Annotated in this window: 115 protein-coding genes and 6 tRNA genes (1 of these 121 running past the window's edge); 63 read left to right on the top strand and 58 right to left on the bottom strand. The window is 59.1% G+C overall.

Annotated features, from left to right (window positions below):
* Window positions 1-120: 120 nt before the first annotated feature.
* On the bottom strand, window positions 121-882 hold the full coding sequence (locus tag HDE80_RS06215) for an SDR family oxidoreductase (RefSeq protein WP_184668953.1): 762 nt from the start codon (window positions 880-882) through the stop codon (window positions 121-123).
* A gap of 196 nt (window positions 883-1,078) precedes the next feature.
* Between HDE80_RS06215 and HDE80_RS06220 the strand changes: the two genes are divergently transcribed.
* Window positions 1,079-1,321 (top strand): hypothetical protein, encoded by a 243-nt coding sequence (locus HDE80_RS06220; RefSeq protein ID WP_184668955.1) that lies wholly within the window; start codon window positions 1,079-1,081, stop codon window positions 1,319-1,321.
* Window positions 1,322-1,359: 38 nt separating this feature from the next.
* On the opposite strand, the gene HDE80_RS06225 is transcribed toward HDE80_RS06220, so the two are convergent.
* Window positions 1,360-2,025 carry a dihydrofolate reductase family protein gene (locus HDE80_RS06225; protein WP_255483617.1) on the bottom strand — a complete coding sequence of 222 codons (666 nt, stop codon included), beginning with the start codon at window positions 2,023-2,025 and terminating at the stop codon, window positions 1,360-1,362.
* Between the two features lie 166 nt (window positions 2,026-2,191).
* Entirely contained in the window at window positions 2,192-2,584 is a 393-nt protein-coding gene (locus HDE80_RS06230) for a MerR family transcriptional regulator (RefSeq protein WP_184668959.1), read from the bottom strand.
* 72 nt (window positions 2,585-2,656) lie between these two features.
* On the opposite strand from HDE80_RS06230, the gene HDE80_RS06235 reads away from it, so the two are divergent.
* Both HDE80_RS06235 and HDE80_RS06240 read left to right on the top strand, forming a co-directional pair.
* Complete coding sequence (locus HDE80_RS06235; RefSeq protein ID WP_184668961.1) at window positions 2,657-3,511, top strand: oxidoreductase; 855 nt, start codon at window positions 2,657-2,659, stop codon at window positions 3,509-3,511.
* A gap of 686 nt (window positions 3,512-4,197) precedes the next feature.
* Entirely contained in the window at window positions 4,198-4,584 is a 387-nt protein-coding gene (locus tag HDE80_RS06240; RefSeq protein WP_184668963.1) for a carboxypeptidase-like regulatory domain-containing protein, read from the top strand.
* Window positions 4,585-4,724: 140 nt separating this feature from the next.
* Here the strand turns inward: HDE80_RS06240 and HDE80_RS06245 are convergent, their stop codons facing one another.
* The 4 genes from HDE80_RS06245 to HDE80_RS06260 all read right to left on the bottom strand — a co-directional run bounded on the left by HDE80_RS06245 (window position 4,725) and on the right by HDE80_RS06260 (window position 8,032).
* Entirely contained in the window at window positions 4,725-5,378 is a 654-nt protein-coding gene (locus tag HDE80_RS06245; RefSeq protein WP_184668965.1) for a glutathione S-transferase family protein, read from the bottom strand.
* 108 nt (window positions 5,379-5,486) lie between these two features.
* Window positions 5,487-5,966: a VOC family protein gene (locus HDE80_RS06250; protein WP_184668967.1), complete on the bottom strand. Its 480-nt coding sequence runs from the start codon at window positions 5,964-5,966 to the stop codon at window positions 5,487-5,489.
* Window positions 5,967-6,204: 238 nt separating this feature from the next.
* Window positions 6,205-6,561, bottom strand: coding sequence for a DUF1428 domain-containing protein (locus HDE80_RS06255; RefSeq protein ID WP_184669890.1), 357 nt, complete (start codon window positions 6,559-6,561; stop codon window positions 6,205-6,207).
* 253 nt (window positions 6,562-6,814) lie between these two features.
* Window positions 6,815-8,032, bottom strand: coding sequence for a GGDEF domain-containing protein (locus HDE80_RS06260; RefSeq protein WP_345776418.1), 1,218 nt, complete (start codon window positions 8,030-8,032; stop codon window positions 6,815-6,817).
* 385 nt (window positions 8,033-8,417) lie between these two features.
* Between HDE80_RS06260 and HDE80_RS06265 the strand changes: the two genes are divergently transcribed.
* Window positions 8,418-8,942, top strand: a complete 525-nt coding sequence (locus HDE80_RS06265; protein WP_184668971.1) for a serine hydrolase — start codon at window positions 8,418-8,420, stop codon at window positions 8,940-8,942.
* Between the two features lie 51 nt (window positions 8,943-8,993).
* Window positions 8,994-9,941: an alpha/beta hydrolase gene (locus HDE80_RS06270; protein WP_184668973.1), complete on the top strand. Its 948-nt coding sequence runs from the start codon at window positions 8,994-8,996 to the stop codon at window positions 9,939-9,941.
* A 35-nt stretch (window positions 9,942-9,976) separates the two neighbouring features.
* Here the strand turns inward: HDE80_RS06270 and HDE80_RS06275 are convergent, their stop codons facing one another.
* Both HDE80_RS06275 and HDE80_RS06280 read right to left on the bottom strand, forming a co-directional pair.
* Window positions 9,977-10,627, bottom strand: coding sequence for a PQQ-binding-like beta-propeller repeat protein (locus HDE80_RS06275; protein WP_184668976.1), 651 nt, complete (start codon window positions 10,625-10,627; stop codon window positions 9,977-9,979).
* A 9-nt stretch (window positions 10,628-10,636) separates the two neighbouring features.
* Window positions 10,637-11,857, bottom strand: a complete 1,221-nt coding sequence (locus HDE80_RS06280) for a helix-turn-helix domain-containing protein (RefSeq protein WP_184668978.1) — start codon at window positions 11,855-11,857, stop codon at window positions 10,637-10,639.
* Window positions 11,858-11,973: 116 nt separating this feature from the next.
* On the opposite strand from HDE80_RS06280, the gene HDE80_RS06285 reads away from it, so the two are divergent.
* From HDE80_RS06285 to HDE80_RS06295, 3 genes are read left to right on the top strand one after another with little or no spacing between them, the layout of a single operon-like run.
* Entirely contained in the window at window positions 11,974-12,738 is a 765-nt protein-coding gene (locus HDE80_RS06285) for a thioredoxin family protein (protein ID WP_184668980.1), read from the top strand.
* A gap of 49 nt (window positions 12,739-12,787) precedes the next feature.
* Complete coding sequence (locus HDE80_RS06290) at window positions 12,788-13,072, top strand: hypothetical protein (protein WP_184668982.1); 285 nt, start codon at window positions 12,788-12,790, stop codon at window positions 13,070-13,072.
* On the top strand, window positions 13,038-14,090 hold the full coding sequence (locus HDE80_RS06295) for a Dyp-type peroxidase (RefSeq protein ID WP_304625750.1): 1,053 nt from the start codon (window positions 13,038-13,040) through the stop codon (window positions 14,088-14,090). The genes HDE80_RS06290 and HDE80_RS06295 overlap by 35 nt, the downstream gene beginning before the upstream one ends.
* Before the next feature lie 255 nt (window positions 14,091-14,345).
* Here HDE80_RS06295 and HDE80_RS06300 read toward each other — a convergent pair whose 3' ends face one another.
* Window positions 14,346-15,362: a glycosyl hydrolase gene (locus tag HDE80_RS06300; protein WP_184668984.1), complete on the bottom strand. Its 1,017-nt coding sequence runs from the start codon at window positions 15,360-15,362 to the stop codon at window positions 14,346-14,348.
* 410 nt (window positions 15,363-15,772) lie between these two features.
* On the opposite strand from HDE80_RS06300, the gene HDE80_RS06305 reads away from it, so the two are divergent.
* The 8 genes from HDE80_RS06305 (at window position 15,773) to HDE80_RS06340 (ending at window position 23,854) form a co-directional block, all read left to right on the top strand.
* Window positions 15,773-17,461 carry a peptide-N4-asparagine amidase gene (locus HDE80_RS06305; protein WP_184668986.1) on the top strand — a complete coding sequence of 563 codons (1,689 nt, stop codon included), beginning with the start codon at window positions 15,773-15,775 and terminating at the stop codon, window positions 17,459-17,461.
* Between the two features lie 109 nt (window positions 17,462-17,570).
* Window positions 17,571-18,011, top strand: coding sequence for a lysozyme inhibitor LprI family protein (locus HDE80_RS06310; RefSeq protein WP_184668988.1), 441 nt, complete (start codon window positions 17,571-17,573; stop codon window positions 18,009-18,011).
* 298 nt (window positions 18,012-18,309) lie between these two features.
* Window positions 18,310-19,008, top strand: coding sequence for a hypothetical protein (locus HDE80_RS06315; RefSeq protein ID WP_184668990.1), 699 nt, complete (start codon window positions 18,310-18,312; stop codon window positions 19,006-19,008).
* Between the two features lie 426 nt (window positions 19,009-19,434).
* Entirely contained in the window at window positions 19,435-20,274 is an 840-nt protein-coding gene (locus tag HDE80_RS06320; RefSeq protein ID WP_184602501.1) for an SPFH domain-containing protein, read from the top strand.
* Window positions 20,275-20,279: 5 nt separating this feature from the next.
* Complete coding sequence (locus HDE80_RS06325) at window positions 20,280-20,828, top strand: hypothetical protein (protein WP_184668992.1); 549 nt, start codon at window positions 20,280-20,282, stop codon at window positions 20,826-20,828.
* 97 nt (window positions 20,829-20,925) lie between these two features.
* A complete protein-coding gene (locus HDE80_RS06330) occupies window positions 20,926-21,993 on the top strand; it encodes a ribosomal protein L7/L12 (RefSeq protein WP_184668994.1) in 1,068 nt (355 codons plus the stop codon).
* A gap of 56 nt (window positions 21,994-22,049) precedes the next feature.
* Window positions 22,050-22,676 carry a cytochrome P460 family protein gene (locus HDE80_RS06335; protein ID WP_184668996.1) on the top strand — a complete coding sequence of 209 codons (627 nt, stop codon included), beginning with the start codon at window positions 22,050-22,052 and terminating at the stop codon, window positions 22,674-22,676.
* 377 nt (window positions 22,677-23,053) lie between these two features.
* Window positions 23,054-23,854 carry a DUF1868 domain-containing protein gene (locus tag HDE80_RS06340; protein WP_184668998.1) on the top strand — a complete coding sequence of 267 codons (801 nt, stop codon included), beginning with the start codon at window positions 23,054-23,056 and terminating at the stop codon, window positions 23,852-23,854.
* Between the two features lie 180 nt (window positions 23,855-24,034).
* Here HDE80_RS06340 and HDE80_RS06345 read toward each other — a convergent pair whose 3' ends face one another.
* Window positions 24,035-24,919 (bottom strand): EamA family transporter, encoded by an 885-nt coding sequence (locus tag HDE80_RS06345; RefSeq protein WP_184669000.1) that lies wholly within the window; start codon window positions 24,917-24,919, stop codon window positions 24,035-24,037.
* Window positions 24,920-25,294: 375 nt separating this feature from the next.
* Between HDE80_RS06345 and HDE80_RS06350 the strand changes: the two genes are divergently transcribed.
* Window positions 25,295-26,068, top strand: coding sequence for a hypothetical protein (locus HDE80_RS06350; RefSeq protein ID WP_184669002.1), 774 nt, complete (start codon window positions 25,295-25,297; stop codon window positions 26,066-26,068).
* A gap of 22 nt (window positions 26,069-26,090) precedes the next feature.
* Here the strand turns inward: HDE80_RS06350 and HDE80_RS06355 are convergent, their stop codons facing one another.
* Window positions 26,091-26,768 carry a type II CAAX endopeptidase family protein gene (locus tag HDE80_RS06355; RefSeq protein WP_184669005.1) on the bottom strand — a complete coding sequence of 226 codons (678 nt, stop codon included), beginning with the start codon at window positions 26,766-26,768 and terminating at the stop codon, window positions 26,091-26,093.
* Window positions 26,769-26,805: 37 nt separating this feature from the next.
* A complete protein-coding gene (locus HDE80_RS06360) occupies window positions 26,806-27,375 on the bottom strand; it encodes a TetR/AcrR family transcriptional regulator (RefSeq protein ID WP_184669007.1) in 570 nt (189 codons plus the stop codon).
* Between the two features lie 215 nt (window positions 27,376-27,590).
* On the opposite strand from HDE80_RS06360, the gene HDE80_RS06365 reads away from it, so the two are divergent.
* The 4 genes from HDE80_RS06365 to HDE80_RS06380 all read left to right on the top strand — a co-directional run bounded on the left by HDE80_RS06365 (window position 27,591) and on the right by HDE80_RS06380 (window position 32,456).
* Window positions 27,591-29,087, top strand: a complete 1,497-nt coding sequence (locus tag HDE80_RS06365) for an amidohydrolase family protein (protein ID WP_345776419.1) — start codon at window positions 27,591-27,593, stop codon at window positions 29,085-29,087.
* A 252-nt stretch (window positions 29,088-29,339) separates the two neighbouring features.
* Window positions 29,340-30,311, top strand: a complete 972-nt coding sequence (locus HDE80_RS06370) for a hypothetical protein (RefSeq protein ID WP_184669009.1) — start codon at window positions 29,340-29,342, stop codon at window positions 30,309-30,311.
* Window positions 30,312-30,433: 122 nt separating this feature from the next.
* Window positions 30,434-31,216 (top strand): hypothetical protein, encoded by a 783-nt coding sequence (locus HDE80_RS06375; protein WP_221437459.1) that lies wholly within the window; start codon window positions 30,434-30,436, stop codon window positions 31,214-31,216.
* Window positions 31,217-31,796: 580 nt separating this feature from the next.
* A complete protein-coding gene (locus HDE80_RS06380; protein ID WP_184669011.1) occupies window positions 31,797-32,456 on the top strand; it encodes a hypothetical protein in 660 nt (219 codons plus the stop codon).
* A gap of 223 nt (window positions 32,457-32,679) precedes the next feature.
* On the opposite strand, the gene HDE80_RS06385 is transcribed toward HDE80_RS06380, so the two are convergent.
* Window positions 32,680-32,892 (bottom strand): hypothetical protein, encoded by a 213-nt coding sequence (locus HDE80_RS06385; RefSeq protein WP_184669013.1) that lies wholly within the window; start codon window positions 32,890-32,892, stop codon window positions 32,680-32,682.
* A gap of 290 nt (window positions 32,893-33,182) precedes the next feature.
* The gene (locus HDE80_RS06390; protein ID WP_184669021.1) at window positions 33,183-35,399 is read right to left on the bottom strand and encodes a penicillin acylase family protein; all 2,217 of its coding nucleotides are present in this window, start codon (window positions 35,397-35,399) and stop codon (window positions 33,183-33,185) included.
* Between the two features lie 322 nt (window positions 35,400-35,721).
* Here HDE80_RS06390 and HDE80_RS06395 point away from each other — a divergent pair, with 322 nt between their 5' ends.
* A complete protein-coding gene (locus HDE80_RS06395; RefSeq protein WP_184602485.1) occupies window positions 35,722-36,075 on the top strand; it encodes a hypothetical protein in 354 nt (117 codons plus the stop codon).
* A 55-nt stretch (window positions 36,076-36,130) separates the two neighbouring features.
* Here HDE80_RS06395 and msrA read toward each other — a convergent pair whose 3' ends face one another.
* On the bottom strand, window positions 36,131-36,637 hold the full coding sequence (msrA, locus tag HDE80_RS06400; protein ID WP_184602484.1) for a peptide-methionine (S)-S-oxide reductase MsrA: 507 nt from the start codon (window positions 36,635-36,637) through the stop codon (window positions 36,131-36,133).
* Between the two features lie 601 nt (window positions 36,638-37,238).
* Here msrA and HDE80_RS06405 point away from each other — a divergent pair.
* Window positions 37,239-38,201: a phospholipase D-like domain-containing protein gene (locus HDE80_RS06405; RefSeq protein ID WP_184669023.1), complete on the top strand. Its 963-nt coding sequence runs from the start codon at window positions 37,239-37,241 to the stop codon at window positions 38,199-38,201.
* A gap of 94 nt (window positions 38,202-38,295) precedes the next feature.
* Here HDE80_RS06405 and HDE80_RS06410 read toward each other — a convergent pair whose 3' ends face one another.
* Window positions 38,296-39,258: a helix-turn-helix domain-containing protein gene (locus HDE80_RS06410; RefSeq protein ID WP_184669025.1), complete on the bottom strand. Its 963-nt coding sequence runs from the start codon at window positions 39,256-39,258 to the stop codon at window positions 38,296-38,298.
* Window positions 39,259-39,382: 124 nt separating this feature from the next.
* On the opposite strand from HDE80_RS06410, the gene HDE80_RS06415 reads away from it, so the two are divergent.
* Both HDE80_RS06415 and HDE80_RS06420 read left to right on the top strand, forming a co-directional pair.
* Window positions 39,383-40,024: an HD domain-containing protein gene (locus tag HDE80_RS06415; protein WP_184669027.1), complete on the top strand. Its 642-nt coding sequence runs from the start codon at window positions 39,383-39,385 to the stop codon at window positions 40,022-40,024.
* A gap of 126 nt (window positions 40,025-40,150) precedes the next feature.
* Window positions 40,151-40,741: a class I SAM-dependent methyltransferase gene (locus HDE80_RS06420; RefSeq protein WP_184669029.1), complete on the top strand. Its 591-nt coding sequence runs from the start codon at window positions 40,151-40,153 to the stop codon at window positions 40,739-40,741.
* Between the two features lie 78 nt (window positions 40,742-40,819).
* On the opposite strand, the gene HDE80_RS06425 is transcribed toward HDE80_RS06420, so the two are convergent.
* Both HDE80_RS06425 and HDE80_RS06430 read right to left on the bottom strand, forming a co-directional pair.
* Window positions 40,820-41,350: a gluconokinase gene (locus tag HDE80_RS06425; RefSeq protein WP_255483618.1), complete on the bottom strand. Its 531-nt coding sequence runs from the start codon at window positions 41,348-41,350 to the stop codon at window positions 40,820-40,822.
* A 90-nt stretch (window positions 41,351-41,440) separates the two neighbouring features.
* Entirely contained in the window at window positions 41,441-42,358 is a 918-nt protein-coding gene (locus HDE80_RS06430; protein WP_184602478.1) for a LysR family transcriptional regulator, read from the bottom strand.
* Window positions 42,359-42,491: 133 nt separating this feature from the next.
* On the opposite strand from HDE80_RS06430, the gene HDE80_RS06435 reads away from it, so the two are divergent.
* A complete protein-coding gene (locus HDE80_RS06435) occupies window positions 42,492-43,226 on the top strand; it encodes an SDR family oxidoreductase (RefSeq protein WP_184669030.1) in 735 nt (244 codons plus the stop codon).
* A 55-nt stretch (window positions 43,227-43,281) separates the two neighbouring features.
* Here the strand turns inward: HDE80_RS06435 and HDE80_RS06440 are convergent, their stop codons facing one another.
* On the bottom strand, window positions 43,282-45,120 hold the full coding sequence (locus HDE80_RS06440) for an AMP-binding protein (protein ID WP_221437460.1): 1,839 nt from the start codon (window positions 45,118-45,120) through the stop codon (window positions 43,282-43,284).
* Window positions 45,121-45,441: 321 nt separating this feature from the next.
* Between HDE80_RS06440 and bla the strand changes: the two genes are divergently transcribed.
* The 3 genes from bla to HDE80_RS06455 all read left to right on the top strand — a co-directional run bounded on the left by bla (window position 45,442) and on the right by HDE80_RS06455 (window position 48,729).
* Window positions 45,442-46,311 carry a class A beta-lactamase gene (bla, locus tag HDE80_RS06445; RefSeq protein WP_184669032.1) on the top strand — a complete coding sequence of 290 codons (870 nt, stop codon included), beginning with the start codon at window positions 45,442-45,444 and terminating at the stop codon, window positions 46,309-46,311.
* 325 nt (window positions 46,312-46,636) lie between these two features.
* The gene (gene aqpZ / locus HDE80_RS06450) at window positions 46,637-47,374 is read left to right on the top strand and encodes an aquaporin Z (protein WP_184669033.1); all 738 of its coding nucleotides are present in this window, start codon (window positions 46,637-46,639) and stop codon (window positions 47,372-47,374) included.
* 194 nt (window positions 47,375-47,568) lie between these two features.
* Window positions 47,569-48,729, top strand: a complete 1,161-nt coding sequence (locus HDE80_RS06455; RefSeq protein ID WP_184669034.1) for a M23 family metallopeptidase — start codon at window positions 47,569-47,571, stop codon at window positions 48,727-48,729.
* 26 nt (window positions 48,730-48,755) lie between these two features.
* On the opposite strand, the gene HDE80_RS06460 is transcribed toward HDE80_RS06455, so the two are convergent.
* Window positions 48,756-49,217, bottom strand: coding sequence for a GNAT family N-acetyltransferase (locus tag HDE80_RS06460; RefSeq protein WP_184669035.1), 462 nt, complete (start codon window positions 49,215-49,217; stop codon window positions 48,756-48,758).
* A gap of 159 nt (window positions 49,218-49,376) precedes the next feature.
* On the opposite strand from HDE80_RS06460, the gene HDE80_RS06465 reads away from it, so the two are divergent.
* Both HDE80_RS06465 and HDE80_RS06470 read left to right on the top strand, forming a co-directional pair.
* Window positions 49,377-50,081, top strand: coding sequence for a glutathione S-transferase N-terminal domain-containing protein (locus HDE80_RS06465; protein WP_184669037.1), 705 nt, complete (start codon window positions 49,377-49,379; stop codon window positions 50,079-50,081).
* A gap of 159 nt (window positions 50,082-50,240) precedes the next feature.
* Window positions 50,241-50,750, top strand: a complete 510-nt coding sequence (locus tag HDE80_RS06470) for a DUF1697 domain-containing protein (protein ID WP_184669040.1) — start codon at window positions 50,241-50,243, stop codon at window positions 50,748-50,750.
* Between the two features lie 18 nt (window positions 50,751-50,768).
* On the opposite strand, the gene HDE80_RS06475 is transcribed toward HDE80_RS06470, so the two are convergent.
* A complete protein-coding gene (locus HDE80_RS06475; protein ID WP_184669042.1) occupies window positions 50,769-51,605 on the bottom strand; it encodes a DUF4097 family beta strand repeat-containing protein in 837 nt (278 codons plus the stop codon).
* Window positions 51,606-51,899: 294 nt separating this feature from the next.
* On the opposite strand from HDE80_RS06475, the gene HDE80_RS06480 reads away from it, so the two are divergent.
* From HDE80_RS06480 to HDE80_RS06500, 5 genes are all read left to right on the top strand, one after another.
* Window positions 51,900-52,796 (top strand): metal-dependent hydrolase, encoded by an 897-nt coding sequence (locus tag HDE80_RS06480; RefSeq protein WP_184669044.1) that lies wholly within the window; start codon window positions 51,900-51,902, stop codon window positions 52,794-52,796.
* Window positions 52,797-52,945: 149 nt separating this feature from the next.
* The gene (locus HDE80_RS06485) at window positions 52,946-53,290 is read left to right on the top strand and encodes an MAPEG family protein (protein WP_184669046.1); all 345 of its coding nucleotides are present in this window, start codon (window positions 52,946-52,948) and stop codon (window positions 53,288-53,290) included.
* 209 nt (window positions 53,291-53,499) lie between these two features.
* The gene (locus tag HDE80_RS06490) at window positions 53,500-55,326 is read left to right on the top strand and encodes an FAD-binding oxidoreductase (protein ID WP_184669047.1); all 1,827 of its coding nucleotides are present in this window, start codon (window positions 53,500-53,502) and stop codon (window positions 55,324-55,326) included.
* A 690-nt stretch (window positions 55,327-56,016) separates the two neighbouring features.
* A complete protein-coding gene (locus tag HDE80_RS06495) occupies window positions 56,017-56,793 on the top strand; it encodes an iron-containing redox enzyme family protein (protein WP_184669048.1) in 777 nt (258 codons plus the stop codon).
* A 112-nt stretch (window positions 56,794-56,905) separates the two neighbouring features.
* Window positions 56,906-59,611 (top strand): EAL domain-containing protein, encoded by a 2,706-nt coding sequence (locus HDE80_RS06500; protein ID WP_184669049.1) that lies wholly within the window; start codon window positions 56,906-56,908, stop codon window positions 59,609-59,611.
* A 14-nt stretch (window positions 59,612-59,625) separates the two neighbouring features.
* Here HDE80_RS06500 and HDE80_RS06505 read toward each other — a convergent pair whose 3' ends face one another.
* Window positions 59,626-61,482 carry an aminopeptidase P family protein gene (locus tag HDE80_RS06505; RefSeq protein WP_184669050.1) on the bottom strand — a complete coding sequence of 619 codons (1,857 nt, stop codon included), beginning with the start codon at window positions 61,480-61,482 and terminating at the stop codon, window positions 59,626-59,628.
* Window positions 61,483-61,626: 144 nt separating this feature from the next.
* Here HDE80_RS06505 and HDE80_RS06510 point away from each other — a divergent pair, with 144 nt between their 5' ends.
* Genes HDE80_RS06510 through truD form a run of 7 tightly spaced genes read left to right on the top strand, consistent with a single transcriptional unit; the run spans window position 61,627 to window position 68,142 of the window.
* Window positions 61,627-63,300 carry a CTP synthase gene (locus tag HDE80_RS06510; protein ID WP_184602462.1) on the top strand — a complete coding sequence of 558 codons (1,674 nt, stop codon included), beginning with the start codon at window positions 61,627-61,629 and terminating at the stop codon, window positions 63,298-63,300.
* Complete coding sequence (gene kdsA / locus HDE80_RS06515; RefSeq protein WP_184669051.1) at window positions 63,297-64,130, top strand: 3-deoxy-8-phosphooctulonate synthase; 834 nt, start codon at window positions 63,297-63,299, stop codon at window positions 64,128-64,130. The genes HDE80_RS06510 and kdsA overlap by 4 nt, the downstream gene beginning before the upstream one ends.
* 57 nt (window positions 64,131-64,187) lie before the next feature.
* A complete protein-coding gene (gene eno / locus HDE80_RS06520; RefSeq protein ID WP_184669052.1) occupies window positions 64,188-65,486 on the top strand; it encodes a phosphopyruvate hydratase in 1,299 nt (432 codons plus the stop codon).
* A gap of 13 nt (window positions 65,487-65,499) precedes the next feature.
* Window positions 65,500-65,844 (top strand): cell division protein FtsB, encoded by a 345-nt coding sequence (gene ftsB, locus HDE80_RS06525; protein WP_184669899.1) that lies wholly within the window; start codon window positions 65,500-65,502, stop codon window positions 65,842-65,844.
* Window positions 65,841-66,551, top strand: a complete 711-nt coding sequence (gene ispD / locus HDE80_RS06530) for a 2-C-methyl-D-erythritol 4-phosphate cytidylyltransferase (RefSeq protein ID WP_345776420.1) — start codon at window positions 65,841-65,843, stop codon at window positions 66,549-66,551. The genes ftsB and ispD overlap by 4 nt, the downstream gene beginning before the upstream one ends.
* Entirely contained in the window at window positions 66,551-67,024 is a 474-nt protein-coding gene (ispF, locus tag HDE80_RS06535; RefSeq protein WP_304625751.1) for a 2-C-methyl-D-erythritol 2,4-cyclodiphosphate synthase, read from the top strand. Before ispD ends, ispF begins: the two co-directional genes overlap by 1 nt.
* A 44-nt stretch (window positions 67,025-67,068) precedes the next feature.
* The gene (gene truD / locus HDE80_RS06540) at window positions 67,069-68,142 is read left to right on the top strand and encodes a tRNA pseudouridine(13) synthase TruD (RefSeq protein ID WP_184669054.1); all 1,074 of its coding nucleotides are present in this window, start codon (window positions 67,069-67,071) and stop codon (window positions 68,140-68,142) included.
* 300 nt (window positions 68,143-68,442) lie between these two features.
* Here truD and HDE80_RS06545 read toward each other — a convergent pair whose 3' ends face one another.
* Complete coding sequence (locus HDE80_RS06545; protein WP_184602455.1) at window positions 68,443-68,988, bottom strand: Smr/MutS family protein; 546 nt, start codon at window positions 68,986-68,988, stop codon at window positions 68,443-68,445.
* 155 nt (window positions 68,989-69,143) lie between these two features.
* Between HDE80_RS06545 and surE the strand changes: the two genes are divergently transcribed.
* The 4 genes from surE to HDE80_RS06565 are packed head-to-tail and all read left to right on the top strand — an operon-like array spanning window position 69,144 to window position 72,356.
* Window positions 69,144-69,956, top strand: a complete 813-nt coding sequence (surE, locus tag HDE80_RS06550) for a 5'/3'-nucleotidase SurE (protein WP_184669055.1) — start codon at window positions 69,144-69,146, stop codon at window positions 69,954-69,956.
* 3 nt (window positions 69,957-69,959) lie between these two features.
* Complete coding sequence (locus HDE80_RS06555) at window positions 69,960-70,655, top strand: protein-L-isoaspartate(D-aspartate) O-methyltransferase (protein WP_184669056.1); 696 nt, start codon at window positions 69,960-69,962, stop codon at window positions 70,653-70,655.
* On the top strand, window positions 70,655-71,263 hold the full coding sequence (locus HDE80_RS06560) for a DedA family protein (protein ID WP_184669057.1): 609 nt from the start codon (window positions 70,655-70,657) through the stop codon (window positions 71,261-71,263). Before HDE80_RS06555 ends, HDE80_RS06560 begins: the two co-directional genes overlap by 1 nt.
* A 52-nt stretch (window positions 71,264-71,315) precedes the next feature.
* Window positions 71,316-72,356 carry a peptidoglycan DD-metalloendopeptidase family protein gene (locus HDE80_RS06565; protein WP_184669058.1) on the top strand — a complete coding sequence of 347 codons (1,041 nt, stop codon included), beginning with the start codon at window positions 71,316-71,318 and terminating at the stop codon, window positions 72,354-72,356.
* A gap of 30 nt (window positions 72,357-72,386) precedes the next feature.
* On the opposite strand, the gene HDE80_RS06570 is transcribed toward HDE80_RS06565, so the two are convergent.
* Entirely contained in the window at window positions 72,387-72,764 is a 378-nt protein-coding gene (locus HDE80_RS06570; protein WP_184669059.1) for an Mth938-like domain-containing protein, read from the bottom strand.
* A complete protein-coding gene (yhbY, locus tag HDE80_RS06575) occupies window positions 72,764-73,060 on the bottom strand; it encodes a ribosome assembly RNA-binding protein YhbY (RefSeq protein ID WP_184669065.1) in 297 nt (98 codons plus the stop codon). Before yhbY ends, HDE80_RS06570 begins: the two co-directional genes overlap by 1 nt.
* Before the next feature lie 177 nt (window positions 73,061-73,237).
* Here yhbY and rlmE point away from each other — a divergent pair, with 177 nt between their 5' ends.
* The 8 genes from rlmE (at window position 73,238) to HDE80_RS06615 (ending at window position 77,122) form a co-directional block, all read left to right on the top strand.
* The gene (rlmE, locus tag HDE80_RS06580; protein WP_184669067.1) at window positions 73,238-73,888 is read left to right on the top strand and encodes a 23S rRNA (uridine(2552)-2'-O)-methyltransferase RlmE; all 651 of its coding nucleotides are present in this window, start codon (window positions 73,238-73,240) and stop codon (window positions 73,886-73,888) included.
* Window positions 73,885-75,843: an ATP-dependent zinc metalloprotease FtsH gene (ftsH, locus tag HDE80_RS06585; protein ID WP_184602448.1), complete on the top strand. Its 1,959-nt coding sequence runs from the start codon at window positions 73,885-73,887 to the stop codon at window positions 75,841-75,843. Before rlmE ends, ftsH begins: the two co-directional genes overlap by 4 nt.
* Window positions 75,844-76,148: 305 nt before the next feature.
* Window positions 76,149-76,225: transfer RNA gene (locus HDE80_RS06590), tRNA-Arg, on the top strand.
* A 174-nt stretch (window positions 76,226-76,399) separates the two neighbouring features.
* A tRNA-Pro gene (locus tag HDE80_RS06595) sits at window positions 76,400-76,476 on the top strand.
* A 25-nt stretch (window positions 76,477-76,501) separates the two neighbouring features.
* A tRNA-Arg gene (locus HDE80_RS06600) sits at window positions 76,502-76,578 on the top strand.
* A 15-nt stretch (window positions 76,579-76,593) separates the two neighbouring features.
* Window positions 76,594-76,670, top strand: a tRNA-His gene (locus HDE80_RS06605).
* 34 nt (window positions 76,671-76,704) lie between these two features.
* A tRNA-Lys gene (locus HDE80_RS06610) sits at window positions 76,705-76,780 on the top strand.
* A gap of 256 nt (window positions 76,781-77,036) precedes the next feature.
* Window positions 77,037-77,122 (top strand) — tRNA-Leu (locus tag HDE80_RS06615).
* A 16-nt stretch (window positions 77,123-77,138) separates the two neighbouring features.
* Here HDE80_RS06615 and HDE80_RS06620 read toward each other — a convergent pair.
* From HDE80_RS06620 to HDE80_RS06630, 3 genes are all read right to left on the bottom strand, one after another.
* The gene (locus HDE80_RS06620; protein WP_184669069.1) at window positions 77,139-78,401 is read right to left on the bottom strand and encodes a tyrosine-type recombinase/integrase; all 1,263 of its coding nucleotides are present in this window, start codon (window positions 78,399-78,401) and stop codon (window positions 77,139-77,141) included.
* A gap of 63 nt (window positions 78,402-78,464) precedes the next feature.
* On the bottom strand, window positions 78,465-78,845 hold the full coding sequence (locus tag HDE80_RS06625) for a MarR family winged helix-turn-helix transcriptional regulator (protein WP_184669071.1): 381 nt from the start codon (window positions 78,843-78,845) through the stop codon (window positions 78,465-78,467).
* A 367-nt stretch (window positions 78,846-79,212) separates the two neighbouring features.
* The gene (locus HDE80_RS06630) at window positions 79,213-79,398 is read right to left on the bottom strand and encodes a hypothetical protein (protein ID WP_184669073.1); all 186 of its coding nucleotides are present in this window, start codon (window positions 79,396-79,398) and stop codon (window positions 79,213-79,215) included.
* Between the two features lie 392 nt (window positions 79,399-79,790).
* Here HDE80_RS06630 and HDE80_RS06635 point away from each other — a divergent pair, with 392 nt between their 5' ends.
* Window positions 79,791-80,720, top strand: a complete 930-nt coding sequence (locus tag HDE80_RS06635) for a hypothetical protein (protein WP_184669075.1) — start codon at window positions 79,791-79,793, stop codon at window positions 80,718-80,720.
* A 15-nt stretch (window positions 80,721-80,735) separates the two neighbouring features.
* Window positions 80,736-81,254, top strand: a complete 519-nt coding sequence (locus HDE80_RS06640) for a hypothetical protein (protein WP_184669077.1) — start codon at window positions 80,736-80,738, stop codon at window positions 81,252-81,254.
* A gap of 2 nt (window positions 81,255-81,256) precedes the next feature.
* On the opposite strand, the gene HDE80_RS06645 is transcribed toward HDE80_RS06640, so the two are convergent.
* Complete coding sequence (locus HDE80_RS06645; RefSeq protein ID WP_184669079.1) at window positions 81,257-81,502, bottom strand: hypothetical protein; 246 nt, start codon at window positions 81,500-81,502, stop codon at window positions 81,257-81,259.
* 217 nt (window positions 81,503-81,719) lie between these two features.
* On the opposite strand from HDE80_RS06645, the gene HDE80_RS06650 reads away from it, so the two are divergent.
* Complete coding sequence (locus tag HDE80_RS06650; RefSeq protein WP_184669081.1) at window positions 81,720-81,995, top strand: hypothetical protein; 276 nt, start codon at window positions 81,720-81,722, stop codon at window positions 81,993-81,995.
* Window positions 81,996-82,080: 85 nt separating this feature from the next.
* On the opposite strand, the gene HDE80_RS06655 is transcribed toward HDE80_RS06650, so the two are convergent.
* Complete coding sequence (locus tag HDE80_RS06655; RefSeq protein WP_255483619.1) at window positions 82,081-82,671, bottom strand: antirestriction protein ArdA; 591 nt, start codon at window positions 82,669-82,671, stop codon at window positions 82,081-82,083.
* A 1,233-nt stretch (window positions 82,672-83,904) separates the two neighbouring features.
* Window positions 83,905-84,531, bottom strand: a complete 627-nt coding sequence (locus HDE80_RS06660; RefSeq protein WP_184669085.1) for a DUF6680 family protein — start codon at window positions 84,529-84,531, stop codon at window positions 83,905-83,907.
* Window positions 84,532-84,657: 126 nt separating this feature from the next.
* Between HDE80_RS06660 and HDE80_RS06665 the strand changes: the two genes are divergently transcribed.
* Together HDE80_RS06665 and HDE80_RS06670 are read left to right on the top strand one after the other, a co-directional pair.
* Window positions 84,658-85,242, top strand: coding sequence for a hypothetical protein (locus tag HDE80_RS06665; protein ID WP_184669087.1), 585 nt, complete (start codon window positions 84,658-84,660; stop codon window positions 85,240-85,242).
* Window positions 85,232-86,590: a phage tail tip lysozyme gene (locus HDE80_RS06670; protein ID WP_184669094.1), complete on the top strand. Its 1,359-nt coding sequence runs from the start codon at window positions 85,232-85,234 to the stop codon at window positions 86,588-86,590. Before HDE80_RS06665 ends, HDE80_RS06670 begins: the two co-directional genes overlap by 11 nt.
* A gap of 6 nt (window positions 86,591-86,596) precedes the next feature.
* On the opposite strand, the gene HDE80_RS06675 is transcribed toward HDE80_RS06670, so the two are convergent.
* Together HDE80_RS06675 and HDE80_RS06680 are read right to left on the bottom strand one after the other, a co-directional pair.
* A complete protein-coding gene (locus HDE80_RS06675; protein WP_184669096.1) occupies window positions 86,597-86,794 on the bottom strand; it encodes a hypothetical protein in 198 nt (65 codons plus the stop codon).
* Window positions 86,791-87,240 carry a lysozyme gene (locus tag HDE80_RS06680; protein ID WP_345776427.1) on the bottom strand — a complete coding sequence of 150 codons (450 nt, stop codon included), beginning with the start codon at window positions 87,238-87,240 and terminating at the stop codon, window positions 86,791-86,793. The genes HDE80_RS06675 and HDE80_RS06680 overlap by 4 nt, the downstream gene beginning before the upstream one ends.
* A 57-nt stretch (window positions 87,241-87,297) precedes the next feature.
* Between HDE80_RS06680 and HDE80_RS06685 the strand changes: the two genes are divergently transcribed.
* A complete protein-coding gene (locus tag HDE80_RS06685) occupies window positions 87,298-87,906 on the top strand; it encodes a hypothetical protein (RefSeq protein ID WP_184669097.1) in 609 nt (202 codons plus the stop codon).
* Between the two features lie 11 nt (window positions 87,907-87,917).
* Here the strand turns inward: HDE80_RS06685 and terL are convergent, their stop codons facing one another.
* Window positions 87,918-89,576 (bottom strand): phage terminase large subunit, encoded by a 1,659-nt coding sequence (gene terL / locus HDE80_RS06690; protein WP_184669904.1) that lies wholly within the window; start codon window positions 89,574-89,576, stop codon window positions 87,918-87,920.
* A gap of 55 nt (window positions 89,577-89,631) precedes the next feature.
* On the opposite strand from terL, the gene HDE80_RS06695 reads away from it, so the two are divergent.
* Window positions 89,632-90,108, top strand: a complete 477-nt coding sequence (locus HDE80_RS06695; protein ID WP_184669099.1) for a hypothetical protein — start codon at window positions 89,632-89,634, stop codon at window positions 90,106-90,108.
* On the opposite strand, the gene HDE80_RS06700 is transcribed toward HDE80_RS06695, so the two are convergent.
* From HDE80_RS06700 to HDE80_RS06780, 17 genes are all read right to left on the bottom strand, one after another.
* A complete protein-coding gene (locus tag HDE80_RS06700) occupies window positions 90,101-90,334 on the bottom strand; it encodes a hypothetical protein (RefSeq protein ID WP_184669101.1) in 234 nt (77 codons plus the stop codon). The genes HDE80_RS06695 and HDE80_RS06700 overlap by 8 nt on opposite strands.
* Window positions 90,321-90,605 (bottom strand): hypothetical protein, encoded by a 285-nt coding sequence (locus tag HDE80_RS06705; RefSeq protein ID WP_184669103.1) that lies wholly within the window; start codon window positions 90,603-90,605, stop codon window positions 90,321-90,323. Before HDE80_RS06705 ends, HDE80_RS06700 begins: the two co-directional genes overlap by 14 nt.
* 5 nt (window positions 90,606-90,610) lie before the next feature.
* Window positions 90,611-91,231 (bottom strand): hypothetical protein, encoded by a 621-nt coding sequence (locus HDE80_RS06710; RefSeq protein ID WP_184669105.1) that lies wholly within the window; start codon window positions 91,229-91,231, stop codon window positions 90,611-90,613.
* A 116-nt stretch (window positions 91,232-91,347) separates the two neighbouring features.
* A complete protein-coding gene (locus HDE80_RS06715) occupies window positions 91,348-91,761 on the bottom strand; it encodes a hypothetical protein (protein ID WP_184669107.1) in 414 nt (137 codons plus the stop codon).
* A 60-nt stretch (window positions 91,762-91,821) separates the two neighbouring features.
* Window positions 91,822-93,435 (bottom strand): hypothetical protein, encoded by a 1,614-nt coding sequence (locus HDE80_RS06720; RefSeq protein ID WP_184669109.1) that lies wholly within the window; start codon window positions 93,433-93,435, stop codon window positions 91,822-91,824.
* Window positions 93,436-93,464: 29 nt separating this feature from the next.
* The gene (locus tag HDE80_RS06725) at window positions 93,465-95,411 is read right to left on the bottom strand and encodes a phage tail fiber protein (RefSeq protein WP_184669111.1); all 1,947 of its coding nucleotides are present in this window, start codon (window positions 95,409-95,411) and stop codon (window positions 93,465-93,467) included.
* A 14-nt stretch (window positions 95,412-95,425) separates the two neighbouring features.
* Complete coding sequence (locus HDE80_RS06730; protein WP_184669113.1) at window positions 95,426-98,629, bottom strand: hypothetical protein; 3,204 nt, start codon at window positions 98,627-98,629, stop codon at window positions 95,426-95,428.
* Window positions 98,630-98,641: 12 nt separating this feature from the next.
* On the bottom strand, window positions 98,642-100,963 hold the full coding sequence (locus tag HDE80_RS06735) for a hypothetical protein (protein ID WP_184669115.1): 2,322 nt from the start codon (window positions 100,961-100,963) through the stop codon (window positions 98,642-98,644).
* 18 nt (window positions 100,964-100,981) lie between these two features.
* Complete coding sequence (locus HDE80_RS06740) at window positions 100,982-101,410, bottom strand: hypothetical protein (RefSeq protein WP_184669117.1); 429 nt, start codon at window positions 101,408-101,410, stop codon at window positions 100,982-100,984.
* A 4-nt stretch (window positions 101,411-101,414) separates the two neighbouring features.
* On the bottom strand, window positions 101,415-101,873 hold the full coding sequence (locus HDE80_RS06745; protein WP_184669119.1) for a hypothetical protein: 459 nt from the start codon (window positions 101,871-101,873) through the stop codon (window positions 101,415-101,417).
* On the bottom strand, window positions 101,870-103,993 hold the full coding sequence (locus HDE80_RS06750; protein ID WP_184669121.1) for a hypothetical protein: 2,124 nt from the start codon (window positions 103,991-103,993) through the stop codon (window positions 101,870-101,872). Before HDE80_RS06750 ends, HDE80_RS06745 begins: the two co-directional genes overlap by 4 nt.
* Complete coding sequence (locus HDE80_RS06755) at window positions 103,993-104,577, bottom strand: hypothetical protein (RefSeq protein ID WP_184669123.1); 585 nt, start codon at window positions 104,575-104,577, stop codon at window positions 103,993-103,995. Before HDE80_RS06755 ends, HDE80_RS06750 begins: the two co-directional genes overlap by 1 nt.
* Before the next feature lie 68 nt (window positions 104,578-104,645).
* A complete protein-coding gene (locus tag HDE80_RS06760; RefSeq protein ID WP_184669125.1) occupies window positions 104,646-105,593 on the bottom strand; it encodes a capsid protein in 948 nt (315 codons plus the stop codon).
* A 91-nt stretch (window positions 105,594-105,684) separates the two neighbouring features.
* Window positions 105,685-106,446 (bottom strand): hypothetical protein, encoded by a 762-nt coding sequence (locus tag HDE80_RS06765; RefSeq protein ID WP_184669127.1) that lies wholly within the window; start codon window positions 106,444-106,446, stop codon window positions 105,685-105,687.
* Complete coding sequence (locus tag HDE80_RS06770; protein ID WP_184669129.1) at window positions 106,443-106,643, bottom strand: hypothetical protein; 201 nt, start codon at window positions 106,641-106,643, stop codon at window positions 106,443-106,445. The genes HDE80_RS06765 and HDE80_RS06770 overlap by 4 nt, the downstream gene beginning before the upstream one ends.
* On the bottom strand, window positions 106,630-108,201 hold the full coding sequence (locus HDE80_RS06775) for a portal protein (RefSeq protein ID WP_184669131.1): 1,572 nt from the start codon (window positions 108,199-108,201) through the stop codon (window positions 106,630-106,632). The genes HDE80_RS06770 and HDE80_RS06775 overlap by 14 nt, the downstream gene beginning before the upstream one ends.
* Before the next feature lie 182 nt (window positions 108,202-108,383).
* On the bottom strand, window positions 108,384-108,563 hold the full coding sequence (locus tag HDE80_RS06780) for a hypothetical protein (protein ID WP_184669133.1): 180 nt from the start codon (window positions 108,561-108,563) through the stop codon (window positions 108,384-108,386).
* 182 nt (window positions 108,564-108,745) lie between these two features.
* Between HDE80_RS06780 and HDE80_RS06785 the strand changes: the two genes are divergently transcribed.
* Entirely contained in the window at window positions 108,746-109,738 is a 993-nt protein-coding gene (locus tag HDE80_RS06785; RefSeq protein WP_184669135.1) for a DUF4238 domain-containing protein, read from the top strand.
* A gap of 1 nt (window position 109,739) precedes the next feature.
* On the opposite strand, the gene HDE80_RS06790 is transcribed toward HDE80_RS06785, so the two are convergent.
* The 6 genes from HDE80_RS06790 to HDE80_RS06815 all read right to left on the bottom strand — a co-directional run.
* Window positions 109,740-110,072: a dATP/dGTP diphosphohydrolase domain-containing protein gene (locus HDE80_RS06790; RefSeq protein ID WP_184669137.1), complete on the bottom strand. Its 333-nt coding sequence runs from the start codon at window positions 110,070-110,072 to the stop codon at window positions 109,740-109,742.
* Entirely contained in the window at window positions 110,057-110,866 is an 810-nt protein-coding gene (locus tag HDE80_RS06795) for a phage exonuclease (RefSeq protein WP_184669139.1), read from the bottom strand. Before HDE80_RS06795 ends, HDE80_RS06790 begins: the two co-directional genes overlap by 16 nt.
* Window positions 110,860-111,180 (bottom strand): hypothetical protein, encoded by a 321-nt coding sequence (locus tag HDE80_RS06800; protein ID WP_184669141.1) that lies wholly within the window; start codon window positions 111,178-111,180, stop codon window positions 110,860-110,862. Before HDE80_RS06800 ends, HDE80_RS06795 begins: the two co-directional genes overlap by 7 nt.
* Window positions 111,177-111,326: a hypothetical protein gene (locus HDE80_RS06805; protein WP_184669143.1), complete on the bottom strand. Its 150-nt coding sequence runs from the start codon at window positions 111,324-111,326 to the stop codon at window positions 111,177-111,179. The genes HDE80_RS06800 and HDE80_RS06805 overlap by 4 nt, the downstream gene beginning before the upstream one ends.
* A complete protein-coding gene (locus HDE80_RS06810) occupies window positions 111,323-111,544 on the bottom strand; it encodes a hypothetical protein (protein WP_184669145.1) in 222 nt (73 codons plus the stop codon). The genes HDE80_RS06805 and HDE80_RS06810 overlap by 4 nt, the downstream gene beginning before the upstream one ends.
* A gap of 95 nt (window positions 111,545-111,639) precedes the next feature.
* Window positions 111,640-112,253: the 3' end of a DNA polymerase gene (locus tag HDE80_RS06815; protein ID WP_184669147.1), read on the bottom strand. Its footprint extends 1,231 nt past the window's final position; the window shows 614 of its 1,845 coding nt (coding positions 1,232-1,845); its start codon lies off the right edge, out of view — the gene reads right to left on this strand; the stop codon is at window positions 111,640-111,642.

Consider the following 112,253-nt stretch of genomic DNA (forward strand, 5'->3'; position numbering starts at 1 on the left):
GCAACGTGTTGATTGAGTAAGGAGATTCGTGGGGAAACCTCAGGAGCAGAGTGCACTTTCTTTGAGGCCAATGCCCTGGAAAGTCGACTCTGCCCCCTCTTCGTTTCGCAGCCCTGATGCTCACTTGCCGTCAGTGACATCAAGAAACGTGCCGGTGATGAAGGAAGCCTCGGCGCTTGCCAGCCACAGGATCGCCTGCGCAACCTCTTCAGGCTGACCGCCTCTTCCCATCGGGATCGAGTCCTTGACGCGATCAACGCGTCCCGGCTCTCCGCCGCTCGCATGCATGTCGGTATAGATGTGCCCAGGGCGAACGCAGTTGACGCGTATCCCATCCCGCGCGACTTCCTTCGCGAAGCCTGTAGTGAATGTTTCAACGGCACCCTTCGACGCAGCGTAGTCGACATATTCGTTTGGACTGCCAAGCCGGGCTGATGCCGATGAGATGTTGATCACGGCGCCGCCTAGCCCATTGTGGCGAGTCGACATCCGCTTCACCGCTTGCTGTGCACAGAGGATAGGGCCGATCGAGTTGACCGCGAAGATACGCTGCATTCGCTCGAATTCGAGATCCTCTAGTCGAGACTGCTGCGCAATGATCGCGGCGTTATTCACCAGCACATCGATCCGGCCGAACTTTCGATCGATCGCTGCGAATAGTTGAGCGACCTGCTCTGGATCTGCGCTGTCTGCACGCGCGGCTAAAGCCTGGTGCCCAACGGCTTCTACATCAGCCGCTACCGCAAGGGCAGCAGACTCGTTGGAGACGAAGCTGATCGCCACATCGTAACCTTGTGCGGCAGCCAGCCGCGCAGTCGCCGCGCCTACGCCACGACCTCCACCCGTTATCAGAATGAGCGGTGTCTGAGGGACGATATCCATTGAGCGAAACCTTTATACGGTGGTGGAATAACGGTTAGCAGCAAAACAGAGAGCAGAGTGCACTTTCTTAGAAACCGACGTCTAGCAAAGTCGACGCTGATCCTCGTTTCCGGCAACGGCCAAGCACGTGCGGAGCGGGGCCAAGCCGGCTATCGTGCTGATCTGATCGCGAACGATCTGATCACGAATCAATACCATGACGAAAAGCTACGAGCCGCCCCTGACCACGAACCCGCACGCCCCTCTCTACCGTGTCGATAAAGGGATCAGGGCAGCCCAGCAACGGCTGGATGCCGCTATCGATGCGAAGCGGCATCACACCAGCCAAAATCTGGCCTTTGAGGTGATCAAGGAGGCTCGCGAAGGACTCAAAAAGTCTGAGCAGTTACGTGCGCTCAAGATCAAGGAACTCGCGCAGAGGGCGGCGGAGGCCGACTAAGTCGGTCAGAGCCCGTTACATCGTCCGCGCGCGACGATTCATGCCGGCTGGTAGACGACTCCCATGACGCCAGAGCGGAAGGAGGTCGCTCCGATGAGTCGCAGATCAACCGGGCTGCGCAGTCCGGAGAACAGCGGTAGGCCCTGGCCCAATACCACCGGATGGATGGCCAGTCGATATTCGTCAACGAGGCCGGAGGCAACGAGGCTTTGAGCGAATTCAGCGCCGCCGTGCGCAAGGATGAAATGACCCGGCTGTTCCTTCAGTCGGAGAATTTCTTCCACGAGATCGCCGCGTGCCACTGTGGGTTCGGCCCAGGACTGCAGCACCGCTGCTGTCGGCGTGATGCCATGCTGGTGCGCATTGCGCGCTTTTGCTTCGACGAGCGACGGCGTCGTCAGATCTACCGGTGCGCCGTCCTTGAGCCCTTTCCTCGAAAAGATGACCTTGGGGATGTCGTTCATCGGCGGCGCGATCGGCATGTCCGAATAGGGCCAGAACGCCGCCATGACGTCATAGCTGCGCCTACCCATGATGTGCACGCCGGCTTCGCAAAGGGTTTGCAGAACCCACGCCGTGGAATCGTCGCCCCCCGATGTCCGAAATATCCAGTCAGCCTCGCCGTTCGGTCCGGCGACAAAGCCGTCCAGGGAGACGGACATCTTCAACACGAGCTTTCTTTTTGTTGTCGTTGAGCTAGCCATCCTTCCTCCTTGATCTTGCGATGGTGGGTAGAACGTAGGATGCCAATGTCGATTTGGCCTCTACGTAGAGCAGCGACGAACGACGGAGGCACATTTCGACACGGCCACTGATGTCGAATTCGTCCGCGTTACATCTTGGTAGGCGAGCCTGACACCGTTGATCTCGCTAACACCGTGAGCGACAGAACACCGGCTCGGCGCCGCGCTCGCCGCCTTCCAGCCACGCGATCTTGGCGCGCAGGTATTTCCTCATGGCGCGAATGCGCTCGGCCTTCAGGTCGACCGCTTCCAGCTGGTCGCGCATGATGGCGAGTTTCCGTCCGCGATCCATTGCGCCCGCCGCGTATTCGCGGTTGAACGTAACGATCTGTTTCAGGGTGAAGCCCAGTTGCTGCGCGGTGCGAATAACGGCCGCGCGGTCGAGGTCGGCGTCGCTGAACTGCTGATAGCGATTGCTGGCGCTATGCCCTACGTTCGGCGCGAACAGGCCGAGCTTTACATAAAGGCGTACCGCGTCGCGGGTCAGGTCGGCTTGGCGGCAGAACTCGGCGATCAGCATGCGGTGCCTCTTGACTTGGGTGTATAGACCCTAGTTTAGACTGTCGCCTACCGAATCCCAAGGACATGTGCCATGACAACGACTACCGCGAGCAGCGTGACAAAGAAGGTAGCCCTGATTACGGGCGCATCCTCGGGTATCGGCGAGGCGACGGCGCAGCGCCTGCTGGCCGATGGCTATCTGGTTTACGCCGCCGCGCGGCGGCTTGAACGCATGCAGACACTCGGCACGGCGGGTGCTCGTCTGCTGTCGCTGGATCTGACCGACGATGCTTCCATCGTCGCCGCGGTGGATACCATCCAGCGATCGGAAGGGCGCCTCGATGTGTTGGTCAACAACGCCGGCTACGGTGCCTACGGTGCGCTGGAGGATGTGCCGCTGGACGAGGGGCGTCGCCAGTTCGAGGTCAACGTGTTCGGGCTGGCCCGACTGATCCAGCTGAGTACGCCGATGATGCGCGCGCAGGGTAGCGGCTGCATCGTCAACATCACCTCGATCGGCGGCAAGATGCACGAGCCGATGGGCAGCTGGTATCACGCCACCAAGTTCGCCGTCGAAGGGCTGAGCGATTGCCTGCGGATGGAGCTGGCACCCTTCGGCATCCAGGTGGTGATCGTCGAGCCCGGTGCGATCCGTACCGAATGGACCGGCATCGCCAAGGAAAGTCTGCTGCAGCGCTCCGGCCATACCGCCTACGCCGAGCAGGCCACCGCACACGCGCGCTTGTTCGAATCCAGTGAGACGTCGAAAATGGTGTCAGCGCCGGACGTGGTCGCCCGCACCATTGCCCGCGCCCTGCGTGCGCGCCGTCCCCGCACCCGCTACGCCACCGGCGGCGGCGCCCGCATGATCCTGTTTCTGCGCCGGATACTCAGCGACCGCGCGTTTGATGCGTTGATGCGGATGGCGGAGAAGGGGATGGCGTAAACACGAAAGCGAAACACGGGAACGTCGCGGCGTCCGAGGCGTTGCCGCTGTACCAAAGACAAATCGTGTTCTTGCTGACTATTGGGGTTCTCCTTGTTCGGGGGCGGGGGGCTTCTTTGCAACGAGCGACGAGCACAAGGAACGACGCATCCATGTCGGCTCGCCTATCGGGTGGATGACAAGGTCGTGGCGGTCACCGTGAACGCTGTTGGCAAGTGGTGTGGTGAGGGTTTGGTTTACCTCATCGCGCAAGAGTGCGCCTGAACTTCTGTCGAGTGTCGCCGCCTTTTGTGGTGTGTCCGCTGCGTCCGATGTCCGCGTGAAGTGTCCGCGGACGGATGTTCTCTTTCGATGATCAACAAAAACGGCATGGGAGCGCGGTTTTCAGGGCGTGAGAGTGTTGGCACGGTGTTTGCCATATCCATCTCGAACGCTTCGTTTCCTCACTCGATGGAGAGCCACCATGAAATTCAAATACGAAACCCTGCTACTGGGTAGCCTGTTCGGCGCCTGCGTGCTGATGTGCGCGATGACCGTTGGCAGCATGCTGCTGGCGTAAGCGGTCGATCGCGCGAAGTAGCGGCGACACGCCGGTTTGGGGTGGCGTCGTCCGCCTCGTTTCGCAGGCAGCCGCCAACTCCCTGGTATGCCCGTGCTTCCCCCTCCATAAACCAAGGAAGTGATCCATGAACAATATTCTCTCGCCCCGTTCTGTATCGCGTCGTATCGCCCGTGTTCTGGCTTTGGTCGGTGTCATTGGTGCGTTCGCCGTGGCTGGTATCTCCACGGCCAGTGCGCAGGCCACTGCGGGCTCGGTGTTCGGCAGGGCACCAGTGGGCTATAGCATTGCTGCGCGCAGCAATGGGACTGGGGCTGGCCGAACGGTGAAGGTGGATTCCACCGGGCGTTACTCCGCACTCGAGCTGCAGCCGGGCATCTACACGGTCACGCTGAAGCAGAACGATCAGGATGTCGCCAAGCACCTCAATGTGCCGGTAACCGTGGGTCGCGGCGTCGAAGTGGATTTCAACTGCAGCGAGATCAAGTGCAACGAGGTTGCCAACACGAAGTGAGCTTTGGCGCACTGATGCGCGCCTAGTGAAGAAGGGAGGTCAGGTGGGGAGACTGCCGGGCCCTTTTCTTCATGCGATGGGCGCAACAGGCGTGTCTGCGGGCAGGAAAGCCAGCGCATCCTCGCAGCGGTGAACCTTTATTAGCTGGTCAGAGGTTGGCCAGTGAATACCGCCAATTGAGCGGCGAAAGCACGCTTGAAGGCGGGCCGCGCTTCGCCTCGGGCGACATAGGCGGCGACGTTCGGATACTCGTCCAGCAAGCCCGATGCTTTCAACCGGAGCAGCACGCCGACCATCATGAGGTCGCCCGCGCTGAACGCGCCGTCGAGCCAGTCGGCGTCGGCAAGGCGAGCGGAAAGTTGCTTCAACCGGTCGCGGATGCGATCCATGACGATGGGCAGGCGCTGTTCGGCCCAAGGCTTGTCACCTTCTGCGAACTTGGCGGTTTGGAGATCAAGGATCGGCGTCTCTACCGTGTTGACCGCAGCAAACATCCAGGCGATCGCGCGCGCCCGGGCATTCTCATCGTCCGGCAGCAGCCCCGCATGGCGCTCTGCAATATGCAACACGATGGCCCCTGACTCGAACAGGACGAGATCGCCTTCTTCGTAGGTAGGTATCTGTCCGAATGGATGAAGCGCTCGATGCGCGGGTTCCTTCATCGCACTGAACGACACAAGACGAACCGCGTAAGGTTGGCCCACTTCTTCCAGCGCCCAACGAACGCGCATGTCGCGCGCGAGTCCTCTGCCGCGATCGGGCGAACTTTCAAAGGCGGTGATGGTGGGGTTCATTGGAAGGCTCCAGGTGATGGACGGAAAAGACAGGGCTGCACAAAACAGTGGGCAGAGTGCACTTTTCGAATAGGCGACTCTTGCTACGGTGGCTGACAGTTGCCATCGTCAACCACGCTGGGCGGCCTCGATCGCGGCGATGTCTATCTTCGTCATCCCCATCATGGCGTCGAACGCGCGCTTGGCTACGGCGGGATCAGGGTCGGTGACCGCGGCTGTCAGAGCGCGTGGGGTGATCTGCCACGACAGACCCCACTTATCCTTGCACCAGCCGCAGGCGCTGGCCTCGCCGCCGTTGTCGATGATCGCGTTCCACAGGCGGTCGGTTTCGGCCTGATCGTCGGTGGCCACCTGGAACGAGAACGCCCAGCTATGTGGGAACCCGGGTCCGCCATTCAATCCCAGGCACGGGATACCCATCACGGTGAACTCGACCGTCAGCACATTGCCCTGCTTGCCGGCGGGATAGTCACCCGGCGCATGATGGACAGCGCCGACGGCGCTATCCGGGAACGTCTTGGCGTAGAACGTCGCGGCATCCAGCGCGGTGCCGGCATACCAAAGGCAAATCGTGTTCTTGCTGACCATGGGGGTTCTCCTGGTTCAGGGCGGCGAGGATGTTCTTCATTCTCTAACGACGAATGATGGGCGCGCAGATCGACACGCGCCCTTCCGAGCACTGATCGGAAGGGCGAAGCACGGACAAAAAGAATAAGGTGGCGGACAACCTTACCGGTCATGGCGGCACTCCTGACCGATTTCCTAGGTGATAGCGAAACAGGAGAGCGGCAGGCAGCACTTTTCACGCGCAGCCGCCCCGGTTTGGCTAGGCCGGCAAACTGACTACCGGCGTGAAACCGCCGAAGATCATCCGTTTGCCGTCGAAGGGACATGCGCTGGCGGCGGCCATGCGCGGATCTTTCATGAATTTCGCCATGCCGGCATCGCGGGTGGCTTTATCAGGCCATTCCACCCAGGAGAACACCACGGATTCGTTTTCCTCTGCCTGCACGGCGCGACGGAAATCGGTGAGCTTGCCTTCGGGTACGTTGTCGCCCCAGCACTCCAGCACCCGTGTGGCGCCGAACTCCAGAAAAATGACGTCAAAGGTATTGGCGTGCTTGATGAACTGCTCGCGGTTGGTGTTGGGTACGGCGATCACGAAACCATCGATGTAGGACATGGCTGTTGCCTCGATGGTGGCCGGAATGGTCACCTTCTTCCTTGCGACGAACGAGCGCATGCAGGATCGACATGGGGCTCCTTTGCTTGCCGTCTCAATGGTGTGCATGGTGTGGTCACCTCTGGCTTCGTAATCCATGAGGAATGACCGAATCATGCGCTCTGTTTCTTCAATCAGCATCCAACGTACTTATCAATCAAGAAGATTCGTGAGGAAACCTCAGCCTCCGTCCCCCTTGTCCATTTGGCAAAAATCAACAGGCGATTGCTTGTTCGAGCGTTGGCCTGAAAGAACTGACTCCGATGACTTGATTTCGGCCGCCATGCTTGGCTGCGTAGAGCGCCTGGTCGGCAGCAATTACCATCTCTCGCCAATTAGATTGGCCTCGTGCCGATACGCTATAACCGATGCTGACCTCGCAGGTTAATTTGTCACCAGACAGCAAGGTAATGGACCGGCCCTCGACAGCAAGACGTAAACGCTCCGCAATTTCTTTTACTGTCGGCTCGTCACCGGGGCTGATTAGCACCATGAACTCCTCACCGCCGACACGGGCAAGGAGGTCCTGGCTGCGTACATGGGCGGCTAAAGCTTCAGCGATGGCGACGAGGACCTGATCACCCACGTCATGGCCCCACGTGTCGTTTATCACTTTGAAATGGTCTACATCGATAATCAAAACGGCCATCGTCGTGTTTTGTCCGTCCACTCCAGCAGTCCAACGTTCACCGCGTTCCCAAATTACGCGACGATTGGCGACTCCCGTCAGGGGATCCTGATGAGCGTAGCGGATCAATTCGGCGTCAAGCTGACGGGTCAACATCCAAAGGAGACTTGGCGTAATGACCCATGTCAGGATCAGGCGCGATAACAGAGCGGAGGCAGTGGTCGGGTCTTCACTGACGTCGGCCTGTGGATGAAAAAGCCACCATGCCATTCGATTGAGCAGCATGAACGCCCATAGAAAATGGAAGGCGGCAGTTAGACGCGACCCCGAGCGTTGTGTGTCAGTAGCGTGGAACCACAAGGAAATGCCCGCCGCAATCGTAACAATCCCTCGGAGAGCACAACCCATCATCACCATGACACGGTAATTTTCACCGCCGGTCAGGACATAGTAGATTTCCGCGATGCCTATCGCGGCAGCCGGGAACAATATCCCCAGTTCCCGTTTTGGTCGGTCCAAATAAGCGTTCACAGCGAGCAAGGCCAGCGCCGTTCCGGCATCAATGAGCAGGTTGCCGAGAAGTGCAAGCTCGGCAAAATCAACATCGAGGGAAGGGAGGGCCAGCGTTCCAAACCCTATGGCGAAGGCGGCATAACTGATGCCCCATAGCAGCACCCCGTTGATGCGCTGCGCGCCTCGCCGTGTTGCATCGAGAGCCAGAAAAATGATCGCGGATAGAGCTGCCAATAAGGCGTTGATCGTTAACAGGGTGCTGACGTCGGTCAATCTTGTAATCGTTTCCACCATTGCCCCCAATGTAGTTGCCCTCGCTAACTCAATGCCTGTTACCAGCTATAAAACGTCACTTTTCCCCAAAACTTGAGTTTTCTTCCAAAGATGCCTTAGGCCCGGCGCAAGCCGTCCGGTGATTTGGACACAAGGTTGGTACTGCACCAGCGGTCTGAGCCATGGCGGCATCGATTCGCTCAGACCGGAGTGCGCGGTCCTAGAACGGACCGCATTGGGTCAAACAAAGGTGGCAGACACCTTCGAAACTCGACGCGTCCGGTGCCAGTAGGTGTCGGATGCGAGATAGGGCGCCCAGTCTTGGCCAGCGATGCGCCACGGATTAGCCATAACCAGTGTGCAGGATTGCCGTTGGTTCTTCTCTTCGACAAGGAAGCGTTCCATGAATCGTTTACGTACTCGTCGCTCCAGCTTGGCTGCGGCGATGTTCGCGCTTTCGTTCGCCTGCATGGTGCCATCCGCGAAAGCGCTGGATGCTCTCGCGACGAAAACACCGGATGTCCGGCTGCAGCAGACACTTGATGCGCTGGTGCAGCGTGCGCGTCCGGGAACGCTGGGTGTCGCCGTACTCGATTTGCAAAGCGGCGTCGAAGCCAGCGTGAATGCCGGCCAGGCCTTTCCGATGATGAGCGTGTTCAAGGCGCCGGTGGCCGCAGCGGTGCTTGCACGTGTCGATGCAGGCAAGCTCTCGCTGCAACAGCAGGTGATTGTGACTCGTGCGGACGTGGTAAGTGGCTCGGCCGTGCCATCCATAGGTGCGCATTTCCGCGGCGAGCGGATGACGTTCACGGTCGAACAGTTGTTGCAGGCCGCGGTCAGTGAAAGCGACAGCACGGCTGCGGATGCGCTGATGAAGGTGGTCGGTGGTCCGCCAGTGGTGACCGCGTTCCTGCATGCGCATGCCTGATTTCCTACCTTGATCGCACAACTTTGGCGAGCGCCAAAACGGAGGAGCGTCATGAAGCTGTGGGCCATTGCCGTGTGTCTGCTGGCTGTATGCGGTGGCGCGTATGCGAAAACGATGGTTTGGCAGCCCAACGCCGGGCATACGCAAATACCTCTATGGCCTGGCACGCCACCGGATGCCAAGCCCATGCCGGGGGCGGAGTACGCCTCGAACTCGAAATCGCTGGTCGCCGGCAAAACCGTGGTTGCCGTGAGCAACGTGTCGCAGCCCACGATGACGGTCTATGGCCCGACGGCGAAGAACACGGGGGCTGCGGTCGTCGTGATTCCGGGCGGCGGCTTCCAGATATTAGCGATGGATCTCGAAGGCACCGACGTCTGTGACTGGCTGACGTCCAAGGGCATCACATGTGTCCTGTTGAAGTATCGCGTTCCGAGTGTGCCTTATGTCTGGCAATGCAATTGCCGTCCGCACAATCGAGTGTTATCGGTGCCGTCGTTGCAGGACACTCAGCGAGCGATGAGGCTGGTGCGCCATCACGCTGCGGATTGGCACATCGATCCGCAAAAGGTTGGTGTGCTCGGGTTTTCAGCGGGTGGGTATCTGGTGGCGGAGATCAGCACGAACTTTGCACGGCACCTGTATTCACCCGTCGACGCTGCCGACAGGGAAAGTGCCCGCCCGGATTTCGCCATGCCTATCTATCCGGGGCATCTCGCGACCGACGATGACAAGTTGAATCCCAATGTTCCGGTCTCCCGCGAAACACCGCCGACGTTTCTGGTGCAGGCAGACGACGACGACGTGGACGGCGTGAACCAGTCGCTGGTTTACTACACCGCCTTGAAGAACGCCGGCGTGCAGGTGGAGATGCATCTGTATGCTCACGGCGGCCATGCGTTCGGGCTGAGGCCAACGTCGAATCCGATCACACGCTGGCCAGCCTTGGCGGAGCAGTGGATGAGCACCATCGGGGTGGTTCCCGCTACGGGCCGTTAAGAGAAAATGTCCGCTTCTGCTGCGGAGCAAATGGCTCAGCCTGAGCTGACCCGGGTATTGGGCCGGCGGATGGCGGTGATCTTGCCGCTGCGCCCGCCGCCGCAGAAGAACCGGTCGTCGCCATCGGACTCGAGTCCTGACACACCGACACCGGGTGGCATCTGCAGGCTTTCGAGCACTTCTCCGGTATCGGGGTCGATGTGTCGCACATCGCTTTCATCGCCTTCCCAAGTGCCGTGCCAGAGCTCGCCGTCGACCCAGGTGACGCCAGTGACAAAACGGTCGCACGCGATGGTGCGAAGAATCGCCCCTGTGTCGGGATCGACCTGATGAATCTTGCGGTCGCGATATTGTCCGACCCAGAGCATGCCCTCGGCCCATGCGAGTCCGGAGTCGCCACCAGCGCCCGGCGCCGGGATGGTGGCGAGCACGCGGCCGGTCGTCGGATCGATCTTCTGGATACGGTTCTCGGCGATCTGGAACAGGTGCTGGCCATCGAAAGCCGTACCTGCATGCGCGGCGACATCGATGCTGCGCGATGCTTCGCCGCTGGCCGGATCGAACGCGGCCAACGTGTCGCCGGCGGCAAACCAGACGTGTTCACCGTCGTAGGTGACGCCACCTACGTTGTCGACACCCGCAAAGGGACCGTACTCGCGGATGATTTCGGCGTTTGATCGTTTCATGCATCCATCCTAATCGCCAGGGAAGGGCGCTGGGAGTAACAAGCTTGTCGGGAATCCCGGCACGGGCGGGGTCATCCAACGGCGTGCCCGACCGCGACCGAACGAGTCCACCTTATGGGTAGTCGCCAGCACATCGAGTGCCCGCTGCACACTGCGCTGGCTGGTGCCGAGTGCCAGTGCCAGCGCTGAGCTCGACCACGATTCACCGTCGGCGAGCAGAGCAAGCACCGCGGTATGTGCGTCGTCGACGGGACGGGCCAGCACGACGACTTCGCTTGCATGGTACGGCGTCAGCGTGAAGCCGTGCTTCGTCGCACTGATGTCGGCCATCGTCAGAAGCAGCGTGCGCAGGCGCCCGACTTCGACCCGCAACCGCGCGCGGTGCGACTCATCGGCGTGCCTGGTGCGGAAGGCTCGTGCGATCAGCATGGCTCTCGGTACATCGTTGGGCCACGCTTCGGCCAGGGTCCGTGCAAGCGTGAACAACACCGGTCGCCGCTCCAGCGAAATTACCGAACGCGCATCGCGCACCACGTAACGGCATGCGTCTACGACGAGCGCTGGGGATGCCAGCAGTGTCTCGACCTCATCGAGCTGTAGGAGTCGTTCATTGCCGTCGGCGATCAAGCGCGCGGCGGGCAGCGCCAGCACGAGGACGGCGCTTTGGACTTCCGCCATCAGCGCCGGGATGCGAGCTTGGCGTGCCGCCTGTTCGGCTCGAATGAGCGCAGCGCGCGCCGTTGTCGCGCGCAGGCGACGTATCGCGATGCCGGCGACGACCAGTTCGCAGGAGGCCCGCGATGCGGGCGGCAACGCGGCAGGGTCGAGTTCAGCGAGCGTGCGTTCGGCGTCGTCGAGGCGTCCGATCAACAGCAGGCGACGGGCCTGGAGATAGCGCGCATACGCGGCGTTCGCGCGATCGCCGTGTGTTTCCAGCGTGGCCCGCGCAGCATCCAGCGCCTTCGTGGGCACGCCGAGGTCACGCGAGACGAGCGCAATCTCGGCTTCGGCGACGGCACAGCGTGCGCGGGCCATCGCTTCGTGCGGACCGAAGGCGCGCGCGGCGCGGCGAAGCAACGCCTTCGCCCGCACGAAATCGCCGAGTTGTGCCATCGCGATGCCGCGCAGTGCGAGCGCAGGTGCATCGTCGCGCAGTGCGACACGCTTCAACGCGCCAAGCGGATCGCCCGCCGCTAGCGCGCGCGCCGCTGCCGTAATCAGCGAATCCATCCGAATCCCGCCAAACTTGTCACTCCCACCTTGGATGCCCGGTTTCTAATCTATCGCACAACTACCCACCCACATGCCGCTGCCCGAACAAGGCGAACGACGAGGAGGCCATTGCGATGACGACTCACAACACCGGAACCCATGACGAATGGTTGACAGCACGGCTCGCGTTGCTGCAAGAGGAAAAGGAGCTGACCCGACGTAGTGACGCACTCGCGCAGCAGCGGCAGGCACTGCCGTGGGTGCGCGTCGACAAGGATTACCGGTTTGAGACCGAGGAAGGCGACGTCTCTCTGATCGACCTGTTTCGCGGCTGTTCGCAGCTGCTGGTATATCACTTCATGTTCGGGCCCGACTACAAGGCGGGATGTCCGTCCTGCTCATCGATCGCGGATGGCTTCAACGGCATCGCCGTTCACCTGATGAACCACGACGTGATGTTCTCGGCGGTGTCGCGGGCGCCGCTGGCCACGCTGCAGGCCTACAAGCGCCGGATGGCGTGGACGTTTCCCTGGGCATCCTCGAACGGCGGCCACTTCAACTTCGACTTCAACGTCTCCTTTACCGAAGAGCAACAGCGCGAAGGGAGCGTCGAATACAACTACGAGCGCGGCGGTCATGCAATGGATGCGTCATCGGTCCCGGAGCCCGTCGTCCAGTTAGCCGACACCTGCGGAACCGACACGGCAACGTACGGGCGCGATCGGCCGGGCATGAGTGCGTTCGTGCTCGAGGAAGGCGTCGTTTACCACACCTATTCTGCTTACTCGCGCGGAGTGGATGGTGTCTGGGGCATGTACCCGTGGCTCGACCGCGCGCCAAAGGGGCGCAATGAGACAGGCATCTGGTGGCGTCGACATGACGAGTACGACAAGCGTTGAGCCATGTCCTGATGATGGCTCAACGGTGCTTCATGACAGGAGAGGTGACGTGAGCGACGTGCATAACGGCGCAGGTATCGGTCATGAAAGCAGTAATGCGGCATCCTTCCGCGCAGCCGACTGGCTGGGTCTTGCGGCTGCGCCGACGTTTGCCCTCATGGCGTTGCTGACTAACGTTCTCGGAGGCAGCCCGATGGATATGCTTTGCTCGGCCGCGCACGGTGCCTCGCCGCTGAACGGCATGGTGCTGATGTATGGACTGATGAGTGTCTTCCATTCGACGCCCTGGCTGAAATTAATTGCCCACCGTCGACGCGGTATCCGCCGATCCTGATCCGGCGTTCGCCACATCGAAAAAGTGCCAGTTTGTTTTGGAAATCCACCGAGCCCCAGCCATACTGGGAAAAATAATTCGCAAGGGGTGGATCGTGTCTTCCGTCATTCAGCAACCGGTTGTCGCCAAGCTTACGCGCGCCGCGATTTTTCTCGTGGTGACGTTGAATCCTGAAACTCGGCATGAAGAGACGGTCCGAGCGCTTTGCGGTGATCTGGCGTCTCTTTTGCGTGCGGTGGGCTTCCGCGATTTCGAAGGCCGGCTGTCCTGCGTCATGGCCTTTGGCTCAGACGCGTGGGACCGACTTTTCGGGCAGCCGAGGCCCAACGAATTGCACCCGTTTCGCGAGATCAAGGGACAGCACCATGCCGTCTCCACGCCGGGGGACATACTCTTCCATATCCGTGCCGCGCGCATGGACCTGTGCTTCGAGCTGGCGGCTCAGATCATGTCCCGCATCGGCGACGCCGTCTCGACAGTAGACGAAGTGCATGGCTTCAAGTACTACGACGAGCGCGATCTGCTCGGCTTTGTCGACGGCACCGAGAATCCTGGGGACCCGGACGCCATCAATGCCGCGATCATCGGCGAAGAAGACCCCACCTTTGCCGGTGGAAGCTACGTCATTACGCAGAAGTATCTCCACAACCTGAAGGCTTGGGACGCGCTGCCTGTCGAGCAACAGGAAAACATCATCGGCAGGAAGAAACTCTCGGATATCGAACAAGCCGATACCGCGAAGGCCGCCTATGCGCACAACGTCCTGACCAACATCGAGAAGGATGGTGAACAGCTGCAAATCGTGCGTGACAACATGCCATTCGGCGAAGTTGGCAAGGGCGAGTTCGGCACCTACTTCATCGGTTACGCGCGATCTCCGGACAGGATCGAGCAGATGCTAGTCAACATGTTCGTCGGTCGACCGCCGGGCAACTACGACCGCCTGCTGGACTTCAGCAAGGCCGTCACCGGCTCGCTGTTTTTCGTCCCGTCCGCGACGTTCCTGGCCAATGTTTAGGTGCAAGAGATGCCAGGCAAAGCCGAGTGCGGATTCCGGTCAAGGCTGAACAGGCCGCTGATAATGACCCACGTTGATTTAGGCAGCACATTGCAGTCCGACGACGTTGCCAGCAAGTTTGGATTGTCCGCTTCCGAGCGAAGCTGTATGAAAACGCAAATCGCAGGCGGTAGTTCGCCATAGGCGAGTGGATTAGAGATCGTCATCAAATCGATGACGATCAGGCTGTTTCGCGGTCAGCGACAGAGAAGCGCTTTAAGGCAAGTCATGCACGGATACCCTAAACGCGGTGCGGCTTTCAGCGGCATTTCGCAGTTGCGGATCGTAGATCAGGTAATCGTTCTTATAGGCTTCGGGTGGTAGAGCTTTTCCGGTGTATATATCGGGGTAATTGAAATAAAGCACCGTGGTGACGCCGAATTTCGGCGCTTCGTTATGCAGCCACCAGCCCATGTTGCCGTAGGTGTGGCCAAACCATTCGGCTTTGCTGTGTCCGGCGGCCGCGGCTTCCGCATTGGGCTCGATGGTTGCCGTTTCCCCGATCACCAGCGGCTTCCTGGGATCGATGCCTGGAGTGGTGCGAACGGCGGCCAGGGAGTCGTGGAATACCTTTTCCATGGTGACCCATCCACCCTGCGAGGTGGAATGGTTATAGCCGTCAAAGCACAGGTATTCCACCTGGTCGTTGCCGGGGTAATAGGTGATGAAGTTATTGTCCTGATTGACGCCCGGGCACCACATGAAGGGCAGGTCGGGGAAGCGGACGTGCATGACATTGCGCACATGCCGCCATGCCGGATTGAACTGCGCGATTGAATTGTGGTTGTGACCGTTTTTGAATCCCCAGGGATACCAGTTTCCGTTCATTTCATGAAAGGGACGTGCGATCAGTTGTACTTGCGGGTTGGCTTGATGCCACTGAAACATGTCGGTAGCCAGTTGTTTCAGGTCTTCGTCCAGCTTGCCGCTTTGGATGACCGACAGGCTGTTTTCAAGGCCAACATTAACGACGATATGTGTGACCCCTCTCTGCACCAGACTGTCGAACAGCTTTGTGTTCAACGACTGGTTGTACTTCATGTAGCTGAGGTTCCACCGCAACGGGCGACCAGCGTCTTCTACCGTAGCGTCATATTGCTTGATGCTTTCGGCGTCGGTGCCGAGGACCGGCAATGTATCGGTGGCTGTCGCAAGAAGTGGCGACAAGCAGCAGAAAATGGCGACAGCCACAGGGAACAGAACTCGAAAGCCAGGGCGGAATTTGCAGTCCATTCGCGTTGCCTTGTTGAAAGTTGAGGGAATTCTTTCCAGGAATTTGTACAGCTGGTCCAGATTAACGATTGAAATCTGAAGGATGGAAAACTGAAGACAGTGCGTGTTTTGCTGCGTCAGTTTTGCGAAGGAAAATGGCGAACGTTAGACATGCGGGTGAACTGGAGTGAGTCGCGCTTCGAACCCTAAATCTCCGCACTGTATTGCTTCGTAGATTGCGCGGTGCGGCAGTCCTGTGCTAAATCTTCGAGGCAAGGGGTTTTTTGAATGGGGTCGTTATGTCATCTCATCTGCGTTCTATGCGTGGACTGCAGTCGTGCTTCGCTTTGTGTGTCGCGGCCGTTTTGGCGTGCGGCGCCTCGCTGACCGTTTCGGCACAATCCTTGACCATCGGTTCTCGGAATGTGGCCGTGGCTGATCCGTTGGTGCCGCGTCCGCCGGGTACGCCATGCGTCATCCCTTTGTTTACCAATCAGTCGTTCGACAATCTCAGTGGCCCTGTCCCATTCAACTACGCACCGGCCGCCGGTTGTCCCGGTCCGTGGCAGAAGGTCGTACTCAGTATCGATCTAGGCATCGTCGGCACCAATCAGTTTGATCGTACCGGTTCCATCTGGTTGGGTGGCGCCATCCTCTATTTCGGCACCACGCAGGAGCCGACCATTGCGCCGCCCAATCCCACGACTTGGCATATCGAGCGAGATGTGACCGACTACAGTGCGCTGTTCGGCACAAACCAGATCGGGCACGCCGACCTCACCAATTATGTTGAAGGGCCGTACGACGGCAAAATTACCGGTTCGGCGGCGCTGTATTTCTATCCGCCGGTCGACGGCGTGCGCCAAACGCCACAGCCGCGTCCGGATGTCGTGCTGTCCATGAATTCCAATCCGGCCAACGGCACCTACGCCTTGAACACGACCAGCAGTCAATACGTGGCGACTTACACGTCACTGCCGAGGAATATCGAGCGCGCGTATCTGGATGTGTATACCCAAAGCCAAAGCAACGACGAAATCTGGTATTCCTGCAATCCGAACGATCAAGGACAGCTCAGCTTCTTCGGCTGCAACAATACGGCGTTTCGCGAGGCCGAAATCAGCATAGATGGTCAGCCCGCCGGCGTTGCGCCGGTGTATCCGTGGATTTATACCGGTGGCACCGGCAATCCCTGGTTGTGGGAGCCGACGCCGGGTGTACAGACCTTGTCGTTCGTGCCTTATCGCGTCGACCTTACGCCTTTCGCGGGTGCGCTCGATGACGGAAAATCGCACACCGTTGCGCTGAGCGTATTCAATGCGAACCAGTATTTCTCCGTGGCAGGCAATTTGCTGCTTTATCTCGATCACGGATCGCGCCAGGTCATCGGGGCGGTGGTTTCCAACACCTTGAGCGCTGCGCCGATACCGAAGGTCGTCGAAAACCTTACCTATAATTCAAGCAACAATGTCACCGGTGGCAAGATCACCGTCACCTCGAATCGCCAGTTCGCCATCACCGGCACGGTGATCACCTCGCATGGAGTGGTGAAGACGCAGGTAGCGCAAACCGTCGCATTTTCCAATGCGCAGGACTATTCATTGCCGGCCAACAGCGAAGGCGAGAATATCGTACAAAGCTCGACCGTGGATTCGACGACCACGCGTACCGAGGGCTGGAAGAAAACGATCGTTCACGAACAGCATAGCTATCCGCTCAAGCTCGATCTGGGTTATTTCCAGCAGCCCGACGGAACGTACCAGCAATACAGCGACGTAAAGGACCAGGAATTCAAGCAGTCGGTCGAGGTGCTGTCCGACGCTTCGCCGCCGGTCGCTGCCGTGGTGGACAACCAGTTCGTCGGCAACAACACCATCCTCTGGGATTCGACAGGCCAGAACGTCACGGGAATAACCGATACGCATAGCCGTCAGGCTTATACCTATAACGACACATTCGGTGCGTGCTACAGCCGCAAAATTGCTTCAAAAAATAATGCGCTCACCAGCTGGCAGGATGGTGGCGATTGTTGGCTAGGATTGAATTCCCTGTCCTGGCGCGATCGCTTTTCGCAATACGCATCCAAGGTCTACGGGGCGACGTTGCAGCTGCTGCCCTGATGCAGTGATCTAAGGTAGCGGCAAGACTTCTGCCGCTGGATCGGCGAACCCGACTGTATCCCAGGCGGGAAGTGCTTACGATCGAGGGGGCAGTCCAGGAGGTTCAAGCATGCGTCCATTGAAGCAGGTTGCCCGATTCGCTCTGTTGGTGCTGGCGCTTTGTGTAGCGGGAATCGGGTATGCCGGTGAACCTCTCGATTCGATCGATAGCCAGTTAGACCAATGCTTGAGCGTTCCGGACAATGCGTCCACGGGAGGGCAGACCGATTGCATCGGTAAAGCGCAGAAGGACTGGGATAAACGCATGAATCACGCTTATGCCCAATTGATGCGCGAGCTTCCGTCGGCACCGGCTTCAAGTTTGCGCGTGGCTCAGCGCACCTGGCTTACGTTTCGCGATGCGGAGTCCAAAGCGCAACTTGACTTTTATACGACGCGCCATGGAACCATGTACGTGCCCATGGAGGCGAATGCGGTCATGACACTGACCCGTGATCGAGCCCGACAACTCGAAGCATACGTGAGCACCCTGAACATCGAAGGCCCCTGATTGCCATGACGCTAGGGGTTATCGCGGGAATCAAGGTGTCGGAGACATTTACTATCGCCAGGATATGAAAGATCTCTGAGACCTTCTTACCAAAATCAAAACCGCCGCCATGGCCGCGCATAAAATCCAGGCCAGCGGCATTCGTACCATCACCGATTCCGGTACACGATATAACGACCAGGCAGGGGACAGGGTCGACCTCCCCTGAACATTCACTCTGACCGCGATCTCGGGTTTCGCGCTCCCTGGTTGGGGAGTGATGCGTTTTATATCGGATCATCAAACACAAGGAGAGCATGTGAAAAAGATTGCGTTTCTTTCGGCTGGAATCCTGGGCCTTTGCTGCTTCACATTCAGCGGCTTTGCATCAGCCCAGTCGGCTTATTCTCAACGTGTACCGCTCAATGCCATCAATAAATACGTTGGCTCCAACGGCTCGATCAAAGAGATAACACCGATCTTCAGCCAGCTACTTCTTGTAAGCGTGCCTGGAAATTTCAGATCTGTTTTCGAAAACGTGGGCAATGCAGGCACGTTCTATATTCAGGAGTCGGTGCCTGCCGGCGAAAGCAAATCCCAATGGACGCAGATGATCACGCAAACGGGCGGCAAGGGCCTGGCTTCCAAGATCAACATCACGCCTCAATTCGTGGCGTTCGACCTGGCCAAGCGGTTCCACTCGGTATGTCCGACGACCTTCAGCAGTCTGAATCTAGGCGAGGTCCAATTAAGCGGCGTCTATGCTTACGCCATGATCGCCAGTTGCGGCACTGTGACCGAAGCCAGTGCCTCGCATAGCGAGTCCACACTGATCGTGGAAATCAAAGGCAGCAATGACTATTACGGCTTGCAGTGGGCGATACGCGGCCCTGCATCGGCTCAGCCCATTGCTCTGGACGAGGCGACATGGCGAGGACGGCTGCAGCATCTACAGCCCATCAAGCTGTGTCCGATCGTCCCTGGTGAACAGATGCCTTATCCGAGTTGTACCGGCTAAGTCGCTGGTTTGATGCGGGTCAGCCTGCATCACGGTGGGGGAGTAGGTGAGGCTACCCGCATTGCAGCGTGCTGTGGAATGATCCGTGCGACGGCACGACACGGCATGCGAATGCGGGATATGAGATCACCACCGAATGCGCAAGAAAAAACAGAAGTTGACGTTGCCGGTGGTCTGGCTGCCCGACGGTAGTAAACACGTCATAACATCTCCCCGAAATTGACGGATTTGTTTCAGCGAGAGTCAGCGGCCACCACGATCGCTACTAGTAAAGTGGCTGGCATAACGCGCTCGCCCGATGGACGGAATTTCCAGTTGCGGGTTCCCCCCATGCGGGTGCATGCTTCGTGGCGGTTGTTCGGTAGCAGATTCATGGCTGGTTGATTTTGCCTGTCCCAGGTATCCCTCTATTACAAGGAATTTAGTATGGCGCTCGTACGGCAAGTTATTACCTCTCTCGCGCGCGACGGCACCGATCTGTTGGGTACCCGCAGTCTGGCCGTAAAGATCGTGGATGAGAGCATCGTATCGGGCTCTCTTCTGACGGTGGAGAGCAATCATTTCTGCGTACTCAAGTCACGCGGCGCGGTGCTCGAAGTTTATGAGACCGGACAATTTGCGCTGACCACGCCGGACAAGCCGCTGTTGGGTTCGATCGCGCAGGGCTTCTTCGGTGGTTCGTCACCGTGGGTGTTTGAAGTCATCTACATCAATCGCTCGAAGCTGCTGGTTCGCAGTCAGGGCGTCGCAACCAGTGCCGAAATGGCCGAAATGGCCTATCAGGTAGACTATTACATCCATGTCGATACCAAAGCGGCGGCGCTCGATCTGATCACCCACCTGCCATTCAATGGCCAGCTGATCGATACGAAGGAGGTTGCCGATTACGCCGGACCTGCGATCGAGCAGGCGATCAACCAGATCGTGCAAGTGACGAAGATGGAGGATATCAACGCGCATATCGGCGAGATTCGTGAATCGGTCAAGAGCCATCTCACCGATTTCCTACACATCTTCGGGATCACGCTCAACGATCTGAAGGTGTTGATCATGCCGAAGGATGAGCGCATGCGCGAGCTCATTTCGCTGCAGGCTATCGGTCTCACCCCGATCGAAGCGGTGCGTTATTACCTGGCTCTAAGGATGGCCGACAAGGGGCTTGTGTCTGCGCCCAACGCGGCCGCGGGTATGCCCTTCCAGATCGGTGTGCCCACAACGGGTGTTTATCCCGTGGGCGCGGAGACCGGTCTCTCCAGCGGGATATAGTCGCGATGTCTGGCTTTTATGATGAGGGCGAACTACGGCGCATCGCCATCAATCTGTTTTATGGCTGGGGCTACAACTTCTACCGGCTGGAGAACCAGCTGCGCGCAGATGACCAAATGGTGCGCAGCCAGGCATCTCGTCTGCTCGGCATGGCGCGCTCGAGCGTGGAGCGCGCCGAGACTGATTATCGACACGAGTTCATCAGAACTCCGACCCGCGAGAAGCCTTTTCCTGATCCCGATATCGTGACGGGTGCCCGCGACCTCGAACGGCTTGGCGCGGAAATCGGCTTGGTCGGTAATCGGCTGCAGGCGTTGCCAGTGCCGGAAAATGACCGCATGACGCAGCGTTACCGCAAGGAGGCCGGCACGCTACAGGCGTTGATCCACACCGATGAGCAATTGACCGGGCAGGCGTCGCTGCTGCAGACACTGCTGGATGGCAAGAACGGTTTGTGGATGCTGGAACACCAAGCCGATATCAAGGAGGGTTTGCTGGCGATCCAGCAGACCCTGCGAGGTCGCGAGGAAGCGTTGATCGGTCGCGTCGCATAGCCATAGATAGATTCAAAAGATCAGTGCAACTGCGTCGGCATACTTGTCGCCAATCGGTTGCACATCGCTATAGCGCTTCATCCAGGGAGTCTTCGCCATGTTCACCATCATTGTTCTGGTCATTGTTGTCCTCGTGGTGGTGGTGAGCACTCGCCGGTTTCGAAAGCGCACTGCGCAAATAAAAACCATACTCCAATCGATGGACAAGGATCGCCCAATTGGCGGGATCACCTCGGTGCTCGCGCTGAAGGAGGAAGTGAAGGCGACTCTTCTTGCTCAAGCGATGGCCCAGGCGGGCTCTTCATCTTCAGAGACTCCTCCTCAAGGAACGCTCGGTGTAGGCGAGATCATTTCCATTTCCTCGTTGGCGACCGGCAGTCCTGAGGCAACGCTCGAACTCGATGCCATTGGCGCACCGAAGCGGCGGGTTGTGGCACCGCTGCCCGAAGGGCACGGATTGACGCGCGGCGATCGCATCTACGTTCTGCTTGATCAAAGCGACCCTTCCGTCGTCGCGCTTGCGCCCGCTTCCATGACCGGAGTGCAGACTCTGCCAGTGGGAGCCAATCGCCTTGACGCTCTCGTATTGGGACCGCAGATTCTGGAGGCGGGTGCGAAGGCGAAGGGCGTCGTCAAGACGGCCGATTCGATACCGATGGCCGATGCGACGTTAGCTGCGCGCGGATTCAGCAAATGGCGGCTTGATCTGGAAGTGACCCCGGAAAGCGGCTGGCCTTATCGCGCCGAACTCACCATCAGCCTGTCGACGCCGGAAAAGGCTGCGCGCATTGCCCATGCGGGTGCGGAGGTAGCGCTACGCTACGATCCGGATGACACAAAGACAGTGAGCATCGATTCGATCGCGATGGGCTATGGCAATCCCTATGAAACGCTATCGTCGCCGATGCAATCGACCCGGACCGTGACCATTACTACCACGATGGGTTCACCCGGTGGGCAGACCGTGTTGCTAGTGAATGCGGGACGAAACCTTATCGAGGTAATCAAAATGGTGCGCAGCGCCCGTCCGGGGATGTCTTTGCTCGACGCCAAGAACTTGGTGGAATCCGCCCCGCAAAAGCTGCTGGAAAATCTCGCGCCGGAACAGGCGGATTCGATCAAGCGCCAACTCGAGAGCGCAGGAGCTACAGTGATTGTGGTGTGAGCGGATGGCATGCTGATGCATCTACCGCGCGCGAAAGCAAACAAGGAAGTCACGAGATGGTCAAACAGGTTTTCGTTTGTCTTGCATTGATTGTCGCCGCATGGCTTGTGCTGCCGATTGCCGCACTCGCTGAAGGTCCGGCGAATAGCGTTCATGAGCCGACCTATGCGGCTGACGGCCGGCTGATACCTCCGGTCGATTATCGCGAGTGGATCTTCCTCAGCTCGGGTCTGGACATGAGCTATAACGAAAAGGCTCTGGCATCCGAGCAGCCAGTATTCGACAACGTCTTTGTCAATCCGGAGTCCTATCGTACCTTTCTGCAGACGGGTACCTGGCCGGACAAGACGCAGTTTGTGCTGGAAGTGCGCAGCTCATCCGCCAAGGGCTCGATCAATCATCGCGGCCACTTCCAGAATGGCGATATCCAGGGCATCGAGGTTCATGTAAAAGACGCAGCGCGATTCGACGGCGGCTGGGCGTTTTTCGATGTTCAAGGCAATGTGCCCGCCGCCAAGCTACCGATGACCGCCGCCTGCTACGCCTGCCACCGCGATCATGCAGCGGTCGGCACAACCTTCGTCCAGTTTTATCCGACCTTGCTGCCGATTGCGCGCCAGCATGCGACGCTCAGTGCCAGTTACCTCAAGGACGAGGCCGATCTCGCAAAAACGGTGCACTGAGTCTGATATCGGTGAAAGCAAACAAAGTGCACTGAAAATCGGATGTATCGCGATCCATAACACCGGGAAAATTGCATTCGTGATCAAGAACGGCTGGATCTACAAGAATGACGGAGGCTGAGATTTCCGTCGTAACAGTGAAACACGGATGATCCAATGTTTGGCAGCTCCACTCGGTGGAGCAACAGTGCTCGTAAAACGGGCCATAGGTAGTTAAAGTGCAATAACCACTTCCAGCGTGTTTGTCGCTCATGCAGTTCCAGATCGTCCCGAGAGAGGCAACGCTATCGCTTGCATCGGCCGGCAAGTGGATGCTGAAAGCGCTTTAGCACTATTGTCACCAGTCGAGATTTGCCAACGATGAGGATCAGTAACCCATGGGTATAACCAGGCGAGAAGCTCTTCGGCTGTTGGCTGCCGGTCTCGGCGCGGGCCTGGTATCAGGGCGATTGCTGGCCGACGACAAGCCTGATGCAATCGCTGCCCGCTTTGCGCGTGATGTGGCGAGCGACGTCGGGCCGGGGAAAAAGTTTGGCGTCGATGGCCACGCGCAAAACTATCCGGGCAACACGATCATCTGTCACTTGAATCACCCGGGGCGGCAGTTCGAAGCGATGCAGCAGGTCTACGCCGAACTGCGCGCACAGGTTGGTGATGCACAGATGAGCTGGCTGCCGTCCTCGTCGTTCCACATGACGGTGTTCGATGGGGCGCTCGATGTGCGTCGTGCGCCCGGTGACTGGCCGAGCGGATTACCGCTCGATGCGAGCATGCGCGAATGCAATGACTATATCGCTGGCAAGCTGCGCGATGCCGACTTCGGTTTCGAACCACCGATTCGCATGGTCGCCTATGACGCGCCGCTCACACCCAAATGGACGGCCATTCCGTTGCGACCGGTTGATGACGCCGAGGCGCGTCGCCTGCGTTCCCTGCGCGATCGAGTCGCTCAGGTGATCGGCATTCGCCATGCCGGTCACGACCAGTACATTTTCCACACCACCTTCGGCTATCGCATACGGCCACTGACACAAGCGACTGCGCCGCAGTATCTGCAGCAGCTCTCGACGGCGCTACGCAAGATGCGCGAGCGCATTCCCGTTTTCGAAATGGGTGCGCCGGAATTTTGTCTCTTCAACGACATGATGTCGTTTCAGACGCAGTTTCTTTTGAAGTGAAAACGCGATAAAGCGAGCGAATGCCGAATATTCAAGCGTGCTCAATCTCGGCATGAGACGCCGAATGTGTTTAATGCGGCAACAAGTGTAGGGGGAATACGGAACCGGCATGCACGGAGGCATCCTTGAAGATGCCGAGTAACGATGCACTCCGCTGCGGCGTCGGTTTGTTCGTGGCTTTCAATTCGCCAGCGGCTCGGTCAGCGGCGGGCGACGCGCGCTCAACGCGGTGCCGACCGCCGCCACGATGATCGCCACGATGGCCAGCCATTGAAGCAGGCTGATCCGTTCGTCCAGCAACGCCACGCCAGCCACCGCCGCGACGGCCGGCTCCAGACTCAACAAGGTGCTGAATGTGCGCGCCGGTAGTCGGGTCAACGCGACCATCTCCAGCGAATAGGGCAGGGCCGAGCTCAGTACCGCCACACCCAGCGCGTACGGCAACAGCGTCGGCGACAGCAGGGCGCTACCGGCATGCGCGACACCGAACGGTATCGCCAGCAAGGCACCGATCGAGGTGCCCCAGGTCACCGTGTCCGCCCCGTAGGCGGCTCCGGCCTTTTTTCCCAGCACGATGTATAACGCCCAGCCAACACCAGCGGCCAACGCGTACATCACGCCAACCGGATCGAGCGCCTGCATCTGTCCGCGCAGCGGCAACAACAGGGCCAGACCGGCCACCACCAGCGCGATCCAGACGAAGTCGATTAACCGGCGCGAGCTGATCAGCGCCAGCGCCAGCGGCCCGGTGAATTCCAACGCTACCGCGATACCCAGCGGGATCGTGCGCAGCGACATGTAGAACACCAGGTTCATTGCACCCATCGAGAGGCCATAGCCCCATAGCGCACGCCAGTTGCGCTGACTGCCCGAGCGGCGCCACGGTCGTCGCCACAGCAGCAACATCAGCGCGCTGAGCCCAAGCCGATAGGCGGTAGCGCCTTGTGCGCCGACCTGCGGAAACAGGTGTTTGGCCAGCGACGCACCACATTGGTACGAGACCATGCTGATCAATAGCGCGCCGACCGCGAGCGCGAGCGGAGCAACAGTGGAACGTGATGACATGAGCGCAGCCGCGGCGGGAGAACAGTTCGTCCATGATGCCCGCAGATCTAGATGAAACCCACCATGCAGACCGACTTGTCGTCGCCATTACTGACACCGCCTGTCAGCAATGGATGGCACGACTCGCGGGATGATGCATGGTCCGCAGCCACTCCGATGGGCGTTTGATGCTCGATGAACTCAGCCTTGTGCGAGGAGCGAAAGGAAATTCGGTTGCCCATTGGACGCACCGAGTCCGCCGTCAATCGGCAGAATCGCTCCATAAACGCGGCTGGATTTCACCGTTTTCTCTTGTATCGAATAGCAAACAAGCTGACCGAATTTGGTTACATTAGCGGGGCTTTGGGTGGCTAGGGCAGGGGAAGGTTTATGCGAATGACGATAATCACCGGCATTTTGCTGCTGGTGGTTCTGATGGGTGGATGCAGCCAGACAGACATGATGAAGACGCTGGCGCCTTCGGTTGATCAACAGGTGGCTACTCGCTATATCGATTTGTTGCGGCATCACCAGTTCGATCAGATCGAGACAGATCTCGATTCCTCCTTACAGACGCCGGATATCCATGCTGCGCTGGTTCGCCTGGCGGCGGCGTTTCCTGCGCAGGATCCCGTTTCGGTGAAGTTGGTCGGGGCAAATACGTTTCACAGCCCAAGCGTCGATAAGAAGAACATCTCATTCGAGTATCAGTTTCCAGATCGCTGGCTGCTGGTCAGCGTAGCGACTCAGGGATCCGGTGGCATAAGGAAGATCTACGGTCTGCATGTCAAGGTACTCTCCGATTCTCTCGAAAACATTAATCGGTTCACGCTGAGCGGCAAGGGTGTATCGCAATACGCCGCGCTGGCGCTGGGCACTATTGCGTTGATCTTTACTCTTTACGCCCTTGTGGTTTGTATACGAACTCGTATCGCCAAGCGGAAATGGCTGTGGATCATTTTCATCCTGGTTGGCTTTGGCAAATTGTCGGTGAACTGGACGACTGGACAGTGGGGTTTCATGCCTGCGTCGATTCAATTGTTCAGTTCGTCTGCCGCTGCCCAGTTATATGGCCCGTGGATTGTCGCCGTTTCCTTTCCGCTTGGGGCGCTATGGTTTCTGCTGCGCAGGAAACATCTAATAGCTAGCGCGGTTGGGGACGTGAACTAAAGAGTCTTTCTTCATTCAATGCTCAGGTGAGAACCGACACGGCGTCCACGATGAAGTGCGCAATGATGTTCACCCACAGATTCCGTCGCCACAGGTACAGCAGGGAAAACGCCAGGCCACCGACGGCGACGAACAGTTCGTGACTCCAACCCCAGCTGCTTACGTGGGCGGCGGTGAAGATGGCGCAGGAAACCACCACGGCGACGGTTCGGCTTCCCGATAATTCTTCGATGCGCTCCATGGCGTAGCCTCGGAACAGGACTTCCTCGGCGACGGCGGCACGTACGGTCGAGATGAGTCGCCACCAGAACGGTGTAGCCATCAATGCGTTGGCGTTGGTTGTGGACGTCATCGAGTCATTCAGATGAAGCGCGGGCAATACAACGAAATACATTGCCCCAAGAATGGCCGTGATAAGCAGGCCAGCACATACACCCAGGGCGATGTTCCCGATGCCTGGCATTCGAAACCCGATCGACGACAGAGGCCGTCGTTCTATCTTGCGGGTATACAACAGGATTGCGGCGACATAGATCCACCAGATGGCTTCATTGCCGATCAGGTGACGAATGCCCGCGAATTCATGATCCCAGTCACCGATGGGAAGGCTGGCAACGCCCAGCGCGAGCGTGAGCCCGACAAGTGTCACCAACCATTTACGCCTGCGGGTGGGTTCGAGTTCAGTGGCCAACGTGTGCATGGATCCGCCTGTGGATGTATGGATGCTCTGCATGCCTTCATGCTTTCGATTGACTCGCAAGCGCTTCGGTACCCATCTGGATGAAGCAATCAAGGGCTTGCGTGGTGCGTTTGCGATCGCCGCTGCTCATGAGTTCGATAAACAAGCCATCGAACACGGCTGCACATAGTGTTGCCATGGCAGGGGTGCGCAACGAGGGAGACAGCGCAGCCAGCGCAAGATCAAGCCAGCTGTCGGTGTTGCGCCCGAGGTACTGCGCGTAGGTATCCGGATTTTGAATGGCGAGGATCTGCAGTTCGTACAGCAGTTTCAGATACAGATAGTTTTCGTCGGCGATGGCCCAGTTCCAAAGCAGCTTCAGTGGTGGTTTCGAAGGCCTGCCTGCCGATGGTTTGTCCAGCAACTGGACGAAGGACTGCTGCACATGCGCCTGCATCGCCTCCAGTACCTCGGTGAGCAAGCCTTCCTTCGACCCGAAGTGGTAAATCAGCAAGCGGGCGCTGGTTCCTGTTCCCGCTGCGAGCGGGCGTAATGAGAGATCGGCCAAGCCGTTTTCAAGCAGGTAGGCGATAAGCGATTCGATGAGTTCGTTTTTTCGATTTTGCATGTAACGGACGTTACATGTAACGTCCGTTACATGTCAAGGATGTCGCCTACATCCGGAAGCTTGTGATCGAATCAGCATTTCGTTCGCCGCGCCCCCATTTTTTCGGCATCGCATGCAGGGTGCAGGTGCTGGCTGCGCCATCTGCTTCTATCGTGAGATAGTGGTTCTGATCGATCAGCAGGCACGTGTCTGCTTCGCTACTGGGGAGTCCACCTGTGTCTAAGAGAGTCATCCGCTTCGTGTCTGCCTTGCCACCGATCATCACTTGCCGGCACACCCTGCTAGTCGCAGTGCTGGCGGGGTTCTGCGCCGCTACATCCGCCGTGGCGCAGACGCCGCCGCTGTCTGCGCAGACGCAGCAGTTTGTGAAATATGCGCAACCGCTGCTGGCGATCACTCATATACGGGTCATCGACGGCACAGGAACAGCCGCGAAGGAAAATCAGACAGTGCTGCTGCGTGACGGACTGATCGCGGCGGTCGGCAAGCACGTGAAGCTGCCGAAGAATGCGACGGTGATCGACGGTAGTGGACAGACGCTGATTCCGGGGCTGGTCGGCATGCATGACCACATGTTTTATCCGGCGCCGAAGGTGAACCCGGAAGCGAAGGAGGCGATCTATCCCGAACAGGCATCGAGCTTTCCCAAGCTGTATCTGGCCGGTGGTGTCACCACTATCCGCACCACCGGCAGTACCGAACCGTATACCGACCTGGAGCTGAAAAAGGCCATCGATGCCGGCAAGATTCCTGGCCCGAAGATGCATACCACTGGACCTTACCTGGAAGGCAAGGGCAGTTTTACCCCGCAGATGCATGAGCTGGTGGACGCGGCAGATGCGACCGCCACGGTCAATTACTGGATCGGTGAGGGTGCGACTTCGTTCAAGGCCTATATGCACATCACACGCGCCGAACTGTCGGCGGCGATTGCCGCGGCACATGCGCAGCACATCAAGGTGACCGGGCATCTATGCACGATCGGCTTTACCGAAGCGGCCGACCTGGGCATCGACGATCTGGAACACGGGCTGCCAGTGGATACCGAGTTCACCGCAGGCAAGCAGTCGGACGTCTGCCCGGACACCAAGCTTGCGGTAGCGAATCTCGCCACGATAAGCGTGGATGATCCACGCATTCAACAGTTGATCAGGCATCTGGTGGCGAAGCACGTGGCGGTCACCTCGACACTGCCGGTGTTCGAGACGTTCGTGCCCGGGCGCGCACCGGTCGACGCGCGCGTACTCGATGCGATGCTGCCGGAGACGCGTGTCGAATACCTCAAGGGGCGTGACAAGATTGCCGGCATCAAGGACTCGCCGTGGGTGAAGGTGTTCAAGTTGGAAGAGGATTTCGAGCACGCCTTTGTGCAGCAGGGCGGAACCCTGCTGGCCGGGCTCGACCCCACCGGCTTTGGCGGCGTCATCGCCGGTTACGGCGACCAGCACGAAGTGGAGCTACTGGTGGAAGCCGGCTTCACTCCGCTGCAGGCGATCCAGATTGCCACCCTCAACGGTGCGCGCTTCATGGGTGAGGAAAAGAACATCGGTTCCATCGACATCGGCAAGGCTGCCGACCTGGTGCTGATAGACGGCAATCCGGCAACCAACATCAAGGACATCGAAAACGTCGCGCTGGTGTTCAAGGACGGCGTGGGCTACGACCCGGCCAAACTGGTCAAGGCAGCGAATGGCACGGTGGGTCTGCGCTGATCGATAAAGTGAGTGCAGACGTTTCCCACCAAATAAACGCCTCCGACCAATCCAGCGGGCGGCTAGTTGACTTAGAGGAACCACATCCGAAACAAGCAGCGACAACCGGCGCGGTCCGCCGAATACCGATCGGATGGCCGCGGCAAGTGTTGCTAGCAGTGAGCCCTTGAACCACGTCATGTTTTTCGTTCGTGGAAACGTTATCGTAGCGACTACAACTTAATTCACCAGCATCGACAACAGGGGGGCCTCATGTTGGAGCTGGAAATACAGACTCTCTCGGAGAAACGGGAGGGGCTGCTGATGGACATCGGTCGACTGCTCGTTGCAAACGGCTTTACCTTGCAGCGGCACCGATTGGTGCAGGATCCGCATGGCGCGTTGATGACGATGGTGGTGCGCGGGCCGTCACGCAGGAAACGCGCGCTGGAATCGGCGCTGGACGAGCACGAGCGCATTATCAGTTTCAAGATCGCGCCATTCCAGGATGGCGCGTCGACGCCGCACTTCGCGGCGTCGCGTGTGCTGCCGCGTCCGTCCGGCGTGGCGGCATCGACGCCGTCACCGGCCATCGATGCCTTGCCGGTGGTGGCAGAGGAGATCGCGGTGGAGCCGCCGAAAGCACCAGCCCCGGTAGCCATCGTTTCCGTCGAGCCGCTGACGCCGCCGCAGCCGGTTCCGGAGCCCGAGCCGGAGTTCGTCTTCATTGTTCCGCGTGCGCCCGCGCCGGCCCCTGCTCCGGTGGCGGTGATGGAGCCGTTTGTCGAGCTGATTCCGGAGGGGCCGGACATGGAGGCAGTAGATACGATGCTGCCGAAACTGAAAAACGACTATCCGCTGATTTTTCCGCGACTGCTGAAGCTGGATGCCGCGGTGAGCGCGGTTGCGCGTGAGGCGTCGCTCATGCTGGCGGGGCAACGCCTTGGCGCCTGGGTCTCGGAATGCGATCCGACATCGCGCGAGCCATTCGCACTGCAGGAAGCGATCGAGCGCGTTGCGATACCGGCCCTTGCCGCACTGGTGGATGTCGGACAACGATACGACCAGCTGCATATTCGCCACAGCCCGCTGTGCAGCGAGGACGGCCACTCCGGTTGCGCGTTCTTCAACGGTTACCTGCAAGGGTTGCTCGGTCCCGCAACCGGGTCGGACAGCCTGTCGATCTTCGCCGTCTGCTGCCGTAGCTACGGTGCCGACGCCTGCGTACTGGCGATTTCGGAATGAGCGGCATGTGATCGGCGATGTCTAGTGGCTATGGGCGTCGTTGCTGAGCGCCATCGCTTGCCGCCCAATGATGTGGTTTGATCACGCGAATCTTTCCACCTTGCCACAACCTGCAGGCCACCATGTCCCAGCCCGTTATCGAGCCCTGGCTGTATTCCGCCGCCCTCTTGCTGGGTTTGCTGATTTTCGTGAAGCTGGGCTTTGTGCTTGGCAAACGTTATGGCGTCAAGGGTGATGCCAACGCGCTGAGCGGGGCGGTGTTCGGTTTGCTGGGCCTGTTGCTCGCGTTTTCGTTTTCCGGCGCGGCAGGCCGGTTCGAGCATCGACGCGAGTTGATAACGCAGGAGGCCAACGCCATCGGCACGGCTTATTTGCGCATCGACTTGCTGCCGGTGGCGCAGCAGCCAGCGCTGCGCGAAGCGATGCGCCGGTACGTGCAACTGAGGCTGAATACTTACCAGGTTACGCCGGATTCCACCGCTGCCGCCAAGGCTTGGGCTGACAGCGTGACCTCGCAGCAGCAGATCTGGACGCAGGCCACCACCGCGGCGCAGAACTCGGGTAGCAACGCTACGCTAAGTCTGGTGGCTTCGGCGCTCAACGACATGTTCGATATCACTACGACACGGCTGGCGGCCACACGCGACCATCCACCAGCGGTGATCGACCTGATGCTTTTTCTGCTGGCGCTGATGTCGGCCTTGTTGGCTGGTTATGGCATGGCGGACGGTGAGCGGGTGCCCTGGCTGCAGGTGATGGTGTTTGCGGTGGCGCTGACGGTGACCGTATTCGTGATCCGCGATCTCGAGTATCCGCGTATGGGATTGATCCGGGTGGATGCTGCCGACCAGCTGTTGATCGAGACCTTGCAGGGTATGACGCCTACATCGGCGCATTCGCCATAAGCCAGCTTCTAAAAGCTAGCGATTGCTGGAAATCTCAGAGGGGTAACGGATTGCCCACTATTGCAGCCAATACAGATTCGAATCACGGGCCTGCTGCCAGATGTATGACCTTGTGGGAATGGCTCAGTGGCGCGGGCTAGGGCTGTTGATGCCGCCACAGGTGCCGCGAAGTTGCTGGAATGAAGCAGCAGGTGTGCGGTTCGTCACGTCACGTCACGACGCCAGCTCAGGGACCGTTTCGATCAGCCGCTTCACGAAGATCGAGAAGGTATCTGCACGGTCCTTGGATGCCGAGACGACGAGAACCTTATGTTGTGGGTCTTTCCAGGGGAGCTAGCAGGCATATGCTGCTGTGAGCGAGGACTTGCCGATACCTCGTCGATAACCCTGCGCCGCGGGCCGTGCTGCAGATACGACGAGATGTCGTACTGGACTGGTGTGGGGGCAGGGAGGTTAAGGTGCTTCCAAATGTGGAAGACGAAGTTACGGAAGTCGAGGAAGGGATGCTTCTTATCGACTTAAGTTTTCCAATGGGATGGCGATATGTGTTTCTAGAGAGCTAACGCAAAGGGAGAGGCAAATGAGTAAAACGTCCGGCGTGAAACCACAACGCGGCGGCCCGGCAGGGACAGTTCGGCACGAAACGCCACTTGCCAACAAAAATGAGCAAGGCACGTCTTGGCGGCCAATCGTGTTGAGCGCATTGCTAACGGCTTGCATCACTTCGCTTGGTGTCTACCTCACGAGCCGATATCAATTGCGACAGTGGCACAGTGAAAAGATGTACACCGCTGAGACCGACCTGTTGTCTAGGCGCTTAGGTTTGGTCGAACGCTTCATGAAAATTTCGCGCCACCAATCTGATTTGATGTCTTTGAATGCTCTTAGGCAGCAGGATTTGAAGGAGATGCAAGAGGCCGTTAGCAACAAGGATCTAGCTAAGGTTAGGCAGCTGATGCGGCAGAGCAGCGAGGACAATCATCGTTTCGACGAACTTAACAGCGAGTACCAAGCTGTGATGGACATGGCTGTCGAGCTTTTTGGGCCTAAGACTCAGGCTGCTGTGGCTGTCGTTCTCAAGAATCACAATCCGCAGGTTTGGGAAGCGTCTGAAAAGGAGCAGGGCAATGTTGTCGCGGCCATGACTGGCGAGGTGCTCCTGAACCTCGGTGATGTCCCCGCTGACACCAAAGTGAGTGCATCAATAGGTCCGGACGGTAGCACTCGGACAGCTCAATGAACCCCGTCAGGTTCGAAAGGGAACTCGGCGAGCTTGTTGTTTAGTCACCCTATTGGGCTGCCGTCTGTGGGCAACGCTTCGATGCCATTGTCCTTCACGAACTGCCGGGCGACATTGAGGATCGCAGCGAGGCCCTTCTCGCCCGTATCCATCTGCTCGATTGCATCGGTGAGCTTGGTGGCGATTTCGGAGTGCAGGGTTCCGAGTGCGTCTTTACTTGCTGCTAGCCGATGATTTCCGCATCGGTGGTGTACCTCCTGATCTGACCCTCCATCACCATCTGGAAGTTCTTGAGAGCTTCAAAGGTCTCAAGGTTGAAGATGATGTTTCGGGGTAGGAAGTCAGGCTTGATTCGGATGTTGACTGGCAGCATCAGCTCCTCCTCGCTGTAGGGAGCATCGAAGGGGGTATTGTTAGAGAACTGCTTAGTGCTCACTCGTGGCTCCATAAAGAAGCCCCGGCACCGAGGCTGAAGTTGAGGGGTTGAGGCGGGACACGAGAGACCCAGTAGTTCACCTAAAGAGTCTTTAGGTTCTCTCTCTTGGATCGTCTCCCCTAGGTTGGTGTTTTTACCCCTCCCGGCACCTGGGCGGTACCCGAGCGGTACACGTGGCACAGTGAATTGGCACAATCGGCCGCTCGCGGTATCCCAAGTGGCTGAATTAGGTGAGGCGCGACAAAATCATCTTTCTGGTCGGTGGTTTCTTTTGGAGTATGGGCCAGGTTTTATTCACCGGGGTGATATACGCGCTCGACGTGACCTTGTAACTCTTCTGGCCAAAAATAGACGTTACGCAGATTGCCGGTGGTGTAACGCTCGGCCTCGTCATTGAAGTGTGGCGAGTCCGGGTGACCGCTTTCGCCGCCGGCGGTGATGGCGCGGGCGTGTACTCTGGGGCCGAACTCGACTGCCGCGACAAAACTGTTGCCGCTGGTGCCGTAGTAGCGCTTTGTACCTGGCCAGCGATGCGCGCCAAACGAAGCGAGCGAGCCCCAGCGCGAGGAGACGAACGGCACGGGAATGCTTGGCTTGCTGTCATTGAACGGCTGCTCGATGTCGCCGTTGAGCCGCTGGAAGCGATTGATCTCGCCCCACGGTATACCCCAGCTGCCGAAATCCTTTTCCAGTCGATTGGACGCTTCGACTAGCGCTTGCAGACGCGCCGCTGGTCCCGCTTTCTCCGCCATGTAGTCGTAGATGGAGAGGCCTTCGGCGGTATCGGCCTTGCTGACCGAGTCCCACAAGGTATCGCCCCAGAAAACCGCGAGCGAGGTCGGTATCGAGGTGATGCTCCAGCGATAATCCCAGTGACGCAGCAGCGCGATCTGGCCAGCGAGCTTCGGCTTCAACGGATCGCTGGCGGGCAGCGCGTCGTAGTCGGCAACCAGTATCGGTATCTGCCGCGCGAACGCGGGCAGGTACGAATCAAAGGCGTTGCTGATCAGCGACGCGATGGTGAAATCACGCTGGCCGGTAAGCAGGCCGGTGGCATGGATACCACGCGGGTTTTCGCCGAAGCTGTCCATATAGCGCGGATAGTCCGCCTCCTTCGGGCTGTACGGTCCGGCTGCGGAGTAGGGCCAGTCGTTGGTGTTGAAGATCCAGCCATTCGGCGGGTTGAGCAGGTGCGGCGCCGCGTCGAGCGGCAGCAGGCCTTTCCAGTCGGTGGCGGGGTTGCTGCCGTCCACAGGCTTGGTGTAATCGAAACGGTCATCGCGTTGCGGGATGAACTGCGGATGCAGATACGCTATCTCGCCCTTGTCGTCGGCGAAGATGGTGTTGTTGGACGAATTGGCCTTCAGCTCGGCAACCTTCATGTAGCTGGCGTAGTCGTTGGCCTTGGTGCGCAACCAGCTTTGTTCGAGTGCCTCCATTGGCTTATTCATCAGCGCGATGGCGATCCACTTGCCGTCGGCTGCACGCACTACCGGGCCGTGATGCGTGGCGTAGACCGTGAAGCGGCGTTCGGCCATCGAGCCGTCCTTCGCGCGATAGGGCACGGTGATGATCTTGCTGGTGACCGGCCGCAGTTCGGTGCCATAGCGATAGAACAGCTTGCCGTCCTTGTGCACGATGGTTTCGGCAAATTCATCGACCACGTCAGCGCCGGAAGAGGTATGCATCCAGCCGATGTGCGGATTGAAACCCTGGTAGATGAAGAACTGGCCCCAGGTGACCGCACCGTACGCATCGAGCCCGGCGTCGCTGCTCATCTGCAGTTCGGAGCGGAAGAAGAACGAGGTATGCGGATTGATCAGCAGCAGCGCGTGACCATCGATGGTGAGCCTGGGTGCGATGGCAATGCCGTTGGAGCCGGTCGGTTCGCTCCAGCTCGACGGCGGATCGACGCGCGCCAATGCGGCCGGGTTCTGGCCGTAGAAAGCCTCGAGCTGATTCAGCGACACGCGCTCGATATCACCGCCGATGCTGCCTTCGCTGAAGCTAAGCGCCATCCACGGTTCGAAGTGCCTGATGACGCGCGGGTGCACGTCCGGGTGCATGGCGAGGTAATCGTTGAACCCGTCCGCCCAGCTGTTCATCAGTGCCTGCAGCCAGCCGGGACTCTTCGCATACATCGTCTTCAATTGGACCGGGTCGATAAACAGCTTCATCCGCAGGTCCTGCCAGATCGCTGGTTCACCCTCGGCCTCGGCGAGCCGGCCCATCGCATGGAGGTAGTTGGTCTCGACGCGGTTGAAGTCGTCCTCGGCCTGCGCGTAGGCCATGCCGAACACTGCATCGGCATCGGTCTTGCCATGCACATGGGCGATGCCCCAGTCGTCGCGGGTGATGGTGACGGCTTGAGCTTCGCGCTGCCATCGCGCGGTCTCCGATGTATCGCTAGTGGCGTGTGCTTGAGCAGCGAGACCGAGTGCGACCAAGGCAGCGACGGGCAGCAAGCACTGCAGATAACGAGATTGCTTTGACAGGCGTGCAGGCATCGGCTTTTTCATCCCCCAAATCGGATCACAGCATGCACTTTACCGAGGTCGTGCCGCCATGGTGCAAAGGTCATGCGACCACGATTTGTCTGGAGCGACGCCGCTTTGGAAGAGGTGACCCAGCGCGGCGCTCCGTGGTGATCGAGCGCGCTAAGTAAAATATTTATTGCGACCGGTTACATATCGAATCATTCCGCATTGGTTCTTTACCTTGGCCATAGTTCGCTACACCGCAGCACCTGCGCAAGATGGGTCACGATGAAACTATTGCATGCGTTCTGTGTTCAATCACTGAGTCATCAGTCGTTAGCGAAGCCCCCGTATGAATTCTCTAGTCACCACGCCCAGCAAGTCCCAGCGTACCCGCCTCGATGAAAACATCTGCGTACACATCTTCACCGCCTCGGCGGCGATGGTGGGTGTATGCCTGACAGTGACCGGCATCATTCGCGTGGTGATCGCAACCCACAAATCCGACATGTTGGCCGAAGATCTGCTGGCGGTGAACGCGATGCTCTATCTGGCGTCCTGCCTGCTGTCGTACTGGGCGCTGCGCACGCGAAGCGTGATTCGCAACTATCGACTCGAACGCATGGCCGACGTTATTTTTTTGGTGGCGCTGACCCTGACCGCCGTCAGCGCGGCCTACATCACCTGGGCGATGTCCTTGCATTGAGAGACGTCATGCAGGACGCGCGCTTTGCCTTGGCCCTGCATCCACCCTTTGAGCATTAAGCGCGGTGCGGCAGCTTCCACTCCGGCCGGATGAAGTGGCAGGTGTAGCCGTTGGGGTAGTGCTGCAGGTAGTCCTGGTGTTCGGGCTCGGCTTCCCAGAAATCGCCGGCCGGCGCCAGCTCCGTCACCGCCTTGCCCGGCCACAGGCCCGAGGCATCGACATCGGCGATCGTGTCTTCGGCCACTTCCTTCTGTGCCTCGCTGGTATAGAAGATCGCTGAGCGGTAACTCAGGCCGCGATCGTTGCCCTGACGGTTCGGCGTGCTGGGATCGTGGATCTGGAAGAAGAATTCCAGCAGGGTGCGATAGCTGATCACCTGCGGGTTGAAGATGATCTCGATCGCCTCGGCGTGACTGCCGTGGTTGCGATACGTGGCGTTGGGAACATCACCGCCGGAGTAGCCCACGCGCGTGGAAACCACGCCTGGCTGATGGCGGATCAGATCCTGCACCCCCCAGAAGCAGCCGCCGGCAAGGATGGCGCGTTCGGTTGTAACAGTCATGAGTTTGGTTCCTGGTGATGGATGTCGACAGCTTGTGACATAGATGGGGTCGCCCAGTGGCAGTCCAAGATAGCGACCGAAGGGGAGCAGGTGCCAGTTGATAGTCAGTTTCTACTGAGACTGACTATCAACTGGCGCATCGACCCAGCCCAGAACAGCCGTGGTCCGCATTGATTGATTTTGTTGCGTGCCGCGCGGCGATAGTCAGAACTTGCGCCATGGTCATCGTCGGTCGGTATGGACAATCGTTGCAGCCGTGCTTCCTACCAGCGGACCAAGGCGTCTTTCACAGCAGGGTCTTGCGACGTCAGTGTGTTTTCAGCATGTACTGCTTTTAAACGTAAAAACATGCACCCGCTAACGGAAAGAACGGCGTCACAAATCCGAGCTTCAATTGTCGGTGGCTGTGGCGTTATGCGTCTGCTGCAGGGGAGCACTGGATCGTCTGGACAGCTAGAGATCCACTATCGTGAGAGGTCAAAACTCGTCACGCGGATCTTTCCAATTTTCATATCAAAGGGACTGAATAATGAAGAACAGTTGCGGGTTTACCATTTCAGCAAGAGCTGCCATTTACTCCGCCCTATTTTGTGCGGGCATCTTGGGCGTCGCGTCGCAAGCTTTCGCCAACGAAAGCAACGCAAGCACCACCGTTACGCAGACGCTGGTTATCGAACCGGACCAGGGCCTTACATCGATCTACAATTTGATCCAGTCGGCCAAGTCGAGCATCGACATGACGATGTACGAACTCGTCGATACGCAGGCGCAAACGCTGCTCGATGAGGCGGCCGAGAATGGCATCAAGGTTCGTGTGATCCTCGATCAGAACCTGGAGAAGAGCAACAACACGGCAGCCTATAACGACCTGACATCGCACGGCGTGCAAGTCGTCTGGGCGTGGACCAAATACGCGGCGACACACCAGAAAACCATCACCATCGACAACACTACCAGCGCGGTGATGACGCTCAACCTGACGAGTCGCTATTACAGCACCACGCGCGACTTCGCCATCATCGAAAACGATCCCAGCGATGTTGCCGCGATCGAAAGCACGTTCAACGCCGATTTCGCTGCGCAGACGATCACACCTCCGTTGGGCGACGATCTGGTGTGGAGCCCGACCGTATCGAAGACCGATCTGGTCAACATCATCAACTCGGCGAAAGACAGCTTGCTGGTCGAAAACGAGGAGATGAGTTACAGCGGCGTCGTGACCGCGCTGGAGAATGCCGCCAAGCGCGGTGTCGCCGTGACTGTGTGCATGACCAACGACGACAACGACTACGAGACGGAATTCGAAGCGCTCACCAAGGCTGGCGTGAAGATCAGTACCTACCCTGATAACAGCACGGCACTGTATATCCATGCCAAGGTCATCCTCGCCGATTACAACACCTCCAGCGCGCAGGCTTTCGTTGGCTCGGAAAACTTCTCGACGGCTTCGTTGACCGAGAATCGCGAGCTGGGCCTCGTGACGACCAACGCATCCATTCTGACCCAGCTCCATACCACCATCAACAGTGACTACGCCGGCGGTACGCCCTGGACCAAGTCATAAGTCATCGCCATAACACGGAGCACGATGTGCAAACATCGTGCTCCGCTTTGCCGCCATGACCGCACGAGGATGATTGTTTTTTTGAGTGGACGACTCAAAGCGCATACGATTTTCGATATTGCGCCGGGCTGAGCCCGAATACACGATGGAACGCTCGCCGAAAGCTGTCTACGTCGGCGAAACCGCATTGCGCGGCTACCTGTTTCGGGGCGCCGTGTTCGTCTTCCAGCAGTTGGCGGGCTGCGGCCAGTCGAATGGTTTCTACCCAGACTCCCGGTGTCGTACCCATTTCGTTCCGAAAGATGCGCGCAAAATGCCGCGGGCTCACATGCAGCCGCGCGGCGAGCGCAGCCACGCTATGGTCTTGCTCGGGATGCGTGGCGACCCATCGCTGCAGCTCTTGCAGCGAGGAACGTCCCATGACCTCGAGCTCGCCACTTCGACTGAATTGTGTTTGTCCACCTGGTCGACGGAAAAACATCACCAATTGCGAAGCAACCTTTTTCGCGATGTCGTGACCGAGGTCTTCCTCAACCAGCGCCAACGCCAGATCCAAACCGGCGGTGACGCCGGCGGCAGTGCGCAATCGTCCGTCGCGCACATGAATCGCATCGGCATCAACAATGACGTTCGGATAGGCGCGTGCCAGTTGCTGCGCCACCGCCCAATGCGTGGCGACTCGCTTGTGATCGATCAACCCGGCCGCTGCCAGCATGAAAGCACCACTGCACACCGATCCGAATCGCCGTGCGGTTGGCGCATGAGTCTTGAGCCATCTCATCGCAGTATCGCCGAATTGTTCTTCAGCGGCACGGGGTGAGCCGGCGACGAGTAGGGTATGGATTGGAGCTTTTTCTTTTCCGCGAGCCACGCCATCGGGTATGAGCCGCACGCCCGATGAACTCTCGATATCACCCGGTTCGCAGGCAATAAGACGCAACGCGTAAGCCGGCCAACCCGCCTGAACATTGGCTTCAGCAAATACGTCCATCGGCCCGGAAACATCCAACAGTTGGACGCCAGACATGGCCAGCACGAGGACCTGCTTTTGTCTCATGGTCAGTGCCTCACAGCCCACATGGCTGCAGTAAACCGATGATGGCAGATATTGACTGTTTTGGTAAATTGAAGACAAGGCCGCAAAAGCCTAGCCTGAAGTCTGGCTATCAAGGGCAACAATCATGCAAACGACGATTAGCGGCATCCAGATGCCGAACAGTGTTCTGGCGAGAGAAGTGACTGAACTGGTCCGTGACACGGCGCCGGAGCTGCTTTTTAACCATTCCAGTCGCGTCTACTATTTCGGCGCCATTGCGGCGCGGCAGCGTGGGCTTGGCTTCGATCCCGATTTGCTCTACACCGGCGCCATGTTTCATGACATGGGGCTCACGGAAAAGCACAGCAGCGCACATGAGCGCTTCGAGGTGGATGGCGCCAATGCAGCGCGAGATTTTCTGAGAAGGCATGGAATTTCTCAAAGCGATATCGATACGGTATGGACGGCCATTGCGCTACATACGACACCAGGAATCCCGCAGCACATGCACCCGGTCGTTGCGCTGGTCACCGCAGGCGTCGAGATGGACGTGCTGGGGCTGACGTATGCTCGGTACTCGGATGATGAGCGTCAGTCTGTGGTTGATGCCTTTCCCCGAAGCGAGCATTTCAAGGAAGACATCATCCAGGCTTTTTACGAAGGCATTAAACACAAACCGGAAACGACCTTCGGTAACGTGAAGGCCGACGTTCTGGCCGACAAGGACCCACGATTTGTTCGCGGGAATTTTTGCGATGTGATCCGCCAATCACGCTGGGTGTCATAGAACGCTTTCACTGAGGTCCTGATCGAAGCGGGCATGCATGCCGGTCATCGGCCTTTCAGTCAGAATTACTGATTGTCGAGGATGATATGACAGACTTAGTGCGCGAACTTAGCCAGAGAGAATGGTATGGATGGCGAAACCATCAAAGCCTATGACAACGACGCCTCGCATTACGCCGACGACTGGCTGGCGCAGCCCGAACCCACGGACCTGTATGGGTTGCTGACGCAGTACTTCACGACCGGAAAGACGGCAGATATCGGTTGTGGCGCCGGACGCGATACGGCGTGGTTGGCTTCGCATGGCTACGATGCTGCCGGTTTTGATGCATCGGATGGTTTGCTGGATGAGGCGCGTCGACGCCATCCGCATCTCGCCTTTGGGCATGCGATATTGCCGGCGCTCGATGGTGTCGAGCGCGGTGTTTTCCAGAACGTACTGTGCGAAACCGTGATCATGCATCTGCCACCAGAGCAGATCAGTGAAGCGGTGAGTCAGCTTTTTGGCTTGCTGATTCCAGGTGGCGTGCTGGCACTGAGCTGGCGGATTACCGAGGACGACTCACGCCGCGACGATCACGGACGGCTGTACTCTGCGTTCGACAATTCCAGTGTGTTGGACATCTGCGCTGACTACGAAGTGCTCATGGAGAGCGAGAATATCAACCTGTCTTCTCAGAAGAAGATTCATCGCATCGTCGTCAGAAAAACGGCATAGTAAAGACGCCTGTTGAGCTGGAAGAGTGAGTGGCACGCGTTGAGGGAAAGCGCATAGGACTTGGCTCAATGCACTTGGTTATCGAGCAATGCGGGCTTCCAACCATTGACGAACAGCCGTGATCATCACGTCGATCGTTTCTTCACCCGATACTGTCAATGCATTTTCGTCTGACGCAGGTTCTTCCAACGTATGCAGCTGGCTGTCGAGCAGAGAGGGTGGCATGAAGTGCTGGCGCTGCTGTGTGCGGCGTTCCAGCTGGGCGCGCGACACGCGGATATAGACAAAACAAACACCATCGCCAGCGCGGTGCAGTCGGTCGCGGTAGCTACGCTTGAGCGCGGAGCAGGTCACTACGCCGTGCTTGCCGTGTTCGCCTTCGTTGCTGATCCACGACGCGATGCGATCCAGCCACGGCCAGCGATCGTCATCGCCCAGCGGAACGCCTGCGCTCATCTTGTCGATATTTGCCTGCGGATGCAGCGCATCGCCTTCCTGAAAATCCCAGCCCAGTGCGTCAGCCAGCGATCGCCCGATGGTGGATTTTCCGCTACCCGATACGCCCATCACCACAATGACCATCTGCTGTCCTTTATTTCGTGCTGTCATGACCGTTATTGCGGAGGACACGATCGCGGCGTGCGAGGAGCGAGCGGTGCAAGGAATCGCGATCTTTTTGGCATTTTGCTGCAACGTACATCAGTGACGGTCCGTGGTGTGGCGATCCGAGCGGCGACGCAGCGCTGCAATGAATGCGACGAGGGTCGGAGGCATCTGTCGACGTGAAGAGTAGTAGAGAAAGTAGCCGGGGAAGGGCGGCGTACAGTCTTCGAACAGGCGGATCAGACGACCGCTATCGATATCCGGCGTTGCCTGATTTTCCAGGATGTAAGCGACGCCCAGACCGTCGAGTGCGGCTTGAAGCATCAGCGCGGGTTCGTTGAAGGTAAGTGGCCCGGTGACCTTGATGGCAAGGGCACGGCCGTCCTGTTCGAATTCCCAGTCATAGGTCTGACCGGAGGTCATCATGCGGTAGTTCACGCAGCGATGGGTGGTTAGATCGTGTGGTGTTTGCGGCGCGGGATGTTTGGCGAGGTAGGCTGGTGACGCAACCACGGCCATACGCAGATCCGGGCCGACGGGCACGGCGATCATGTCTTGCTCCAGCTTTTCGCCCAGCCGTATACCTGCATCGAGACGGTCGGCGACGATGTCGCGGAACTGGTAGTCGATCAGCACTTCCACACTGGCTTGGGGATGATCGGCAAGGAAATCTGCCAGCACGGGACGAATCACCGTCTCGTATGCGTGTCGCGTGGCCGTGAGGCGTACCGCACCGGAGATGAGGTCGCGTTCGCTGTTCAATGCGTCCAGCGCACCGTTTATCTCCGAGATCGCGGGACCTAAGGTACGCAGCAATCGTTCGCCGGCGGGCGTGACGGACACGCTTCGGCTATTCCGCTGCAGTAGGCGAATATCAAGGCGCGCCTCCAATCCCTTGATCGTGTGGCTCAGCGCGGATGTGGAGACGCGTAGTTCCGCCGCGGCGCGGGTAAAGCTTTGCGCCCGCGCGACGGCGACAAAGGACGCCAGATCGTCGAGGTTACCGCGACTCATCGTTGCACTCCGCTCGGTTCATTATCCCATTCTGCTCAACGCCTCATCTCAATCGTAGCGGCTTATCGTACGGTGAGGTGCGGGCTAAGGTGATCTGGCGCGGATTTACCGCCCCATTGACCTGGAGATCACGATGTCTGGCTTGAACAACAAGGTTGTACTTATTACTGGCGCGTCGAGTGGTATCGGCGAAGGCACGGCTCGCCAGCTCGCTGCCAACGGCGCTCGCGTCGTGCTGGGTGCGCGCCGCACCGACAAACTGAAAGAGATCGCCGCCGATATCGAGAAAGCCGGTGGGACGGTCAGGTTTCGCGGCCTCGACGTGACCGATGCCGATGATATGGAGGCATTCGTCGCTTTCGCCGAATCGGAATTCGGGCAGATTGACGTGCTCGTCAACAATGCCGGCGTGATGCCGCTGTCGCCACTCAATGCACTCAAGACCGACGAGTGGAACTGGATGATCGACGTGAATATTCGCGGCGTATTGCACGGTATTGCCGCGGTGTTGCCCCGGATGGAAGCGCAGGGTCACGGCCAGATCATCAACGTGTCTTCGATCGGCGGCTTCGTGGTCCAGCCGACAGCAGCAGTCTATGCCGCGACGAAGTTTGCGGTGCGAGCGATCTCCGAAGGACTGCGCAAGGAAAGCGCCAACATCCGCTGCACCTGCGTGTATCCGGGTGTGGTTACCTCGGAACTCGCCGACACGATCAGCGATCCGGCTGCACGCGAGCGGATGCAGACGTACCGCAAAACGGCCATCGAGCCGGATGCGATCGGCCGCGCCATCCAGTTCGTGATCGAACAACCGAACGACGTTGACGTGAACGAGATCGTGGTGCGCCCACTCGCGACCGTGGTCTAAAAGGCTCGTCCGCTTTTCGTGTGTCTTCGATGGTGAGTGCGGCAGGGCGCGTTGCTCAGGATTGCGCGAGCTTCTGCAGCACCACCTCGATGGCGTCCGGATTCTCGAGGCTGGTCAGGTCGCCCGATGCCTCGCCGGTGACGATGAGGTCGCGCAGCACGCGACGCATGATTTTTCCGCTGCGCGTGCGTGGCACCGTGGAAACCACCACTACGCGAGCCGGGCGCGCGATGGCGCCGACCGCATCGACGATCGCCTGGCACAGCGCCGCCTGCAGTTCGGTGCTGTCCGCGTAACCCGCGCGAGGCACGACGAAGGCAATGGGTGTCATGCCCTTGATTTCATCGGGTTGGGTGACGACTGCCGCTTCTGATACCGCAGCGTGTGTGAGCAGTGCGGCCTCCATCTCCATTGTGCCAAGGCGATGGCCGGCCACGTTGATGACATCGTCGAGACGTCCGGTGACCCACAGCTGGCCGTCCGCATCGAACAGCGCGGCATCGGACGCAACATAGTGGCCGGGGAATGGGGCGAGATAGGTTTTGACGTAGCGCGAGTGATCGCCCCATACGGTTCGCGCCAGGCAGGGGAACGGCGCGGCCAGGGTGATCGCGCCGACTTCGCCGGGCCCAGCCTCGGAGCCGTCCTCCCGTAATACGTGCGGCAGGTAGCCGGGCAGCGCGTGCCCGCAGCTGCCCGGTCGCGTTGGCGTGATGCCGACCATGCTGCTCGACCAGGCGGTCCCGGTCTCGGTTTGTCCGTAAGTATTGTTGACGAAGATGGAGCCGCGACCGAGCTTGTCACGCGTCCAGAACCAGGTGTCGGGATCGAGCGGTTCGCCGACCAGCGATACCAATACAAGTTTGCTGGTGTCGTGATGCTGCAGCAAATCATCACCGGCCCGGCGCATCATCCGTAGCGCGGTCGGCGCTGTGAACAGTTTGTTGACGCGGTAACTCGCCATCAGTTCGTAGGCGCGCGCCGGCGTCGGCGTGTCGAGGCTGCCTTCGTAGATGATGTGCGTCGCGCCATGGGCGAGACCACCCACCAGTGCGAAGATCGGAAAGGTAAGCCAGCCTACATCGGCCGTGCACCAGTAGACGTCGTCGACGCCGAGGTTGAGCGACCATTTCACGTTCGCATAGGTGCCGACCAGAAAGCCGATGCCCGCGTGCACCAGGCCCTTGGGCTTCGAGGTGGTGCCCGAGGTGTAGATGATGAAACCCGGATCGTTGGCTTCGAGCGATACCGGTATCGCTCGGCGTGTAGTGTGTGCCAGCAGTTCGGCGAAATCGCGTTCGCCATTCTGCAGTGGATAGTTCGGGTCGACCCGGCGCGCGACGATGACGTGCGGCAGCGGCAAACCTTTCAGCGCCTCGTCCAGCGTGGCCTTGATCGGCACGTCGCGGCCACGTCGCAGCGTGGCGTCGGTGCAGACGATAACTTTGGGCTGCGCATCCTCAAGCCGATCGCGCACCGCCGAGGCACTGAACCCGGCAAAGATCACCGAGTAGATCGCGCCGATCCGGTAGCACGCATGGATGGCGATGAACGACTCGGGCACGTTGCTGGCATAGACGGCCACGCGATCGCCCTTGCTTACGCCGAGATCCTCGAGTGCAGCAGCAAAACGGGCGACGGCATCGGTCAGCGCGCCGAAGGTCCAGGTTTCCTTCAGGCCATCCTCGCGTTCGTAGCGCAGGGCAATGCGATCGGCCGGCCATCGATCGAGGCAGTTGACGCTGACGTTGCCCATCGCGCCGGGAAAGTAGCGAAAGTCGCCGAATCCACCTTCGAGGGCGATGGTGGGCGCACGATCCCAGATCAATTCCCGCGTGATCTCGAGCCAATAGGCTTCGGGCGTGAGCGCACGCAGTCGCGCGGCATCTTGCATCGTCGTTGCGGGATTTACCCGATCCGGGGCCATGACCAGCGGCTGTTCGAGGAGCGCTCTTTCCATCCATCGGAAGATAGCGGATAACCGATATGAGCGTGTGTCTCGACAGGTGCCAACGGCAGCTACGGGATCGATACCCATACTTCGAAAACAGAGGCGGGTGCTGGTCGAATATTAGGTTAGCCGCTCGGAGATGATGAGCAGCATCTGTCTCAGTATTGCCCGATCTTTTGCAGCGAACGGTCCGCAGCCGCAGTCAGTATGGATCGGTTCGCGCGTGATGCGCATCGCTTTCCATGCTGCAAAAAAGGTGAATCCATGAACCGTCGAAATTTGTTGAAAAGTACGTTACTGGGCGCGGCAGCACTTTCGCTTCGTACCGTGTTTGCCCTCGATGCCGATACCGATGCCGCCGCCAGGCTGGATGCACTGGAGCGTCAGCACGGTGGGCGGCTTGGTGTTTCCATTCTCGATACCGGCAATGGGCGTCGTGTGGCACATCGGGGTGACGAACGTTTCCTCATGTGCAGCACGTTCAAACTGCTGGCAGTGGCGGCGGTGCTGGCGCGGGTGGATCGTGGCGCCGAGAAACTCGATCGGCGCATCGTGTTTTGCAAGGAGGTCGTGCTGAGCTATGCGCCAATCACCAGCCATCGCGTCGGCGCGCCGGGCATGAGCGTGGCCGAGCTATGCCAGGCGGCGATTACCGTGAGCGACAACACCGCAGCGAATCTGCTGCTGGCGAGTCTGGGCGGGTCTGCTGCAGTAACAGCGTTTGCCCGCAGTCTTGGCGATACGCTGACCCGGCTCGATCGTATCGAGCCGGATCTCAACGTGGCCAGCCCCGGCGATATCCGAGACACCACCACGCCGAATGCCATGCTCGCCACCCAGCAGAAAGTGCTGCTGGGCAATGCACTCACCGATACTTCGCGTGAGCAACTGCTGGCATGGTTGCGCGCCTGCAGCACTGGTGCCGACAAGCTGCGCGCCGGTGTACCAACCAGTTGGACCGTTGGCGACAAGACCGGTAGTGGTGCACAAAATGAAACCAACGATGTGGGCATCTTCTACCCACCGCAGCGCAAGCCGCTGCTGGTGACGGCTTACTACGCAGGTTCATCTGCCGACTCCGCGGCACGCAATGCTGTATTGGCTGAGGTAGGGCGTATCGCTGCGTCGATCTAGTCATTGTGAATTAGCGTTGGGCCAGATCTGCTTACGCTGGCTGACGAGGCGTTGATCGAAGAAGGCGTCAACGTGCAGGATTCGTTGATCATGCCGATCAGCAGATTTCTCCTTGATCCTACGCAGATCCAATCCCTCGCAGCCTTGATTGCAAAATGTGCGCCTCTGTCGCGCTCATTGCGATGCAGCATTGCTGATGCTTTCTGCACGGCATGCGCCTGCCTCATCACGCTCCATCATCGCTCCCGTTGCGCATGGCCATCAGTCGGTGCAGAGTGCCTGAGCCGGACCGGCACTGGGCCTGTCCGTCCATGGGAGAACCATCATGTTGAAGCGACTCGTTGCCGAGTTTCTCGGCACTTTCTGGTTGGTGCTTGGTGGATGTGGCAGTGCGGTGCTTGCGGCGAAGTTTGGTGGAGCGGGCAATCCGCTCGGTATCGGTCTGCTCGGTGTGTCCCTTGCGTTCGGATTGACCGTGGTGACGGGGGCTTACGCCTTCGGCCATATCTCGGGTGCGCATTTCAATCCAGCGGTGACGATCGGCCTGTGGGCGGGTGACCGCTTTCCGATCAAGGACGTGGTGCCTTACGTGGTAGTGCAGGTGATCGGCGGCATCTTCGCGGGATGGATACTTCTGGAGATTGCCAGCGGCGCACCGGGCTTTGCGATCGATCCCACGGCTGCCGGCACGTTCGCCAGCAACGGCTATGGCACGATGTCGCCTGGCGGTTATGCGATGGGTGCCGCGCTGCTGTGCGAAGTGGTGATGACGGCGATGTTCCTGGTGGTGATCATGGGCGCCACCCATGGTCGCGCACCCGTAGGTTTCGCACCGCTGGCGATTGGCCTGGCGCTGACCCTGATCCATTTGATCAGCATTCCGGTGACCAATACCTCGGTGAATCCGGCGCGCTCCACTGGCGTGGCCCTGTTCGCGGGTGCTCAAGCCATCAGTCAACTGTGGATGTTCTGGGTAGCGCCCATCGTGGGTGGCCTCATCGGCGGCGCCATCTATCGCTGGCTGGGCGCCGACCGGCCCGATATCGTAGGCGAGGCATCCTGAAACACGGGCGGCATTGAGTTATTTGCGTGCCCAGAGGCAGTCGAAAGCTGCCTCTGGGAAGCGCGACCAACGATCAGCGTTGCGATGTAGCGACAGCTATACAGCCCATGCTCAAAGACGGCGGTTCCGTCGTTGTTTCTGCCATTTCGCTCGAACATTGCGTATTGTCAGTGGATACGTAGGGAGGACTGTGGATGGGGAAACATGTTGCGGGGCTGATACTGGTATCTCTGATGGGCTGGGTTTCAATAGCTGTCGCACAGCAGGCGCTGGCGCCGGTGGAAGCACGTGTGCCGTTTGCACCGACTGCATTCATGGGTAGTGATGGCTTGACGCATCTCGCCTACGAGCTGGATATCACCAATATCTATGGCGACACCGGCCCGTTGAAACCGCAGAGCCTCAAGGTTTATGGCGACGATGCCAGCGTGCCGCTCGTCAGTTTCAGTGCCGTCGATCTGGCGGACATGACGCGGCCTGCTCCAGCGGAGCACGCGCCGGTTTCGATCGATTCCGGCAAGCGCGCCGTGATGTATGTGTGGATAACGTTGCCGAAAGGTGGCCTGGTGCCGCGCACGTTGCGTCATCGGATCGAATTCGTGGCCGCGAAAAACAAGACGGAGTTGCTCGATGGTGCGCGGGTGACAGTAAATACCGTGACACCTCTGGCCATCGGTCCGCCGCTGCGCGGTGGTTGGTGGATGGCGCACGAAGGCCCGGGCAATGCGCATTCGCATCATTGGGGCAGCCTGGTCGCAGTGAACGGCATGGTGACGATTCCTCAGCGCTACGCCTTTGATTTGGTGGGTGTCGATCACAGGGGGCACGCCATGCGCACCGGCATCAAGGACATCACCAAGTCGCGTTATGCCGACTGGATTGGCTATGGCGTTGACGTGATCGCCGTCGCCGATGGCGTGGTGAGCGATGCGCGCGACGGTGAAGAGGAGCACCTGCCGCTTAGTCCGCAACAGGAGCCTGAATCTCTTACTGCTCATGGCCTGTTCGGCAATTACGTGGTGCTGGAAATTGCCCCGGGTGTGTTTGCCGGCTATGCCCATCTGCAACGCGGCAGCCTCAAGGTGCATGTTGGCGATCATGTGCGGCGAGGCCAGTTGCTTGGGCATCTAGGCCAATCGGGTAGCTCAAGTGCACCGCATCTACATTTTCAGCTGGCCAACGCCGCGACCTTTGAAGGTTCGGAAGGTCTGCCGTTTGTGTTCGATCACTTCGATTTTTTGGGGCCGGAAACCGAAGCGCAGCTTTTCGGTCAGGGCGAGCCATGGGCTCCGCTGCCTGTCGAACACCGTCAGGCGCAGCTGCCATTGAATGATGTGGTGATTGGCTTTCCCTGAGCGTTCGCACAGAGCCATTAACAAAATCACATGAGTTTGCGATAGACAAGAAAACCGGATCGCTCTGCGACCTGATCATAGAGCCGCATGGCGGACGTGTTGGTCTCGTGGGTTTGCCAGTAGACGCGCGGTGAACCCGCTTCCCTGGCGCTGCGATAGACCGCTTCGATAAGCGCGCGGCCTACGCCTGTTCCGCGAGCCGATTCGGCAGTGTAGAGATCCTGCAGATAGCAACTCAGGCCAAGCTGCGTTGTACTGCGGTGGTAGAGATAGTGCGTGAGGCCGAGCAATTGACCGTCGTGTTCGGCGACTAGCGCATGTACGGGTTCAAGTGGGTCGAAGAAGCGTGCCCAGGTGGTCTGCGTAATTTCATCGGCCAGTGCGGTCTGGTCTTTCCTGCCGTAAAACGCGTTGTAACCGTCCCAGAGCCGGGTCCATGGCAGCAAGTCTGCCTGCACGACAGGCCGAATGATCAGTGGTTGAGTCATGCCAGCGACTATCGCCCTAATCTCGCGTATTGCGCAAGCGCATGGTCAAGGTAGATGAGTTGATCTGGCCTGTGCTGTGCTGTGACGAGCTTTTTCGCTATTGAACGCGAGGCCAGAACGACCTACCTTGCTGCGAGCCTCACAACCCAGGATCACGATATGCGCAACTTCTCCAACTTCCCTATCGCCACGCGCTGGCCGGCACAGCATCCCGATCGCATCCAGTTGTATTCGCTCAACACGCCGAATGGCGTCAAGGTGTCGATCATGCTGGAGGAGACCGGGCTGGCCTATGAGCCGCATCTTGTCGACATCATGAAAAACGAGAGCCATACACCGGAGTTTCTGTCGCTCAATCCCAATGGCAAGATTCCCGCAATCATCGATCCCGATGGCCCCGGTGGCGAGCCGATTGGATTGTTCGAATCGGGCGCGATTCTTTTGTATCTGGCGGACAAGACGGGGCAGTTCATTTCGGCCGACACGGCGCAGCGATGGGACACCATCCAGTGGCTGTTCTTCCAGATGGCGGCGATCGGCCCGATGTTCGGCCAGCTTGGCTACTTCAACAAATTCGCCGGCAAGGAGATCGCCGACAAGCGTCCGTTGGAGCGTTATGTCGCCGAAGCCAAACGCCTGCTGGCTGTGCTCGACGCACGCCTCGATGGCCGTCGATGGATCATGGGCGACGACTACAGCATTGCCGATATCGCCACCATCGGCTGGGTGCGCAACCTCATCACGTTTTATGAAGCACGCGATATTGTCGAATACGACGCGCTGATCCATGTTCCCGCGTGGCTCGATCGCGCGCTGGCACGACCGGCGGTGAAGCGGGGCTTGGAGATTCCAGGTCGAGGTTGATCATCGTCAAGCCGATGAGTTAAAGCCCGCCGGTGAGAAACTGCGCACGGCCATGGCCGAAGCTCCAGTCTTCAAGCCGGCGTGAATCCGATACAACGCGAAGGCAGAGGCTTTCCCGCGTATGCGATGTTTTTCCCTATCGACTGCCCGGAGGCGGCCATGACCAAATACATTGCTCTCTTGCGTGCCGTGAATGTCGGTGGCACGGGCAAACTACCGATGGCCGAACTGAAGACCATGTGCGAGCACGCGGGATTTGGCAATGTACGTACCTTCATCGCCAGCGGCAACGTGGTGTTTGAAAGCAGGCAGACCGCGAAGCAGGTGGCTGCAGCGCTGGAGTCGCGGCTGGCCGCGTATGCCAGTAAGCCGGTTGGCGTGCTGGTGCGAACAGGTGCGGAAATGGCTGCGGTGCTGGCCGCGAATCCATTTGCCAATGAGCCGCCAAATCGCGTGGCGGCGATCTTTCTAGACACTGCGCCAGCATCCGATGCGCTCGATCACGCCACAGGCAGAAAAGGCGAGCGGATCGTTTTGGGCACGCGCGAGATCTACGTGCACTACGGCGATGGCATGGCCGATACGCGATTGAAAATTCCCGTCGCCAAAACCGGCACAGCCCGCAACATGAATACCGTTGCCAAGCTGGCCGCAATGGCGGCGGATTGATGCTCAGACGTTGGCGCCTTACTCGTCGTCGCTCTTCGGCACGCTGACCTTGCCTTTGACATTGCTGTGCCTGATATCGCCGCTGCCGGTGGAATGCACGCTGAAGTTGCCGCCGATGTCATCGGCGGTTACATCGCCGGAACCGGTGCTGCCGACGTCGGCATCGTGGCCAATGTGGTTGAGCTTGATATCACCCGAGCCCGTACCGCCGATGGTGACGCTGCCCGTAACGTTGTCGAAGCCAAGGTCACCCGAGCCGGAGTGAGCCGAGCGGACATCACCCTGCACGCCGTCGACGTGCACGTCGCCCGAACCGGTGCCTTTCAAATCCACGCTGCCGACATGCTCGGCTTTCACGTCGGCAGAGCCGAGCTTCAAGGTCAACGGACCGGCAATGTGATCGGCGACAAGGTCACCCGAGCCGGAATCGAAATCCAGTGAAGCGAGGTCGGAGGCATTGACGTCACCGGAGCCGCTGTCGACGCCAACTGCCAGCGATGCCGGTACGCGCACTTCCAGTTTCATGTAGGCGTAGCTGGCGCCGAACAGGCTGATATTGATATAGCCACCGTTGCTGCTGGCATCCACCGTGGCATGGTCACCATTGCGGCGGGCGTCGATCTGCAAATCCTTCAGCTTCGACGCATCGGATGCGCAGGCGGTGCCGCGTACCTCGACTTTGGTAAGGCCGGGAGCGCTCTGAATATGTAGATCGGTCGAACCGAGTCTCAGCGCCAGGTCTTTCAGTCCGCCTGCATCGAGATCGGCATTGCGCGGCGCAGTGAATTTGCATTCGTCCGCGTAGGCTGCCAGTGGCAGCGCAGTAATCAGCAAGGCAAGAATAAGTTTACGCACGTGTCTACTCCCAGTTGGCAACGTTCGTGAGATGCAACAAAACCGCCAAAGGTTTATACGCGGAACATCCACGCTTGCGATATATGTCTTTCGGCAAGTCGGTTGTTCGAAGTAACGGCAAAGCAACTTATCCAGACATGGCGTTTTAAACGGTTAGGCAGGGCCTGTTTGGCCACTCGCCTGAACAGAATGCGTGGCATGGAGTTCCAGAAACCATGACGTACGCCGTTATGCCTTGAAACCTCGCGGCGATGCGCTTAGGTTTGAGCTGAGTCCAAAACTCCGGGAAGCGCCATGACCCAGTTACCTCCTATCGTCCGACGTGATCTGCATTTCGATATGGATGCCGATATCCCGCGCTATTGGGTAGACGGAGATGCGCACAAGACGCGGTTTTTTGATGCGATGTCGCTGATGTTTCCCGACGGGGAGCGTTTCTTTATAGACAGCGTACGTGCGTTCCGCGCCGACATCGCCGACGATCCTGTGCTCAATGAGGAGGTTGGCGGCTTCATCGGGCAGGAGGCAATGCATAGCCGCGAGCATCTTGAGTACAACGAGCGTCTCGAGCAACAAGGTATCGGCGCAAACGAGTTGGTCGAGGTGGTGAAGAATTTTCAGGAGAACCGCGCGAAGAAACTCCCCCCGCTTGGGCAACTCGCCGTGACCATCTGCCTGGAGCATTTCACTGCGATGCTGGCAGATCAGGTACTGCGCCATCCCGAAACCATGCAGAAGTCCGATCCGCGCATGGCCTCGATCTGGCGCTGGCACGCGCTGGAGGAAACCGAGCATAAGGGTGTAGCGTTCGACGTGTTTCAGCGCGTGGGCGGCTCACCGCTCAAACAGTATTTGCGCCGCAGTCGCGCGATGCTGTTTGTCACCGGGTTGTTTACCTTTCGCGTATGGCAGTTCATGTGGCGTATTTCCAAGGCCGAAGGCACACGGAAGGATTGGCGCGGCTGGCTGCGGCTGCTGGGCTTTTTGTTTATCTCGCCGGGCCCGATCACCCGCATTACCGGGCAGTGGCTTTCGTGGTTTGTGCCGGGCTACCACCCCTGGAAACACGACAACCGCAAGCTGGTGGAAGCTACGCGTGAGCATTACGACGCGTTGGTAAAGGGGGCTGCTGTTGGCGTTAGCGCTGCTGAGTACCAGCAGGGCAAGGCGTGGAATGCCGTCGCCGGCTGATTCCATGGTCGATAAGACCTCGCTGAGAGTAGCGATTAGCGATTGAAGCTAGCGGCGTTGCCGGTCACGTGGATTGTTTCCGTATCGCTGGTGCTTTCAATCCAGCATCATCTGGCTTCGCCCAACTTTCGGCAGCGCGGAGTTGCATGATGACCATCGAAGTGAAGATGCTGGCCTGGTCCATCGTCCTTGGGTTGGCCTATGTGCTGATTGCCGCCTGTCTGGCCACACAGCAGCGTGGCCTGAAATGGAATGCCGGCAACCGCGGGGGTGACGCGAAACCGTTGACTGGCGTGGCGGCACGTGCCGACCGGGCCAGCAAGAATTTTCTGGAGACCTTTCCGTTCTTTGCCGCGGCCGTGCTGGCCATCGTGCTTGCCCATCGCAACACGGATCACACGGCGCTCGGTGCACAAATTTATTTCTGGGCGCGCGTTGTCTACTGGCCGGTCTACGCAGCGGCCGGGTTTTCGGACAAGGTCTCGCAGCCCTGACGCTTTCAATGTCGCGAATATCAGCATGCCACAGCGAACGGCTGTTCGAACGATGCCCTTGCGCAGTCCAGACATGAGGCGCGGTTCGTCCCACCCTGGCTGCCGTTGGTCACCTGGACGGTGCAATCCGTCACCTCTCGCTAGTATCCAGGGAGGGCAGTGAGGAAATTGATCACTGTCAGAACAGCTGGCGTGCGCGGGAGAGTTTTGTGAACAGACGGGACGTATTGAGGGCGGCGATAGCGGTGCCGTTTCTGCCGGCCATTTTTTCTGGCGGTTTGGCGTTTGCCGGGGTGGGCAGCACGGCCGGTTTGAAGTTGCGCTCACGCGTACGGCCGAGTGAACCGGGCTGGCCGTCAGCGGCCCAATGGGATGAATTGAAGCGCGCGACCGGCGGTCGGTTGCTGAAGCCGGTGTCGCCATTTGCCAGCTGTGCGTCCACGCCAGCGGATGCCTCGTGCAGTGAAGCGCTGAAGGAGATCAAGAATCCGTATTACATCGGCGATCAGCCCGCGCTGACCCAGACCAGCGGCTGGGCCGATGCATGGATATCCCAGCCCAGCGCGTATGCAGTGGCTGCCGAGAATACGGCCGATGTCGTGGCAGCAGTCAATTTCGCCCGTGAGCATCATCTGCGGCTGGTGGTGAAGGGTGGTGGCCATAGTTATCAGGGCACCTCCGAAGCGCCCGATTCGTTGTTGGTATGGATGCGGCACATGAGTTCTGTCACCTTGCACGATGCTTTTGTCGCGCAAGGAGGGGCGGGCAGACAGGCGTCGCAGCCGGCAGTGACGGTCGAAGCCGGCGCGATGTGGATCGATGCCTACGATGCGGTGACCACGCGTGGCGGTCGCTATGTGCAGGGCGGTGGTTGCACGACGGTGGGCGTGGCTGGTCTGGTGCAGAGCGGCGGTTTCGGCAGTTTCTCGAAAAACTTCGGCACCGCGGCGGCGGGGCTGATCGAGGCGGAGATCGTCACTGCCGATGGCAAGGTGCTCATCGCCAACGCCTATAAAAATGCCGATCTGTTCTGGGGTATCAAGGGCGGCGGTGGCGGCAGCCTGGGTGTGGTGACCCGGCTGACCTTGCGTACGCATGATTTACCGGACACGTTCGGCGCTGTATTCGGTGCGATCAAGGCATCCACCGACGATGCGTATCGCGCTTTGATCGCCAAGGCGATCAGCTTCTACGAGAGCAATCTGTTCAATCCGCACTGGGGCGAACAGATGGTGTTCAAGAAGGAGAACACGTTGCGCATCTCGATGGTATTTCAGGGCTTGCAGCAGACTGAAGCGGAGAAAATCTGGGCACCATTCACCGATTGGGTGAATGCGCGCAAGGAATACTCGTTCGCCAAGCCAATGAAGGTTCTGGCTTTGCCGGCGCGGCATTTCTGGGACGCGGAATTTTTTCGTCAGCACGCGCCCGGATTCATGGTAGCGGATGATCGGCCCGGTGCTCCGCGTGACCACGTGCTATGGGCGGGCGACCAAGGGCAGGTCGGCTGGTTTATCCATGGCTATGACTCGGCGTGGATGCCCGCCAGCTTGTTATCAAAGGACGCGCAACCACAACTTGTCGATGCCCTGTTTGCCGCCACCCGGCAGTGGGAGTTTGCGCTGCATTTCAACAAGGGGCTGGCTGGCGCGTCGGCCGAGGTGCTGAATGCGGCACGCGACACCGCCACTAACCCGGATGTGATCAGTGCGTTTGCGTTGGCGATCTGCGGTGCTGATGGTCCACCCGCATATACGGGGATGCCCGGTCCAGGGCCCGACCTTGCCGACGCGCGCCGCGAATCGGCTGGCGTCGTTAAAGCGATGGGCGAGTTACGCAAGGTTGCGCCGGATACCGGCTCGTATGTGTCGGAGAGTAATTACTTCGAACCGGCATGGCAGCGGGCATTCTGGGGGGCAAACTATCCGCGACTGGCCATGGTGAAACACAAGGTTGATCCGGCCGGGCTGTTCTTTGTTCACCACGGTGTTGGCAGCGAAGCGTGGAGTGCGGACGGCTTTAGCCGTTTGCGCTGATCGTTAATCTGTCGAAGTACTCGGGCCGCTGACTTGCAAGAGTCAGCGGCCTTTTCGTATTCGGCTTTATTGCATCCGGCCACTGACTGAGAGAGGATCGAACCATATCGATGGCCATCCGGTAATCAGCGCCACGGAATCAGTCATGGCGGAACCAGCGGTTCGGATCGTCGAGAGCGCCACAAGCACCTGAGATTGGTGCTGTCTCATTGAACGCCTATCTTCAGGGGCGGCAGCGTGGGATTGAGCCGCTCGCGGTTTCTGGTTTTCACCTCATCTGCAGAGGCTGGATTGCTATGCGCAGGTGGGCGCGAAGCCATGTGCATCGCAGGTCGCTGGTGCCAAACGTTGGCGCGCGTCGCGCTGATGCACCTGGCGCCGCTGTCCGATGTCGCAAGAGTCGACAACAAACCGGCCGCATCTTGCGCCGCGCTGTCCGCGACCACTTCCTGTTGAGATGCCGGGACGGCATGCCCTCTCACGTTTACTGTGAACGTACGCGATGGCGCGTATGAGCAGGATATCGTCGAGCACTAAAACCACTTTCATCCAAGCGCTGGCAACCTGGCGCGACCCAAGGTTTCCGGGATCATTTCTATCCGATCACCGGAGCAAGACCGACGCGGACCGTCCCCCGTCGTATTTCAGCAGTTGTCAACCAAATCACTGCTACCGCCAAGGAGATCCACAATGAGTATGCATTTCGAACGCACCGGCCCCCTGACCGAATTGACCAGTTACCCGCAGTGGGCGCAGGACATGGCCGCCGACTGCGCAAAGACCAAAGCACGTGTTCTCGATCACGAGATCTGGGAGATGATGATCAATCTCGAGCTCGATCACGAGTCCACCCGCAACTTCATGAAGGGCCTGTGGCCTTTCATCGAACGCTTTCCAAGTTACATGGCACTGAACTTGCTGAAGACCCGCTATGGCCGCAGCACCGGAGACAACATGGCTCGGCGCTGGCTGGTTCGCAATATCCGCGTCGAGCAAAACCACGCTGAGTACTGGATCAATTGGGCTGAAGGTGCGGGCGTATCGCGCGATGAGCTTCTCAATACCGATGCGCCACATGGTACCGATGGTTTACCGCGCTGGTGCGAGGAAGTGAGCTCGCGTGGAACGTTGGCGGCCGGCATGATCGCCACCAACTACGCGATCGAGGGCGTCACCGGTGAGTGGTCAGCCATGGTCTATAAGAGTACAAAGTACCAGGAGAGTTTTGATCCATCGATCCGCGTGGGCAGCTTGCGTTGGCTACATCTGCATGCCGACTACGATGACACCCATCCATGGGAGGCATTGGAGATTGTCTGTACCATTATGGGCATGCACCCTTCAGCTGATGATGTTGCACATCTGGCCGAGTGCATCAAGCGCAGTTACGTGAGCATGATTCTTCTGGGAGATCGTTGTATCCAGCGTCAATGGAGTCTCGGTATGGTGAACGATGCCGCTGCCTGATCGATGTGGAGAATGCAAAGTAGAATCAGTATCGTTGAGACTTAACTAACCCAATAGGCAATCGATGCGTTTCATCGGTGCGAGTCTTAAGCGGCCTCTCACAAAGCGGTTGATGCCGTTGGCCTATGCGCTTGCGGTTGTCATTGTGTTGATCATGGCGCTGACCTGGATTGTTTTGCAGGTCCAGATAACTCTCGCTGGTTTTCTCAACAGCGAGAGTCTTTGGTCCAAGGCGCAGAAGCAGGCGGTCATCGACCTCAGCAACTATGCGGTGAAGGGCGACGCGGCGTCACTTGCCAGTTTCAAGCACAACTACGGTGTTCTGGAGTCCGATCGATACGGCCGTGATGCGATTGCGTCCGGTCACTTTGACACGGCGGTTATCGAGGACGTGTTCCGGCGTGGCAGCATCATGCCAGCGGCACGGCCAGGCATGATTTTCATGCTGGAGCATTTTTCCAGCGCGCCGCATATCAACGAGGCGTTGAATGCGTGGCGTTCAACCGACGAGAAAATTGCCGAGCTGAATGTGGTGGCTGATGAGCTGCAGCATGCTTACGGCACGGGAGGCATGTCGGCTCAGGAAATCGAGCGTCAGCGCGAGCGTATCAATGCGCTCAATACATTCATCGAGCCACGTACCCAGCTTTTCTCGGTCGAAGTGGTCAACGGCGCGATCTGGCTGGGCAGGGTACTTTTCTGGGGGGTACTCACCGCATTCTTGCTGGCTGCGCTGCTATGGGTGCGCATGGCTCGTCGCATTCTGGACAGCATCCGGGGCAGCGAAGAACGTTACCGGTTGGTGTTCGATAGTGCCGCTGATGCGATCGTGATGATCGATGAAACCAGCGGAAAGATACTGGACGTCAATCATGCTGCAACGGTGTGGACCGGGCGCACATGGGATCAGCTGATTGGCGACAGGTTTGTTCATCTGTTTACGCAGCAGATTTCACGCAAGGAGGGCAGCCCTGCTATCAACGCGTTGCTCAACGCCGATGGCAGCAAGCGGCCTGTCGAAACGCAGAGTAGCCTGGTTGATTGGAGTGGCACCCCAGTGCGGCAGGCGATCATCCGCGACATCTCCGAGCGGGTGGCGATGGAACAGGAGCGCCGAGTCGCTGCCGAGGCGTTGGCCAGCATCGTCGAGGGAGTGATCATTGCCGATGCCGATCGACGCATCGTATCGACCAATGCGGCGCACACCGGTATCACCGGCTTCACCACGCGTGATCTGTTTGGCAAGCCGTTTGAAGACACTCGCAGGCTCCCCGATGGCACGCCGCTACCGTCGTCCATCTGGAAAAATATTGCGGCAGGCCATAACTGGCTCGGTGAAGTGCAGAGCATGCGGCGCGACGGCAGTACCTATCCCGAGCAGCTGAGCATCAGCGTGATCCGCGATACGGACAGTCACGTGGTGTATTACGTGGCGGTATTCACCAATATATTCACCAGCAAGGCCAATCAGCGCCGGTTGGAGCATCTGGCGCGGCATGATGCACTGACGGGTATGGTCAATCGGGCTGAGTTCGAGCGCCAGTGCTCGGAAGCCATCGTTGTTGCTGAGCACGAGCGCATGGCCGTTGCCGTGCTGTTCATCGATCTGGATGCGTTCAAGATCGTCAACGACAGTTATAGCCACGCTATCGGCGACAGGTTGCTGGTCAAGGTGGCCGAGCGTATCCGCCAGCAGCTGGCCGAGGGCGATATGGCGGGGCGTATCGGTGGTGACGAGTTCACCGTGCTTATCCATCGACTGAGCTTGCGCGAAGACGCCCGTCCGATGGTCAGCCGTCTGCTAGCCAGTCTGTCGGAACCGTTTGTCGTGGACGAATACGAAATCGTGCTCAGTGCCAGCATCGGTATCGCGGGTTATCCGCTTGATGGCGCTGATGCGACAGCGCTGCTCGCCAACGCCGATGCTGCCATGTACGCCGCGAAAACCCAGGAACGCAACGCGTTTCGCTTCTATTCGCCAATGATGCACGCGGACACGCGACGTCGTCTGCAACTGGCGAGCGAACTGCGGCAGGCGTTGGCGCGCGATGAGTTTCACCTTGTATACCAGCCCAGTGTGGAGCTGCGCACTGGGCGCATCGTTGCGGTCGAGGCTTTGCTGCGCTGGCAGCATCCCGAGCGTGGCGAGGTGATGCCGGGTGAGTTCATTCCTGTGGCGGAAAGCCTGGGTATGATTCGCCGCATCGACGAGTGGGTGCTGCAAGCGGCGTGCGCGCAAATACAGGCGTGGGACCTTGCTGGCTTGCCGGGTATCCGCGTGGCAGTGAATATTTCGGCGCGATGGTTTGGCCAGCCGGCTTTTGTTGAAGGTATCAGCCGCACCTTGCAGGCTCGTCAGATACCCGCACAACGCCTGCTGCTGGAAATAACCGAGAGTGCGATGCTGCGCCTGGGCGAAGATACCGAGCGCACGATGCAAATGCTGCATACGCTGGGCATCGATGTGGCGATCGACGATTTCGGTACCGGCTATTCCTCGATGTCCTACCTCAAGCTGCCGGCCGTGGCCTACCTGAAGATCGACCGTTCCTTCGTAGTAGGACTGCCGGACAATGGGGGCGATGCGGCCATTGCCGAAGCGATGATTGCGATGTCAAAAAGTCTGGGTCTGACGACAATTGCCGAAGGTATCGAGACCGAGGCGCAGCACGATTTTCTGGTGCGCGCGGGATGCGTCGAAGGACAGGGCTACCTGTATTCCTACCCGATCAGTCCGGACAAGATCGAGCGTCTGTTGCGCCCGAGCGCTTCGCAGGGAACGACCAAGTTGCGGCTGGTTCCGCCCAAGCGCACCTGAGTTGGTGCTGGGGCCTAGGCAGGGATAGCTTCCTTCGATGTTGCCTGCAGCGGCGCACAGTGGCGGTTGAGCCATTCGAGGTCGGCCTCTTCCAGCAGCGGACTCAATGCGGCGCGCACGCTGGCATGGTAGTCGTCGAGCCAGGCGCGCTCTTCGGGATTCAGCAACGAAATTTCCAGCGCGTTGCGGTCGAACGGGCACAGCGTGAGCGTTTCGAAGGCGTAGAACTCGCCGAACTCGGTCTGGTCCGCTTCGATCACCACGGCCAGATTCTCGTGGCGGATGCCATGTCGGCCGGGCTTGTACAGGCCCGGCTCGATCGAACTGATCATGCCTGGCTCAAGGGCCACCAGAGCGCTGCCGGATACCGGCGGCCGGATGCCGTGCGGACCCTCGTGTACGTTGAGAAAGTAGCCCACGCCATGGCCGGTGCCGTGGCCATAGTCCATGCCTGATGCCCATAGCGGTGCTCGCGCCAGCGCATCCAGTTGCGGGCCGCTCGCTCCCTTGGGAAAGCGTGCGCGGCTGAGCGCAATCATGCCTTTCATCACTAGCGTGGCGTCTCGCCGCTGCTCCTCCGTGGTGGGGCCAAGTGCCAGTACGCGGGTGATGTCGGTGGTACCGCCGAGGTATTGGCCGCCCGAATCGATCAGCAGCAGACCTTTCGCCTGCAGATCGCTGTGCTGCTCGGGCGTCGCCCGATAATGCGGCAGCGCGCCGTTGGCCTGATAGCCGGCAATCGTATCGAAGCTTTTGCCGACGTAGCCGGGCTGGATTGAGCGTTCCTCATAGAGAAGCGTATCGACGTCGAGTTCGGTCAGTGCCATGCCGGCCGCCAACCGCTGTTCCAGTCGACGAAAGGCGCAGACCAGTGCTGTGCCATCACGCCGCATCACTTCGCGTACGTGGTCCAGTTCCGCCGCACTCTTGCATGCCTTCATCGCGGTGCTGGGATTGGCCGCGTCGATGCGCTTTACCGCCGGCTTGATGGCTGCATCGATCGTGCTGACGACGCGGCCGCTATCCAGCAGCAGGCTGTCGCCGGCGCCCAGATCACTCAGCGCCGAAGTAACCGAGGCGTAGTCTGCGATCGCGATGCCATCGGCGGCCAGCGCGCCGACCAGCGCATCGCTGAGCTTGCCACGGGCGACAAACAGCGTGCCGCGTCCGCTGCTTTCGATCAGCAAATGGGCGAGGAACACGGGATTGCACTCGACATCGCTGCCGCGCAGATTGGTCAGCCAGGCGATATCGTCAAGGCTGGAAAGCAGGTGGTGCGTGGCGCCGAGCTTGCGCATTGCATCGCGCACGCGGGTCAGCTTTTCGGCGCATGGAATCACGGCGAAAGCAGCTTCGTGCGCGACTACGGGCGCCTGCGGCAGCGCGGGGCGATCGGGCCAGATCGCGCCAGGCAGGTCGAGGTCCGTACGCAGGGTGGCGCCGCCCTGGCTCAATCGTTTCTCGATTTGCCGCTGCGAGCCCGCCGCAATGCTGTCGCCGGCAATCGCCAGCACATCGCCTTCATGCAGATTTTTTTGCAACCAGACCAGATGCTCGGCGGCATGTGGCACCTGCAGCTTCATCAACGAGATGCCCGTGCCGGCCAGCTGTTGCTCGGCCTGCGAGAAATAGCGCGAGTCGGTCCACAGGCCGGCGTGGTCTGCGGTAACGATCAGGGTGCCAGCCGAGCCGGTGAAGCCGGACAGCCACGACCGTGCCTGCCAGTGTTCGGGCAGATATTCGGACAAATGCGGGTCGGCGCTGGGTACGAGCACGGCGGACACGCCATGTTGCTGCATAGCCGCGCGCAGGGCGACCAGCCGGACGCGGATCGAGTTGCGGTCTGTCGGGTTGCTGGCTGAATTGTTCATGCGGTCATGCTAGCAGGCGCTCTGCGGCTTTTTCACCCGCTGCGACGGCCGCGCAGATGAATTAAAACGGTCGATTATTAAATGCTCTCTCGCAGCGGGACGGTTCTGCCGCTAAAATGCCTATTTCCAGCACGGCTACTTTCCATGACCCCCCTGATTTTCGTCACCGGCGGTGTGGTGTCCTCGCTTGGCAAGGGCATTGCTGCGGCTTCACTGGCTTCGATTCTGGAAGCCCGTGGGCTTTCGGTCACCATGATGAAGCTCGATCCGTATATCAATGTGGATCCGGGCACGATGAGCCCCTTCCAACACGGCGAGGTCTACGTGACCGACGACGGCGCGGAGACCGACCTCGACCTTGGCCACTACGAGCGCTTCGTCAACACCCGTCTCGCCGGCAAGAACTCGATCACCACCGGCAAAATTTACGAATCGGTGATCCGCAAGGAGCGCCGTGGTGATTACCTCGGCGCCACAGTGCAGGTGATTCCGCACATCACTGACGAGATCAAGCACTGCATTCACGAAGCAACGCGTGGCTTTGACGTGGCGCTGGTGGAGATCGGCGGTACGGTCGGCGATATCGAATCGCTGCCTTTCCTCGAAGCCATTCGCCAGCTGCGCATTGAACATGGCCAGGAAAAAGTGGTGTTCATGCACCTCACCTTGGTGCCATATATCAAGGCTGCCGGTGAGATCAAGACCAAGCCGACCCAGCACTCGGTAAAGGAGCTGCGCTCGATCGGTATCCAGCCCGACATACTGCTTTGCCGCAGCGAACAGCCGCTGCCGGAAGGCGAGCGCCGTAAAATCGCCTTGTTCACCAACGTGCCGGAGCAGGCGGTGATCAGCGCAGTCGACGTGGATGTGATCTACAAGACGCCGCTGTGGCTGCATAGCCAGGGTCTGGACGATATCGTGGTGAAGCGTCTCGGCCTCAATGCCAAACCGGCGGATCTTTCCGCCTGGCAGCGTACCGTGGACGCGGTGGTGAATCCCAAGGATGAAGTCACCATCGCCATCTGCGGCAAATACGTCGAGCACAAGGACGCATACAAGTCGCTGGGCGAAGCGCTGCGCCACGGTGGCATCAAGCAGCAGACGCGGGTCAATCTGCAGTGGATCGATTCTGAGCAGATCGAGGCCGATGGTGCAGCCGCCGTTCTGGCAGGTGTCGATGCGATCCTGGTGCCCGGTGGATTCGGCAAGCGCGGCTTTGAAGGCAAGATTCTGGCCGCCCGCTATGCGCGCGAACATGGCGTGCCATATTTCGGCATTTGCTACGGCATGCACGCGGCGGTGATCGACTTTGCCCGCCACGTGGCGAATTTGCCGGAAGCGGACTCCAGCGAGAATGACCGCAATACACCGGATCCGGTGATCGCGCTGATCACCGAATGGACGACTGCCACGGGAGAAGTCGAGCAGCGCAGCGATCGCTCCGACCTGGGCGGCACCATGCGGCTGGGTTCGCAGGAGTGCCGCCTCAAGGCCGGCACGCTAGCGCGCGAGTTATACGGTCAGGATGTCGTCGCCGAGCGCCATCGCCATCGGTATGAGTTCAACAACCGCTATCGCCAGGCCTTCGAGGATCTCGGGCTGGTGATTTCCGGCAAGTCGATGGACGATCTGCTGGTGGAAATCGTTGAGCTGCCGCCGCAGCAACATCCGTGGTTCCTCGGTTGCCAGGCGCATCCCGAGTTCACTTCCACGCCACGCGATGGCCATCCGTTGTTCATCGGCTTTGTCCGCGCAGCGCGCGAGTACAAGGCGGTGCGTGACGGTCATCGACTGGCCCAGCAGGAGTCGATCGCATGAAGCTCTGTGGTTTTGAGATTGGACTGAACCAGCCTCTGTTCCTGATCGCTGGTCCTTGCGTGGTCGAGTCCGAACAGCTGCAGTTGGATGTTGCCGGCAAGTTGAAAGAGATCACCGGCAAGCTCGGCGTCAACTTCATTTTCAAGTCCAGCTTCGACAAGGCAAATCGTTCCTCCAGCGAAAGCTTTCGTGGACCTGGCCTGGAAGAAGGTCTGCGCATTCTCGGTGAGGTTCGCCGCCAGATCGGTGTTCCGGTGCTGACCGACGTGCACGAATACACGCCGATGGACGAGGTGGCTTCGGTCGTCGACGTGCTGCAGACGCCGGCCTTCCTGTGCCGGCAGACCGATTTCATCCAGAAGGTTGCGCGTGCCGGCAAGCCAGTGAACATAAAGAAAGGCCAGTTTCTCGCACCATGGGATATGAAGAACGTGGTGGCCAAGGCCAAGGCCGCTGGCAACGATGACATCATGGTGTGCGAGCGCGGCGCCAGCTTCGGTTATAACAACTTGGTCTCCGACATGCGCAGTTTGAGCGTGATGCGCGAGACCCACTGCCCGGTAATATTTGACGCCACCCATTCGGTGCAGCTGCCGGGTGGTCAAGGCACAAGCTCCGGTGGCCAACGTGAATTCGTGCCGGTGCTGGCGCGCGCGGCGGTGGCGGTAGGTATTGCTGGCCTGTTTGCCGAAACGCATCCCGATCCGAGCAAGGCGCTGAGCGACGGCCCGAACGCGTGGCCGCTGGACAAGATGGAAGCGCTGCTGGAAACGTTGATGGCGCTCGATGCGGTTACTAAGCGTCACGCGTTTCTCGAAGATTCGATATAAGCGCCCGGCAAGATCGTTCGCGCAAAACTCTCGTTAGCTACCTCTCACAGGAAACTCATGACTACCGAAATCACCCGTATTCACGCCCGTGAAATTCTCGATTCACGCGGCAATCCCACGCTGGAAGCCGAAGTCACCTTGAGCGACGGTAGCTTCGGCCGCGCGGCAGTGCCGAGCGGTGCATCGACTGGTTCGCGTGAGGCAGTGGAATTGCGCGACGGTGACAAGTCGCGTTACGGCGGCAAGGGTGTGAAGAACGCCGTGGGGAACGTCAATACGACAATCGCCGATGCGCTGAAGGGTTTCGATGCGGTCGATCAGAAAGGTCTCGATGCCAAGCTGATTGCGCTCGACGGTACGACGAACAAGGGCAAACTCGGCGCCAACGCGCTGCTCGGTGTTTCGATGGCAGCGGCGCATGCCGTGGCGGCTTCGCGTCATGAGCCGCTGTGGAAGTATCTGTCGAACGGTAAGCCCGGCGCCCTGCCGGTGCCGATGATGAACATCATCAACGGTGGTGAGCATGCCGACAACAATATCGACGTGCAGGAGTTCATGGTATTGCCGGTCGGCCTGCCTAATTTCGCCGAGGCACTGCGCGCCGGTGCGGAGATTTTCCATGCGCTGAAGAGCGTGTTGCATGGGCGCGGATTGAGCACCGCCGTCGGCGACGAGGGCGGTTTCGCACCCAACCTGCGATCGAACATCGAAGCACTCGATACGATTCTCGAAGCGATTGGCAAGACCGGTTACAAGGTCGGTAGCGAGATCCTGCTCGGGCTCGACGCGGCCAGCTCGGAGTTCTACAAGGACGGCAAGTACGATCTGGCGGGTGAAGGTAAAAAGTACACCTCCGAACAGTTCGTCGACTTGCTGGCCGGTTGGGCCAAGCAGTATCCGATCGTCACCATTGAGGACGGCATGGCCGAAGGCGACTGGGACGGCTGGAAGTTGCTGACCGATGCCATCGGTGATCGCATCCAGGTGGTCGGCGATGATCTGTTCGTCACCAATCCGGCGATCTTCCGCGAGGGTATCGAAAAGCACATCGCCAACTCGATCCTGATCAAGGTCAACCAGATCGGCACGCTGTCCGAGACACTGGAAGCGATTGCGATGGCCGATGCGGCCAGGTACTCGGCGGTGATTTCGCATCGCTCGGGCGAAACCGAGGACACCACGATTGCCGATATAGCCGTCGCGACGACGGCAACCCAGATCAAGACCGGTTCGCTGTGCCGCAGCGATCGCGTGGCGAAATACAACCAGTTGCTGCGGATCGAGGAGCAACTAGGCACCGCCGCGCGTTACGCCGGTCGCAATGCGTTCCCCAACCTCAGCAAGCTGCCGGGCTGAGCGGGGCGATTGACTGCCGATGCTGCGCTGGGTCGCCCTGATTCTGATCCTTGTCCTGGTCGGACTGCAGCTGAAGCTGTGGTCCGGTGCGGGCAGCATGCGCGACGTCGACAGCCTGCGCATCGCCGTGAAGAAACAGACCGATGAAAATGATCGGCTGCAGCAGCGCAATCAGGCGCTCGGTGCCGATGTGCTGGATCTCAAGCATGGTGACCAGGCAGTTGAGGCGCGTGCGCGTACCGAGCTGGGTCTGATCAAGCCGGGCGAAACGTTCTATCAGGTCGTCGAAACGCCAGCAGCAGCTACTACGGCATCGCCCGCGGCAGCATCATCGGCGGCGCAAGCCGGTCAACCGTGAGCACCCCGCCGCTCCCATCGCCGGTGTTCTGGTGCGTGGTGCCGGCAGCAGGCCGCGGCACTCGGGTTGGCGGAGACTGCCCCAAGCAATATCTGCCGCTGGCGGGGCGGGCGTTGATCATGCATACGCTGGATCGTCTCGCCGCACACCCACAGGTTGCCGGGTTGCTCGTGACGCTCAACGCATCGGATGTGCATTGGACCGACATCGATTCACTGCATGGCAAGCCGGTGCTTACCGCTGTGGGTGGGAATGAGCGAAGCGATTCGGTACTGGCTGGTCTGCATGCATTACCCGCCGTGGTGGGCGACGATGCGTTCGTGCTGGTCCATGACGCTGCCAGGCCTTGCGTGCGTAGCGCCGATATCAGCCGCTTGATCGATTGCGTCACGGTAGACGACGGTGGCCTACTCGGCGCGCCCCTGCGCGATACCTTGAAACGCGCGGATGCCGCGGCGCGCAGCATGGCCACCGAACCGCGCGATGAACGCTGGCGGGCCTTCACGCCACAGATGTTTCGACGCGGCGAGCTGACTTCGGCATTGCGCGACGTCACTGCGCGTGGCGTGAAAGTAAGCGATGAGGCCATGGCGATGGAGCTGGCTGGTTTCGCGCCACTGTTGGTCGAAGGTGCCGAGGACAATATCAAGGTCACCACCGCTGCGGATTTTGCGCTGGCCGAATTTCTGTTGGCGAGGACGGCATGATGCGTATCGGTAACGGCTTCGACGTGCATGCCTTCGGCGATGGCGATCATGTCACCCTGGGCGGCGTGCGCGTGCCGCACAGTCATGGCGTGGTCGCGCATTCGGATGGCGACGTGGTGATCCACGCGTTGTGCGATGCCATTTTCGGTGCGTTGGCCTTGGGTGATATCGGCACCCATTTTCCACCGTCCGACGAACGCTGGCGCAATGCCGATAGCCGCCAGTTTCTCCGCCATGCGGCGTTGCTGATGGAACAACATGGCTACGCGCTGGGCAACGCCGACATTACGGTGATTTGCGAAACGCCGAAGGTCGGGCCGCACGCGCAGGCGATGCGCGAATGTCTGGCCGCTGATCTGGATAGCGATCCTGGCCGCATCAGCGTCAAGGCCACCACCACCGAAAAGCTCGGCTTCACTGGTCGTGGCGAAGGCATCGCGGCACAGGCTGTTGTGCTACTTGAGCGGCTTTGAGCGCTCGTTGAACTATTGAATGCCGGCACTGCCGGTGGAGCGTCATGTCCGAATCCGAAGAAACTCAAAACCAGCCGGTAACCACCGAGGCGGCTCAGACCACGTCCGTGAACGAAGCGCTTCCCTGGGCCTACGGCGCCCCCCCGTTGCAGGCTCGGCTGCGCAGCACACCGGACGATTTTCGGGTCGAGGAAGTGCTGGGTTACGACGCCGACGGTCAGGGCGAACACGCACTGTTGTGGGTAGAAAAGCGCGGTGCGAATACGGACTGGGTCGCACGCGAGTTGGCGAAGTTTGCCGGCGTGTCGCAGGTCGCGGTGGGCTACGCCGGCATGAAGGATCGGCATGCGGTAACTCGTCAGACTTTCTCGGTTCAGTTGGCCGGCAAGCCTGATCCGGATTGGTCGACTTTTCCTCACGCCGAAGTGAAAGTGCTGGCCGCGACGCGCCATTCGCGCAAGCTCAAGCGTGGCGCGCTTCGCGGCAATCGTTTCGTGCTGGTACTGCGTCAGGTGCAGGGCGATCGCGAAGCGGCCGAACGCGTGCTTCAGCAGATCGCCGCGCGCGGCGTGCCGAACTATTACGGTGAACAGCGTTTCGGTCGCGAAGGCGGCAACGTGGCACAGGCGCGCTCGATGTTCGCCGGGCGCCGCGTCGAACGCGACAAGCGTTCGTTTCTCTTGTCGGCCGCGCGCTCGCAGATCTTCAACAGCGTGTTGGCCGCGCGCGTTGAACGCGATGCGTGGGACACACCGCTCGATGGCGAAATATGGGCGCTGGCCGGTTCACGCTCGTGGTTCGGCCCGGAACCTTTCAGTGACGTACTGGCCGAACGACTGGCGCGTCTGGACATCCATCCATCTGGTCCGCTGTGGGGCCAGGGCGAACGGCCCAGCCAAAGTGAAGCTGGTGCGCTGGAACAGTCGATTGCCGAAAGCTACAGCGATCTGGCCGCCGGCCTGGTCGCGGCGCGCATGGATCAGGAGCGTAGGCCGCTCCGGCTGGTGCCGACGGATTTGAAGTGGCGCTGGCTGGATGACGACGCGCTGGAGCTGTCTTTCGAACTGCCAGCCGGTGCGTATGCCACGGTTGTCGTGCGCGAGTTGGCGCTGAACTGATCGCTGAAATCGCTTAGAGCCCGTTCATGATCTCCGCGTGGCCCGCGCCGGGAGCGGTTTGCGCGCAGGCCAAGGAAGAAGGAGGGAGTGTACGTCGGTACACGACCGAGTGATGACGCCGGCATGGGTGCAAACCGACCCGGCCCGAAGGGTTGCGTCGTGGCGGCCGCCCAGCGGCAGCGCGCGGCTTGGCCTGACCGCCAGTCAGGCGCTGCACACCGAGAAAGGTGTAAACCACGCACCCCCACCGGACGACCGCCACGGCACAACGCGGGCTACGTGGAGATCGTGAACAGGCTCTTAGCCTTTCAGCAACACCACGACTGCGCCGGTGCCGCCCATGGCTGGACGCGCCGAAGCAAAGGCGATCACGTCGTCGCGCCGCCGCAGCAGACGATCGGTCAGGCCTTTCAATACGGGCCCGGCGGCGCGTGAGCGCAGGCCCTTGCCATGCACGATGCGCACGCAGCGCAGTCCGTTTTGTTTGGCTTCGGCCAGAAACATCACGATGGTGGCTTGGGCGGCAGCGGCGTTCATCTGATGCAGGTCGATATCGTCTTGTACGCTGAACTGGCCGCGCTTGAGCTGCCGCAGCAGCTTGGGTGAGTAGCCATCGCGCAGATAACTCAGTTCTTCACCGACTTCGAGGATGGCTGGATCGAAGGCCATGTCGAGCAGTTCGCCGGGTACCGAGGCCTCGTCGGCTTCGAACATGTGCGGATGTGGGGCTGGTTTTGCCGGGGCCGGTGGTGCCGTCACCGGATCAAGTCGACGCACCTCGCCGATCGACTCGCGAAACAGGCGGCTGTCGTCGTCATCGATTGGTACGGGGGCGCGGCGTTTCATGGCTCCATGCTAACCAAAGCCCGTGCGATGGTGCGAATGCGCCGGATCGCGGCCGATTCGTGTGAAACCACCCACGCGCTCCGGTAGACTTCAACGGTTAAGGCGTACCGTGAAAATCACCGCGGTGCGCCACCGTCAGCTTTCAACGGAGCAGCATGCGAGTTCTGGTCAGTAACGATGATGGTGTGGATGCACCGGGCATCCATGTGCTTGCCGAGCGCTTGCGCGAGGTCGGCGAGGTGACCGTGGTGGCGCCCGATCGCGACCGTTCCGGCGCCAGCAATTCACTCACCCTGGACTCGCCCTTGCGGGTGCTTCCGATGGGCAAGGGCTATTTTCGTGTGGCTGGTACGCCAACCGACTGCGTGCATCTGGCGCTGGCCGGATTGCTCGACCACGAGCCCGATATCGTGGTGTCCGGCATCAATAATTCGGCCAACCTCGGCGACGACGTGATTTATTCCGGCACGGTATCGGCGGCGATGGAAGGGCGTTTCCTCGGACTGCCGGCGATCGCGGTATCGCTGGTCACCAAGGATCACAACGGTCAACACTACGACTCGGCCGCGCAGGCCGTGTTGTTGCTGATGCAGCGCCTGTTGGTCGACCCGCTGCCGGCCGACACGATTCTCAACGTCAACGTACCCGATCGGCCCTGGAAAGAAATTCAGGGTTTCGAAGTGACTCGCCTGGGTCGCCGCCATCGCTCGGCGCCCTCGGTGGCACAGACCGACCCGCGCGGCCGACCGATCTGGTGGATCGGGCCAGCAGGTGAGGTAGACGACGACAGCCCCGGTACCGATTTCAACGCGGTGCAGCGCGGTTTTATCTCGGTAACGCCTATCCATGTCGACCTCACGCGTTTCCAGGCGCTGGAAAAAGTCAGCAGTTGGATCGAAGAGTTGAGCGATAACATGTTGAGCACCCCCATGGCGCTCGACCACACTGCCAGCCACGAGGTCGTCTGAAAGATGACGGTTTATCGATTGCCGGCGGCAGAACTGAAGGGCGAGGGCATGACCTCCCAACGCGCGCGTGACCGTCTGGCGGTCAGCCTGAAGGAAAGCGGTATCCGCGATACCCGGGTGATCGAGGTGATCCGCAATTTGCCGCGTCACCACTTCATCGATCAGGCGTTGCATTCGCGTGCGTACGAAAATACCGCGCTGCCGATCGGCCACGGCCAGACCATCTCGCAGCCGTGGGTGGTGGCGCGTATGACCGAAGTGCTACTGGAGCACTTCGATTCGAAACAGGGCATGCCGAAGAGGGTGCTCGAGATTGGTACAGGCTCGGGTTATCAGGCTGCCGTGTTGGCGGCGCTGGTGTCGGAGCTCTTCACGGTGGAGCGCATCGAGGAGCTGCTGCGCCAGGCGCGTCGACGCTTTCGTCAGCTGGGTATCACCAACCTGCGCTCGAAGCATGATGACGGCAAGCTGGGCTGGCCGGAGGAGGCGCCGTTCGATGCGATTATCCTCACTGCCGCGGGCGACACGATCCCCACACGCATTCTCGATCAACTCACGCCCACCGGCGTGCTGGTGGCACCGGTCGGTTCGGCCAGCAGCCAGACGTTGATCCGCATGCGCGGCGATGGCGAAGGCGACTTTATGCAAGAAGAACTCGGCCCGGTCAGTTTCGTGCCACTGCTTGGCGGGATTGGCTGATGCGGCTGTTTGGAAAACTCTATGCCCAGGCGCTGGTCTGGGCGCGCAGCTCGAAGGCAATTTATTACCTTTGTGGACTGAGCTTCGTCGAGGCCTTCATTTTCCCGATTCCGCCGGAAGTGATGCTGGCGCCGATGATGCTGGGCAAACGGCACAAGGCGTTTCACTTTGCGAATCTGAGCCTGCTGTTTTCGCTGCTGGGTGCGCTGGTGGGATATGCGCTGGGTCATTGGGCATTTCAGGCTCTACGGCCCGTGCTCGATTCGCTGCATCTGCTGGTACCGATCGAGCAGGGCGTCACTGTATTACGCCAGCAGATGGTCCATCACCAGTGGGGACTGTTCGGTGTACTGATTCTGGCTGCGCTGCAGCCGGTCGTACCGATGAAGTTTGTTACCTGGGCCTGCGGCATCATCGGCGTGCCGGTGCTGCCGTTCCTCGTTTGCATCGGGCTGGGGCGAGGTAAACGTGTGTGGTTGCTGGCGTTGCTGATCCGTCTTTTTGGCGAGCGTGCCGAGCGTATTCTGCACAAATATATCGAGTGGATTGGCTGGATCGCGCTGGTGCTGCTCGGCCTGCTGCTGGTCTGGTGGTTGTGGTTGCGTTGAGCGTCGGCCACAGAGTGATGAGAAAGTATAGGAAGAGGGATGGCGCCTCGGTATGCTGCTCACCATGACTCGACACCTGCCTGTTCTGACGATTGCGGTTGCATCCTTGACGCTCGCCGCCTGTAGCACCATGCACAGTTCGGTGGTGGTGGAGCCGGCTGCCGGCGGTGGTTACAGTGGCGGCAGTGTTGCGGCGCCTGCACATACGTCGATTCCCGGCGGTAGCTATCAGGTGGTGAAGGGCGACACACTGTATTCAATCGCCTTTCGCAACAAAGTGGACTTTCGCGATCTGGCACAGTGGAATTCTGTGGCTGCGCCTTACACCATTCATCCCGGGCAGCGTCTGAAACTTTCTCCGGTGACGGCAACTGCTGTTGCAACAGGGCATCCCGGCGGTGCCCCGCCGCCGCCGCCGGGTCCGGCGCCAGCTGTTGCCCCGGCATCTACGGCACATCCATCGCCCACTCCCGCGGTTGCATCGGCACCGATGTTTGAACCCGTGACCACGCCGGCTGCTGCATCGTCCAGTTCGAAGCCGCCAAGCCCGGCAAGCGCAGGTGTCACGCCAGTCGTCACGGCGCCACCCAAGCCGGTGGCGCCTGCGGTCACAACAACAACCAGCGTGGTACCGGTAGCGGGCGTAAAGACGCCGTCGCCAGCGGTGCTGCCACCACCCGCACCCGCGCAGGTGGTCTCTACCGGCCCCTCACGTGCGGTCAGCGGCGTGACATGGCGTTGGCCGGCGCAGGGCACGTTAATCAAACGCTTCCAGACGGGCGATGCCATTCCCGGTATCGAGATCGGTGGCAACGCCGGCGATCCCGTGCACGCTGCGGCGGACGGTGTCGTGGTTTATAGCGGCAACGGGTTGGTCGGTTACGGCGAGCTGGTCATCATCAAGCACAGTGACAGCTTCCTGTCGGCCTATGGCCACAACAGCAAGCGTCTGGTCAAGGAAGGTCAGCGAGTCACCGCCGGGCAGCAGATTGCCGAAATGGGTTCCACTGGCGCGACCCGCAACGAACTGGAATTCCAGATCCGCAAGGACGGCAACCCGGTCGATCCGCTGGGTTATCTGCCGCCGCACTAAGGCTATAACGGCAACGCAAGTCGCGTCGAATCAAGGCGTCAGCAGAATAAACCCGGCAACGACCCGTCGCCCTTCACCCGCCAACAGGTTGTAGGTACGCGCGGCGGCGGCGTTGTCCATCACTTCGATGCCGACGTTCCGGCGAAGAAAGCCGGCCATGAAGGCCGCCGCCGGGAATGTCTGGCGCTGGCCGGTACCCAAAATTACGAGCTCGGGTTGCAAGTCCAGTAGAGCACCGACGTGGTCGGCATCGAGCTGGCTGGCGTCGTCGACACCCCAGTTCTCGATGGCCTTATCCGGTGCCAGCAGAAAGCTGCTGGACAGCTCCCGATCGATCAGTGTGATGCTTTGCGCGCCGACTCGACGCACAAGCAGATAGCCTTCAGCCTGGTCGAGGGATAGATCCATCAGCGCGGCAGGGCGATCTTCGGCTCGTCGATATTGCGGCGGAAAAGCACCACCACGTGGCCGATCTGCTGGATCGTCTCCGCTTGGGTGCCTTCGGTCAAAACAGCAATCTGGGCCTGGCGCTCTTCCTTGTCGCCACCGGACAGCTTGACCTTGACCAGTTCGTGCTGGCTAAGAGCCAGGCCGAGTTCCTTGGTGACAGCGTCGCTGGCGCCTTTGTTGCCGAGCAGGATGACCGGGCTCAGATCATGAGCGAGGCTGCGCAGGTAACGGATCTGCGAGGAGGAAAGTGCCATGTCGTGCGTACTCGATTCGCTGTCATTCAACATCTAAGGGTATCATGCGTCCACAAGCCGCATGCCGGAAAACATTCGATCGTCACAAGTGATGAACGATCCTGTGTACTGTTGTAATCGTTAACGCGTGTTTTCTCGGCCTCTCAGCAATCTCCCTCTTCCTGGCTGTATCCGACCATGACCCGCAGTAAAAGCAGTGCCGTCTGGCTGCGCGAACATTTCAACGATGTCTATGTGAAAAAGGCCCAAGCCGAGGGCCTTCGCTCCCGTGCGGTCTACAAGCTGGAAGAGCTGATCGAACGCGATCGTCTGCTGAAGCCGGGCATTCACGTGGTCGATCTGGGCGCGGCCCCCGGCAGCTGGTCGCAGCTGGTGCGCCAGCGCATGGGCGATACCGGCACGGTCGTTGCTCTGGATATCCTGCCGATGCAGAGCATCGCTGGCGTGGATTTCCTGCAGGGTGATTTTCGTGAAGAGTCGGTCTTGCGCGAGCTGGAGGCCCGGTTGAACGGCCAAAAGCTGGATCTTGTGCTGTCCGATATGGCCCCCAATATGAGTGGTGTGGCGCTAGCCGATCAGATCCGTGCCATGGATCTGGCCGAACTGGCGCTGGACTTTAGTCGGCAGTGGCTCAAGCCCGGTGGTTCTTTCCTGATCAAGTTGTTTCAGGGGGCCGGTTTTGACAATTACTTGCGCAGCTTGCGCGCGGACTTCACCCGCGTGACTATGCGTAAACCAAAGGCCTCACGTGCCCGTTCACGTGAGGTGTACGCACTGGCGATGGGTAGAAAGCCTTCTGCGGTGCAACCGGTCGAGAATCGCGCATGAATGAGACAGCAAAAAACGTATTGCTCTGGGTGATTATCGCGGCGGTTCTATTCGCCGTTTTCCAGAGCTTCAATCCGCACGGCACATCCTCCTCGGATCTGCCTTACAGCGGATTCGTGCAAAGCGTCGACAACGGTAACGTGTCGACCGCCGTTATCAGCGCCGATCAGCCGGCAACCATCAGCGGCAAGCTGAAGGATGGCAGCACCTTCCGTACGGTAGTGCCTGAGGTAGGCGTGTCCATCAGCCCGATTGTCAAGCAGATGCAGGACAAGGGCGTTGAAGTCCGCCAAGACCCATCGGAAGGCTTCTCGCTCATCGGCTTGCTGATCAGCTGGTTGCCGGTGCTGCTGATCGTCGGTGTATTCATCTGGTTCATGCGTCAGATGCAGTCCGGTGGCGGTGGTCGCGGTGCCATGAGCTTCGGTCGCTCGCGTGCCAAGCTGCAGGGCGAGGATCAGATCAAGGTCAATTTCAGCGACGTCGCCGGTTGTGACGAGGCGAAGGAGGAGGTCGGCGAACTGGTCGAGTTCCTGCGCGATCCGGGCCGTTTCCAGAAGCTGGGTGGCAAGATTCCACGTGGCGTGCTGATGGTTGGTCCGCCCGGCACTGGCAAGACCCTGCTGGCCAAGGCGATTGCAGGTGAGGCCAAGGTGCCGTTCTTCGCGATTTCCGGTTCAGACTTCGTCGAGATGTTTGTCGGCGTGGGTGCCAGCCGCGTGCGCGACATGTTCGAGCAGGCCAAGAAACACGCCCCGTGCATCATCTTCATCGACGAAATCGACGCGGTCGGTCGCCATCGCGGCGCCGGGCTCGGCGGTGGTCACGACGAGCGCGAGCAGACGCTGAACCAGTTGCTGGTCGAGATGGACGGCTTCGAGGGTACCGAAGGCATCATTGTGATCGCCGCGACCAACCGGCCTGACGTCCTGGATCCTGCCTTGCTGCGGCCGGGTCGCTTCGATCGTCAGGTCGTGGTGGGTCTGCCCGATGTGCGTGGCCGCGAGCAGATTCTGAAAGTGCATATGCGCAAGGTACCGACCGCCAGCGACGTCAATGCGATGACGATTGCGCGAGGCACACCAGGGTTCTCCGGTGCGGACCTGGCCAATCTGGTCAACGAGGCAGCGTTGTTTGCGGCGCGTGAGAACGCCCGCGAAGTCCGCATGAGCCATCTGGACAAGGCGCGAGACAAGATCCTGATGGGCTCGGAGCGCCGCTCGATGGCGATGAGCGAGGACGAGCGCAAGCTCACCGCGTATCACGAGTCGGGTCACGCGATCATCGGTCGCCTGGTGCCTGAGCATGACCCGGTCTACAAGGTGACCATCATTCCGCGTGGGCGTGCGCTTGGCGTCACCATGTATCTGCCCGAAGGCGACAAGTACAGCATCAACCGGGTCGCGATCCAGTCTCAATTGTGCTCGCTCTATGGCGGCCGTGTGGCGGAAGAGTTGATCTTCGGTGCCGACAAGGTCACCACTGGTGCCTCCAACGACATTGAGCGCGCGACCAAGATGGCGCGCAACATGGCGACCAAGTGGGGCTTGTCCGATGAACTCGGTCCGGTGACCTACGGTGAAGACGAGGATGAGGTATTTCTCGGTCGCTCGGTGACCCAGCACAAGAGCATCTCCAACGAGACTGCGAGCAAGATTGACGAAGTCGTGCGCGGCATTCTCGATCGCGCTTATGCGCGTAGCAAGGAGCTGTTGACGGCAAATATGGACAAGCTGCACATCATGGCCGAGCTGCTTTTGCAGTATGAGACGATCGATGCGCACCAGATCAACGACATCATGGCGGGGCGGGAGCCCGGTCCGCCGGCCGACTGGACAAAAAATCCACCGACCAGCAGCACGCCACCGCCGCCACCGCCGAAAAGCGATGCCGGTTTGCCGGTGGGGAAGGTCGGTGATCCCGCTGCACAAAATCGCTCGGGCTTCGAGAGCTGATGTAGGGCTGCAGGCTTGAGATGAGTCTGTAGTGCTCTGTAGCGTGTGATCAGATACGTTCGATCAAATAGGCGGCCATGGCCGCCTATTTGATTTCCACTGTTCCGATTTATGACCGCCGTCATTGCGCCAACTATTTCATCGGAGCCCGCTAGAAAGAGCCATCAGTGCCGAATGGCAGCATGTCTATTAAATTTTTTTGACGAAAAGTGTTGACGCATGAGGGCGGAGTCTGAATAATTCCGCTTCTTGGTTCGGCGTGTTGATGCCCAAACATCGATACAGCGAGTCAAACGTTTTTCAGTGCGCCCGTAGCTCAGTTGGATAGAGTACCTGGCTACGAACTAGGTGGTCGGGAGTTCGAATCTCTCCGGGCGCACCATTTATGCAGCGAGGCGGGGTGCTTGCACCCCGTTTTGTTTTTACGGAAAGCGATTTTTCCGTAGTTGTTGGAGATGTGGAATCAAGGTGTGTGCTTCGATACGGATTGACGGATCGCAGTGTCACCCGTAACATTTGAAGGCTTCGATGACTTGAAATCTTCGATCATTCGTTGCGGGGTATAGCTCAGTCTGGTAGAGCGTTGCGTTTGGGACGCAAAAGTCGGGGGTTCGAATCCCTCTGCCCCGACCAGCGACGCGTTCTTCTGGTAGTGACTGCGCCTGTAGCTCAACCGGATAGAGCATCGGCCTTCTAAGCCGACGGTTGCAGGTTCGAGTCCTGTCGGGCGCACCAGTTTCAAGATTTATGGTGGGTGTAGCTCAGCTGGTTAGAGTCCCGGATTGTGATTCCGGTTGTCGTGGGTTCGAATCCCATCATCCACCCCAGTTTCAAATCAATTTGTTCAAGCCCAGTTTCACCGGGCCGTTAGCTCAGTTGGTAGAGCAGTTGACTCTTAATCAATTGGTCGAAGGTTCGAATCCTTCACGGCCCACCAATTCAAAAGGGACTTGCGCTTGCGCAAGTCCCTTTTTCTTTGTGTGGAATAAAACCACGTGGGGCCTAGGGCAAGGCTGGAATGCGCTGCTTGTGCTGTAGCGTGGTGCAACCGTAAAATGGAGCGCTTTCGTATAAGGGAATCATCAACTTAGACGAGCGCGGCAAAAGTGGGGTCGGATCAATGGCTGGGCTGTATCTCGCCCGAAAATAGACTTGATAATCCTGCAGTTGCGCAAGTTTTCTGTGGTTGGCGCGCGAGAGTGGCGGAATTGGTAGACGCACCAGATTTAGGTTCTGGCGACTAATAATCGTGGGGGTTCGAGTCCCCCCTTTCGCACCAAGCCAACGTAATAAAATCAGGCAGTTACAATGCCCGATGTGTCAAGAGCTGATTCTGGTGCGGACTCCCTGTCTCGGGAAGCCTGCAGAGAGTCAGATAAGGTGCCACGAAGCTTAGTAAGTGCCGCTGCACCCTCGATCAAGCTGTCCGACTCGACGTGGGCATAGGTGTCACTCGTCGTCTGCGTCGTTGTATGGCCCAGCCAGGTGCTAACTAGCACCAGGTTGCCCGTAGCCTTCAGGAGACGCGTAGCGAGCGTGTGACGCAGGGAGTGGATGACACACTCCTTGTCCGTGATCTTTGCGATCACCTTCGCTGCCGTCCAGATGTGTTGCGCCCGTCGCTTGTTCAGATCGCCGAAGGGGCCAACCTTGTGTTTCTCCCGCGCCGGCAGCGACAGCATCTCCTGTAGCACCTCTCGGGCCATGCCGGTGACTGGGATCGTCTTTGCCTTCCTGTTCTTGATCTCGTCGCGACGGTAGACCTTGATGATCCAGGTGCCGTCCGCAGTATCCACCGCGATGTCCTCCCAGCGAATCCGCAGGCCTTCGCCTAAGCGCATCCCTGTCTCGACCAGTACCTTGAACAGCCGCAGGTACTTGTAGGCGTCCTTCTTACGCGGTGGGCCGCCCTTGGGGCCTGTACGGGACTCATCGAGGCCAGCGACGGCCGCAAACAACGCCTCCTCGTCCTTCAGGCTCGCGCTGTAGGTACGGGGGTTTTTGTCAGACAGCATGGTTAGGACGGGGAGGTTGGGGTAGCCGTCCTCGGCGTGCCGCATGACGTTGAAGACCTTGGAGAGGCAAGCCAACCGCTTGTTCACAGTACTCGGGGCCAGTCCCTTGTCCAGAAGCTTCGTGCCGAAGTCCTTGCACTCCTTCTGCTTGATCGACTGGATGGGTCGGTCAGCTCCGAAGTACAGCTCGATCTCTTTGCAAAGCGACTCATAGCCGCGCCGCGCGCGTATCCCGCGCCACACCTCGGGATCAGCGAAGCAGCGTGCAAATGCTTCGTGGAGGGTCACGCCGTTCGATTGTTTCAATACCGCTCGGTGCCGCGCCGATGCATCTCCACGAACCAAGGCGACAAGGTCGGCCTTTGGGATGTTCGGATGCTTCTGCAGTGTGTTGACGATGGTCTGTTCCTTCAGCAGCGCCGCTGTGCGATCGCGCGTGCCTGACGACATCACCTCGCGACGTCCGTCTACTTGAACGCGGATCATGTAGTAGCGGCGGTCAGCCTGGCCGGGTTTCACCTTGCCCTTCAGTTCGATGGTCATACGTTTCTCCAATAAAAAACCCGCCACATGGGCGGGTTTGGTAAGTGTTGCTTGCGGTGCGGATTAAGTTCGCGCGTCCAGCAGGCGGTTGAATAGCTCAGCGAACTCGGCGGCGAATTTCTCGCCCTCCGGGGTCAGCACGACGGCATTGTTGGTGCGGCTGGCCCCGCTGCGCTCACGCATGATTAGTCCGGTGCTCGGCGCGTCGGGGGTAAGCCGGCTTCGCCCCTCAAGCAGATCGAACTGACGAGAGATCGCTGAGTCTTTGACGCCTCCCACTTCCTTGTAGATATCAGTTTGTAGAGCGCCTGGGTTCTTCAGTGCTGCAAACAAGGTGGATGCGTTTGCGAGGGTGAATTTCGAGCCGCCCTCCGTGTCCCGTCGTATCTTCTGCAGCAACGCAAACATGATCCGAGCGGCGTCCGTCGGGGTCAGGTGTTTCATCTGGAATCCTTATGGGAGGTACAGGCTCCCACGAAATGTAGAGCCTTGCGATACCGAAAGCAATGACTATGCTCAACGGTGTGGGGCGGTCAAAGTAGAACTGGAAACCTCTGTGTAATTCAATGAGTTGCAATGTTATAGCTGGGATATTGTGCAGCATTGCTCTACTTCCTTTGTCAGACTTTGACCATGTTCATGGATTGTGACGACCACTTTTTGGACTCGCAAGACGCACGCAGCGTCACAAATCGTCCTCATCTGGTGCTGTGTTGCCGCAAGTCCTTGCGAGGGCTTCATCCGGCGTGACGTCGTGCGTCGTATCGAGAATCAAATTGAATCTTTCCCACATTGAAAAGGGACTCATTGATCAACTCCGGTTGCGGAAAGTCATCGCCACCCAGCCAACGAAGACCGAGATATAGACGAGGGCGAAGACCGTGAAGACCGCCCTGGAGCCGGTGATGGAGACCACGAAGCCTCCCAAGGTCAGGGCGATCATCAGGGCGATGATGTAGTTAGGGAACCGCGTGGGTTGGCGGTTTGATGGGTTCATTTAGGTTTCCCGATGGGGCACGCCTACGGCTCAGCGAGGCGTGCGCTGACTTGCGTCGATGGGTAAATTTCGTAAGATATTGCTGCCCGTGGAGTCAGACGATCGTTCTCATCCCACGATGACAGTCGATGAAGCGGGCACAACTTTCTATCGCCGCGGCTTCAGATAGCCTAGGCGCCTCTCTCTTTATCTACTGCCACGCCCCACTCGTCGAAGGAGCGGGGCGCGCCGCATGTCCATGTAGGTAATGCCCTACGCTCCAATGAGCTATTACGAGTCTTGCGTTTGTAGGTCGATACCGAAAGAATGCTTTAGGCTATAGAAGGCGAAACTGGCCCGATCAAGATGCGGTATATAGCTATGGATTTAACTTAAAGGGATAGGGGCTTCTTGTGAAAAAAACCACGAAACTTTCATTAAGCGTCGTTGCGTTGTTAGCGATCATCGCGGCGAGTTATGCACTTTTTGCGCAAGGCTCTAACTCACCTTCAACAGCGCTACCTGTATCAACTGCATCCACCTCTTCTGTCGCAAAAAGCCAGGAGTCAACCGCTTCGGTTTCATCCTCAACTGGCAGTCGCAAAGCAATACCTTCTACGGATTATTCTACTGCTAAAAACATTAATGCATATATAGCATCGCTGAGTTCCGCGTCATCACCGCCCGGCACGCTTGAGATTGCGCAAGCAAAAGCATGGGACGAATGTGGTTCACTTATTGCAAGGCCCAATTCTGGAAAATTGTATATAGCTGACCTACAAGCGAATGGCGGTAAGTACGCAGAGTTTCGCATTAAGGCACTTCAGCAAATTGACGAGCGTTGCAAGGACTTTGCGTTTACTACGCAACTCAAAAGGAATGACGTTGAGAATTTGTATAAAAATGCGGCAAAAGAAGGAAATGCAGAAGCGATAGCTCGCAATCTAACCAACGGTATTTCCACGACGCCTGAAGATAAGGTGCAGAAGGAGGTCATGCAGGTGTTATCTGCAAATGACCCAGCGGCGCTTTTTACGGCTGCTGATGCCTTCAGCGATAGGGGGCCGTTTGAAATGACGCCGGGAGGCGAAGTCGGTACTACGAACTCCAAGTACGCATGGCAACTGGCTGCTTGTGATCAAGGGATGGATTGCTCTGCCTCCAGTGCTGTTGTGAACCAATCGTGCATCTATATGGGGATTTGTGGACCTGGCGATTATCGGACTAACGTCCAATACTCGGCCGTCTCTCCCGCAAACTATCAAGAGATTACAAAGGCTGAAAATAATATCAATCGGGCGATAGCCGACGGAAATGTTCAGAGTTTACTTAACCATAAATGAGCAAAAGGAATTGTAATGAAAAAGCTGATTGTTAGGTGGGCGATTTGCTTCTTACTTATAGGTAATGCATCTGCATTGGGTGGTGGCGGCAAGGGGTTAAGTATCCAAACGACTCTGCCTATCTACAAAAATCTTTCGAATGTAGTGGGGACTGATAATAGTTCCGACGAAACAATTCAGACGGCCGGGGCGACTCAAGTGGCTGCTGTTTACAGATTATCTGTTGCTGAGGGGCTTCCGGCTGGGGCTACGTTCAGAATCGTCTGGCAGGACGGATCTTCTGAGTCCATTTTGGTTGCTAGCACCACTAGTTCTCTCGGTGCGGTCCCCATTCCTGGTAGCCAAAAAGCAGCGGGCGCTTCTGGTGGAAGCGGGAGCGGTAGCGGCACCGGCGGGAGCAACGGCGGCGGCTCTGGTAGCGATTCTCCGACTCAGACGTTCCCAGAGGCAAACGGTTCATGGGCCTGCACGAGTTCGGATTCCGGTGGTACGTGGAATTGCACATGGTTTCCTGACGCGACCACAGGCGCATGAGATTAAGGAAGCCCCGCCAATCGCGGGGTTTTTTTAGCGGTATTGCCGTGGATACAGACGAGCAAACTTTCTAACACAAGGATGGAGTGCTGCACGATGTCCAGCTTGGATAAGAACGGCATAAGCAAAGGGCAAAGAATTTGGGCCGGAATTCTCGTGCTCGTGACAATCAGCAGGCTTGTGATGGGCAGGCCGCCAGCCTCGATATTGTCCGCTTGCGGTTTCCTACTCTTCGCGTGGTCGCTCATGTATTACCCTGCACCAGGGTTCCGCTCTTCGGTAGGCGATATTTATCGAAGCGCTCGACGGGGCTCGTGGTTTACACCGAAATATGTCCGGCTAGTTATGCTGTTGGCAGTCATCCTGATGATAGTCGGGAGCATCTATCCCCTCATTCATTGAGAGGCGTCACTCTGTAAGGTGTAGGGCTTAACTGCACGAACGAACCTCGCGAGGAAGGCACGCATGGCACTGACGACCCATCAGGATGGCGCTCCAAAGACGGAGGACGAAATGAGGGAGCAACTTCGGGAGCATCTGAAAAACTTCCCCGATTTCGATGGTCTGATCGCGGCGGGTACACTGCGCGCGGTCGGCGGCGGGTGGTATGAATCGGCCCGCGGTCCACTGCCGCACGAGTTAGGCAAATACATGGATCAAGTCCGCGCGCGTGACGGGAAAGCGCAGTACAAACCCATGAAGTTGCCCAAACAACTAAGGGCACGGAAAGACTCGTTGTGAGTCACACATATTTTCAGGATAAGGAGTCTCCAGCGGGAGACCGTCGTCCCCCCTGTGAAGTGCTGGCAGTCGATGCATCGGCTCGTCAGTGATTCCAGAAGGCGTAGACGGTGCCGTTCACTTCCTCGAAGCTCACGTCGCCGCCGTACTTCATGTCCCGCAGATACCGCTCGGTATCGAAGTACAGGCGAAGGTTCTCCGGTATCTTGCTCAGCGTCCCGCAGTCATCTAGAAACTGTTCGCACCACTCCAGCTCGCTATCCGCTTCCCCGGCGCGCGCATCCTCGAAGCCAGATTCAGTGGCGTACTTGATACCCACGCACTCCGTGTATGCCTCCCATGCGTCCCCGTGTTCCTCAATGAGCCGCACCTGTTCCAGCAGGGCCTCCAGTGACGGGTTCTCGCCCATGTCCGGACAGTCGTCATAGTCGTGGATGGCCCACTCCTCCGCGCTTGGCACGGTGCCGTATCCGCCGCACGGAATGCACCACTGACTGTCCCGATCATGCTCACAGTCGGGGCAGCGTACGCGGACGTTCGGATGCTTTGAGGTCCGCAGCATGGCCGCAATCTCATCCTGTACGTCGTCGGCATCCTTGCCGTCTAGGTCAATCCACTTACCCAACAAATGCCCCGCGTTGTAGTCGCTCAGGCTAGCCACGTAGATGCGTGCCATAGTCAAATCTCCCGATGTGTCAGGTGTTAGGGCGCAATAAACCCAATGAGGGCCTTAGCGGCCACGCTCACAGCGAATAGGTAGCCAGCGGCACCAGCGACAAGCCGGCGCTTACGGTGTGTGGGCAGTGGCGCAGCCGGCCGGTAACCGATGGACACGGCGGGCCGCTGCGGCTGGCGGTTATGGAACGGATACGGATTGCGGTCAGGGCGCATTGCGTTGCCTCTGTGTTGATTAGGAACCAGTCAAACCCACGCTGCATCGCGTGGGCTTGGCTTGTGCCTAGCGGATGTTGAGGCGGGAGCCGCTAAGACTCCCGGCTGATCTTCTACGACCTTTGAAGCGTGTCTCACTGTCCATAGCGTTCTCCTTTAGTGGTTCATGCGGTGCCCACTCGGGATCGAATGGGCACGGAATGGATCACTCTTGGTGTCTCGAAGCATCGGCATCAGGCACGCTTGGAAGCGCCGCTGGCTCGTGAATAGCTGGTGTCAGATGTCGGTCGTTGTTGCCTTGACCGTGGAGAGAATCTTAAATCAAACATTGCGTTTAGTCAAGTATTGCTGTGTGGCTAGTGATCCATCAGCAGTGCCTAGCAAGGCGAGCGGCAGGGCCGTCATTCGCGCTTCGTTTCCCTTGGGGGCCTAGTGGCTAATCCGTTGGTGCCCTTGGCGCTCCGCGCTATCCCTAGGGAAGCTCGCGGTGCCTTGTGATCCTTCACTGTGCCGGCCGGTGCGTGGCGGGCGAGTCGGTGGCGTCCTGCCGTGACTTGGAGGTAAAGATAGCATTGAATTGCGATGTGTCAAGTAATGCCTGTAGTCAATCATGAGGGTGAGAGATTGCCGCACTGCGGCCTAGAGCTGCCGCGTAGTGCCCTGTAGGTTGCTACAGCTGTTGGTTTCGATAGGTGACCGCGAGGGCAGGATGTGGCAGGCAGTCGGCGAAAACTACAGATGAGAACAGACAGACGTGAACGTATTGCTGGCCGCTTCGGCCTAGCTGGGTACGTCAGGGCAGGCTAGGGCATTGCGCATCAGATATTAGATGCGATGCAAACCGCATAGCAGAGCCATCTAGTGTCATCAGGTGCCGCTGCAGGTGCCGGGAATGAAGCAGCAGGCGTGCGGTTCTTCACGTCACGACGCGAGGCGCGCGATCATTCGACGCGGGCACGGGGGGATGTGCGCGATCCTTGAGAGACTGATACCCCAACGGAAATTTCCGCTGAACATTTCAGTCGGTACGTATGCTCGCGGACGAAGGAGCGTTGTCTACCGTAACGTGCAGGGTACCGCTCTCAATCAATGAGGAAAGCTTCCTCTGCACCTCTTGCTGCGCCGCGAGGGCATCAGGGTCAACCGCGAACGAGACAACCGCCATCTTCATCGGGTTGGTGCCGTCCAACAATCCGATCAGACCCTTTCGTATCTTGTAGTTCTCAGCCTCCATATCAACATGCGCCTGCGGAGAGTAGTAGCCACGTTCGAGGCTGCGGTCCTCCAGGTGCAGTCCAACAACTTTACTCATCTCTTTGAGAAGGACGTTAAAGAGTTTCTGTCGTGCCTCCGTGAAGCCAGGGGGAATAGTTTCCGGCGTGACGGGCATGCTGAAGTGATCGAATAAGTTGTGCCAGGCATTCAGCACTTCGGTGTCCTTTCGGAACACAAAATCGATCATGTTGAGTGCGCGCTGATGTTGAAACGAGAGGTTTTCTCGACGTGAAGTCATCAAGTCCTCAAAGACACGGAGCTTTCGGCTACGCGTTTCTCGACTCCGCTCGATCCACTTCTGTGCCTGCACGGCAAAGACTGGGCCGGCAAGCGTGCATGCGGCTAGTAACCCATCGCTGAAAGTAAACATGGTGATCCCCCCGGACTCGATTGGGCACCATAGTAACCGTCAGGAAAACTCCTGGCATACTGCCGAGTCACCTTCTAGGCCCGGACGTGCTAATTTTCATATGCGGCTACCACAAGGAGGATGACCATGCCGAAATTGATAATTGCGTTAACTCTCACACTTTTAACAGCAGCCCCTTGGGCAAGCTTCGCAAACGGAAGTACAGCGGGCATCGCCGTTGTCACTAAGCAGTGTGGTGATGCGCAGATGAGCCTAAATTGTCCGGCTGCGGGACACGGCAGGGCTAACTGCCTACATCCAGCGCTTTACTTCAAATCAAAGAATGGTCAACAAAGCAGGCTGAGTAGTCCAAAGGGGCTTGAGAAACAACAGCCCATAGGACTCGCATGCACTGCATCTAAAAACGATAAGTCCAACTACTTTTACGTACTTTACGGGTCACTGCCAACAGGTTGTGACGTTTGCGAATGGCATCACTTGTATGACGCCAACGGAAAACTACTGACATCAAGTTTCCCCGCAACGGTTGATGTTCCCGATGCCCCACCGGCTCAATCTATCGCCCCGAACAATCAATCATTCGATGATCTAAGCAAAAAGCTTAACCTTGATGATTACAAGGCAGACAGCATCGTATGCACAGGGCCGCATGTCGATGCAAAAGGGAATTTACTTTGTCCTGTGAGTGTGGAGGTGGGCCATGGCCGGTGATGACATTTATGATTCGATGATTCAAAAGAAAGGACTCGCTTACCGCGACGAACAAGTAAAAACCCCAGATAAGACCCACTATAGAGACCCCATCGATAACTCTCCGGGTCGAGTAGCTGGGAACTCGCATATATGGGGTGACGCCAGTCCAGAAGTGCAATCAAGAGCAGTAGACGCGATCATTACGGCCGCACAGAAAGGCGGACTAGACCAGCACCAAACTGCATATGTACTTGCCATGGCTAGGGTCGAGTCAGGATTCAATCCTGACGCCGCAGCGGGCACAACCACAGCTTATGGCCTCGGTCAGTTTGTAGGTGATACTGCCAAAGCTTATGCGATTACCCCGCAAAATCAGGGTGACCTAACAAAGCAGGCTGAAGCGCTTGTCGCGACTTACAAAGACGATGCGGCGTTAGCTAAAAAGTACGGTCACAGCGAAGAATACATATACAAATATCATCACGATGGTCCAGCGGCTGACTCCGGTGGCCTTGAGCTATCCAAGAAGTACGTCGCGCCTTACGTCGCTGGGTATGAGAAATTTGTTCAAGAGCATGCAAAAACGCATCCAGCAGCGGCAGTTGATCCTGCTTTCGATAGCCGCAACCGAGCTGAAGTAGTACACCACGGTGGCCACCAGCACGCGCACCACGCGGCCGGAGTGTTGCAGCAAGGTGATCGAAGCGACGCTGTAGGCGAGCTACAAGGTCAATTGCGTGATCTCGGCTACAAGGATCACAAAGGCAATCCGATCAATCCTGATAACTCCTTCGGTAATGATACGAAGGCTGCTGTGCAAGCGTTTCAGAGCAACAACGGACTAGACCCCGATGGCGTTGCTGGCCCCAACACCCTGAAGGCGCTCAAAGAGCACGAACAGGCGCTGTCGAACAATCGAGGGCCATATGCCGATCCTGCCAAGGCTCCCCTCTTAAACGATCCCGCGAATCCCGATCACAAGCTATTTCAGCAGGCGTACGACGGCGTAAAGAAGCTGGATGCTGCGCAGGGCCGCGCATCGGACCAGCATAGCGAGAACTTAGCCGGCGCCTTGACGGTCGAGGCCAAGGCACAGGGCTTGAAGCGGATCGATACGGTTGCGCTGAGCGATGATGGCTCAAAGGCGTTTGCTGCTCAGAACATCATCCCTGGCGCATTCAAGAACGTTGCTGGTGTCGAGACAGCCCAGGCGGTCCATATACCCATGGAACAAAGCACGCAGCAGATGACGCAGGTCAACCAGAATCTGCAGCAGCAGGCACAGGTGCAGGCTCAGACGCAGATGCAGAATCAAGCCCCTCAAGCACCCCAAGGGCCGCAGATGGGCGGCCCTCCTGGTCGTTGATATAGCTCAACTCCGACCTTGCTGCGATTCACGGTACTCAGCAAGGTCGGCATCCATCTCCACGACATCCTTGTGATACTCCGCGACGATTTCTGGCAGGCGATCCTTGCAGATTTCGTAGACGGCGAAGACGGGGAGCACTAGATACTTGAACAGAACCCAGGCCCACTTGCGGTTAGAGACGAACTCGATGACTGCTTTCATTTGCTATTCCATAGTTTGATTTCAGCCGCACGACGATTCGTGAGGCCATCGTTGATTCGAAGCACGCCTTTGACGGTTTCCTTGTTCCACCGCACGAGCTGCGCAGGCACCGCTGCGTAGTCGCCAGCATTGAGAAGGCGAAGCAGGGTAGAGGTCTGGAATCGGCGGATTCCCTCGTTGAACGTGAAGGACACCAGGGCGATCCACTGAGCCTCTGTGAGTGGCACGCGGACGTAGCGGTTCACGCAGGTTACGGCGGTCGAGAGATCGGCCTGGAGAAGCTGCCGTGATCGCTCAGGGGTGATGCGGAGACCCTTGGTGACATCAGGGCCGGTGTGGCCGACACCGATAGTCAGGGTGCCGTTTGTGTCGAGGTACGCGACAAGCCGCTCGCCCTCGACTCCTACAATGAAGTCGGTGAGGCGGGGAGTGATTTGGTAGGCTATTAATGCTTCCTATTGGGGATGGAAATGGAAAAGCTACGAGAGACGGACGCCAGATACATGGCTGCCGTCGAACACATCGTTTCTGCGGAGAGGGCGCGCATACAGGCGGAGATACCGCTCCGTTACGAGAAGACGGCGCTAGGCATCAACTTTTTTACTACCGACGTCGAGGAACGCCGATCCAATGCGTTCATAGAAGTCGCGATAAAAGGGATCGAAGAGCTAAGGGATTTCATCCGTGAAAAGCACGTCGCTTTTCTTTCGGAAAAGCCTAAGTTTCCTCTATTGCCTGAATGGCAGAGCCTGGCGACTTCGCAGCTAAGTCAGATCGGCGCTTACTGCGGAGTCGCTCATCAAGCGGTTGTTAACAGGTCAGGCAGAGCCGATCCTGTCTTTCAACGTCAATCCGTAGCGAATTGGGAAGCTCGGCTAGCACCTCTAGTGCAGAACTTCACATTGCAGCTAGACGCGAACTCCGTCTTAATGACTCCCCGAGATACAGAGAGGGCGGAGCCAATTTTAAGCCGCAAGTTTGTAGCGGAAGAAATGGCAAAGCCTGTCATTAAGTATGCGATGGGCGGCTTTATTTTTATCCTCACTATTTTGCTAGCTCACCTCTTCGGTTTGTTTGAACTGTTGATCTCCCTAATCAAAGATCATGTGTAACGAAGCGGAACTCAGTAATTGTCGTAGAAGTTAGGTGTAGACGGTTTATGTCCGACGACAGACTCAGCGAAGTTCGCGTACTCCAGCTCCATGAGTTCTTCGAGACGCTTCTGCTCCTCGTTCGTCACATCGCGGTCGAGGTACTGAGTCCAGTAGGCAACCGCCATAGCCAGCGCATCGAGCCTGTCGTCGTGCCGAAGGGAGCCTCGGTCACGGGTGATACGGCTGAGCTGGTGGAACAGTTGGAACTTCGGTTCATCCTTTTGATCGGCGCGCATGAGCGCGGCGTCAACGATGAGGCGATGCTGGTTAAGCACTGGCTCCAGCGTGTCGATGATGCGGCGCTCCTTCTGTCCCGAGCTATGTGTCTCCTCGACGGTGCAGGGATAGATGCGGCGGAGCACAGGCTCAAGGAGCTTGATGAACATGCCGTCTCCGAAGTTACCTTCGACGAAGATGAGCTTCACCTTCTCAGCGCGAGCAATGTGGGCGATGTTCTCCAGTACGGAGTCGTCATAGCCGCCCTTGAGGCCCCCAGCTCGGCGGAGGTAGACCATACCGCGCAGCATTTTGGTCACGCTGTAGCCGGTCTCGTCACCGCCACGACCCGATGGATCGACGGACATGACCGAGCCGGTGTACTCCTCGACATCCTTGGAGAAATACATCGGGCGGTGCAGGCGATCACCAGTGAATCCCACAGAGGGAATGTCGTCGATGACCTGTTCTTTGCCACTGGCCCACATAACCCGGATTGGTGCAGCCTCTCGATCAACGTCCATGACGATGAGGTCTGACAGCTTCAGCGGGTAACGCTCCGCATCGGACAGCGTGGTATCCAGCATGAACTGCAGTAGGAATCCGCCGCGCCCATAGGAAGCCTCGCGACGCAGTAGGTCGTCCTCATGGAACCGTGTGGGTTCTACAGGTGTCCAGGCGATCCCTGGGTTACGCTCGAACGCCTCAGCGATGAACGGTGCGAGCCGTTCGTTGTATTGCGAGTAGTGCTTCTGATCCTTCGGATACCTGGCGGGCCAGATACGGATTTCATAGCCGCGCGCGGGGAGCTGGTTGTAGATGGACTCCTCGGTCTGAGGTGTGCCCAGGTACACGATCTCGGCGTGTGCGAGCGGCTTGAGGATCGCGTCGAACTCTTTGATGAGTTCACCAAGCTTCTCTCGCTGTGCGACGGTGGCTGAATTCTTCACGACCTCTACGTCATCCGCGATGATCGTGTCAGCGCGCGAGCCGGTGAGCTGACCAGTGATACCCACCGACTTCACGGAAGGGGACTGGTCGGGTTTCGCGGGGCCTACATCGAACGCAAGGTTCGAGTTGCGCTGGTCGCCACGGGGCTTCAGATGAGCCAGTTCGGGAATGGTCTCGATCAGACGTTTGGTGAAGATCGAGAACGCGTCCGAGCGATCCTTGGATGCTGAGACGACGAGAATCTTGTGTTGCGGGTCACGCCATAGGAGCCAGCAAACATACGCTGCGGTGATCCAAGATTTGCCGATGCCTCGGAAGGCTTCGATGACGCGACGGCGAGGGCCGTACTGCAGATATGCAGCGATGTCGTACTGGACAGGGGTCGGGGCTGGTAGTCCTAACTGCTGCCAGATGTGAAAGACAAAGTTACGGAAGTCCTCGAAGGGATGGTTTTCCGGTATTTTTGTTTCCTATAGGTTGGACGATAGCCTCATAGACCACTACAAGGAGAGACGCATGAGTAATGCAGAAGGAAAAAAGGAAGGTGCTTTGGGGAAAATTATGACGGGGGCATTCGTCATAGCGGCGGCGACCGCGATAGGTGCCGCCGCGTACTACAAGCCCGAAAATGATCGGCTTCAAAAAGAGTTAGATGCTGCGAACAAACAGCTTAAGGACAGTCAGTCGATTGTTGATCCACGCCTTACTCAAGCCCAAGCAGCGCTGGTGTCTTGTAAGGCTGATCTGAGTGCTTTGGTTAAAAATAAGAACGATGCACTGATTACTGAAGTCGATAATCTGAAAAAAGAACAGGATGCAGACACATCGGAGATGCAGATGATCGTAGTTGCTGAGTCGCCACTTATGGAAGGCTCACAATCTCCCCCAGACTGGGGCGTGAAATACAATTTGTACAAGCAGCGCGTGGACGGTGACACCGCTGCAATCACATCGCTTTATTCGCAATATCAGTGCGCCCAGCGTTCTAATTGATTGCAGTTGGATCGAAAGGAAACTCCTTGAGCTTTTCAGCGAGCTTGCCGGCACCCACACCGGGCACCAGTTCGGCTTCAATGCCATTGTCCTTGACGAACTGACGAGCCACGTTGAGTAGCGCAGCGAGACCTTTCTCACCTGATTCCATCTCCTCGATAGCGGTGGTCAGCTTGTCGGCGATGGTCGAATGCAGGCGTTCGAGGGAATCTTTACTTGCTGCCATCGGAACCTCCTAGGAAGCGAGAGAACAGGCTCTCCAACGCGGTAGTACCCAGCGATGCCAGGGCCGCCGCGAGACCCACATGGGCCGGGAAAGAGAGTGCTGGGAAGATGACGACAGCGAACGCAGCGCTCATGCTGAGTCCCGCCGTAGTGATGCAACGAGCCAGGGCGATCTTCCAGTTGGAAGGGCCGGTGGAAGCAAGGGTTTTACCGAGGCCGATGATGGCCCCGGTGACGCCCAAGGAGGCGAGTAGTTTCGTATCGTTGTCCATCGTGATTATTGAGTAGGAGTGAAGCTGAGGTCATCGGCAATCTTGTTGATCTCGTCGATGCCTAAGCGGTGACAGCTCACAGTGATCGAGCCGCATGCGTCCACCTGGACAAGCGAGAAGGCACCGACAGCAGCACCGCCTTCATGGAGGTATTCGTCTTCGGTCAGTGCGCGGCCAAGCTGCTGAGCGAGTTGCGATACGCGCCAGATGCGTTCGCATATCGCCACAGGCACTTCCTGCCCCTTACTGGTCTCTACGCGAGAGCGATCGGTCGAGAGCCGCAGCAGCACCGGGAGGGTGTCGGGCAGTTCTGCCGGCATGTGCAGACGCCATAGGGATACCTGCAGCCGTGCGATCTCCATGGCATTCTGCTGGATCGCATCGACCATCGGGGACATCTCAGGGAACCGCTCGGCCATCTGGACGGCTGCGGTGAATGCACCAGACGCCAGAGGGGACGCCGCGGATTCCGTGAGGGTCAGCTCAGCGAGCCGGCGAGACGCGTCCATGACTACAGCGGCTACAGCGGGCTTGGCGTCCCGGTCGATAAGTCGCAGCAGCCTCAGTGCCTCATCGAGCTTGTGACTGTCCGTGTCGTATGCGCCGTTTCCGATAGCGGGGAGCATCGCGAGAGCTTCCTGCTCCAGGATGTCCCCGAACTGCTCCAGAAGTTCAGCGAATACCTCGTTTGCGCCTGAGACCTTCGTGGCGATCAGGCGGTTCTCTAGCTCAACGTCTATGCTTAGTTCCTGTTCGAGTACGAGAGGTTGTAAGGCACGCTCACATCCACCGCGGACGTGCCGTCCGAGATGGTGCAGATGAGAGTGCCGTTAATCGTCCCGGTGTTATTGGTAACGATGCGCGAGATGGTCACCGCCTGTGCGTTCGCGTTAGAGATGTTTGGTAGTGCTCCACCATCACTCACGCTGCCAATCCGCCAGTTGTACGTGTAGCTTCCGTTGCCGTTGGCACCCTGCGCGGTGACCGTGTTGGACACCGGGACACCAGAGGCACCCGATGCGCTCGTAAGGGAACCGTTCGCCTGTCCCGGAGTAATCGTTCCGGAGACGGGCGTGTACTTCTTCCATGCGAGAACCCACGTACCGCCAGTGCGGCGATAGATGTTCTGCACATCCGCCCATGCCCCACCAGACATCCGTTTAACAGTGGAGGGAGCTGCCCATCCGCCACCGGACCTACGAGCGAATGTCATGGGTCACCAAATCCACAGGTCACCTTCGCCGGCTCCTGCACCTGGGTCGTTGCTCTGCACGAACGTGCGCGGCATACGCGACCAACCGGCGCTGTTAGCCCACAGGAAGTTGATGGTGCCCGACTGATACCAAGTGCCGTTCATCTGTATACCGCTGCCGTTGCCTGAGATAAAGGCGCCAGCGGTACCGGAGGTGGTGAAGTTACCGGGACACACCCAGTTCGAAACGCCCTCGTGAATCACGCGGTAAGAAGCGCCGAACGACCAGCCACCGATCCGAAACACGTTGTCCGTATCGAGACCGAAGTGGGCACCGCATTGACCCTCACGGATGAAGGACATCGTGGCAGATGCGCTGGTGTTAGAAGCATTGCTGATCTGAAGCGCGGTATTGCGGTTGTTACCTGAGCCGTCGATGGCTGAGATGGGTGGAGGCGCACCGGATGAGAAAATCGTTCCGGCCGTGCTGTTTGTCGCGCCGCGCAGGATCGTCGTCTGATTAACCCAGCTTTCTAACGCGACGTTGCCCATGTCGGTCGCGTCGATAGTGACCTTGAGCTTCGAACCTCCCCAGCCGATGTAGACCTTGTTCGTGCTCTGACCGATACCGCCACCTTGCTGGACAGGAGTGAAGCCCAAAAGATTCTGCTTGGAATCGAGCGCCCCCTGTAAGCCAGCTAGATCGGAGATGCTGACGACCACGTTGCCCGTTCGGCCAGCAACACTCTGCACGACCGTCTGGTTGTCGATACGGTCCCAGGAGGTGCCGTCGTAGAACAGCATATCGCCCACGCCGTACTTCACCGAGCTGATCGTGCCGGCCACGCTGACGAGGTAGAAGTCACCGAGGTTTGGAGCGGCAGGTAGCGCGCCCTTGCTGGCATCGAAGCGCCCCTTGAACACCAGGGAACCCAGCACGTTCAACCGGGCCTGCTCAGCCCAATGGCGGGCCGAGTAGTTCCCCGGCGTGACCTCGACGTTCACCGCAGCGTTCGCGTAGTTGAGTGCGAGAGTCTGCGAGGTATTGGCAGCGGTCGCGCTGGCCGATGAGGCGGTGGCTTGGTTCGTTGCGATACTCGCTTGAGTCGTCGCAGTGTCCGCCTTGGTGCCTGCTGTGGCGGCACTACCGGCCGCAGCCGTCGCACTTCCTGCAGCGTTCGTAGCCTGCGTGGTGGCTTTCGTGACCTCACTTGTAGCGAGGGTTACCTGATCGGCTGCGAGCTTCACCTGCGCAGCGGCAAGAGGAACCTGAGCGGCAGAGCTGGCGGCGGAGCCGGCCGATGCCGAGGCAGATGCCGCCGAGGCGTCCTTCGCGACAACGGCAGCGGCTCGTGCGGTGTCCGATGCTTTCGCCGAGACATCCGCAGCGTTCATGTAGATCACGGTCTGAGCGTTGATGGCTTGTGCTTGAGACACTGCGCCGTTCAAAGAGTCCGTCAGGATGTTCACGGACTTCTGCAGAGCCGGGAAGGTAGGTAGGGTCACGATGGCACCCGTGCCGTCCTCCATATCCACCGTGCCATCTTTCTTGGTCAGAAGATCACGTAGCGCGTTCTTGTAGCCGTTCCACTTGTCGATGAGCGCGGAGATACGAGCGGCTAATGTCGAGTTCGACACATAGCCGGGTTCATTGTTGGTAGTGATCTTTACCTCATGCCGATGGCATAGATGGTGATGGCAGTTCCATGGAAGTTGCCGGAGTTGTTCTGCGTGTAGGGGTCAGGGCCGACGCGGACGCGGTACTGCACCGATCCCGACACGGGGGCGTCGAAGGCCAGCATGGAATCGAAGTCGGTCGCGCCACCATTGATGTAGTGGTTGTGTACTTTGACGGTGACCCACGTACTACCTGATAGCCGCTCCAGGTAGATGCCCCCTGTCGCTCCGCTGCCGGACGGGTTGTTGATCTTCGTTTCGACGTGGATCAGTGGCAGATGTACTTCACCCAGCAGGACCGGTGCGGGCAGCGTGATGATCGGGCCGACACCGTTGTTCGAAGCAATAAGGTCGCCCGTCCACACTTGGTTTGCGTTGGACTGCAGTGTGCCGATCATGTTCTGCGCCGTGATCTTGCCGGCGAACTTGGCATTGCCTGCTCGATCCACACAGAAGACGGCGTTGTTGTAGTTCTTAACCCCTCCGCCGATCCACATGGGATAGGTATCGCCAGGGTTGTTCGTCAGCTCGCAGCGAAACTCCTGCGGGTTGATGATGGCCCCGTTACCGTCGAGCTGGAACGTGCGGAACGTGCCGCCATTCACTTCGCCCATATTGGCCGAGATGGCTGACAGCGTGTTTGTCCTGATCTTGTCCGCAGTGATCGAGCCATCGACCATGAGCTGCCCTTGGATGCCCACGGTGCTCACGCCGCCGACCGTGCCGATCACGAACGGGTACTTCATCTGCTGGACACCACCCGTGCTGGTGTAGGTCGGGGAGACGAAGCCGAAGCGATCAGCCATAACGATAAAGCTGCTGCCGGTCTTGCTATCCACACCGAGGCCGATGCCGGCGATGACAGGCACGCCATCGATCTTCCCGCCATTGATCCGCACGGTGTAGTTCGCCTGCCACTCGGGGTTTGCGCTGGGATCAGCGCCGCCCACGACCAGAGCCTCGAACCGTTGCTGGAGGTTTGCAAAGGTTCCCTTCGAGAACGCTTCGACCTGAGTGGTCGCGATGGCCTGCGCGTAATCCTTGGTCGCGTAGGTGGTCTGCAGGGTCTGCGTGATCGCCTTGTCGCCCGCAGCGAAGTCCGATGCGACCTTCGTGATGGCCTGCGCGCGTGCTTCGGTTTCTGTAGCGACGGCTTGTTGGACAATCGTGATCTGCGCAAGGCTATCTTTGATGGCCGCGCTGAGCTGCGTGGCGGACGTTACGCGCGCCTCGGTCTCCGTGGCGATGGCCTTGTTGACCTGGATGAACTGTGCGGCGCTGTCGTCGAACTTGGCGAATAGCTCAGTGATCTGCGTCGCCACAGACTGCGAGTTGTCTTCAATGGTCGTGAGCGTGCTTTCAGCCAGCGCAAGCCGGCCTTCAGTCTTGCGGCGCTCATCGAAGGTCTGGTCGCTGCGCAGGAGTTCTTCCAGCAGCGTCTCGGCGGTGTTGTCGATGTCATCCAAGCGGGTCGTCAGGATGCCCATGACGGGCGATGCCATCAGTGCGTCGATGATCTGCTGGATAGCCAGCGAGGGCGGACCACCGTCTTGACCAGTCCAGCCGGAGCCGCCACCAGGGAGACCGCTTCCGCCATAGGCGCCGAAGTCGATCTGCTCTTGCAGGATGTAGAGGAGTTGCTTTGCGTTGGTGTTCAAGTCCTCAGCAGGAAGCTGAGTGCCGGCTTGCACCTCAATGAGTGTGCGGTCGCGCGGGGTGAACCTGCGGATGGTCACCAGGATGCCGTGAGGCACCGGGGCGGCCAATAGAATTTGGGTAGGGCCAGCCCAGGTAAAGGACTGTTCCACAGCATCACCCACATCCCCTGCGAACACACGGATGTCTTCGTTGTGTAGGGAGGGGAAGGGGATGGTGTACGCGGCTGCATCCTCCGCCAGATACATGACGAAGGAGTAGCCACGAGCGAGAGGCGTCATGTATCTCCAGAGGGTTATTGAGGATCGTCTTTCGGGAGCTGGTTAGCCATCCATGAGAGACCATTGCGAACGCCAGTGACGTTCTGAAACCACAGCAGCGACATCGCATCTTTGGCTTGCTTCTGCGTGACGTGCGCATGGGGATCGAGAGCCGTCACAGCGAGCCTTGGCAGACCCCACAGGGCACGTCCGGTTGCTAGGGTGGGGATGCCTTGGACGCCACTGTCTAGACCCGTGGAGCGCCCGTAGGCGAACACAGGGGTGTCATCGCCGCCGAGGGCTTTCTTGACGCCCAAGTCGTGCGCGATGGTGTCCGTCATAAACGGGATCACTGACGAATAGCTCGACTGCTGGAACGCCTGCTTGGCAAGCGAATCCCACGCCATCAGCTTCTCTCGCTTGTCGGTCGTGTCGCCGATGGTGTTGATGTAGTTGCGAGCTGCCATGCCGATACCGGCGAACAGCGTCGATCCCATCCACATCTGCGCCGTCTGCCAGTCACGCATGTGTAAGCCGTGCAGCAGTACCGCCGCGTAGGAGTTGGTCATGAACGTGCGGAACTGCGTGAAGATTCGGCCGGTGGCCGAGTGCATGAGCTGCACCGTATCTCCCACGCCGCCTTCTCCGAGCGTTCGCTTAGCATTGCGCTGAACGAACAACGCCAGCAGGCGCTTCTCATCGGGAGTCCAGGTGCTCCAGTTCTTCGAGATGTCATGGACGCTGTTCATGCCCTTGAGCTTGGCGAAGATCGTGGCCTGATCCTTGGCGTCGAGACCGCCAGCGCGGAGCCGGCGAACCATGCTGGCAGAGACGCCTTCCTTGTTTGCCATCTGCACCAGGCGACTCGCGATACCGACACCAGCGAAACCCTGAAGGAACTGCTGCATCGGAGCGATGCCCGAGACAACACTCATGGCGCGCTGACCGTACTGCATGCCCCGGTCGAGCTTGTTGAGCGCACGGCCGACAGCTTTGTCGTTGTTCCAGACAGACTCACCGACTGCATCGAGACGCAGGTACGGCTGGTTGCGCACGAAGTCCGTGCCCAGGCCCGTCACGTCAGCGAGCCAGCGCGCCTCGACCTGATCGAACTTGCCCATACGCATCTGCTTGACCATGTTGGCTGCAGCAGGTGCTGCCTTGATCGCATTGCGGAAACCCACAGCGCCGAGCGTGCCACCGACGCTTTCCAGCATCGTGTAGCCCACCTGACCCATCGTGGTCATGAAGTTCTGCGAACGGATCAAGCGGGAGCCGCGAGTCCATGCCGAGTTCGGAGCGTCCGAGGTGGACTTGCCCAGGATCGAGTTCAACGTGATGTCGAGCGCACGGGAAAGGTCAGCATCGCCGGCCTCCTTGCTGTGCTTCAGCAGGAACGCCTTATAGCGCTCCAATTCCGCTTGCGTACCCACGTCAACGTGCTTCTTCAGTGCGGCCCATCCAGACATCTCACGGATGAAGTCGGGCACCAGGTTGTCCACGTTGTTCTCCAGCAGATCAGCCAGGTGAACCGTGTGCTCGTTGCCCAGGTCGTCCTTCAGCGTTGCACCGAAGGATTCATCAAGATCAATGCGGGACTTCGCGCGGGCATGGACTGCCTTCTCGGCGGCCTCGCGCTCAAGCTTGCCCACGAGGGCATCCACCTTCACCTTGTCAACGCCGGCCTCGGTCAGCAGCTCACGCACACTGCCAGAGTCAGCAGCAGCGAGGGTGCCGTGCAGATCGCTCGGGCCACCCATCGCTTTCTCGTATCCACGCTTGAGCCATGCACCACTGACTTCGTGCAGGAGATCTTCGTTTAGCTCCTCACCGGGCTTCAAGTTCTTCACCCACTCACTGCGCATCGCGGGCTTCACCAGGTTCTCTTGCAAGTTCTCGAAGGAGAGACCCTTTGTTGCATTGAGATCGGTGTAGCCCTTCGCGGAGAACACGCGGGGCAGGTAGCCGTCCGGTGACATCTCCTTCTCGAACCCAGGGACGCCACGGGCACGAAGCTCGTCCGTCACGGTCTTGAAGGCAGCAGCGGCGTGCGTCGCGGTGGCCTCGACTTCAGGCCCCATGTCCTTCGCCACACCACGGATGGTATAGCCGACCGACTCGTTGAACTGCTGGCGTGCCACGTCACCGCGAACACCCGTGGAGGCGGAATACTTCGCCCACTCCTGTTCAACCGCTGTGCGGTAGGTACCGTGAATGGTGTGATCCAGCAGCTCCGATTCTTCGGCTGCGGTGAACTTGGTGGCGACGTTGCGATCCGTGTTGCCCACGGAGTCACGCAGGAGACCACGAGACTCATTACGAACCAGCGCGGAGTTACTGTTGCCGAAGCGGGCTGCAAGGTCTCGGCGGACTTTCAGGAAGGCACCACGGATCGGTGCGTTCTGCGCTGCGTCGTCGAGCTTCGCTTGCTGCCACTCAGGCGTGCCCACGGCGGGGCCGTACATCTTCGGAACGTTCAAACCATCGACGCGTGCAGCGCCCATCGAGTCCGCCGTGTTCGGCTTGGAACCATCGACGGCCGATGCGGCCTTGGTGAACTTGTTGGTACCATGCGCCAGCTCGGCCAGCTCAGGGCCACGGAAGCCGAACGCGCCGCCCATGAGGAACCCGAAGGCCCCTGCGGTGACGAGATGGTCCGTATCAATCGAAGGGTCGTATTGCGATGACAGTGCTTCACTGCCCACGTTGGTTGCGCCGGCCACCATGCCGGAGCGCACAGCGTTCGCCAGTCGCCCCGCCGTTGCGGAGTAACCCAGGCCACCAGAGGCGGCACCGATAGCGAACATGGACGGATCGAGTAGACCCGCCGCTGCGTTACCCAGGAGGCCGAACTGAGCGGAATCTTCCTGAGCCATCTTGTTCTGCATCGCAAACCCTTTGAGGAGGTCAGCGTGCGCTGGAGACTGTGCGCGCTCCAGCAGTTCCATCTGATCTTCGAGACCGGCCTTGCGCCAGTCGTCGATCACCGGCTTCAGTGCGTCGCCGTAGAAGTTCTCATCACGCTCGACGCCGTTCTCCTGCAGTGCCCGGTCGGCCCATCCGATAGGCCCCTGGACAATCTTCGCGCCGATGAGGTCATGGAACGTCGTGTTGTCCTTGACCTTCTGTGCCTGCGCCGCATCCGTGCGAGCCTTTGCGTCCAGCTTGGTGACACCTGCGGACGGAACTAGAGGGACGTTATCCCTCGGTTGAGCGTAGATGCTCGGTAGCTGATCCACAGGTGGTCCTCGTTAGTGATTGCTGGTGATGAAGTCCGCGAAGGACTGCAGGTGATTGGCCGGGTCGTTGGCGTAGTCGGTGACCTTGTGGGCGGTAGCCACGGAGGCGTCCCACTGGCGCTGCTGGAACTCGGCGGTTGTCGGATCGGTTCCTGCGGGGAGCTGCAGCTTGCCCTTGAGGAGCGGGGCGTATTGGTCGTTCAGTCGCTTGACGTTCTCGGGAGTGAGGTCAGTCGGATTGCGCTGGAGCTGCCTGAATGTCTGCTCATTGCGAACCTTCTTGTCCTGCTCCTGCTTGCTCCATGCCGAGTAGTTGGCGCGGGTGGCAGACGGGATCACATCGACGAACTCGGTGGTCTTGCGCTCGACGCCATCGGTGCCCTTATGGGTCACCTCATGAGTCACGGGGAGCGGCGTACCGCCAGCAGCGATGTAGCTCAGCCGCCACTTGTTCGCATCGCCAGGGACAGGCGCGAATAGCACCTCGTCATCCTTGCCGACCACGTTCTTGTCGATGAGCTTCTGCTTCCACATATTGCTTGCTTCAGTCATCGCGCTGCTGGTCACGTCGTCCATGCCGTCGCCGGTTCCGTAGTTGCGAACCATACGGTCGCCCACGCGGATGAAAGAGGACTTCACTCGGGTCAGCGCGGCCTTCGCGGCCACCTCGGGAGAGGCGCCGGCCTGCACCATGTCTCGGACGGACAGGCGATAAGCGGACTCCATCTCGGACGTGTTGCTGATCGGCGTGTTCGAGCTGAACCAGCCACCGTCCCCGAAGTTCTTGGGGGCATCCTTGGCGACCAGCTTCATCGCTTCAGTGGTGTTGTGGTTGATCGTGTCGGTGTCGAGCGCGCTGCCCATCTTCACCTTCGACCACGCCTGGGTGTCATCGGCTCCCAGCACCTTCGCGGTCTGGTACTGCGTGATCCGTGCAAGTGTCTTGTCGTCCACCTGGCGGGCGGCCCACTCGGGGGAGATGCGCTGCATCTGCTCGAAGATTTTGACGTAGCGCGTGGCCCGCGTGGGGTCGCTCTCGTCGATGCTGCCCGACAGGATTCCCTTGAGAGCCGGGATGGGTGCGCCGGACAGTGCCGACTTGTTGAGGATGGCCTGCACTTGCTTGTCATCGCCGGATTGGAGAGCTGCTGTGAACGCGCGGTCGCCGGCCTTGCCCACGTCATCCGGCTTGATGCCGGCAGCGTTCGCCGCGAGGGCGTCGTAGCTACTCCAGGCGCGATCCGCGTTGCGCTCAACCTGTGCCTTCGCAGCTTCCTTCGCGAGTCGTTCGCCGGCCTCGCGGGACGCGTTGATCTTCGCAGCGACCTCAGCGGCGGACTTGTCGTTCGCCTTGCCCCATGCGAGCGCGCGCGACTTGCCCAGGATTCCCTTGTCAGCCAGTGCGTCGATCTGCACCGTCTCGGCAACCTCCTGCTCGTAGCGGGCCTTCTCGGCACGATCCTTCTGAATCGTCTCTCCTCGCTTGGCAGCGAGCTGCAGTTCTTCTTTGTGCTCAGGGATGTCGGCCAGTACCGGGCGGCCGTTGCCGGTCGAGGTCTGGAGGATCGACATGCCCTTGGCGATGTCCATGTCGCCGGAAGCGATGGACGCCTTCACGGCGTCCACAGCGATGTGATCCAGCTCGTCATCGGTCATGCCCTTGTCGGCATTGATCGCGCGCCAGTTCGTGTAGTTCGTGGCGACGTCTGGACCGCCCTTCGTGATCGCGTTGACTAGGAGGGCAGATGCACCTTCCTCCTCGCGCTTCATCGATTCTTTAATGGACTGCTTCAGGTAGCCCTGCTTGATCCCGTCCTGGGTCTTGGCGAGACCCATGAGGAACGAGTCACGCGCGCGGCCTTCGAGCTTGTTCTCCTCGATAAACTTCTCGGAGCTGTCCTTGATAAACCCGTCGATGTCCGAGCCGGGTTCCATCTTCGCCAGGTCGGCCTGGATGAAAGACTGGTACTTGTCCACGGCATTGATGCCGTCCGTCTCCATGTAGCTGTCGCGAGCAATCTGGCTGGCTTGATCGAGCCACGCCGTTTGATCGGCGCCAGTGACATCGTGTTCGGCGGCTTTCGCTTCGCCTGTGCGCTTATCGTCGGCTTCCTTCTTGGCTTGCGCTTTCGCAAGCTTCTGGCGGCCTTCCTGCACGCCGGACTCGCCGACAGCGTTGGAGATGCCATTGAGGGCGCGACCCATAACGAACATGGCACTGCCGGCACCGCTGGCGGCTTCAAGGTTTGCCTGGACAGGTAGATTGATGTTCGCCGATTGCGAGGAATCGACAGCCTGCTTGGGCGTGATGCGTTGTGCTTCAAAGCGGGGCATGTTGATCCCTTGGTTTGGTTAGTGGCCGGTTTTGATCTTGTAATTGCTGTAGGCATTCGCGCCGGAGTTCGCGGAGCCTGCGAGGCCCGCCACGAGCTGACCGTTGATCTCGCCTGTCTTGCTGCGGACTTCCTGCTGGCTTTCGAGCTGACCGTTCTCACGGTTCTTCTCGATGCGGGACACGTCGCGGCCGGACTGCATGAGGAGATCGTTGAGGATCGCGTCAGTGGAGTTGCCGGATGCGCCGGACTCAGCGGAAGCCGCACGGGCAGAGGCACGCTGTTCACGCGCTTGCTTCAGGCGGTCATCGGTCTGTGCCGATGCGCCCTGGTTGATCTGATCTTGTTGGATTTGTGCTTGCTGATTGAGCGCCTTCTGCTGCTGGTTGGCGCTGTAGACGGCGGATGCTGCGCCGACGACGGCGAGTACACCCGCCGTGATGCTCACGGGTTCACACACTAGGGAATAATCCGAACTCGATGAAGGGGAAGCCGTTGCAGTCGTGGACTTTGTACGGCTTGAAGCCGAGCGCGATCATCCATCGCTGCGCGCGGACGTGACGGGCATCGACGAGGTTGAATAGGGCGGAGTACATCGGGGTGATGTCCGCGATGAACTGCTCAGAGACTTTGACGAACGCACGCGCAATGTGTCCGCGCGGGCCTGTGCTGAGCATCCAGGGGACGCCGATAGTTGGATCAAGGGTGAAGTCGGCAACGCCGTGCGCGGCCTGGGGGTGTCCATCCCACCAGGCCACGGAGGCTTCTCTGCTGCTCTCTACGGATTCGATAAGAGCTTGCAGCGGTGATGCCCAACCACAGGCGTTGAGCTCTGCCAAGTCTTCCGCGCACATGTGAGCCGCGATGTACTTAAGCGATTCCCGTGTGGGTTCGCGGAAGGTGATTGTCATTGCTGTACCTTGGCTGTGTAGAGACCTTCCCATTGCACCGACTGAAACCAGGCGGGGAACGGTGAGTCGTTGGTGAAAGACACATCGACGGCATCGGAGCGCGAGGCCACGAGGAACGAGTAGGTGCCCGATTGGGTCGTAGGGGTGCTCAGGAGGAACGCCGCATCACCTGTCGTCCTGTTGGTGAACGTGCTCTCCAGCTGCGGCACGATGGTGTCGATAGCCTGCGAGCGACCCTTCGGTGTCACGACGCATTTGAAGTACGTCGCGTCGTTGTAGCGGACAGTCATGCGTTTGATCTGCAGCCGGCCGATCAGCTTGCTCACGTTGTTCTGATCGCGAATGAACTGCTGACTCAGCGTGATGCGTCGGTTGTAGCGGTAGCCCACCACGACGCGGCCGGTGTCCACGCGACCCGGCAAGCGGATCGTCTGACCACCATTGACCAGCGTTGCCAAGCGCAGATCGACAGTGGTTCCCGGTGAGGGCCAGTCGGTCGTCTTGAGCACGGCAAGGCCCGTCAGGGTCGGTAGCGTGAGCGGCACAGTGATGTCGGTGTAGTTACCGAACGGCTGCCATACCGGAGTCACCGCCTCACGGCGGTCAAGGTAGATGTCGTGCTCGGCAGAGATCAGCGGGTACGTCGGGGATGAACTCAAGTCCAGGCGCAGTAACTCCACGCCTCCCGAGGGAGCCTTCGTCATCACATAGAGCATCGTGCCGATAGCGTGGACGTGCAGGACTGAGCCGGTGCCCTGGATGAGCCAGCGGTTCCATGCGGACTGCTGCTTGGTATCGCCCGACCACTTGTACTGGTGGACGAACAGATCGCCGCCTGCCGCGTTGCGCTGCGCGATGAACAGCATGTCCGCATCGCCGGCCTCCGCCATGCAGCGGGTGTTGCCCGGTACATACGAGGGAACGTGGGCGGTCACATCGGCCGCTTCGGGCGTCACCGTGTCATCGGACACGAAGTATTCCCGCACGGTGCTCCAGGACTTCGCTTGGTTGTCGTCGAGGAAGAACAGGCTACTGCCGGCCAGCACAGGCTTGATCGTCGGCGACACGCCGTAGGTGGTCACCGGGTCGATCTTGACCGTCTTGGGCGTCAGCGTCGGCGTACCTGTGAGTTGGAATAGCGAGGTCTTGCCGGAGGCGAAGATCATCAACGCCTTTTGATACGAGATGCAGTGAAGCATCTCCGCCACGCCCTCAGTCGGAGCGTTCACGTCGATCACATCACTGTCCAGCAGCGAGGTCACCGTCGTGCGCCAGAAGTTGAAGTAGTGACCGATCTCGGACATGACAATGTTGCCGGCGCTTGCGATGAGACCCAGGCGATCTCGGTGGAAGAACACATCACCGATGCGCTGCCCCACGATGGACGGGGGCGGACTCGATGCGGTGTCGCCCGCGTAACGTGTGTCGTACACCAGGGGGCCGTAGGAGAAGTAGAAGCCATCCGGGTTGGTGCCATCAGGGACACGCTTGAGACCATGAGGCATCGTGGCTGAATCGAAGTAACCGAATTCACCAGGCTTGCTCACTTCCTTCCACACGAGCGAAGACTGGTACTGCACGAAGTAATTGTCGAAGGCGTTGGAGCCGTCGCCGCGAATCTCGTAGATCGCGTTGGACGCGGCAGTCTTCGGAAGGTCTTGGAAGGTCTGCACGGAACCCGACAGGACACCAGCGGTCTTCTGCGTACTCAGTGCCACGGTCTTATCGCGGTTCACGAGGAAGGTGACATCGTCCACCGTGACGGCCCTGAAGGACTGCCAGGGTTCCGAGACGGTCGCAAGGTACGCCAGCGAAGCGGCATCCTTGATGACCACGTACTCCTTGCCGGTCTCGTGATTGAACACGCGGACGTTGTCAGGATAGATCGCGACGATGTAGCGCTCGCGACTGTCACGCACGATGCTGTGGAAGAACGCGGTGTCCGGGATGTCAGACCGCAGGACGTTGACGAACTCCGCAGGCGGCCGGGGGCCAGCACCGCGCGCCGGACTCAGATCACAGTTAACCGCATCGGCGATCTGCGTGGGCAGACGCACCGAAGCATCCTGCTGAGAGACCCCGCCAATCATCGACGGGATGGTTCCAGAGGTCAGCGGCATCAGCGGGTGAAAATCTCGGAGACATCGGTGCCGTCGTTGAACATATTGCCGCGCGGCTCGTAGCTGCGTTCCTCGTCCAGCAACGCCATCAGCGCGAACTTCTCATCGTCCTTGGTGAACCCATAGGACTGTTCGCTACCCTGGAACTGCGCCTGATACTGCGTCGCTGCAGTGACGGTGATGTAGCGACGTGCTGCTTCAGGCAGCGACTCGAAGTCGAACATCCACACGACCTCGACGATAGGGCCGCTGTCTGCAGCGAACACATACGTGGCGTCGTCGTTGTTGTAGAGCTTGCCGGCGCGCGGCGTAACACGGCGCGTCTCGGAAGTAGATGGGCGAATCGAGATGACGTTCGCCGGTAGAACGACCTGACCATCGCTGGCCGGGGTGAAGTAGAAATCGTAGTCACGGTTGAAGTACCAGCCCTTTGACTGGATTTCGCGTGCCTTGGTGCGGAGCGTGTCACGCGCAATGGATGCGTCGGTGAAGCCCAGGTTATCTAGCGAGTTGACGGGACTCTCACCCACTGCCTTCAGCAGTTGATTGACAGCCTCAAGCTCAGTGGTTGCGGACAGTTGCATGAGTCTCCGGTAGGAACAAAAAAACCCGCCACGCCTGGTTAGAGACGTGACGGGTTCGGGGGTGTCGCTTAGGTGCCGACGGCGATTTCAGCAGCGCCGGCAGCACGCAGAGGGCCGTGGCCCAGGGCGAACTTGCTCAGCATCAGGGTGCCCTGACGGCGCGGGTCATACGTGCTTTCCAGCGCCAGGTCCATCAGCTTCAGCGTACCGACCGCGCTCTTGTGGAACACGGCGCAGACCGACTTGCTGTAGTCCGCCCGACGCGAGGCGACAACGCTGGCGTTCGCCGTGTCGTCCTGGTTCGGGAAGTGGTTGGTCTTCAGCAGCTTGATGCGCGCGATGGAGTTGATGACCGCCTGCGACAGCGAGGAGCCGGCGTCAGGGTTGTAGTCACGGTCCACTAGGTCTTTCACCTGCGTCAGCAAGTACCACATCGCCGGCTTCAGCGTGGCAATCACGTCCTCGTCGGGCACGTTCTTCTCGTCGAAGTTCTGACGAATCTGACGGATCGCCGCAGCGACCAGCGTTGCGTCGGTGGCCATCGTCGCCGCCTTGACGATTATGCCACCCGGCTGACCGGGGACCGGGCCGGTCGTCTGACGCGCAGCCAGAATCGCGCAACGGATTTCGTTGAGCTGACGCTGCTTCGCCAGTTCGAGGCCCTGCTGCTTGGTGTACTCGCTGCGGACATCGTAGTGATTCATGGCCTCGTCGATGTTCGGGATGAACACATGCGAGATCAGCATGGGATCGAGGTTCACGATCACTTCGTTGTGCTGCACGTTCAGGCCCGTGATCTCGGTGCCCGGCACGTGGTACTCGGAGCCGATGGTGCCGATAGCCGGGAACGAAGCCGACTTGCCGTGCATGATGTTTCGCTCGGTCACATGACCGGCCATGACGTACTCGGCGACGAACGAAGCAAGCACTTCTCCACCGTACTGCTTGAGGAATAGTGCCTGTGCATCACCAGCGCCCTGAATCTGACCAAGGCGGTTCGGAGTAGCGTTTGCCATTTTGTTCTTGTGTATTTTCCTTTTGGATGGGTTGAGAGAGATGGGTGATCCCGCAGGGGCCGAAGCACAACGCGGGGTTTCTCTTTAGAACTTAGAACTCGGAGAGGGCCAGCCGCTCCACAACCGTTGCGCGGAACGCCGGGTCGGTCTTGTATGCACGCGAGTTCATTGCGGCGGTTACTTCTGCCTGCGACTTGAAAGGTTCAACGCCGGTAGCGGCCTTCTTTCCATTCAGCAGGTTTTGCGGTGGTGTGCCGTGCGTCTTGGCGTGGCGAGCGGTAAGCGCTTCCACAGCCATCTTCGCGCGGGCAGCATCGCCTGATGTCACGGCATCGTTGAAAGCAACCTTCTCGGAATCGGACAGGGCGGACTTCGCCCACGACACGAGGGAGCCATAAGCTTCCTGGCCGCCTGCGGTGCCATACACAGCCGTGTCGTATGCATCGGCCTGCGCCTGCTTGCCCTGGATGTAGGTATCCACGGCGTTGCGCGGGATGCTGGACTTCGCCAGCTTCGCGTAGGTTTCTTCGGACAGCTTCCCGTCCTTCGCGTACTCCGCATTGAGGGCGTCCCAATCCAGGCCGGCACCCTCGACAACCTTCTGAGCATCGCCGTCCCCAGCGGGAATTTCCAAGGCCGGCTTGTCGCCTTCGTTGGCTGCAAGAGCCGCCGCTTCGTCCGCCGCGATTTCCTCGGCGGTCTTGGTGGGCGTGGTCTGCTTGGCGGTCAGCTCGGCATGAGCGGCGACCAGCTCCTCGACGGTCTTGAAGCCACCATAGGTAACTTCTTCGGTCGGGGCGACTGCTTCAACCGGAGGTTCGACGTTGAGGACGATCTCGGTCCTTTCGGTCACAGGGCAGTCTCGGTGAAGTTGTAGATGCTCAGACCGTCCACGACGGTCTTGAACTTCTCAAGGGGATCGGCCGGGGCCGTCTTCGCCTTCGGGGTGACCACAGGGGTTGTGTCAATCACGGCCGGAGCCGTGACGGTTTCTGTTGGGGTTGTTGCCGGATCAGCCGGCTTGTCGGTCACGGGGTTAGCTTTCGCCACTTGAAACTCCTTGTGGTGCCATAGCGGCACCTGCGATGGTTGGGGCTGCGCGTATGGCGGCCTGGTGTGCGGTTGCGTCCTGCTGTTCCTGCGCCATCTGCTCGTCGGACTTGATGAGTCCCTTCATGGTCAGATCGGAAGCTGCGCCCATACGGGCCATCAGCTCGCCAGCATCGACACGAGACGAGAACACCTGCGGCGTGAGCACCTGCTGTGCTGCCTGTGCCCATTCCATGATCTTTCGCATGTCCTGACCACGACCGAGAGCAGCGACGCCGACAACGATGCGGGGCTTGATGAGTCCAGGAGGCAGATCGGGAAGACGACGGGCGCGCGTGAGGCGATCCATGATTCGACGAACTAACGGAAGCAGTAGGTCTTCAGCGAGGATCGAGTAGATGCCTCCGAGGACATCCTCCAGCTCTTGAGCCAGGTAACGGATTTCCTCTGCAGTGACACGCTCGCCCTGACGCTGAATCGAGGTGCGAACACCGAACGCCATTTCCAGACGTGCAATCAGTTTGTCGATGTGCTGACCGACGAAGTTGAAATCGGCGTACTTCTCTTGGGATACGGCCTTGAGCTGTTCTGCCTTGAAGCGCAACACGTCGCCAGACTCGGCTTCAGTGATGGTCTTCGGGCGGATCGAGGCGTTCTCGTCGAGTGCCCACAGCACCTTGGCGGCGGCTGCAGCTCCCTTGAGAATGGCCTTGCTCAGCTTCTCCAGTGCATCGAAGTCGCCGTAGTAGTCGTAGATCAGACCAGCGCCGTAGTCCTCACCGTCTTCCTCGGGAATCCGCAGGGGAATCCAGGGGCAGGCGTCGATGGGGTAGGTGCCTTGCGAACCAGCAACGATGTTGCTGTTCACTTCCTGGTACACCTGCCAAAGATCGCCGTCACGGTAGATGCGGGTATAGAGGTCAACGTCCTGCTCAGGGCCGGCGTCGTTCTTAGCGCCTTTCTTCTCATCAAGACCCAGCGAGGCTTTCAGCTCATTGCCCAAAGTGGACGGAGCGATGCTGTCGAGGGTGATGATCTCAAGGACGGAACCCATACCGTCGCGGTCAACGACGTAGCGGGTCAGCGGGTACATCTTGGCGTTGCCTTCGTCGGGCACGTACATCAGTACGTTGCCGGTCGTCACGAGATGTTTCAGGCCAAGGCCCAAGCGTCCGCGCATACCGGACGTTTCGATGTCGTTGATGACGGTACGCTCGATCTCAGCGAGGCCCATCTCCAGCTCACCCTGCTGGATGCCGGCCTGCTCTGCGAGCTGGTTAGCGTCCATGCCATCGGGAGATAACTTGAAGAAGTTGGCGTTCGCAGGGAACAGCGCCAACAGCAGACGGGCGGACAGCGAGTTAACGCATCGCGCGCCTGTGCCTTGGTACGGGGTGGTGCGGGAAGAACTCGACTTGCCCTTCGAGACTTCCTTGTAAAGCGTCGGCAGTGTGAGAGTGGCGCATTGCTTTGCGCGGGACTCGGCGTTGTTTCGGTCAGACTTGAGCTGAGAGTAACGGCCTTCTGCTGAGACGGTCTGCGGTGCGGACGTGCTCAAGTGGGGATAACGAGACTGCTTCCATAAGCGGTGGAGGTGGACTTATTCAGGTCGATGCGGAGATTCTTTCGACCCGTCGTTGCACTCTCCTGATCCCCCAGACCGTCTCGGGCGGTCAGCAGGATGGCCGGCTTCTCCGCTTCCGTAGGCTTGGGGGCCTTGGGTTTACTGGTACACATTTTTTAGTGCTGCTCCTCTTGTTCGAGCTGACGCTTTCGCAGGAGGGACAACACCAGCCGACGTTCACCCGATCTCAGAAGGAATTCGTTGTGATCCCCTTTCGGGTCGTAGATGACCTCGGGGTATCGCTTATCCAACTCATCGATCAGGTCGTAGGCGTGAAGGGGGATGTTCTCGGACATAGGGGGTTCCGTGATTCGTGACAGTAATCTTCAGGAACCATCGGAACCCTTGATGGGAAACGGTTGTTTCCTCCTATGCTGGTTGTTTTACCGCGCCAAGCTATGGGTGGTGCTCTGCAAGACTAGAGGGCTGGTGACTTGTCGCTAAACTGCAACGGTGTCGGAACTTGAGGAATTGGGTAATGAATAGCGATGGTAGTGAGGCGCGTCGGCATCATTGGGTACCGCAGTTTTTTTTGCGTGGATTCACGCAGGACGGAGACAAGCGGTCGCAGCTCTACGTCGTAGACTGTATCGCGCAGAAGGTTTTCCGCACTTTGCCTACTAACGTTGCCGTCGAACGTGACTTCAACATGATCGAAGTCGAGGGCCACCATCCGAATGCCGTCGAGTCTGGGTTGTCTGATTTCGAGGGAAAAGTGACTGAGGCGCTCCGGCGGATTGAGGACAGTGTCTCTTTCGCGGACGAAGAAGATCGGCTTTTCGTTCTGAACTTCGTGGCGTTGTTGGCAGTGCGGAATCCGCGAACACGCGAGATGATGCGTAGCGCCAAAGATCGGACCGCGAAGATAGTCATGAACGCTGTGACATACACGGAGCAGAGCTGGGCATCTCACATGAAGCGGGCCGTCGCCTCGGGGGATATTGCTGACGGTAACGAACTGAGCTATGAGACATTTCGAGACTTCGTTGCACGAGAGGATTACGACGTTACTGTGCCTACGACGGAACACGTTCGCATGGAAATGAAAATGATCGATGCTGTTTTGCCTTACCTCGTTGGGCGTAAGTGGCAATTGATCCGAGCAAGCGCAGATTCGGGGGGCTTCGTAACAACGGATCACCCTGTCGTTCTTGTCTGGAAGGACATAGATCAGTCGTCAATGTATCCGCCAGGTTTTGGCTTGGCAGACACAGAAGTCCTTTTTCCGTTGTCGCGTAGGCTTTTAATATCTGGCAAGTTCGGCGGGAACGAGGGGAGTTATGAGGCGACGATGAAACACGTCGCATGCATCAACGCCATGCTGATTCAGCACGGTCGTCGGCAGGTGTATGCATGCGACGAGAATTTCCGCTACCTGCTAAGCGAGAAGCAAGGCTTCCGCTATGGTCGCGACTTATTGGCTGATACGCTGGAGTTGAGCAAGCTGTCGAAAGAAAATCATCGCATCTGATTCAGCTGCCACTTTCCTTTGGGCCTCGATCATCTTTGCCGAGACCGCGAAGGCGGTGTGACAGCAGCATAAGGATGCAGCAGCCCGCGTGAGCCAGATGGTCACGGGAGCTTTCGAGATCTGTATTCTCGCCGGCTAAAGACGCGAATGTATGACGCAGTAGTGCGTCGTACAAACGGCGGTGGTCGAACCCGCCTGTCCAATTGAACGCAGCGTACTTTTGAGCGCCAAAGCCGAAAACGTGCGCGATCTCCGTCAGCGCATCGGCCGGAATCAGGCTCAGCGGAGCCTTGCCGGAATCATGCTTGACGCCTGCCTTTACTCCGGTTTCCACAGTGTCACCTCCTCAGTTGTGAAGTTGTAGTCGCCGTGGCGCAGGATTCGCGCGCAACGGGCCTGGATTAGCGCGTCCTCAGCGGTGAAACCTTTGGACTCATAGACCATCGTGACGGTCACCCACAGGGCGGCCAAGTGCTCCTCTACCGTCAGGCCCAGCAGGGCCTCATGGACGGGCATAAGGAACTCGTCAGCTTTCTTGGGGCCGATGCCGGGACAGCCTTTGTAGTTGTCCACGGTGTCCCCGGTGAGCACTTGCTTCATCCAGAACAGATTGGCTTCGTGCTCGCTGATCGTGCGGGTGCCGATGTCGGGCTTGCCGGGATTGAACAGGCGGCCGGGGATCGTCTGCATGTCCTTGTCGATGGACACGATGATCCGCTTGCCGGGTGCCAGTCGGGGTTTCGGCATGGTCGCGAGCAGACCCAGGATGTCATCGCCTTCGAGATATTCGCGGGTGATGATCTTCTCGGGGTACAGCTCGTGTAAGAAGTCATCCACGGCGTTCCACAGGGCTGGCTTCGGCTTCGTGCGGTTGCTCTTGTAGGTCGGCAGGATTCCCTTGCGGAAGTTGGTGGACACCGAGAGGGGTAGGAGGAAGTTGCGTGTGCCGAACTTCTCCAGCAGCTCCTCGATATAGTCGTCCAGGTCGGCCTTCGCCTTCTCGGGGTTGGTGACTTCTGCGACTACAACCTCAGCGCCGTCGTCCTCGTCTTCCCACTTCACTGTCTTGGTGTTCTTGAAGGACAGTTGGTAGCGTAGAACGTCGGCGTCGATGAGGAGGGTCAGCAAACTGACAGCGTGCCTTCGATGCGCACAACACGTTCGAAGCGCGAAATGTCGTCCCGCAGTTCCTCGCGAAACTTGATGGCACCCGACCGGATCAACTGTTCGGCCAGCTCACGGGCCATGCAGTGCTGCATCGACTCACGCACGTGGTCAACGTACTTGAGATCGAGCGAACTGCGCGAACTCATCATCATGTGATCGACTGTGCGCTGCATGCCGACCTTCAATACCTGTACGTCCTTCATGGAGTTCACTGATTCCTGCATGCCAGCGAGCTGACGCAGCAGATCGGCCTTCGTGGTCTTTGCGTTGTTCATGCGTTCTCCTGGGTTTTACGGATGGCTGCGGCATACTTCGCGAGCTGAAGGTTGTGCTCGGCGGCACGTTCGCGGCTCTTGTGTAGGCGCTTCTGTTTGACGGTCTCGACGATGCCCGCGAGGAGGAATTGAATGAGCTGCTTCATCGGTTCTCTTGGTAATAGGCGGCCACGCGCAGCAGCTCCTCGGGAGTTGCGTTGCTCTTGATCGCGTTGGCTTTGGACGAGATGACCGTGACGTTCCCCTTCGTGTAACCAAGGGTCGGATCGTTGCGGTCGAGGGATGGACTGTTGGGGCCTTGTGCAAGGCCGCCTGTGTTGCGGTACAGCGGTAAGCCCAGCACCGGGCAGAAGTCGGGGATCACCACGTCTTCAACGGTTAGGTTGAAAGGGATACCCCGCTTCTTCGCCCGGTGCTTCGTCAGTGCAAGTAGACGGCTTGCCGGAGTGGCGCTCTGCCTCAGTGGCAGTCGTGCCAGTTGTTGCCGACTTTGAACTCACCAGCCAGCGGACAACGGAAGCCGTAATGCTGACCGGCGCGGAAGATCGCATCGGTAGCGGCGGCACCTACGGTCTCAGCAAGTTCCTCATCGACCTCAAGCTGATACTCGTCATGCACGTTGGCGACGAACTCATAGTTGAGGCCAGGAATCAGGCCGTTTTCTTGCAGACGCTCATCAAGTAGCACGAGAGCCTTCTTCATCACGATGGCACCGGCACCCTGCAGCAGAGTGTTCAATGCAGCGTGAGCACTGCGGACGTGCACCCTGCGGCCATCCAGGCCCTTCAGGTATCCCTGCTTCCGAACGGTGTGTTGGATGGCCTTGATAAGCGCATCCAACGCCGGCAGTCCCTTCAGGAATTGCGCCTTCAGCTCAGCGCCGCGCTTCGCACCCTTGCCGACAATCGAGCCGATCTTCGCGTCACCTGCTCCGTAGAGGAAGGCGTAGATGAAGGTCTTGGCTTCGTTGCGGGTGAGTAGTCCGGCTGCGGTCTGGTTGGTCGTGTGTACGTCACCTTCCAGGATCACCTTCGCGTATGCGCCGCCATCCCATCGGCCCATGAAGTGAGCGA

The organism is Rhodanobacter sp. A1T4 (assembly GCF_014207185.1).
In the GTDB taxonomy this organism is placed as follows: Bacteria; Pseudomonadota; Gammaproteobacteria; order Xanthomonadales; family Rhodanobacteraceae; genus Rhodanobacter.

What these genes read in the sequence shown, in the direction of transcription:
- HDE80_RS06270 (WP_184668973.1), top strand. Translation starts at nt 8,994, where the DNA reads ATGAAGCTGTGGGCCATTGCCGTGTGTCTGCTGGCTGTATGCGGTGGC.
- HDE80_RS06555 (WP_184669056.1), top strand. Translation starts at nt 69,960, where the DNA reads ATGACGGTTTATCGATTGCCGGCGGCAGAACTGAAGGGCGAGGGCATG.
- HDE80_RS06415 (WP_184669027.1), top strand. Translation starts at nt 39,383, where the DNA reads ATGCAAACGACGATTAGCGGCATCCAGATGCCGAACAGTGTTCTGGCG.
- HDE80_RS06345 (WP_184669000.1), bottom strand. Translation starts at nt 24,919, where the DNA reads ATGTCATCACGTTCCACTGTTGCTCCGCTCGCGCTCGCGGTCGGCGCG.
- HDE80_RS06650 (WP_184669081.1), top strand. Translation starts at nt 81,720, where the DNA reads ATGGCACTGACGACCCATCAGGATGGCGCTCCAAAGACGGAGGACGAA.
- HDE80_RS06510 (WP_184602462.1), top strand. Translation starts at nt 61,627, where the DNA reads ATGACCCCCCTGATTTTCGTCACCGGCGGTGTGGTGTCCTCGCTTGGC.
- HDE80_RS06760 (WP_184669125.1), bottom strand. Translation starts at nt 105,593, where the DNA reads ATGGCAAACGCTACTCCGAACCGCCTTGGTCAGATTCAGGGCGCTGGT.
- HDE80_RS06375 (WP_221437459.1), top strand. Translation starts at nt 30,434, where the DNA reads ATGTCCCAGCCCGTTATCGAGCCCTGGCTGTATTCCGCCGCCCTCTTG.
- HDE80_RS06350 (WP_184669002.1), top strand. Translation starts at nt 25,295, where the DNA reads ATGACGATAATCACCGGCATTTTGCTGCTGGTGGTTCTGATGGGTGGA.
- HDE80_RS06655 (WP_255483619.1), bottom strand. Translation starts at nt 82,671, where the DNA reads ATGGCACGCATCTACGTGGCTAGCCTGAGCGACTACAACGCGGGGCAT.
- HDE80_RS06780 (WP_184669133.1), bottom strand. Translation starts at nt 108,563, where the DNA reads ATGTCCGAGAACATCCCCCTTCACGCCTACGACCTGATCGATGAGTTG.
- HDE80_RS06280 (WP_184668978.1), bottom strand. Translation starts at nt 11,857, where the DNA reads ATGGATTCGCTGATTACGGCAGCGGCGCGCGCGCTAGCGGCGGGCGAT.
- HDE80_RS06545 (WP_184602455.1), bottom strand. Translation starts at nt 68,988, where the DNA reads ATGAAACGCCGCGCCCCCGTACCAATCGATGACGACGACAGCCGCCTG.
- HDE80_RS06480 (WP_184669044.1), top strand. Translation starts at nt 51,900, where the DNA reads ATGACCCAGTTACCTCCTATCGTCCGACGTGATCTGCATTTCGATATG.
- HDE80_RS06235 (WP_184668961.1), top strand. Translation starts at nt 2,657, where the DNA reads ATGACAACGACTACCGCGAGCAGCGTGACAAAGAAGGTAGCCCTGATT.
- HDE80_RS06670 (WP_184669094.1), top strand. Translation starts at nt 85,232, where the DNA reads ATGGCCGGTGATGACATTTATGATTCGATGATTCAAAAGAAAGGACTC.
- HDE80_RS06570 (WP_184669059.1), bottom strand. Translation starts at nt 72,764, where the DNA reads ATGGATCTATCCCTCGACCAGGCTGAAGGCTATCTGCTTGTGCGTCGA.
- HDE80_RS06370 (WP_184669009.1), top strand. Translation starts at nt 29,340, where the DNA reads ATGTTGGAGCTGGAAATACAGACTCTCTCGGAGAAACGGGAGGGGCTG.
- HDE80_RS06565 (WP_184669058.1), top strand. Translation starts at nt 71,316, where the DNA reads ATGCTGCTCACCATGACTCGACACCTGCCTGTTCTGACGATTGCGGTT.
- HDE80_RS06695 (WP_184669099.1), top strand. Translation starts at nt 89,632, where the DNA reads ATGAGTAATGCAGAAGGAAAAAAGGAAGGTGCTTTGGGGAAAATTATG.
- HDE80_RS06750 (WP_184669121.1), bottom strand. Translation starts at nt 103,993, where the DNA reads ATGCCGCTGACCTCTGGAACCATCCCGTCGATGATTGGCGGGGTCTCT.
- HDE80_RS06805 (WP_184669143.1), bottom strand. Translation starts at nt 111,326, where the DNA reads ATGAAGCAGCTCATTCAATTCCTCCTCGCGGGCATCGTCGAGACCGTC.
- HDE80_RS06245 (WP_184668965.1), bottom strand. Translation starts at nt 5,378, where the DNA reads ATGAACCCCACCATCACCGCCTTTGAAAGTTCGCCCGATCGCGGCAGA.
- HDE80_RS06240 (WP_184668963.1), top strand. Translation starts at nt 4,198, where the DNA reads ATGAACAATATTCTCTCGCCCCGTTCTGTATCGCGTCGTATCGCCCGT.
- yhbY (WP_184669065.1), bottom strand. Translation starts at nt 73,060, where the DNA reads ATGGCACTTTCCTCCTCGCAGATCCGTTACCTGCGCAGCCTCGCTCAT.
- HDE80_RS06660 (WP_184669085.1), bottom strand. Translation starts at nt 84,531, where the DNA reads ATGTTTACTTTCAGCGATGGGTTACTAGCCGCATGCACGCTTGCCGGC.
- HDE80_RS06725 (WP_184669111.1), bottom strand. Translation starts at nt 95,411, where the DNA reads ATGACGCCTCTCGCTCGTGGCTACTCCTTCGTCATGTATCTGGCGGAG.
- HDE80_RS06700 (WP_184669101.1), bottom strand. Translation starts at nt 90,334, where the DNA reads ATGGCAGCAAGTAAAGATTCCCTCGAACGCCTGCATTCGACCATCGCC.
- HDE80_RS06435 (WP_184669030.1), top strand. Translation starts at nt 42,492, where the DNA reads ATGTCTGGCTTGAACAACAAGGTTGTACTTATTACTGGCGCGTCGAGT.
- HDE80_RS06665 (WP_184669087.1), top strand. Translation starts at nt 84,658, where the DNA reads ATGCCGAAATTGATAATTGCGTTAACTCTCACACTTTTAACAGCAGCC.
- HDE80_RS06470 (WP_184669040.1), top strand. Translation starts at nt 50,241, where the DNA reads ATGACCAAATACATTGCTCTCTTGCGTGCCGTGAATGTCGGTGGCACG.
- HDE80_RS06355 (WP_184669005.1), bottom strand. Translation starts at nt 26,768, where the DNA reads ATGCACACGTTGGCCACTGAACTCGAACCCACCCGCAGGCGTAAATGG.
- HDE80_RS06625 (WP_184669071.1), bottom strand. Translation starts at nt 78,845, where the DNA reads ATGAAACACCTGACCCCGACGGACGCCGCTCGGATCATGTTTGCGTTG.
- ispF (WP_304625751.1), top strand. Translation starts at nt 66,551, where the DNA reads ATGCGTATCGGTAACGGCTTCGACGTGCATGCCTTCGGCGATGGCGAT.
- HDE80_RS06340 (WP_184668998.1), top strand. Translation starts at nt 23,054, where the DNA reads ATGGGTATAACCAGGCGAGAAGCTCTTCGGCTGTTGGCTGCCGGTCTC.
- HDE80_RS06710 (WP_184669105.1), bottom strand. Translation starts at nt 91,231, where the DNA reads ATGCTCCCCGCTATCGGAAACGGCGCATACGACACGGACAGTCACAAG.
- HDE80_RS06410 (WP_184669025.1), bottom strand. Translation starts at nt 39,258, where the DNA reads ATGAGACAAAAGCAGGTCCTCGTGCTGGCCATGTCTGGCGTCCAACTG.
- HDE80_RS06425 (WP_255483618.1), bottom strand. Translation starts at nt 41,350, where the DNA reads ATGACAGCACGAAATAAAGGACAGCAGATGGTCATTGTGGTGATGGGC.
- HDE80_RS06230 (WP_184668959.1), bottom strand. Translation starts at nt 2,584, where the DNA reads ATGCTGATCGCCGAGTTCTGCCGCCAAGCCGACCTGACCCGCGACGCG.
- HDE80_RS06500 (WP_184669049.1), top strand. Translation starts at nt 56,906, where the DNA reads ATGCCGTTGGCCTATGCGCTTGCGGTTGTCATTGTGTTGATCATGGCG.
- HDE80_RS06335 (WP_184668996.1), top strand. Translation starts at nt 22,050, where the DNA reads ATGGTCAAACAGGTTTTCGTTTGTCTTGCATTGATTGTCGCCGCATGG.
- HDE80_RS06675 (WP_184669096.1), bottom strand. Translation starts at nt 86,794, where the DNA reads ATGAAAGCAGTCATCGAGTTCGTCTCTAACCGCAAGTGGGCCTGGGTT.
- eno (WP_184669052.1), top strand. Translation starts at nt 64,188, where the DNA reads ATGACTACCGAAATCACCCGTATTCACGCCCGTGAAATTCTCGATTCA.
- HDE80_RS06460 (WP_184669035.1), bottom strand. Translation starts at nt 49,217, where the DNA reads ATGACTCAACCACTGATCATTCGGCCTGTCGTGCAGGCAGACTTGCTG.
- HDE80_RS06250 (WP_184668967.1), bottom strand. Translation starts at nt 5,966, where the DNA reads ATGGTCAGCAAGAACACGATTTGCCTTTGGTATGCCGGCACCGCGCTG.
- HDE80_RS06215 (WP_184668953.1), bottom strand. Translation starts at nt 882, where the DNA reads ATGGATATCGTCCCTCAGACACCGCTCATTCTGATAACGGGTGGAGGT.
- HDE80_RS06300 (WP_184668984.1), bottom strand. Translation starts at nt 15,362, where the DNA reads ATGGACTGCAAATTCCGCCCTGGCTTTCGAGTTCTGTTCCCTGTGGCT.
- ftsH (WP_184602448.1), top strand. Translation starts at nt 73,885, where the DNA reads ATGAATGAGACAGCAAAAAACGTATTGCTCTGGGTGATTATCGCGGCG.
- HDE80_RS06325 (WP_184668992.1), top strand. Translation starts at nt 20,280, where the DNA reads ATGTCTGGCTTTTATGATGAGGGCGAACTACGGCGCATCGCCATCAAT.
- bla (WP_184669032.1), top strand. Translation starts at nt 45,442, where the DNA reads ATGAACCGTCGAAATTTGTTGAAAAGTACGTTACTGGGCGCGGCAGCA.
- HDE80_RS06440 (WP_221437460.1), bottom strand. Translation starts at nt 45,120, where the DNA reads ATGCAAGATGCCGCGCGACTGCGTGCGCTCACGCCCGAAGCCTATTGG.
- HDE80_RS06320 (WP_184602501.1), top strand. Translation starts at nt 19,435, where the DNA reads ATGGCGCTCGTACGGCAAGTTATTACCTCTCTCGCGCGCGACGGCACC.
- HDE80_RS06785 (WP_184669135.1), top strand. Translation starts at nt 108,746, where the DNA reads ATGAATAGCGATGGTAGTGAGGCGCGTCGGCATCATTGGGTACCGCAG.
- HDE80_RS06685 (WP_184669097.1), top strand. Translation starts at nt 87,298, where the DNA reads ATGGCTGCCGTCGAACACATCGTTTCTGCGGAGAGGGCGCGCATACAG.
- HDE80_RS06630 (WP_184669073.1), bottom strand. Translation starts at nt 79,398, where the DNA reads ATGAACCCATCAAACCGCCAACCCACGCGGTTCCCTAACTACATCATC.
- HDE80_RS06360 (WP_184669007.1), bottom strand. Translation starts at nt 27,375, where the DNA reads ATGCAAAATCGAAAAAACGAACTCATCGAATCGCTTATCGCCTACCTG.
- HDE80_RS06505 (WP_184669050.1), bottom strand. Translation starts at nt 61,482, where the DNA reads ATGAACAATTCAGCCAGCAACCCGACAGACCGCAACTCGATCCGCGTC.
- HDE80_RS06705 (WP_184669103.1), bottom strand. Translation starts at nt 90,605, where the DNA reads ATGGACAACGATACGAAACTACTCGCCTCCTTGGGCGTCACCGGGGCC.
- HDE80_RS06390 (WP_184669021.1), bottom strand. Translation starts at nt 35,399, where the DNA reads ATGCCTGCACGCCTGTCAAAGCAATCTCGTTATCTGCAGTGCTTGCTG.
- HDE80_RS06420 (WP_184669029.1), top strand. Translation starts at nt 40,151, where the DNA reads ATGGATGGCGAAACCATCAAAGCCTATGACAACGACGCCTCGCATTAC.
- HDE80_RS06735 (WP_184669115.1), bottom strand. Translation starts at nt 100,963, where the DNA reads ATGCCCCGCTTTGAAGCACAACGCATCACGCCCAAGCAGGCTGTCGAT.
- surE (WP_184669055.1), top strand. Translation starts at nt 69,144, where the DNA reads ATGCGAGTTCTGGTCAGTAACGATGATGGTGTGGATGCACCGGGCATC.
- HDE80_RS06380 (WP_184669011.1), top strand. Translation starts at nt 31,797, where the DNA reads ATGAGTAAAACGTCCGGCGTGAAACCACAACGCGGCGGCCCGGCAGGG.
- HDE80_RS06495 (WP_184669048.1), top strand. Translation starts at nt 56,017, where the DNA reads ATGAGTATGCATTTCGAACGCACCGGCCCCCTGACCGAATTGACCAGT.
- HDE80_RS06285 (WP_184668980.1), top strand. Translation starts at nt 11,974, where the DNA reads ATGACGACTCACAACACCGGAACCCATGACGAATGGTTGACAGCACGG.
- HDE80_RS06255 (WP_184669890.1), bottom strand. Translation starts at nt 6,561, where the DNA reads ATGTCCTACATCGATGGTTTCGTGATCGCCGTACCCAACACCAACCGC.
- HDE80_RS06330 (WP_184668994.1), top strand. Translation starts at nt 20,926, where the DNA reads ATGTTCACCATCATTGTTCTGGTCATTGTTGTCCTCGTGGTGGTGGTG.
- HDE80_RS06715 (WP_184669107.1), bottom strand. Translation starts at nt 91,761, where the DNA reads ATGTCTGGTGGGGCATGGGCGGATGTGCAGAACATCTATCGCCGCACT.
- HDE80_RS06395 (WP_184602485.1), top strand. Translation starts at nt 35,722, where the DNA reads ATGAATTCTCTAGTCACCACGCCCAGCAAGTCCCAGCGTACCCGCCTC.
- HDE80_RS06620 (WP_184669069.1), bottom strand. Translation starts at nt 78,401, where the DNA reads ATGACCATCGAACTGAAGGGCAAGGTGAAACCCGGCCAGGCTGACCGC.
- HDE80_RS06455 (WP_184669034.1), top strand. Translation starts at nt 47,569, where the DNA reads ATGGGGAAACATGTTGCGGGGCTGATACTGGTATCTCTGATGGGCTGG.
- HDE80_RS06275 (WP_184668976.1), bottom strand. Translation starts at nt 10,627, where the DNA reads ATGAAACGATCAAACGCCGAAATCATCCGCGAGTACGGTCCCTTTGCG.
- HDE80_RS06225 (WP_255483617.1), bottom strand. Translation starts at nt 2,025, where the DNA reads ATGGCTAGCTCAACGACAACAAAAAGAAAGCTCGTGTTGAAGATGTCC.
- HDE80_RS06645 (WP_184669079.1), bottom strand. Translation starts at nt 81,502, where the DNA reads ATGAGCGACCACGCGAAGAGTAGGAAACCGCAAGCGGACAATATCGAG.
- HDE80_RS06745 (WP_184669119.1), bottom strand. Translation starts at nt 101,873, where the DNA reads ATGACAATCACCTTCCGCGAACCCACACGGGAATCGCTTAAGTACATC.
- HDE80_RS06755 (WP_184669123.1), bottom strand. Translation starts at nt 104,577, where the DNA reads ATGCAACTGTCCGCAACCACTGAGCTTGAGGCTGTCAATCAACTGCTG.
- msrA (WP_184602484.1), bottom strand. Translation starts at nt 36,637, where the DNA reads ATGACTGTTACAACCGAACGCGCCATCCTTGCCGGCGGCTGCTTCTGG.
- HDE80_RS06640 (WP_184669077.1), top strand. Translation starts at nt 80,736, where the DNA reads ATGAAAAAGCTGATTGTTAGGTGGGCGATTTGCTTCTTACTTATAGGT.
- kdsA (WP_184669051.1), top strand. Translation starts at nt 63,297, where the DNA reads ATGAAGCTCTGTGGTTTTGAGATTGGACTGAACCAGCCTCTGTTCCTG.
- HDE80_RS06265 (WP_184668971.1), top strand. Translation starts at nt 8,418, where the DNA reads ATGAATCGTTTACGTACTCGTCGCTCCAGCTTGGCTGCGGCGATGTTC.
- HDE80_RS06430 (WP_184602478.1), bottom strand. Translation starts at nt 42,358, where the DNA reads ATGAGTCGCGGTAACCTCGACGATCTGGCGTCCTTTGTCGCCGTCGCG.
- HDE80_RS06310 (WP_184668988.1), top strand. Translation starts at nt 17,571, where the DNA reads ATGCGTCCATTGAAGCAGGTTGCCCGATTCGCTCTGTTGGTGCTGGCG.
- HDE80_RS06560 (WP_184669057.1), top strand. Translation starts at nt 70,655, where the DNA reads ATGCGGCTGTTTGGAAAACTCTATGCCCAGGCGCTGGTCTGGGCGCGC.
- HDE80_RS06465 (WP_184669037.1), top strand. Translation starts at nt 49,377, where the DNA reads ATGCGCAACTTCTCCAACTTCCCTATCGCCACGCGCTGGCCGGCACAG.
- truD (WP_184669054.1), top strand. Translation starts at nt 67,069, where the DNA reads ATGTCCGAATCCGAAGAAACTCAAAACCAGCCGGTAACCACCGAGGCG.
- HDE80_RS06485 (WP_184669046.1), top strand. Translation starts at nt 52,946, where the DNA reads ATGACCATCGAAGTGAAGATGCTGGCCTGGTCCATCGTCCTTGGGTTG.
- HDE80_RS06220 (WP_184668955.1), top strand. Translation starts at nt 1,079, where the DNA reads ATGACGAAAAGCTACGAGCCGCCCCTGACCACGAACCCGCACGCCCCT.
- aqpZ (WP_184669033.1), top strand. Translation starts at nt 46,637, where the DNA reads ATGTTGAAGCGACTCGTTGCCGAGTTTCTCGGCACTTTCTGGTTGGTG.
- HDE80_RS06800 (WP_184669141.1), bottom strand. Translation starts at nt 111,180, where the DNA reads ATGAACAACGCAAAGACCACGAAGGCCGATCTGCTGCGTCAGCTCGCT.
- rlmE (WP_184669067.1), top strand. Translation starts at nt 73,238, where the DNA reads ATGACCCGCAGTAAAAGCAGTGCCGTCTGGCTGCGCGAACATTTCAAC.